We start from the raw sequence: 81,253 nt of genomic DNA, 5'->3' as shown, positions 1-81,253 counted from the left end.
TAATTATTTTCCTGTCTACTTGACAGGGTGCACTTCAAAGTGAATTTCGGGATCTTTTATATACTGTAGAAAAGTTTATAATATAGAACTAAAAAATCGAATGTATCAAAAATGATACATTTGCATTTTTTGGTTAATTCCAAAACCAATAAAAAACTATCGTTACGGTTCTAATCAGCTCTTGATAAATAAAAAAAGAAGGAATTAAACATATCGCTTAATTCCTTCCTTGTAATTAGTTTTGCTAATTTAAAGTAAAAGTCGCTTCGGTATTTGGACCCGCGCTTGAGGCTACGTATTCACTATATTCATTATCTCCGAAACAGTCATTCACAAATCGTACGTAGTATCTAATCAGTTGATGTGTTTGGGATAGTTTCGCTTTCAATGTAGAAATTGCACTAGCTTGCATCCCCTCTGCCTCCATCACTTGAATCACATGATTTAACTCTTGCCCAAGTCGATTCGCAATAGCAGCCACCAGCTTCTGACCTTTCACAATCTCATCCAAATCAAAGGCACGGTAAACACCCTCTTCAATAATTGGTTTCAATTGAGGTTCAAGAAGAGCCAACGAATTTTTAACATCTCGAATTTGCCAAATAACATTTTCAACCCTACTGATTGCCGGAATAATAATTGTTTGTAATTGATTTATATTCTCCCGTGTTTTGTATGGATATAGGTATTTCAATTTGCCCCAATATGTTACAGGATATGTTTTTTTCTCGGTGTTCTTACCATTAACAATTTCATAAGTAATCTGTTCTTCTTTTACATAAATACTTAATTCAAAATTACTAGTAATATCTGAAACAGCCCGTTCTAAATCATCTTTAAAAGAAAGAAAATCTCGAAGTCCTTCATCAAATTTTTTCAATGATTGTTGATAGACTTCTGAAACTGTTTTTGCATATTCTGAACTACGTTTTTCAACTTGTCGATCAAAGGCTTGAAGAACATCCTTAACATCATCAAATATCCCATCTCTATTTAAATACGCTTGATAGTTTAAAGGAAGAGTTCCTTTAATGAACGGAAGCGAATATTTCCCTTCTGACAGTTGTTCTCCCAACCATGAATCCACCTGCTCAAAATTATCAGCAATCCCGCCGATTAATTCTGTAATATTAAAAATACAATGAGCCAATTCATCAGTATTTCGCATAATCACTTCCAATACAGTTGCCAATGACTCACTTATTCCATCCTTTTTCCCTTCTCTCAAGCCTTCACCTTCAAATAACTCATCACTCTTCTTTAATAAAGTTTGGGTCTCTTCCTCAATAACTTCCCAAGATTTTAAAAGGGTAGGAGTTCCTCCGTTTAAAAACGAACTTATAGTCCACGTTTTCTCTTTATTAACTCTCTCAACTAAAGGGTCACAAGCATATCTCAACGTCGCTAATTGCGTATTGCAGACAGTGACATTCAAATCTCCATCATTAAGTATTGGTGTTTGTCTGGAATTAAAATGATACATCTCTAATTCTGAGTAAGTCATTCCCTCTTCTAACACTCCGTGATTTTTCATAATCACGCCCACGCTATCCTGGAGTTTAAATAATACGGATGCTAATCCTGCTTCTTTAAAAACATTCTTAATAGATTCTGTAACTTTTTCTTTCCGTTTATCGAAGCTCTCACTAATCTGATGATTCTTTTTGGAACTTGCTTTAAGAATTTTCTGAATATAAGATAAATCAACTATCCTTTTTTCTAGGTTAGATTGAAGAGAACGTAATATTCCTGGATTTACTTGAATCTTATCTCCGCTACTAATCCAGTTTTCATCCGCGCTTAGTAAATCCCTTGGTTTAGGATCAATTCCTTTAACATGAAAATCAACCGTTCCATCTCCATCTATATCAATATCTTTCTTTACAGTCCCCCAGACAACATCTCCATTACCATAAATAATCCGTTGAAACTGATCGAATTGCAAATACGTTAAATTATGTGTATATAAATCAAATCCATAGTCCAGATGTATCCCAGTAACCGTTGCATTCCCCGTAATCCCACCGATATAATCATAATTACCTCGATAATTCTTAAATTGTTCAGGATGAGCTCTCATATACGCGAGTTCTTCAGGAGTTATCATATTATGAATATCCGGACCATGAGAACCCATATTGTCCCATCCATTTTTCAATGCAACAAACATTGCAAGAGATTCTCCTAACGAATGCCCTGTTGTAGTAATTTGTGAATTACGAAATTGTTTACGAATTTCTTCTGCAAAACGAAGAGCAGAGACTGCTTGCGATTCAACTACTTTGCCTCTATTATTTGAGTCTACATAAGCCATCCGATCGGTATTACCATAGCCTATCATCTGTATATCAGTTGCTCTGTCTCTATTATCATCAAAGTTAGTCCCCGCATATGTGATGATAATTTGAGAATAATCTGGTTGCCCATCAGCCCCAATGGGAGCAACCGCCATCGCTTGCATCCCATTTTCTTGGTTGTCTTCGACTTTTAAGACTTGAAAACTACCTAGATATGGTTTTTTATCCTCAAAACTTAGTATTTTATTTTCAATTAACCTTTTATCTTTATCTGCCCTGGAAGAATCCAATAAGTATACTTGGTCAGAAACATATCTGTTTTGTTCTTCAGTTAACATTATCTACTCTCCTAGATATTTTATTTTAATATTAGATATAGATATATCTCCCGTAATTTTTTCAGCTCTTTCAATATCATCATATTCTCCAATCGGATTCAGAACTAACTCCAAGTCCACACTATCCAACTCTTTCTTATCTTCTATTATCATCGTTACCTCTTTTGAATCATCATCATCTAGTTTTAGTTGTAAAATATAGCTGCCTGTACTCCAGTTTTTTGTAAACCGCAGAAATTCAACTTCACTAATATCATATCTCCGCGCAATTCTAGTCACAACATTATTCTGTTGTTCCTTCGTGATTGTTGGTCTTGAGCACTGTACTACTGCAAAGATACCTATCACTATAGCTATGAATATAAATATCTTCTTCATCCTTCCGCCTCCTTTATTCTTCTATACTCATTAATTGTACAAATTCATAACCTTCTGCATCAACAATATAACCTTCGTTTGGACGTGGAGATTTTTCGTTTGAGATATACGGGAAGCGAACATATTCTTGGTCGCTGATACGCATTCCCATGAACACCTGCGTTGTCAATTGTCTGTGTAAGGTTACAAGCGTTGAGTAATTCGTCATTAGGTCTTTATAGTTCCCCACAAATACTGGCGTAATGCCATACTTAGGTCCTTCTAACAGAAGCTCTTTAAACTGATTTTCTGTAATGTTGAGACTTTGTCCAAGGATTTGGATGTCTGGAATGATAATGAGTGATTGAGTATACTCACCAGGTTGCGTCATCCGTTCCTTCAAGTTGTCTAAGATGATATTCATTCCCTCTTTAGCACTCAGTGTATCGCTGAAACGATGCGCTTCTTTAAATTGATCTAATGGTACTAACCCTAATGGATCCACAATCACAACTTGAACAGGAGTCGTATATTGTTGCAATTGGTAAGCTAATACTTTGTAGAACTGAGTAACACTTCGAACATTATCACTGACTAACGAGATGGCTTTATCTAATGTAAATGCAGCCACTTCGACCATTTCTCTCGTTAACCCGAGTAATACTTGATGGTTTCGTTCTGATCGGTCTACTTGAGCTTCCACCATTTCCGGTGTCACCACTTCTGGCAACATTGGAATTGGTTGTGGTAATGCACCTGTCCAATAATGTGACATTTCTTGTGCTTCTGCTTTCACTTGCTGAATCATTGATGAATTATCTTCCACAGCATACGGCACACACACTTGGAATGAAACGACTGTGTCTTGCTTCATTAATCCGCGTCCACGGATATCCAAAAGCACTTGGTCTGTACGACCAACAATACTTGTAACATCGCTCTGTTCGAATAAGTAAAGCGCAATTTTTGTTTTAAAGTTTGCTTGTAATTGTACACGCATAGCATTGAAACGAGACATCGTTGTGATGAGATAGATTCCTAGAGAGGCCCCCTCACGCGCTAGAATATTAACGGTTTCGTTAAACGCTTCGCTGAAAGTAGCATCACACACTCCGTCAAAACTATCGATTGCAATAAATAGTGAAGGGAATGGTGTTGCGGCGTCTCTGTTGTATTGTTGCATATTACTTGAACGCGCCTCACTAAGAGCGGCCTTTCTTACCTTCACTTCTTTTTGAAGACGTCGTAATGACTTCATCACTTTCTCATTATCATCTGCTGTAAAGTAGTCCGCCACATGTGGAAAATCTACTAAAGAAATTAATCCACTCGTTCCAAAGTCATATAAATATATATGCGATTGCTCTGGCGTTGTTTTACGCATTACATCAATCAATGCATTTTGAATAAAGGTAGATTTCCCATAACCTGGACTTCCAACAACCAGAATATGGCCACAATCGTTGAAGTCAACTGTCAGCGGTAATTGCGCTTGTTGTTCAGGAATATCTTGATATCCCAATAAAAACTCAGGGTGTTTATCGGCTCCCCAATAATGTTTAAATTGAATATCTTGGATATCTTCCGCCGCTATTCTCTCTTTTAACGGTGGAAGCCACGGACTTGCGACTTTTGGAAGGTGAAGCGATTCGAATACACGCTTCGCTTCTTGAACGACCGCATCCAGTTGCGTTGGCAATCGTTTCTGATTGCCGCTATCATCTAATCCACTTAAGTCTTTATTGATTGCTTCATACTGGCCATTATCTTTAATGGCATACACTGTCGTATCTCGATGTGTAGAACGTACCGCTTCTGGTTCATAATCGGCTCCACTCCAAGCACTTTGGAATAATTCATAGATTTCATTATTCCCAACTTGCAGGTATCCACGACCCGTTTGTGTAATTTCTGCAGCATCTGGCGTTTTAATAATTTCACGCGAATCGGCTACATCTTGTACTTTCAACGCAATCTTAAATTTCGAGTTAGACCAGATTTGATCATCCACTACGCCGCTTGGTTTTTGAGTTGCTAAAATCAAGTGAATTCCGAGCGAACGTCCGATACGTGCAGCGGATACTAACTCTTTCATGAAGTCCGGTTGGTTCGTTTTCAATTCTGCAAACTCATCCGAAATCAAGAATAAATGAGGCATTGGCTCAGTGGCTACACCCTCTTTAAATAATTTCATGTACTGATTAATATGGTTTACATCATATTCTGCAAATAATCGTTGACGTTTCTTCAATTCTGCTTGAATAGACACTAAGGCACGATTGGCTTGCGCTACATCTAAGTTGGTAATAGCCCCAACTAAGTGCGGTAAGTCTGCAAATAGGTTCGCCATCCCTCCACCTTTGTAGTCAATCAAGAGAAATGCCACTTCATATGGATGGAAATTCACCGCTAATGAAGCAATATACGACTGTAAGGTTTCAGATTTCCCTGATCCTGTTGTCCCTGCCATTAGTCCGTGAGGTCCATGCGCTTTTTCATGTAAATTCAACATTAATAATTCATCACGGCCACGTAGCCCTAATGGTACCGCCATTGTTTGATACGTATCATTCGTTGCCCAACGATAGTTCATATCTAATGCTTCTACAGAATCTACACCATACATTTCTAAGAATGTGACACTATCTGGAATCGCGTTTCGTAATGTTTGAACATGCGTCACTTGAGCCAAGTCTCTTGCGAATTGTTCTTTGGCTTCAGTGGATAACTTCTCAAACGTCACAAACGGTTTATCCATATATTCGCCATTATGCAGGCGTAATGTTCCTTGACGATTTCCTTTGAAATCCACAACCGTTTTTACATGTTCTGGTAGGCTTTCAATCACATCTTCTACAAAAAGATAGCTAATTCCAAGGTGTGATAAATCTTCATTAATAAACTCCATAATATTATGGTCTAGCATTAGAGATAAATCCGTAATCACAAATACGTAATGAGGAGTAAATGTGAGTTGCTTATTAGTTCCTGCCTGTTCAGCCGCTTGTTTGCGTTCTTTGATCATTTGATAGAGAGACGTTAACAATTGATCACGACTACGTTGATGGTATACAAAACTACGGCAATTAAACTGTTGGAGTTTCATATGCGGTAACCAACGACTCCATTCCCATAGCGGAAGTTCTTCTTCACGAAACACTGGAACAAATTGCACATCATGGTAACTATGGAAAGTAGCTAATTGCATCATCGCTTGTTGCACTTGCTCAATGACTGTTCGACGCGAACCGATATACCCTGTAGGAGCTGATAATAAATCATTAGTAATGGGTAGATTTTCTAAGAATTGATAATGAGCCACTAATTCCGTTACTTGTTCACTGATGGCTTCATTATATTCTGTTAACTCAGATTTCTTATAATCGATTTTAAAGCTAGGAATGATCCTTCCTGTCCCTAGACGGTACGTTAGAAAATCAAAGTGATGAGGTGTCTTTTCATAGAGACGTCTATCAGTATTTTTGGCCATTTCCATGACCTTCTCCATACTTGGATAATGATAATTCAACGCTTCTTCCTGCTCTTTAGATAAATCATAAAGCTCTTTATATTTCTCATTCAAATACGCTTTATAGTTTTCCATCTTTTTAGCTTTCAGACGTTTATTTTGTTTTTTATCTGAGAAGAAACTATGGACCGAGGTGATTAAAGTAATCACCGACATCCCCATCATCATAATCATCATACCGCCATTTCCTGTAAGAAAATGCGTTGCGACCGTTAGCCCAATCATCGCAAGTGGCATGATAATTAATTTTAATAGCGATTGCTTCTGCATATTATCCTCAGTTGGAGGCGCTAAGATGCTCACCACATCATCTGGCTCACGTAAAATGAAACGAGGGGAACGGTGGAAATCACTGAATTTATCTTCCCCGTTCTCTTCAAAGTCCAATTGTATTAATTCTGATTCAATAGGATGAATACTAGCTATGAGAACACGTTGTCCATCCATTTTGACAAAATACCCACTTGATGAAAATACACTGTCTCCTTCACTCATATGAATGGACGCGTTCACTTTTTGCCCATTTAAGAAGATAGGTTTTGAAGTTACAATTTCATATCCAGTAGGGATTTGTCGGATTAATAACTCATCACTTTCCTCGATTCGAACTGTATGAATAGCCTCTGGTCCAATCGTAATAGGCACGTTCGTCATTAATGTTTGTAACGTGTATTCAAACACAAATAATTCTGCATGTACGTCATCACTCAAAGAAATTGCATGCTTCCCGTAAGAATACGTTTCATGATTATACGTCACTAGTCCATTCTTGACGGTTAGTTTATCCGCATAAGGATTTTTGATGACAATATCATCATTCATAAAAGCACCTACACGGTAGGGTCTTTCCTGTGAAATGTCGTATATCGTATCTTTTAGTTTAATTAAACAAATCATCTTACTCCTCCGTGTTAGTTTTCTTTCGTTTTTTGTTGTGTTGGTAAATATTGTTTTTTGAGTTCTTCTAACTTACCTTTATAACGATTAATTTCTTCCGTTCTTTTTTCAGAAGTTAAACTTGGATCTCGTTGGATATCATCGATTTTCTTCGTCAAACCGTACATTAATAATTGCGGATCATCTAAATAACTCGCAATATCCATTGCTTCATCAATCTTATTCTGACCGATAAGAACCCAATAACGTAGATAGTCTTCATTCGTTTGAGTCGTAATTTTCCCTAGCATTGTTTTTTGAGCGTCCGTTAACGGTTCGGTCATTATTACAGAGTACGCAACGATATACTTGTCTTCTGGCGATAAGCTTTTACTATCCATATTTTTAACGGAAGATACTACCTTAGAATAGTCTTTTTGGATAAAGGATAAGCGTACATTCGCAATCGTTTGCTGTTGTGGTTGAGTCACGAACATGTGATATCCTAAAAGACTGGCAAAGATTACCGATAATACTCCAAATAGAATCCCTGTTAATTTCCATGTGAATAATCTCTTACGAGGGACACGCACCATTTCTTTTGCCACGCGTTGCTTTTCATACTCCAAGTGCTCATTTAGTAAACTTACAACCTCCTCTATGGTTTCTGCAGAGAGGATACTCTCAGTAAATTTATGTCCTTTATAAAATTCGAGTTTGCCTTGTGCGAGTTCTTCATACTTTGCTTTTGTATCTAAGACAGAAATAATCATAGATTTATAATGTTTTAAGAAAGTTGCTCCCGTTATTTCTTCATAGGGAGGAACTTGACCTTTGACCCCACGGAAGATGAGTTTCGCAATCCCATTTTGAGTGAACACAAGATTATCAGGGGTTAAAGAATACGTGTAGGCACTTGTTTTTAGTGCTTCAAACAAGTGACCAATATTCATTAGATACCGTAGTTGTTCTTCTAAAGGAAGTTGATATACTACACCATAATCTTGAACGATATCTGTTTCAGCATGAAACAGATAGGCGCTTTCTGTTTCTTCAATTTGTAGAGATACTGCTTCTGGAATGCTCACTTCTAATAATGTTAAAGCCAATGCAATATTGCCTTTAAATTCTTCTTTCGTTACTTCAAGAGTTTTCAATTTCGTTCGCTCGCTTTCTATAATGTTTCAACCATCAGTTGGATTCCGTCATGTAAATAGTTCACATCTTCAATTCTTTGTAAAGCTGTTAATACAATTCCTTTTTCATGAATGCGGACACTTGGAGTATTAACCTCAAACGCTAACTGATAGGCATCCTTCACAATATTTAATAATTCCTTCATACTTATTCCTACTGGGATTCGAAGATCATATTTCCCATAGGCAAACTTTTCTAAATTCAATGTGATATTAATATAGGTATTACGCATGATGAGTTTTCCTTTTCTTCAAAAATTGATAAACCGAAACACCACTAACCAAAAATCCCAAACCAATGAACGCTATCACAAACCACGGTGACTCTTTTTGAGGAGGCCGTAATGTCACTCCTTTAGAAGGAGATGCTGTGCTCTGTGTAAGAAAGAATTGAGTAGTATCTATTGGATTTAATTTTTGTGGGGTTGTCGATAAAAAAAGAAGAGTATTATCTTCTGTTCCAGATAATGACTCTTCTGCCTGTTGTTTTGAAATCATTTGAGACAAAGAGGCATCAAACAGTTGTTTTAACAAAACGTCTTGTTCAAAATATGTCTTCTCTGTTACTTGTGGTGTGACAGGTACATCAACATTAATTTTTAATGACCCTGTTTCTGCCCAAACTTTGCCCGTGAGGACAACTATCATGCCAAGTGTTAACAATAGCACTCGACTGATTATTTTCATTGTCTACTCCTTTATTGTTTGATTATTTTTTCTATAAAATAACATACTACCTACAAATCCTAAAATTCCAACAAGAGAAATAATAAGAACTGAAATCCATGAGGTAGGTTGTTGATTAATAACCGTATGCAGCATTTCTTCTGCAGATATAAATGGTGTGAGATACGTTAAGAGTGGCGAAACACTACCATAGTACGTATCAAACAATTGCCCTAGTGAAATTACATAGATTACAACAAAAGCTAAACTTACTAATAAGCCATAAGCTTTTAACCATGTCATCAGTGCATGATGCATAAATATGATACTTACACCAATAACAAGGGACACACCGCAGAGTACAAATAATTGGTCTGCTGGAAGGTTCAACTTCATCCCTACCACAACACTTACAAATAGTCCGATAAGTGCTCCGATACCGGCTAACAACGCTAACGGTAGGAAGTTAACTGTAGGTTGATTCGATAGGTACTTGTTAGTTTCGAGAATTTGCCAATTACCATGTTGTAACATATAGACAAACGCTAAGGTCATTACAGCAATAATCAGCACCATTAATACACCCGTTCTGTTATCAGTTTGTTGACGAGAATTGCTAGAAGAACGAACATCCGCCATTGAACCATCTACTGGATGTGACAAATAGTCATATACTACCGTATTAGCCGTATTTCCTGACTGAGTATTTGACATTACTTGAGTAAATTCTTTTAAGAATGAACTGTTTGATTCATACTCTTTTGCCATCACTTCATCCATTGTTGCTACGGAATTTTTATACTCAGTCCCTTTATTCTCTAGCGATTTCACATCTTCATTTAATCGATTATATTCTTGACGAATAGTGGTCGCAATTTGCTGATGATTCTTCGTGTTATCCATTAACGAACGACTAGCCTGCATTAGTGTAGCTAAATCTTTGTTAATCGCTAATCCCACATTCGTTAAATCCGTGTTATCTCGTTTTTCAGAATCTACAAAAATCGGTTTACTTTCAAGAGTTTCTTTAACTTTTTGAGTTTGTGCTACAGCCTTTGTTAATTCTGCGTTGACATCCCTCATTAATTTTTGATAGGCGTCTATATTATTTTTTAAAGCCTGAACATCTGTTGATAATGCACTTGTTTCCGTTGTAAATTCTGATGGAATTACTAATTTATCTTTTACATCATTCGTAAGAGTATTCGTTACTAAATCAACTAACACTTCATCCAGTCTATCTAACGCTAACTGTGCATATAAAGAATCCGAAGCTGGTTGTTTTGGATCTGCCTGTCTATTGGAATATAATTCAACTCCATAGACCGCCTTCACCTGTCCAGCAAACTCAAGGTATGATTTAACATCATTAAATACAGCTGAAGAAATCTCCCCTAAAAACTGCTTAGAATCCGTAAATACTGTTCTCGTATCACTCTCCGAATAGATTCTTTGAATGGCTTGTTCGCTAGCATTTACAGTCACACTATTTTCATCTAAAGCATTTAATGAGTTGAATTTTTGCGGAGTTGCTGCCCCAGATTCTTGATACGTATTAAAAGCCTGAATAACTTTATTGGATTGTTTAATACTTTCATTGAGTTTAGAAACATTGCTCAACAATGCTTGTTTTTGAGCATCACTCAAGTGAGCGATCGATTCTTCTGTTATCACCTTAACATTCGAAGCAATTGGAGCGAACCATCCAGTTTCTGAAATCGACTCATTTTTATGTTTCAACTCATACGCAACTCTTAATTGTTTTGCAGAAGAATTGAATCCTGAAGTTACCTCAACGGATGCCCCATTCTGAGTAAATGAAACATTTTGCCCATCAATCGTTAGGCTTTGTAAGGTATAGTGACTATCCACTGTAAATACTATTTTTTTCACTTTTCCAGCGATTTCACTGATTGTCATTGCTCCAGAGATTGGCTTATTCTTGATTTCATTCTGTTTCGTATTTACAAACTCATCCTTACGACTCGTTTGAACGGTCGCACTAGGATTAACTTTTTGAACAAAATGAACCGTATTTTTCAAAAATTGCTTATCTGCTTCTGGTAAAGCCATCCGGTCAATCGTAGCATCATCGTAAAGTGAAATCTGCTTTGCGCTAGAAATGACTTGTTTGTCAATATTGTTACGAAGCTCTGATACCATTAAACCTAATGTCTTTTTCGTTTGATTACTATTATCTGACAACGATTCCGCTACAGCTTGTTTAATCTTTTCTTTGTAAGTAGTTGATAAATAAGTGCTAATTTCTTCATTTCTCTTTTTGATATCTGTAAGAAAATCGTTTAAGCGTTGATTTAGCTGATTAGAATTCTCTAGAATCTTTGTTAAATCTTGGCTATTATTCAAACTTGGTAAATCTTTGGAATTAATATCTTGCATAACCTTTAAAGGATCATTCACTGTCAAACTAGAAATTCCTTTATCATATACCGCTAATTCATTTTCACGTTTTAAAACAGACTGTGTCCAAGCGTCTTGAAGTTGCTTAATTCTAGCGATTTCTTCATCGTAAGTCTTATTAACAGAAATAATTTGTGTAAAAGAAGTATTCGTATTTTGGATGACGGTATTAAAGTTCTCCATTACTTCTGTTGCATTTTTCGAAGAATTGGATAATCCTGTGAATTGTTGAGAATACTGTGTCAAAGGATTCAAAAGGGTATCTTCGAACTGGCTTACTGTATCTCCTTGATTTTTAACAACTCCCATCACCTGATTCTGAGCAGTCTTTAAATTAGCAATGACACTACTAAAATAGATTCGAATCATATCCTGATTAAATGCTTGCTTCAAATCAGATACTGCTTGTTCCGCCTGTTTCACTAACACTTGCTTATCCGCATTAACTTTATATTGAAACAATGCGCGTTTTGGTGCGGTCTCTTCTAAAGAAAGTGCGTCTTGAGAAAAATGACTTGGCATAATCACCATCACCTGGTAATTACCGTTTTCTAATCCTTTTTCTGCTGTTGAGCGAGAAACAGTTTCCACTTTATAAGGAGTTGTTTTGGCAAATGAGTCAATGAGGACATTGGCCATTGACACTTGATCTCCATTGTATGTCGTCCCACTGTCTTCATTCACGATAGCTATCGAAACATCATTTTTTGCAGATGAATGTTCTTGAGTGGACGATGTTCTAGAAGTGTTTTGTGGCTTTACAATCCCAGCTAGAGCTAATAACAATACTAATACTAAAAGAACCCCTGAAAATAGGAACACTTTTTTATGTTTCATAATCTTCTCCCTTATTATTTTTTAAATAGAAAAAGGTGGGATCTTCTCCCACCTTCAAGGATAGATGGTCTATCCATTAATTTAAGCCAAATTTTTGAGATAATGCTTGGTCGTGTTCTTCCATCGCACGAGCAGCACTTACTAATTGTAAATTGATTTGTTCTAATAATTCAGCGAATTCTCTTACTTTTGGTTTTAGTTCATTGAATTGACGATCAAAACCTTGGAAAGCTTGACCTTCCCATTCTGATGCCAATGTTTGTTGTAAACCAGTTAAGTTTGATAAAATGCTATTCACTTCGTTTGAAGCTTTATTATATTCACGTGCACGTGTTTGTAACGTTTCTGGTGATACTCTAATTTGTCCCATAATCTTGAACTCCTTAAAATTAAATTTTTGTTACATTTATACGTCGATAGTAGCATATTCATAAATATTTAGCAATATATAAATGAATATTTCATGACGTATATCAATGTTATTTCTATTAATGTGTTTTTCCTATTTTTAAATTCGCTTTGTTTTCTTCAAACCATTTTTTATATAATTCTACAAAACGTTCTTCATCCAAATCTGTATATCCATGAAATACTACTTTATCAATGTCTTCTTGATTAAAGTAGAAGATCTGTTCCGGATTTAATCCAACAGGATATGCAGCTCCTGAATATCCAAAAAATACAACTTCGTTATCTTGTTGTAATTGGCAACCTCTACTTAAAATCATCACTTTTTGCTGACCTTCTTTTAAATAGATAATAGATCCAATTGGTAATACTTCATTCATTATTTAACCTCCTCGATAATTAATAAAAGTTATAGAGAGCATCTTACAGTAAAATGTCAAACTTAAAAATATATCTGTAACTTAAACAGGTAATTAAAATAGTCTCCTCTTAGTACGAAACCGTTTTATTTAATTAGAAAATATCATAACTGCTACGCCTAGCACTATCATGAAAACGAGTTTACATCTTCTCGCTATAATTATAAACCATCGATCCTAATACGGTTGTTTAAACTTTTTTATATTTTTTCTTTTATTGATACAAGCTGCATTCTCTTTCGATTATAGTTTTGGTCGATTGGAGCCATCCCTAGCCAAAAAACAAAAAGAAGATGCGCTAATATTGTGATAGGAACTAAAAGAATGCCTTCTGTTCCGTTAGTAGATTTTAAAAAGAAATAGAAAATAATGGCTATTAGAAGAATCATAAACCAGTTTGAGTAGTCTCTCTTCTTCCAGTAGGTAAATTTAGCAATATATCGTTTAGCATTCGGCGAAACCCTATCTGCGACTTTCTTTTGAGCCAACTTAATATAGACTTTTGCAAGAATAAATGCGAGCGCAATCGACACCCCAAACATTATCCACTTCAAAAGTACTTGTTGATGAATATTGTACTTCAAGAAAACACCCTCTAGCACCTTGAAGAGTATCGTCGTTAACGGTTGTGTTACGGCTGCCACACCTAGAAACTTAGGTGACGGTTTAGTTTTAAATTCAAAATTCTGATCGTGATGGCCAAACTCCACCATTTCTACACTCACTTGCTTTGGAATAATCCCAAAACCATGGACATTTGGTGTAAGTGTACTCGTGTCCATGATGTATCTTTTCCCATTTGAGTCCGTCACGATTTTGTGACACGTAGACATCGAATCTTTAAAAGTTAATTTATTCATTTATTACCACCCAAAACTATAAATTAAATTTTGTAAATTATTTTCAACAGAATTACCGATAGCATCAAAAAAATCAGTAATTCCTTTTCCAATCGAATCAACATGATCCTTCATTTTTAGATAGTTATTTCTATAAGCATTCTCCACTAATGAAGTAACTAGAAAACCTGCTAAAATACTCCATCCTACAGGATGTGTTGCTAAATATTTAGTTGCAGTAAGCAGAATTTCAGGTGTCATAGCCGCATTTGATATCCAAGAAATACCCGCTTTTATTAAATTAACTCCTAAATTCGTCAATGTTGCTGTAGTCATCGTGTGAACTATCGCTGTTCCTATTTTTTCCTCTAAGGAATTTAGATACACGTCAATCCCTATAAATACAGATTTGAGCCACGAGATACTATACGTAAAAACTCTTCCTACATTGTCTCCAACATAATATCCTAAACTTTTTGCCACATTTGCAATAGAAATATCTACTTCACGAACAAATCCCTTCCCTATGTTTTTCAACATATACTTTACAAGATCTGATGTATATTTACTAGCGTCAAAAGTAATACTAATATCCTTAAATATATGGCTATTCATAGAGAAATTAAAATACTTCAAACCTTGAGGAATTGCAGTATTTAGTTGCTTTAATAAACTATTGATTACTTCTTCTACTGTAGTCCAGCCAAAAATAATAAATTTATCAATAGCCCACTTGACTATTTGATATTGTTGTATCAAATTGATACCTTCATTATAAAAAGCAACATTAGGATGCTCTTCCAAATAGCTTTTTAACCTTTCAACCTCGTCCTCAGACATATTTAACCCTTTTTTCATAATTTCGGCCATTTGAGCCAAATAATATGAAGAGTTTATCCAATGTTGATTGATTGATTCCATCCATGTTTCTATGGATTTTTCATTTAATAGATAACTACGACCAACTTCACTCCATGAATGAGTTGCTTCATTAATTCCTTTTTGAACCAATTGATAAAGTTCATCTGCTTTAGCAAACACTGCCCTTGAGTTGCTATTAAAAGCTCTTAATTTCGCTAGTTTTTCCTCAAACAATCGTTTGGTCTCTAGATGATTGTCTTCAATACGTTGTAAATTTCTTAAATAAGTTGCATTAGGATGCTCATTTCTAAACTCTAATGACATCAGATTTCTTGCTTGATTCGCAAAAATTTCAACGCGATTAATTTTATCCAAAAGTTCTGATTCTCGTAGATCAACCGTGTCTACTTCTTCTCGATATTTTTTAGTAAATGCTTCACAGCTTTCTTTAACAGCTTCATCCAATAACATACCTGCTTTAATAAGTGGTATTAAAATTTTCAGGGAATAGTTTTTCGCAGAGTCGTAAGTAACTCCAGATAAAAAAGGAGAGGAATTACTGAACTGGACCAAGGTCCCTTGTAAGTTATTATAATGGTTACTTCTTGATTTTATAATTGAGCTAACACTCTGATTTTGCCTATCAGAATCTCCAAGATACATATCAATGCTCATTCAAATCCTCCTTTTTATGATGTAATCGATCGAATTCTTCTTTTTCTAGTAAAAGCTTTTTCCGTTTGAATTCTAGTTCATTTTCAATGTCTGCTAATTGCTTTTTGACTACTTGGTTAAGCTGCTTTTGTTCCTCCATTAAGTTCTCAACTCGTTTGCTATCTCTAGACTCTTTCAGATATACCGTCATTTTTTCTAAAAATATCTGTGATTGTTTTGAGAATTCCAAAAACTCATCTTTTCGAACAGCGTTTTCTTTCGCTTCTATTTTAATCTGTTTCATTTCGGATGATAATTTTTCTTTTCTTTGACTCATTTCATCCATTTAATGTAAACTCCGTCTTTATAAATTCATTTCCTATTTTATCATCTACAGCTTTGAATTCTTTTGTTACGCTATTAAGATTTTTCGACATATCCGCAATAACCTGAGCAATCTTTTCAGATACCATTTTTGATTGATCAATCACTCGACTAGCTTCATTATTACCCGCCACAGTTGTACGATTATCTTTTACAATATTTGAGACACTTCTTAATGATTCACTCCTACTGATAATCCTGTAGAAATTTTGCCTTCCCCTGATAAGTCAACTTTTATTTCAACCATAATTATTCTCCCTGCCTCAATCCAATCTACTTTTCTATCACTCACAAAATATTGTTTACAGTATACTGTATTTCCTAGAAATTTACCCATATTTTTCATATTTAATTAAGGTACAAAAAACTAGCCAATAGACATGCTACTGGCTAGTTTCTACAAATATGTTTAGTTTGGTTACTTAATTTTCTTAATCGGAATCCATCGATTCACTCTCGCGCAATAGTCCTTATAGGCTTCTCCGTGCAGTTCGTAGAGCCATTTTTCATCGGTAATACGAATCACGACGGTTAATAACACCCACTGAATCGGAATCAGAATCAGCAACCACATATTATGCATGGTTAGGGTAATCCCGATGCTGCTGAGCCACCACGAAAAGTAAATTGGATTGCGAGTGCGCTCATAAATTCCAGTCGTTTTGAGTTCATTGCTTTGGATGCTCGTGCTAACACCTGATTTCACCCCGCTGAGCCACTGAATTCTCGCTGCAACGAGCATTAAGAGAATGCCTATCAGATAAAACAAATCTTTGTATTCACCCTTTAATAGTCCACTCTGGAGCACTGACTGACTCAGCAGTAAACCAGTCAAATTCAGCACAAGGATAGTTATGAATAGGTAAAGCGCTGCTCCATAAGTCGGTATTTTTTGATGTTTTTCTTGATCACTTTTTAAGTACATGTTCTCACCTCATTGTTAAAGAAACCATACTACAAGCTACAATTTTACACCTACATTTTACCACTACTATCTCGCGTTTTAAACAGTATTTTTAGCTTTTTATACCAATTTTTATAGCAATTACAGATGTACTCTTTCTTACGATTCCCCGTACTCTTACTAAGAATCCCGTACCGCTTCACCTACAAAAACAGAGAAATATGACTTTGTACAAATAGTCGAAGTCAACCTCGCAGAAATGGCGTGCGTTTCCCGAAACATCCGCACGACTCGTTCCGAGTCCCTTGCGTTGTTCCGGTCCAACGTTCCATTTCTGAGCGTTCGGTCTCGTATCCTAATATTTTTTAATTTGCACAAAATCTATGTGATGTCCCACTGTTTTATGTAGGATGAAGTCGGCGCGGGTTTTCGTTGGTAAGATGTAGTCCTTAAGGTTCTTCAGGTTAGTCTTCTTCCACACATCTTTCGCCATCGCAATCGCATCCGCACGATTCCCAATCGCATATTGATAGTAATAGTTATCCGGCTGAGATTTCGCACGGTCCATCAACAATTCGAAACGCTCCAAGTACCATTGCTCAATCAGTGTTGCATCGGCATCTACGAAAATCGACCAGTCGAAGAAATCACTCACGTAAATTTCACGATTTGGCGGTAGTTGTAACACATTAATCCCCTCAACAATCAAGATGTCGGGCGATTCAATTGTCTGCACTTCTCCTGGCACAATATCGTAAATCTCATGCGAATACACCGGTGCATCCACGCTTGGATTTCCAGTCTTCACTTCGAGTAAAAAATGAACGAGAGCTTCCATGTCGTAACTTTCCGGGAACCCTTTACGATCTAAGATTCCGCGATTAATCAGCTCCTGAGTCGGTAGTAAGAATCCGTCTGTCGTCATTAGAAACACGCGTTTATCCGGGTAGCGTTGTTGCAGCATCGTTTGCATCAAGCGGGCAGTCGTACTCTTCCCAACGGCTACACTCCCAGAAACCCCGATAATAAACGGCACAGTCTTCTTCTGTTGATTCAGAAACTGTTGCTCCTCAGTATGTAATTCAATATGTTTTTTAAAGTATACATCAAAATAATCCAGCATCGGCACATACACTTCTTGCACGTCTTGTAGGGAAATGCGGTCATTTAGTGACGTTAAGTGCTGTAACTCAGCGCTTGTCATCGTGAATGGATGCATGCCTTTATATTGGCTCCACTCACTTCTTTGAATCTGATAATACGTCTCGTTTTCTCTCAACGGATTCGTCTCCTTCAGTTACAGGTTTACTATTCTTGAATTGTACCATAAGTAGCACACTGTTTCTATGATTCGTTTCTTTATAATCTTAAGTTTTTCCCATGAAATCAGCATGCTTGTTTACGAAGGGGAACGAATCTAGTAGAATGTGAATGAAAACGAAGAAAGGGATGTCGTATGAAACTACAAAAGGGAACAGGTCTTGCCAATGGAAAAATCATTTTAGCCGGTGAACATGCCGTCGTCTACCATAAACCAGCTATTGCACTACCCATTAATGCGGTGTTTGTGAAAGCCGATATCGTCACTGCAATCAAAGGGCAAACAATCGAATGCGAGCTATACTCAGGGGACCTTCAAGGCATGCCTGCTTCAATGGCAGGATTGCAGTTTGCGATTCAAAAAGCATTTTTACTCGCCTCTTCAAAAGAAGTCACGAGTCATGCTTTTGTCCTCTCCATCGAGTCAACGATTCCAGCTGAAAGAGGCATGGGATCCAGTGCTGCAGTAAGCGTTGCGGTCGTGCGTGCCATTTTTGATTTTTTTAATACGTCTTTATCCGATGCCACTTTATGGGACATCGTTCAAGGCGCGGAAACCATTTCGCATGGCAATCCAAGCGGTGTCGATACAGCTACAACGAGTGGCACTCGTCCGGTCTTTTTCCAAAAGGAACAAGAACTTCAGACGCTTGAACTCGATATGCCAGCGTATCTCGTCATCGCAGATTCAGGTGTGACCGGGAATACAAAGCAAGCGGTCCATCATGTAAGTACTTTGCAAGAACGCATCATCGACCCTACCACTAACGAAACAGGTTCAGACGCGGTGCAATCGATTGGCGCCATCGTACAAGATACAAAGACCGCCATCGAAACCAAAGATCCTCTAAAGCTCGGCCAGCTAATGACTTCTAATCACGATCGTCTGAAAAAATTAGGGGTTTCTCATGATATCATTGAAGCCCTCGTCAGTACGGCCCACGAAAACCATGCACTCGGGGCAAAAGTCACAGGTGGTGGCCTAGGCGGTTGTATGATTGCCCTTGTAGCTACAGAGAACGACGCCCTTCATTTACAAGAACAATTCATGAAAAAAGGAGCGCAAGCGGTCTGGATTCAGTCGCTCGCCAAAAAGGAGAAGAGCTAATGACCACATCGATTGGAATGACGCGTGCGCATACGAATATCGCACTGATTAAATATTGGGGAAAAGAAAATAAAGAACTTTTCATTCCGATGAATAGTAGCCTCTCTTTAACCCTTGAAGCCTTTTATACCGATACAAAAGTCGAACTCAGCGATACGTTAACGGAAGACGAGTTCTATCTCAATGGCGCCAAACAAGACGAAGCGGCGACCGCTAAAATCACGCGCTTCTTAGACTTGTTCCGCGCTGAAACGGGAGACTCGCGTCGTGCTCGCGTCGAGAGCTTGAATTTTGTCCCAACTGCAGCAGGTCTTGCGAGCTCTGCTTCCGCCTTTGCGGCACTTGCTGGGGCGATGAACGAGGCAACCGGTCTTAACATGCCTGCTCAAAAACTATCGACTTACGCGCGTCGTGGAAGTGGCAGCGCTACTCGTAGTTTATTTGGCGGATTTGTCGAATGGAATAAAGGAGACTCCAACGAGAACAGTATGGCGATTCCCGTGGACGATGCGAAGTTTGACATCGGGATGATTATTATCGTCGTGAGTGCGGCCGAGAAGAAGATTTCAAGTCGTGCTGGCATGGAATTGACTGTTTCTACTTCACCATTTTATGAAGGTTGGGTCACTTCTGCGGCAACCGATTTAGCCGACATTAAAGAGGCCATCAAGGACCGCGACATTCATCGTATCGGCTCTATTGCGGAATTTAACGGCATGAAAATGCACGCTACGATGCTGGCAAGCAATCCTCCATTCTGTTATTTCGAACCGGAGAGTATTATCGCCCAACAAACCATTCGCACGATTCGAGAAAAACGAGGCATTCCGGCCTACTTCACGATGGATGCTGGTCCAAACGTTAAAGTCATCTGCAAGGCGAGTGATATACCTGCGATTCTGGAAGAGCTTGGCAAAGTATTCCCGAGTGAAAAACTCATTCCTACGCTTCCAGGAGAAGGCATTCGTACATTGACAGAAGACGAATGGAACGCTTCTCGTGCGACTTTTGAAGGGAAGTGAGCGCGTGACGATTACTTCAAAAGCTCCCGGTAAACTCTTTATTGCAGGAGAATATGCGGTTGTCGAACCCGGACACGGTGCCATTATTGCAGCTGTGTCGCGCTACTTAATCGTCACAATCAACGAAGCTAGTAGTGTAGGAAGTTTAACCTCTACGCAAAATTCAGACATCGTTGTGGAATGGACTCGCGAAGGGGAACTATTCCGTGCAAAAGGAGAGCATCCCTATAAACTAGTCGAAGAAGCGATTCTGGTCGCAGAACAATATGTTCGAGAAACTGGGAAACATACAAACACCCTCTACTCGCTTTCGATCACGAGTGAGCTCGATGACGCTAAGCGTGGTATTAAATACGGACTCGGTTCGAGTGGTGCCGTTGTGGTCGCAACGATTCAAGCCGTTCTTGATTTCTACGAGACTCCACGCACTCCACTACTCGTCTATAAACTGAGTGTGTTAACGAATCTCCGCTTATCCCAACGTGGATCTTTTGGCGATATCGCCGCCTCTTCTTTTAGAGGAATGGTGTATTACACTAGCCCGGACCGAAGCGATTTACTCGAACAATTACAAAATAAAACTATTAAAAACATTTGTGATGCTGTCTGGAAAGACCTCACCACCCTGCCCCTTCCAGAAATCCCAAACTTCACCCTCTTAGTAGGATGGACAGGACAAGTCGCTATCACAGATTCACTCATTCAAGCCACTGAGAAAAAACGGAAAGTGGCAACCGATAGCGCCTCTTACAAAGAATTTCTTGCAAAAAGTTACGCCATCGTTCAAGGTCTACAAAACGCTTGGAGCCAACAAGACATCGCTGCCTTACAGGAAGGCATCCGTGCGAACCGTGCACTCTTAAATGAATTTGCACAAGTGATGCAGCTGGAAATCGAAACGCCAGCACTACAAACACTCTGCGACATCGCTGAACAAAATGGTGCCTGTGCAAAAACATCTGGCGCTGGTGGTGGCGACTGCGGCATTTGTTTTACACAAAACGAAACTCAAAGACAACAAATTGAAACTCAATGGGCCAAGGCTCAAATTCAAGTGCTTCCGCTTTCTATCGCCGAAGCCTGGTAAAGGAGATTAATGATGGATTTATTTCAACAACAAATGAATCGAAAGGACGAACATGTAGGTCATGCAAACCAGCAATATCGTGCAGCGAGCGCTCCCGAGTTTGTGGAAACACGCTTTGTGCATCATCCCTTCACAACCGTTGATGTGGCAGATGTGTCACTTCAGACCAAGCTTGCTGGACTAACCTTTGACGTTCCATTCTTCATCAACGCCATCACGGGTGGTAGCCCACTCACGACTGCGTTAAACCAGCGCTTAGCCATCTTGGCTCGTGAAACAGGCATGGCAATGGCGACAGGTTCGATGAGCATCGCGATGAAGTTTCCTGAAAGTGTGGAAAGCTTCAAGGTGATTCGCCAAGAAAATCCAAATGGAATCCTCTTCGCAAACCTTGGGGCACATTACGATGCTGAGGCCGCTAAACGCGCTGTCGACATCATCGAAGCAAACGCCATTCAAATTCACGTCAACCGTGCACAAGAACTCGTGATGCCAGAAGGAGACCGCGTCTTTAGCAACTGGCTTAAAAACATCGAAGAAATTGTCAAAGCGAGTGACGTTCCCGTTATCGTCAAAGAAGTCGGATTCGGATTTAGCCGTGAAGCCATCGCGCAACTAGAGAGTATCGGAGTTGCTGCAATCGATATTAGCGGTACAGGCGGTACGAATTTTGCCAAAATCGAAAACGGCCGTCGCAAAGAAGATAAACTCGATTTCCTAGAAGACTGGGGGCAAACGACCTTGACATCGCTCATGGAAGCCCAAGGAAGCCGCACCCCAATCATCGCTTCCGGCGGTGTGAAGACGCCACTCGACATGGCCAAATGCTTCGCTCTAGGAGCTAGCCTTGTCGGATTGTCTGGTGAAATGTTGCATCTCGTACGGAAAGACGACTCCCTTCCAGACGCCATTACTACTGTTCAAACATGGAAAGAGCAACTGACAACGATCTTAACGCTTGTCGGTGCGGATAGTATTTCTAGTCTCCAACAAGCTCCTATCGTGGTCGCACCAAACATCCAAAACTGGTGTGATGCCCGCGGGATTGATTGGAAACATCTTGCACAACGTTAAAAACAAAAACAGCTTAGGCAATGCCTAAGCTGTTTTCTATTTCTATGGGAAAAATAAGTAATGGATAATGCGCAGTACGTAGAAGAAAATCCCCACGATGAGTAAAACAACCATCGCGACATGCACATACGGCCCTACTGGTGTATTCACGAAGGCTTGTAGCGCTGGAATTTTCGTATATAAGAAAAAGTACAAGGCACTAATCCAAAACCCGAGTCCCAATAATCTTTTCATACCGCGTCCTTTCTATAAAACGAAGTACTGCATGATTAAGCTAGTGACAGTCACCATAAACCAAGTAGCTAAACCGGTTAAGATTGGTTTTGCCCCTGCTTCTTTGAAGTGTTGGAAGGATACTTGCATTCCGATACCTGCTAATGCCATCGCCATCAACCAGTTAGACGCTAATTTTGCATACGGTACAAGGAAACTTGGGAATAATCCCACACTTGTAATGATGGAAGCGACCATAAACCAGATGATAAACATTGGCACGATTTTCTTCCATTGAACGCTTTGTCCTTCTTGTTTCATGCGACGTGCTTCGATGAATGATAATACCAGACACGCTGGAACAATCATCAACGCACGAGTAAGTTTTACGATTGTCGCGATTTCTAGGGCTTCCGCACTATAACTGGCACCGGCTGCGACCACGCTTGATGTATCGTTAATTGCTGTTCCTGCGAAAAGTCCGAATTGCGACGCGTCCATGTTCATCAAGTGCCCTAAAAACGGGAATAGGAATACCGCGACGACGTTGAATAGGAAAATAGTTGAAATCGACAACGCGACCTCATCATCTTCTGCTTTAATAATCGGTGAAGCTGCCGCAATCGCAGAGCCCCCGCAAATCGCAGTCCCAAATCCAACAAGAATCTTCAGCGGACGAGACAATTTGAAGAAATTTCCTACAAGTAGCGCTGTTAGAAACGCAATCAAGATGGTCACAATCGACACTGGGAATGATGAAGCACCTGTTTGGCTCACTTGCGCAAATGACATTGTAAATCCTAGTGCGATAATAGAGTAATTTAATAATTTTTTCGCTGAATAATTGATTCCCGGTCTAAAATCACTTGGAATTTTCCAAAATTGGTTCAAGACCATCCCTAAAATAATAGCAAATACCGCACTCCCGATGATTGGGAATAGCTTATCGAGCATGACTGAGACAACCGCTATAGCAAATGTACACAGCAATCCTTTTCTTTTTTCCATGAATGATGACATTTTATCAGATCCTTTCAATACTAAATCTTTACTAGTATAGCACACTCCGCCTTGATTTTCGAACACAAATTGAAAAAGTGCATCATCCTTTAAAATTAACCGTGTGCAATTCGACACGGTTTACTCCGATCAAAAACCGCTTAGAATCACGCATCCATGCTGACTCTAAGCGGTTATTTTTTAGAATTGTTTTACGACAACCCCATCAGGAGTTCCTACAAGCACGATATCTGTCATGTTTGTGAAGAGTCCTTGCTCTACCACACCTGTCATGCCTTTGATTTTTTCTCCAAATGCGATTGGGTCTTTAATTGGATAGACATCCAAGTCGATAATGTAGTTTTTGCTATCGGTTAAGTAGCGTTCTCCGTCGCGTTCGCGGAACGTTGGTTTGTATCCTAGCGCTTCAAAACGTTTGAATAATTGTTCTGAACCATAAGGCACCACTTCGACTGGTAATGGGAAACGACCTAAGTAGTCGACCATTTTTGATTCGTCTACAATCCAGATGACACTCTTTGATTGCTCGGCAACGATTTTTTCGAATAATAACGCACCGCCGCCCCCTTTGATTCCTGAAAAATCAGGAGCGATTTCGTCTGCGCCATCGATTGTGACGTCGATATAATCCACTTCATCCACGCTCTTCAATGGAATTCCAAGCGCTTCTGCTTGTTTCTTCGTTGCTAAAGAAGTCGTTACTCCCACGATTTCAAGTCCTTCTTCTTTTACTCGGCGACCGATTTCTTCCACAAAATAGTAGGCTGTCGAACCAGTTCCTAATCCAACCGTCATTCCACTTTCTACATATTCTGCGGCTTTCTTGCCGACTAATTCTTTCATGTTCATTCAAGTTTCCCCCTGAGAAATGATCTATGTTGAGTATAGCATAACTAACTTCTTCAAACTATCTCTTCTAGCAATTTTCTACTTCTTGTTATGAGAGTCGGCTGCTTCTAAAGCGCGTTTTAAATAACGACCTGTGTGACTGTTTTTATCTTTCGCCACTTCTTCTGGCGTGCCTGTCGCAATGACAAGACCACCACCGCTACCGCCTTCTGGTCCCATATCAATGATATAGTCAGCGGTCTTAATCACATCTAAGTTATGTTCGATGACAAGCACGGTATTTCCAGCTTCTACTAAACGATTCAATACTTCAAGCAGACGTGCGATATCATCCGTATGTAGTCCTGTCGTTGGTTCATCAAGCACGTAGAACGTATTTCCTGTTGAAACACGTTGGAGTTCGCTGGCTAACTTCATCCGTTGTGCTTCTCCTCCAGAGAGCGTTGTGGCAGATTGCCCAAGTGTGACATAGCCAAGTCCAACATCCTTAATCGTTTGTAATTTGCGTTTGATTTTTGGTACGGCTTGGAAGAATTCTACCGCTTCATCAACGGTCAATTGAAGAATATCCGCGATACTCTTTCCTTTGTATTTCACTTCGAGCGTTTCAGAGTTATAACGCGTTCCATGGCAAACTTCACACGGCACATATACGTCTGGTAGGAAATGCATTTCGATTTTCAGAATGCCGTCCCCTTTACAAGATTCGCATCGTCCACCCTTCACGTTAAAACTGAAGCGCCCTTTCTTATATCCGCGGATTTTCGCTTCATTTGTGGTTGCGAATAAATCACGAATATCATCGAATACACCCGTATACGTCGCTGGATTGCTTCGAGGGGTTCTTCCGATTGGGCTTTGGTCGATATCGATAATCTTATCGAGATTTTCAAATCCAGAAATGCTCTTGAACTTCCCTGGTTTTTCCTTCGTACGTGTAATCTCACGCGCTAAAGCTTTCTTCAATACGCTGTTGACAAGTGAGCTCTTACCAGAACCCGATACCCCTGTAACGGCCACAAAGCGTCCAAGTGGCACATCCACATCGATGCCACGTAAGTTATTTTCTGCAGCGCCTTTTAAGTGGATCCAACCCTTATCTTCCCTGCGGCGTTCGCTTGGGACTGGAATGTATTTCTTGCCAGCTAAATATTGACCGGTGAGTGATTTTGGATTCTTCTCCACTTCTTTTGGAGTTCCTGCAGCGATAATCTCGCCACCGAATTCACCCGCACCTGGACCAATATCAATTAAGTAGTCCGCTGCACGCATCGTGTCTTCGTCATGTTCTACCACAATCAAGGTATTTCCAAGGTCTCGCATGCTCTTCAATGACTCGATTAAGCGGTCATTGTCGCGTTGGTGAAGTCCAATCGATGGCTCATCTAAAATATAGAGCACTCCCGATAGATTAGAACCGATTTGCGTTGCTAAACGAATTCGTTGCGCTTCTCCCCCTGATAAAGTTCCAGCAGCACGGCTTAATGTTAAGTATTGTAAGCCGACATTGCGTAAGAATTTCAAACGAGAGCTCACTTCTTTTAAGATTGGAGCTGCGATTTGCTCATCTGTCTCCGATAAGTTTAAGTCTTTGAAGAAGTCAATCTCATCATCCACAGATAGAGAGAGGACTTCACTAATATTTTTTCCGCCTACTTTGACAGATAGGGCTTGTTCATTTAAACGGAAGCCATGACAAGTCTTACAAGCGGATTCTGTCATATATTGGCGCATTTGTTCTCTTGTAAAATCACTATTGGTTTCACGATAGCGGCGTTCCACATTCACTGCCACGCCTTCAAATGGGATTTCCACATCTCGAACTCCACCAAATTCATTTTCATGATGGAATTGGAAAGTAGCATCTCCAGAACCATACAGCACCATATTGACTTGTGACTGTGTCAATTTTTCAAACGGAATATTCATTGGAATCTTAAATTGCTCACAAAATTGGCTGAGCATCGATGGATAGTAGTTGGAGCTAATAGGATTCCATGGAACCAGCGCTCCTTCTTCCAATGTCAAACTCTTATCCGGAACAATTAATTCTAAGTCCACTTCTAGTTTTGATCCAAGGCCATCACATTCCGGACAAGCTCCAAATGGCGCATTAAAGGAGAAAAGACGTGGCTCTAATTCGCCTACTGTAAATCCACAAATCGGACATGAATGGTGTTCACTAAAGAGATGTTCTTCCCCACCAATCACATCGACAATGGCATACCCCTCCGCTAAACGAAGGGCTGCTTCAATCGAATCGAACAAACGAGAGCGACTCTTATCACTCACCACGATACGGTCCACGACGATTTCGATATTATGCTTTTTGTTCTTCTCTAAATTCAGTTCTTCAGTGACTTCATGCATCTGGCCATCGACGCGCACACGCACATATCCATCTTTTTGAATTTTTTCAAAGACTTTTTTATGCTCCCCTTTCTTTTGGACCACAACAGGAGCAAGCACTTGAATTTTTGTTTTTTCGGGCATTTCCATCACACGATTGACCATCTGCTCGAGAGATTGGCTTTCAATCGGTGTTCCATCATTTGGACAGATTGGTTTCCCAACACGCGCATATAATAAACGTAAATAATCATTAATTTCTGTGACCGTTCCCACTGTTGAACGTGGGTTTCTGGATGTGGTTTTTTGGTCGATCGCAATCGCAGGACTTAAGCCATCGATACTATCTACATCGGGTTTGTCCATTTGCCCTAAAAATTGACGCGCATACGCAGACAGACTCTCCACATAACGGCGTTGTCCTTCAGCGTATAAAGTGTCGAAGGCTAACGAACTCTTCCCTGAACCAGATAATCCTGTAATCACAACAAATTGATCACGAGGAATACTCACATCTATGTTTTTTAAATTATGAGATCGTGCTCCATGCACGATAATATGGTCTTTTGCCATTTGAATACCTCTTTATAATTGATACATCTATTGTATCAAATTTCTATAACACGAACAAATGTTCTACAATTTGATTTGCATTTCAACAGGACAATGATCGCTCCCGGTGACATCGCTTCGGATTTTTACTTCTTGAAGGAGGGCTGTTAGTGGTTGTGAAATCACAAAATAGTCAATTCTCCATCCGACATTTCGAGCACGAGCTCCTCCCATGTAACTCCACCAACTGTAGGCACCCACTGTATCGGGATACAAGTAACGGAACGCATCCACCAAGCCATTATTGACGACTTGATCAAATTTTGCACGTTCTTCTTTTGTAAAGCCTGCATTCATCGTATTTGTTTTTGGATTAGCCAAGTCGATTTCTTTATGAGCCACATTTAAGTCTCCACAGAAAATTACCGGCTTCTTTTCTTCTAATTTTTTGATAAAAGCAAGGAAGTCATCTTCCCACACCTGGCGGTACTCGAGACGAGATAAGTCACGTTTAGCGTTTGGAGTATACACCGTCACTAAATAGAACTTCTCGTATTCCGCTGTAATCACACGCCCTTCTTGGTCATGCTCTTCTATTCCAATTCCGTATTCTACAGATAACGGTTTTTCTTTCGTAAAGATGGCTGTTCCTGAGTAGCCTTTTTTCACAGCTGAATTGAAGAATACCTCATATTCACTAAATTCCATTCCCAGTTCTACTTGGTCTTGTTGCGCTTTTGTCTCTTGCAGGCATAAAATATCTGGATTGCTCTCTAACACATATTCTTGAAGCGCTCCTTTATTTAAAACAGAACGAATGCCATTCACATTCCATGTTGCTAGTTTCATCTTGAATCCTCCCTCATAATGTCTCTTGTCATAGTATCAAGTATCTTCCTTTTTTGCGAATAAAAATAACCGAAAAGGAAAGCACTTAGCCATCCTTTTCGGTGTTTATTTGTTATTTGTCATTTCTTTTAAAGAGCTTTGATTTTCAGTTGGCAGACAGACATAGAAACTCGTTTGTCCGTTTTCCGACTCAGCAAACATGATTCCTCCATGAGAATGCACGATGTTTTCTGCAATCGCTAAGCCTAACCCTGTTCCACCTGTCTCTTTTGAACGAGACCCTTCTGCACGATAGAACCTTGTAAAGAGTTGATCCAATACTTCTTTTGAAATCGGATCGCCTTCATTTCTAACCGCAATTGTAATGACGCCCTCTTTCTTCAACACTTCTATTAAGATCGTTGAATTTTCATGCCCGTATTTAATGGCATTCGATAACAAATTGTTGATCACACGTACCATTTTTTCAGCATCTAATTCCAGCACCACATCACGGTTTTCTGAGGAAACTTCGATTGCCATATGACGTTTTTGGGCTTCTAGTTCGAAGTCCGCAGCAATTTGCTCCAGAAAATTCACAATCGGAATATCGTTCAGTCGCAGCGGAGCACCATTCGGTCTACTCGTCGTATATTCAAACAAATCATCCACCAGCAATTTCATTTGCTCGGCTTTTGAATATGCGATTTCTGCATAACGCTTCGCATCATCCGTATCAATCTTTGGCTGATTCACAATCAAGCCTAAGTATCCAAGGATGGACGTCAGTGGCGTTCGGATATCATGTGAGACGTTTGTAATCAATTCATCTTTTGACTTTTCGATGGCACGTTCTTCTTCCAAAGCATTCACCGTCGAATCTACCAGTCGATTAATACTATTGACAACTTGTCCCATATCTCCACTTAACTGGAATGGAATCCGTCTATCGTATCTTCCCTCTGCAATCAAATGCAGTTCATCTAAAATATGATTTAGTTGCATTTGTTGATATCTTCTCATTAATCTCCAATAGGTAAAAGCAATCGCAAAAATAATGGAAGTAATGGTAAAGATATTTTTATAGAGCAATATTTGATCCGTGCCAATTTGCAGGACTTCTCTTGCTGAGAATTGAATCGAAATGATTCCCGGCTCATTCACTAACTGACTAATCATCACTAAGATGCCGAGATAGAGTAGAAATACTACACAGAGCGTGACAATCCCCTCTAAAACTAGTTCACTGATTTCTTTACGCGTCAGCGTGAGGATGGTCGGTTCATTTTTTGCTTTTCCAATTTGAAGAATCTTTTGTTTATTTGTCTTCAATTTTATAGCCTACTCCCCATACTGTTTCGATGACTTTTTCTCCTCCAGTGGCTTCAGCAATTTTATCGCGCAAGTGACTTACGTGTACCATTACTGTTTTTGTAGAAACAATACTTTCTTGTTGCCATACTGTCTCAAAAATTTCATCAGCGCTAAATACTCGGTTTGGATGACTCGCTAATAAGAATAAAATTCCAAATTCTAATACCGTTAATTGAATTTCTTTTCCATCAGAAGTCGTCACTTGATGAGATTCTTTTTTGATCGTTAATGGTCCAATTGTAATTTCTTCGTTGGCTGGACCTTCTTGAGTAATGGTCGAACGGCGAAGTAATGATTTCACACGTGCAATCACTTCTAGTGGGTTAAATGGTTTAGTCACATAATCATCCGCCCCATTGGTTAATCCTTGAATCTTATCGATGTCTGTAGACTTCGCACTTAATAAAAGAATTGGTAATTGCGCATTTTCTTTACGAACTTCATGTACCACTGAGATTCCGTCTAGACGTGGCATCATAATATCCAAAATAATCATATCGATATCTGGATACATTTTTAATTTTTCGAGAGCTTGTTTTCCATCGTATGCTTTTACGATTTCATAGCTTTCATTTTTTAAATAAATGGTTAATAGTTCAACGATTTCGCGATCATCATCTACTACTAAAATTTTCATGGGCATTCCCTCTTTTCGTTCTTTTTTCAACTTTATCCTATAAAAAAATTCCTATTTATGCTAGTCATTTTTAAGATTCTTGAATTTTACTTAATAATTTCCTAAGAAACGGCTTAAAAACGGCATATCGGACGACCCTATTCTGAACTTTTGTTATAATAAAACACGAAGAACTCTAAAGGAGAAGACTATGACATCATCACCGATTCAACACCAGACCGTTCAACTGGTCGCCACTCAAATCGAAAAGACCACTTCACTAGAACAAATTTTGACTCCTTTTGCTCTAGATGAAACTATTATTCGACATTTAACGAAGGAGCAAACGGGACCTTTCGTTCACTTTTGGACACTAGAAGATATTATTATTCTTGGGATGACCGATACAAAAGTCCCATTTCTAGAGGAAGGCTTACATCAACTTCGCTCACATGGATTTACTCCGATTGTCCGCCAAGCAGGAGGCCTCGCTGTCGTTAGTAACGAAGGGATTTTAAATATTAGCCTTCTTTTCAAAAACGAACAAATGCCTACTATCAATCGAGCGTACGAGTGGATGCAGCAATTAATTCAACAAAGCTTTCCTGAGGCTAGCGCATTAGGTGGAATCAATGCATTTGAAGTCAGTGATTCCTATTGTCCTGGCGATTATGATTTAAGCATTCAAGGAAGAAAAATTGCCGGCATTGCACAACGCAGGTTAAAAGACGTGGTTTGTGTGTCCATTTACTTAAGTGTGTTTGGAGACCAACATTATCGCGGTCAAGTTGTTCGTGATTTTTATGACCATGCCATCCAAGGCCAAGAAACCAAATGGCATTTCCCAACGGTAAACGCTGATAGCATGTGGAATATTGAAGATGCCTTAGGACTCTCCCTCACGATTGAAGAGGTACAAATTCGCGTCTTACAAGCATTAACGCAGATGGGTTGCTCTCTTGAAGAGACAAAAATCGACTTCACTCTCACTCCGGAATTCCAGAAAGCACTTGAGCGATTTATTCAAAGACAATAACCCTTCAAAAATAGCTCTATAAAGGCTTTTTTCAACAAAATCCTCTTGCATTTCCACCAAAAATAGCATACACTGGAAGTGCTTATGATAACATTTCACAATCTAAACGAAAGAAGGAGTAAAACGAATGACAGAAGCATTCAAACGTGAAAAAGTATTTCGTGACCCCGTTCACGATTATATCCATGTGCAACATCCCATTATTCTGGAATTGATTAATAGCCGTGAATTACAACGACTCCGCAGAATTAAACAAACTGGAGCCTCTATGTACACTTTCCATACTGCAGAACATTCAAGATTCTCGCATTCTCTTGGAGTGTATGAAATTGCTCGACGCATTTGCGATAATTTTGCCAGAAATTACGCTACTCAAGAAGAAGGGGATGGTCTTTGGGACGATCGTAATCGTCTCGTAGTGCTATGTGCAGCTTTACTGCATGATGTAGGACATGGCCCTTACTCTCATACCTTTGAGAAAATTTTCGACACAAACCATGAACAAATCACTATTGATATCATCTTATCTGAAGAAACCGAAGTGAACCAAATTTTACGTAAAGTTTCTTCTACCTTCCCACAAGAAGTGGCTAGCGTAATTCAAAAAACGCATCCAAACCCTCAAGTAGTTCAATTGATTTCGAGCCAAATCGATGCAGACCGTATGGATTACTTGCTTCGTGACGCTTATTTCACAGGGGTGAACTACGGAACATTCGATCTTACTCGTATCCTACGTGTGATTCGTCCGTATAAAGGTGGCATTGCGTTTACTTATTCAGGAATGCATGCTGTTGAAGATTACATCGTGAGTCGTTATCAAATGTACATGCAAGTGTATTTCCACCCCGTTTCTCGTGGAATGGAAGTCGTATTAAATCACCTATTAAAACGCGCTTCGGCTTGCTACAACTCAGAATCAAATCCTTTAAAACACTCTGCAACATTCTTAAAACCTTTCTTTGAAGGAACTTGGACATTGGAAGATTACTTACGCCTCGATGACGGTGTATTAAATACGTACTTCTCTCACTGGCTCTTAGAAGAAGATGCGATTTTAAGTGACTTATCCGATCGTTTCATTAACCGTCGTCCATTTAAATCAGTGCCATTTAACCGCATTAATGATGGCGCAAAAATCGATCGAATGAGACAAATCGTGGAAGCTGTTGGGTTTGACCCTGAATATTACACTGCGATTAACAACAGTTTCGATTTGCCATATGATTTCTATCGTCCAGATTCTATTAAACCAAGAACACAAATCGAACTCGTAGAACGCAACGGAAATATGGTCGAGCTTTCTCAAGTCAGTTCGATTGTAGAAGCCATTTCTGGAAAGGTTCGTGGAGATGAACGCCTCTACTTCCCTCGTGAAATGGTCACACGTGATATGCAAAACGAACTCTTTATGGACGACTACGAAGAGTTCCAAACAATCGCTGCACAATTGGATGTTTTTTCTAACCAAATGAAATAACAGGATGTGAGAAAAAGCGTTTAGAGGCGATGACGGTTCGCAGGTTAGCCGCAAGGGACTGCTTGCAGTCGTGCGGACTAACCTCGAAAGGCTTGAGCCTCTGCTTTTCCGAACTCAACTTCACAGGATACGAGGGCGAACGCTCAGGACTGAATCACTGGACCGGAGTAACGCAAGGGACTTGGCACAAGTCGTGCGGCTACTACGGGAAGTGGACGTCAGTCCTGTGAGCCCGAGTTCAACTACACAGGATGTGAGCATCATCTACCAATTACTTTTTATAAATAAAAAAACACAATATACTGTATACGGTATATTGTGTTTTCCACATTTCAAGGAGGAACTATGTCTATCAAATTAATCGCCATCGATATCGATGGCACACTGCTCAATTCAAAACGTGAAATTACACCTCGAGTAAAGGCCGCTTTAAATGCTGCAAGCGCACAAGGAGTCTATGTGGTTCTTTGTACAGGACGCCCATACCCTGGTGTAGAAGGTCTTCTTCAAGAACTCGACCTCGTCAATGACCACGATTACGTCGTGACGTATAACGGCACTCTCGTACAACAAACAGGTTCGAAAGAAGCACTCGTTCGCTTCTCCATGACCCATGATGACTTAGAACGTGTGAACGATTATGCTACAAAATACAATGTACACTACCACGCTATCGACGAAGAATCAATTTTCGTTCCAACGGAAACAGTTGGTAAATACTCTATGCATGAGAGTGAACTTGTTGGGATGCCAATTGTGCACCAATTATATAAGGACATTCCAACCGATAAAGAATTCGTCAAAATCATGTTCGTGGATGAGCCTGAAGTGTTAGAAGAATTAATTCCAAATCTTTCTGACGACTTCAAGAGCCGTTACAATATTTTCCGTAGTTCCAGCTTTTATCTCGAAGTCATTCACCCTGAAGCGAGCAAAGGAAAAGCCGTGCATCATCTAGCCGATAAACTTGGCCTTTCACGCGATGAAGTAATGTGCCTTGGTGACCACGAAAACGACCGTGACATGATTGAATACGCGGGACTTGGGGTTGCAATGGGAAATGCGATTGATTCCATTAAAGAAATTGCAAACTTTGTAACAACTACTAACAACGAAGATGGCGTTGCTGTTGCCGTTGAAAAATTCGTATTAAACAAGGAGAACTAGTCATGCTGCATGAGATGACTCTTTTTACAAAACCGTATGCTTCCATTGCCTCCGGTCAAAAAACGATCGAACTTCGCCTTTACGATGAAAAGCGACAATCGATTCAAATTGGTGATCAAATTCGATTTACCCATTCCGAAGACGCTTCTAAGTCTATACTCTGCGAAGTGGTTCAATTGTATGTCTTTAAAGACTTTACAGAACTATACGAGAACCTACCGCTACTAAAATGTGGTTATACTGCTGACGACGTAGATAACGCACATCCTGATGATATGTTGACTTACTATTCAAAAGAAAAACAAGCACAATACGGCGTTGTTGGTATCGAACTCAAACTCCTTTAACCTGTCGAGTGTGGTTTGATAAAAATTTACTTCAGTATTAAGTTTTACTGAACACCCGAAGTGTTTATAAAATAGGCTGAATAGCAGATTAAGCTCTAAGATTGAGATTACTGAGATCCACGGATTCTATAATAGCAGTAACGTGAATTCGCATTAAAACAAAAATAAGGGGCGTAGGATTTTTAATCCATACGCCCCATTTTTTGTTTTAAAGGTGAGAGACCTTAGGCTCGAACCGGTGCAACGTTACCGCTATTATGAAGATATCCGTGAGGATTCGAAGTAATCGATTTCCCCTTGAGAAACTTTTCATAACTTTGTTTAGCCTTATTTTTATAACACTTCTCACGCTGAAAAGATATTCTTTATAAAAATAGAACGTTCGTTTTATAAAGAGGTGTTTTTGGTGCTTTTTCCCGAATGATACAGGTTTTCGAAATTGTAATTTTCGTCATTTTATGTATAATATAGAAGTAGTTCATTCAAAGAGGGAGGACGATACAATGAAATTGAAAAGAAGTGAACGTCTTATTGATATGACACAACGTCTATTAGATAATCCACATACGTTAATTTCATTAACTACATTTACAACTTTGTACCAGTCCGCAAAATCTTCTATTAGTGAAGATATTGCTATTATTAAGAAGACTTTTGAAAAACAAGGTGTTGGGATTATTCGTACAGTCCCTGGTGCTGCTGGCGGAGTGATTTTTGTACCAAAAATCAAACGTGAACAAGCATTGGCTGCTGCGGAGAAATTAAAAGAACAAATGAACGATGCAAGTCGCTTATTGCCAGGGGGATATATTTATCTTTCTGATTTACTTGCAAAACCAAATGTATTACATGATTTAGGAAAAATGATTGCATCTGCTTACGAAGATAAGAAGATTGATGCCGTTATGACCGTTGCAACAAAGGGTGTTCCTATTGCACAAACGGTAGCTAATTATTTAAACGTTCCTTTCGTCATTGTTCGTCGTGATTCAAAAATTACAGAAGGTTCTACTGTAAGTATTAACTACGTTTCCGGTTCTTCTTCTCGTGTTGAGAAAATGGAATTATCCAAACGTACACTTCCTAGTGGATCTAATGTATTAATCGTTGACGATTTCTTAAAAGCTGGTGGTACGATTAACGGAATGCGTAGCTTAATTCAAGAGTTCGATTCAACCACTGCAGGAGCGGTTGTGTTCTGTGAATCTGGAGTGTCTAATCACAATGTGTCTGATTATTCTTCTATCATTAAAATTACAGAAATTGATACCGAATCTCAAAAAATCAAAGCTGTTTTAGGAAACTTCTTTGATACCCATGAATTTTTATAAGAAAAAATGAAATAAAGCGAAGAGCCTGTAAGGGTTCTTCGCTTTTTATGTGCTTGCAAAATTATCATATATGATAATTTTGCTAAATGAAAAATAAGAATAAGGACCACAATGGCAATACCGCTAAGTAGATAATGGTAGTCATGGTCACCACATTCGTGGCAAAATCAACATCTCCTCCTGCTTCTGCCGCTAAAATCGGCATAATAACCAGCGTCGGAATCGTGGATTGAATAATAAAGGTTTCTTTTAATAGCGTGTTATCTGTCCCACCAATGAGTAAAACAAGAACCATTAAAATTGGGAAAATAATAAATCGTCCGGATAGAGCCAGTACTGTATCGCGATCTAACTTTAGTGTTCCTAAGCCACTTTGCTTGAGATTAATCCCAATATACATCAGTGACAAAGGCGTCACTAAACTTCCCACTATACTAATGGAATTCTGGGCAAAGGTTGGAATTGGAATCCCTAATGCTACTACTCCTAAAGCCACCAAAAACGCAATGAGTGGTGGCGAACAGAGACTCTTCCACTCGATTCCTTTGTTTTTATTTCCACCAGGACGGTCAGTGGCCACAACATACGTTCCAACGGTAAAAATCGATAATGTATTCATCACGTAGTAGACCAGGAAGTACGGCATCGCTTCTTCTCCAAAAAGGGAAAGGTTGAGCGGGAGACCCATAAAGACCGTGTTCGCATTAACGAATGTATTGAGCATAATTCCTCGTCTTCCAACAGGAACTTTGAATAAGACAACAGCGCCCCATGCCACTATGTAACCTAGAATCACTGCAACCAGTGGATAAAGACTTGCTCCAAAGAAGCTGACGAGTTGTTCTCTTGTAATAAATTTTAATACGTAAATAAAGATGGATGCTGGTAAAGCAATTTTCAAAATCAAATCCGCAATGCTCTTACTGAATCCTTCCTGAAACCATCCCTTGGCCTGCAAGAGATAGCCGAGCGTGATGACCGCTAGTATTGTCACTAGACTCGATAACGCCTGTATAATCAAATGCTTGTCCTCCAAATTATCTTATGAGAGATACTATACGCCCTCTCGTCCTTTTCGTCAAACTGATTCCACAAAAAAAGCCTACCAAATACATGGTAAGCTTTATAATTATGCTTTTTTACGGAAGGCACTCACGATAAATGAGATGAATAAAATAACAAGAAACACACATGTAATTGCGGCTCCCGGAGGCGCTTCGTAAATATAAGAAGCTGAAAGTCCTGCAAAGAATCCAATCAGACTAATGATAGTCCCGCCGATAATGACGCCATTAAACTTACTGCTCACACGAAGCGCAATCGAAGCTGGCAATACGATAACGGCTGATACTAGAAGAGATCCTGCGATTGGCATCATCACTGCAATCACAACTCCTGTGATAATTGTAAAGAGATTTGTCATCAATCGAACGGGCAGTCCCGCTGTCATCGCTGTGTCTTCATCAAACGATAGAACATAGAGTGGTTTACGGAAAATCGCATATAAACTAACCACAACTACCGCAAGTAGAATCATAATCCACATTTGTTCTTTTGTAATTGTCACGATCGAACCAAATAAAAATTGATCCACACTCATCGTTGAACGACCTTTTTGTAAGTTCATTAAAATAAGGGCAATCGCCATTCCACCAGACATCAAAATCGCAACGGTAATTTCGGAATATCCTCTAAAATACTTTCCAATGGCTTCAATGAAAATTGCTGCAATAATGACTACAATCAGTGTGGTGAACGTCGGATTCATCCCTAGAAGAAACCCTAGCGCAACCCCTACTAAAGAAACGTGCGATAAAGTATCCGCCATGAGCGACTGTCTTCTAAGAATTAAGAACAATCCAAGAATCGGCGTGATAAAAGCCATTGCTATTCCTGAGATGAATGCTCTTTGCATGAAACCATAGAAAAACATCTCCATGGAGAATCCTCCTTTCGTTGCAGATGGATATGTTTATCCACGTATTGTTCAAGTGCTTCTTCCTCATGAGTCACCATTAAAATGGCTTTCCCATGATGAGCGCATGCATGATGTAATAGATGATAGAATCGTTCTCTAGAAGCTTTGTCCATACCCGCAGTTGGCTCATCTAAAACAAATAAATCTGGGTCTGTTGCAAAAATTCGCGCTAAACAAATGCGTTGTTTTTGCCCACCCGATAAATCTCCGATACGCTTATGACGCTCATCCCACATCCCAACGGATTTGAGAGAACGCTCGATATGTTCGTGATCTTCTGTTGTTAATTTTTTAAACCAGCGACCTTGTTGGTATCGCCCTGAAGCCACTAATTCATAAACATTCGAAGGAAAACCTACATTAAAAGAAGAAATCTGTTGCGGAGCATACCCAATCGATAACTTCTCGCCATTACTATTTTTCTTAGCAATCACTGCTTTCCCTGTCTTAGGTGTTAAAAGTCCCAAAATATTTTTAACGAGTGTTGACTTTGCCGCACCATTTTCCCCAGTCAAAATCACAAATTGACCCGGCTCAACTGTAAAGCTAATATCTTCAAGTACTGTCTCTTGTTCATATGAGAAAGAAAGATGTTCTACTGAAATATAACTCATGACTTTCTCCTTTCTAAATCGTAGTGATTCTTTTTTATACAAAGGATAGGATAGCATATTGAGTGCACTCCGTCAATGTTTCGCCCTTTCAAGACATATCATTCGCTTCTATTAAAGGAGCAGAGTATACTCTTTTCTGTTCAATAAAAAGGAGGATAACAAATGTCTATCATTATTACTATTTTAACGGCCCTCGTTGCGCTCGAATTCGTTTATATTTTCTACTTGGAAACACTCCAAACGACTTCAGAAGCTACAAGCCGCGTCTTCAATATGAGTGTTGAAACATTAAAGAATGCTAATATTACGACGCTCTTCAAAAATCAAGGTGTATACAACTTGATGATTGCCGTTGGATTAGTCTTTGGATTAATCGTTGGTTCTAAAGAATTGATTGGATTCTTACTGTTTAATATCATTGCAGTAGCAGTATACGGCGGACTTACTAGCCAAATCAGCATCATCTGGAAACAAGGCGGACTAGCAATTATAACGTTCCTCTTACTACTTATTTTATAGTTAGAATTCCATCTCTTAGAATTATTGGTAAATTTTATCAATAATTCTTTTTTTGTATTGCATTTTAGATTTCTTGGTGATATCATTTAGATATCAAATAGACAAAGGAGTCTTTTTTATGAACGAAAAAATTTTAAAAACAAAGTCTAACGGTTTTGCTGCGTTATTTTTCATTATTCTAATGATTATTTTTGCAATTGCCAGCTTTATTTCTTCCATCGCCTTTTTGAAGAATGAAGCATTAACTGTCGTCGGCGTTCTTCTTAGTATCTTTTTATTTATTGCATCGATCATTTCATCAGGCGGTCTGAAAGTTGTCAAACCTCAAGAGGCCATTGTTTTGACTCTATTTGGAAATTATACAGGAACGATTAAAGAGCCGGGATTCTATTTTGTAAATCCTTTTAGCGTGGCAGTGAATCCTGCTTCTAAAACAAAACTTGGACAAAGTGGCGATGTAGATCGTCAAAATACACCAGTCTCGGTTGGTAACTCAGGAATTGAAGCCAACTTAGATGCCTTTAAAAAACATATTTCCTTAAAAATCATGACCTTAAATAATTCTCGTCAAAAAATCAATGATTGCTTAGGAAATCCTGTAGAAATCGGAATTGCGGTTACTTGGAAAGTGGTTGATACAGCTAAAGCAGTCTTCAATGTCGATAACTATAAAGAATACTTATCGCTTCAATGTGACAGCGCTCTTCGTAATATCGTACGCATCTATCCTTATGATGTCGCTCCAAATGTCGACACTACAGGTGATGGGATTGCCGATGAAGGAAGCTTACGAGGTTCCAGTGAAGTTGTTGCAAAACGGATTCGTGATGAAATTCAATCACGTGTTGAAAATGCTGGACTCGAAATTATCGAAGCACGCATTACTTATCTTGCTTATGCTCCAGAAATTGCTGCAGTAATGCTTCAACGTCAACAAGCATCAGCAATTATTGACGCTAGAATGATGATTGTAGATGGTGCTGTTGGAATGGTTGAAATGGCGTTAGAACGCTTAAACGAAGGGGGCCTCGTAGAACTTGATGAAGAACGTAAAGCTGCGATGGTCTCTAACTTACTAGTTGTTCTTTGCGGCAATCATGATGCTCAACCAATCGTTAATACAGGAAGCCTATACTAACGATGGCTGATTTAAAGAAAAAACAAATTCCATTACGACTGTCTTCTAAATTATATGCTGCTATCGCATCATGGGCAGAAGATGATTTTAGATCAGTCAATGGACAAATCGAATACTTATTAACGGAATGCGTGAAGCAACGCAAGAAAGATGGTAAATACGTCTCTGAAACCATTGACGAACCCTTCGAAATTGATATTGAGTAATAATAAACAGGATGGCCGAGAATCTCGTCCATCCTGTTTCTATGTTTTCAAATTGTCATCAGTCGTTAATTTCATGTAGTGCGCAAAAGAAAATTAAATATAAGCACTATGATTACGAAGAATCATGCGGATTTTATAATAACAGTAACGTGATTTGCAAAAAAGACGAATTAAAGGGAGTTAGGAATTGATTCCTTACTCCCTTTTTGAGTTTTTTAGGCGAGAGACTCTAGGCTCGAGCCGGTGCAACGTTACCGTTATTATAACCAAATCCGCAAGGATTCGTAGTAATCATAATAGAAGTGTTGAAGCACTTTATTGTTTAATTTTCTTTTGGCTATGCAGTGGTTTGGCAAAAATCATACGTCCGGCAGCTGTTTGAAGAGCGCTCGTTACAACCACTTCAATCTCTTCGTTCATATAATATTGACCGTCTTCCACAACAATCATCGTGCCATCATTCAAGTACGCAACCCCTTGCTGACGTTCTGTTCCTTGTTTGACAACGGTGGTCTTCAACGTTTCACCTGGAATCACAACTGGTTTAATGGCTTGGGCTAAAGCATTGATATTAAATACCGGAACATTTTGGAACTCACTTACTTTGTTCAAGTTGAAATCATTGGTGATAATAATTCCATCAATGGATTTGGCCAATCGAATTAATTTACGATCGACTTCATTGATATCATCATAATCCCCTTCGTAAATCTCCACTTGAATATGCTCTTCTTTTTGAAGGGCGTTCAAAATATCTAAACCTCGGCGTCCTCTTACTCGTTTTAAGCTATCCGCACTATCCGCAATGTATTGAAGTTCGTTTAATACGAATACCGGAATCACTAGTACCCCTTCGATAAAACCTGTTTTAGCAATATCGTAAATACGTCCATCAATAATGACACTCGTATCGAGCAGTTTATATTTTCTAAAATTATCTCCTACTTTACGCTCTAACACTGGAGAATCTTCTGTTTTTTTCTTATTGACTGTGAAGACTCTTAAAATATCCTCACGACGAGTGGTTCCTACGTAAAATCCAAGATAACCAAAGATAATGCTAAGCGCAATCGGCAGCGCTTGAGTAATTGCAGGAATTTGCAAATTGGTAAATGGAAGGCCAACTAGCCAAGCCACTAGTAGTCCAATCAGCGCCCCTATCATCCCGAAAAGTAAATAGCTTACTGATAGTTGACTCACAATTTTTTCAAGTCTACGGATGCCCGCTAAAATCGGATCAGCAACGAAAAATGAAATACAAAATAGAATAATTGCTCCTAATAAAATATTCGTTACTTGAGATGTTAGCCATTCATTTGAAATATTGAATGTTTGCCACAGACTTGGAAAGTACGTCGCTCCTAAGGATCCTCCGAGCAATACGAAAATGAATTGTAATAATTTTCTTCCGTATGATCGGAATTTTTTGGGTTGTTCCATCCAATCCTCTCCTTTCTATTTTTCATGATTGAAAGCTTTATAAATAGCTTCTTTGATAGAAGATACACCGACAACTTCGATATTTTCAGGAATTTTCCATCCATCTAAGTTGTTTTTTGGAATGAAGACACGCTTGAATCCGAGCTTTTCTGCTTCTCGGACACGATCATAGACACGGTTCACTTTTCGAATTTCACCTGTTAAGCCAATTTCGCCGATAAAGCAATCCCCCATCTGCGTTTCTTTTTCCTTATAGCTTGAAACGATACTCATCGCAATCGCTAAATCGACTGCGGGTTCGCCCAGTTTCAAGCCGCCTGTTGATTTAAAGTAAGCATCTTGATTTTGCAGTAAAAGACCCGCACGTTTCTCAAGTACTGCCATCAAGAGCGCGACACGATTATAGTCCAGACCACTTGTTGTTCGACGTGCGTTTCCAAAGGCCGTTGGAGACAATAGACATTGCACCTCGGTTAAAATTGGCCTTGTCCCTTCAAGTGACACCACAATTGCTGAACCTGTCGCCCCAGCAAGACGCTCTTCTAAGAACACTTCCGAAGGATTGGTCACTTCGTTCAGCCCTTCTTGATGCATTTCAAAGACCCCAATCTCGTTGGTGGATCCGAAACGGTTTTTTACGGAACGGAGCACTCGGAAACTATGATGTTTATCCCCTTCAAAATAAAGAACGGTATCCACCATATGTTCCAACATACGAGGCCCAGCCAATGCTCCCTCTTTAGTCACGTGACCAACAATAAAGATTGCAATCTGGTTGAGTTTAGCAAGTCGCATTAATGTTGCCGTTGCCTCACGAACATGAGACACGCTTCCAGCTACCCCATTCGCCTGTGGGTGGATCATCGTTTGAATCGAATCGATAATGACATAGTCCGGCTTCAACGCTTCTACTTGAGCAACGATATCTTCTAAGTTTGTCTCCGCATAAATATAAAATCCGTCTGCCTGCATCCCGAGACGCTCTGCACGCATTTTAATTTGAGACGCACTTTCTTCTCCCGATACATAGAGAACGGTTCCTTGTGTCTGTTGTAATTCACTAGAGACTTGTAATAATAAGGTCGATTTTCCAATTCCGGGATCCCCACCAATTAATACTAGAGAACCTGGAACCACTCCACCCCCGAGCACACGGTCGAGTTCGCTAATGGAAGTCTTCACACGGTTGACGCGTTCATAAGAAACTTGGTCAAGTCGCATCGGTTTTGTTTTATGCGCTTCTTCTGACTGTTGCACTAAAGAAGGTCGTTTCGTGTTACTCGTCGTTTCCTTAAACTCTTCCATCGTGGACCAATTTCCACAGTTTGGACATTTCCCTAAATATTTAGGCGAATTATATCCACATTCTCTACATACAAAACTTGTGGCTGCTTTTGCCATATTGGCTCCTTTCTAACGAACGCCAGAAGAACCAAAACCACCTGTACGTTCATTCATATCATTTTCTTCGTCCGTATCTGCTTTTAAAAATGGTAAGAAAATACCTTGGCCAATACGGTCGCCTTTTTTTATTTCCTTATCAAATAATCCAAAGTTGATTAATTGGAAGTAAATATGACCTTCATTATCTGGATTATTATAGTAGTCGCTATCAACAACCCCAATTCCGTTTGGTAATACTAAAAAGTGTTTGAGTGGATTACTTGAACGGTTCGCAAGCTGTAAATACTCATCTTCTTGCATATAAGATTTAATTCCTGTTGGAACAAGAATCGGTTTTAGTACCTTTTGTTCTTTTTGTAGTTCTGCTTCAACCGTTTCTTTATCGGTTGTGTAAATCCATTGTTTTAATTGAGTAGCAGCAAATTTGAAGATCATTTTCCAAATACTTGGCAAAACAATATCCTCTGCCGCTTCAAAATCATAACCTGCTGAATGTTTTGTAGAGCGTTTAGGAACATTAATTCCTTTTCCTTCGTAAGCAGATATCACTTCGAATCCTCGTTTTCTTTCCATTTCATCACCTTTTCATTTAAAGTTTCTACCTCTTATCATAACAAAGTTTTGGAAAGCTTGCATCCGTATTCACTCTTTTTTTGAAAATCCTTACATTCTTTATCTTAAGATACGGTAAAAAGAATCTTTCATATCCTATTTTTCGGCAATATGCACAAAAAACAGGATGCTTTTTGTGCAATGTACCCTATCACTTTGCTACTAAAAATCGTAAACTAATAGTGTTAAAACAATGACAGGGGGAAATCCTAATGGTAGAAATGCAATTAAACCATATTCACAAAAAATATGACAACGCGGAAAACTATTCCGTAACAGACTTTAACTTACACATCAAAGATCGCGAATTCATCGTATTCGTAGGACCTTCTGGATGCGGTAAATCAACTACACTTCGTATGATTGCTGGTCTTGAAGATATTTCTGAAGGGGAATTAAAAATCGGTGACGTTGTGATGAACGACGTAGCTCCAAAAGATCGTGATATCGCAATGGTATTCCAAAACTATGCCCTATATCCTCACATGAGCGTATATGACAACATGGCGTTCGGATTAAAACTACGTAAATACGACAAAGCTGAAATTGACAAACGTGTTAAAAACGCTGCTGAAATCTTAGGCTTAGCGCAATACTTAGAACGTAAACCAGCTGCTTTATCTGGTGGTCAACGTCAACGTGTAGCTTTAGGCCGTGCGATCGTTCGTGATGCGAAAGTATTCTTAATGGACGAACCTCTTTCTAACTTAGATGCTAAATTACGTGTTGCGATGCGTGCTGAAATTGCGAAATTACACCGTCGTTTAGAAACAACAACCATTTACGTAACACACGACCAAACAGAAGCGATGACAATGGCGGATCGTATCGTTATCATGAAAGATGGTTTCGTACAACAAATCGGTACTCCACAAGAAGTGTACAACACACCTAACAATGTATTCGTAGCTGGATTCATCGGATCACCAGCAATGAACTTCTTCACTGTTACATTAAAAGACGGCGTGATTACAAACGGTAAAGGTTTATCATTACAATTACCAGAAGCGAAGAAAAAACTTCTTGAAGAAAAAGGATATGAAGGAAAAGAACTTATCTTCGGTATCCGCCCAGAAGATATCAAAGGCGCTCAAATCGCTATTGATACTTATCCATCATCTTCAGTGAAAGCAGAAGTTGTAGTATCAGAATTACTTGGTGCAGAAACAATGCTTTACACTCGTGTTGACGATACTGAATTCGTATCTAAAGTGGATGCACGTGACTTCCACAACCCAGGTGAAACAGTTGAATTAGCATTCGACTTAAACAAATCTCACTTCTTCGACAAAGAAACAGAACAAGTGATTCGCTAATTATCTATAATTGAAAAAAGCTGACGGCTCTAATTGAGAGCTGTCAGCTTTTTTGTGTTTATTTTACTCTTGGACTTCTTGAAACTCACATTCAAAACGATATTCGAAGAACTTTTCGATGACAGCTTTGAGTTGATCATTACTTAGATTTTGAATAATTGCGTCAAAATCAATGGCTTCCAATTCTTCCTCTGTCAGTTTTTGATAGGGCGGTAAATCAGAGTACTGTCTTAATTCATCATAGACAATGAAATCTCCATCGATAAATGATTCGATGAGTCCACGTTTTTGAAGAAGGTAAAACAACGCTTGATAACTATCTCCAGTAAAACTATAGACTGTTTTATCCGAATAAATACCACAGCAGTGTGTTTGATTGAGATCTAATTTTACTTTGGTCATCTCTTTTCCTTCTTTCATTGAATTCCATTTTTTTATATAAGGAGAAGAGGAGATTTGAACTCCCGCGCCGCTTTCACGACCTATCGCATTTCGAGTGCGACCCCTTCAGCCTCTTGGGTACTTCTCCATATTTTTAGTATAGTACGGATTTTTTCTTCAATCAATGCTTTTTTAGTCATATCGTTAAATACCTCTGATGCAGAACTTACAGATATAGAAATTTAATTTTAAATACTACTGTCTTAAAAGCTTATTCAGTACAAAAAAGTGATGTTCATTCATAGTTTCATTATAATGAACATACATTAGAGGTGCGATTTATCGCAGGCTCTACAGATGATATTTTTCAGAGAGGTTTTACCGGCTCTGCATAGGACACCTAAATTAGGTGTCCTTTTTTATTTTAAAACATCGCACTACTAACTCGGTTGATACTATCCATTATTAAGGTATGAATAGAAGGTCAAAAGGATAGTCAATCACTAAAAACAGAAAATAAAAAACCACGAAACCATTGATGTAATAGGCTTCGTGGAAAAAAGGATTAGAAATATTTATTTGGGAGGATAAATATTCTCTTTGGGAATAACTAAAGTATAGACACACCTTATGAAATAAATGTGAAAATATATTCTCTATTTTGCACTTTCTTTTTATTTTTTTTATGAGAATATTTACTTATTTATGATAAGCATGACCAGAATTAATTCGGAATGCGCGATAAATTTGCTCGGTTAGAACGAGTCTCATCAGTTGATGCGGCAAGGTAATACGGCCAAATGAGATCTTACGGTCGGCCCGTTTTTTTACCGCTGGACTTAACCCTAGAGACCCCCCAATAACAAAGATCATCGAACTCTTACCATGGAGCGCAAAAGTATCCATCTCTTTTGCGAGTTGTTCTGAACTCACTAAGTCCCCTTCGATAGCCATCGCTACGACTACATCTCCGTCTTTAATTTTAGAAAGGATACGTTCTCCTTCTTTTTCGAGTACTTGCTCCATTTCTTTATCACTTAAGTTTTCAGGAGCCTTCTCGTCTGGCACTTCCACTACTTGGAACTTGCAGTAGCTGCCTAAGCGTTTTGCGTATTCATCAATTCCTTGTTTTAAATATTTTTCTTTTAATTTTCCAACACTCACAATCGTGATATTCATATTATCCCCTCACTTCATCCAATATCTTACCTTTTTTTGAGGAAAAATGCTTGTTTTATCCTCCTATCCACTACTTATCCACAAAGTTATCCACATGTACACATGTTCGCCACTAAATTTTGACATTTTTTATCCATAGCCCCTAGATATAGATTCCATTCATCTAAATGTTACATAAATGTTATATTTAATTTTGGGGGGTACGACTTAGTTATCCACAGTTATACACACTAAAGATGACCGTAAAATAACACCGTTATATCAACGTTCTTTGTCGTTTTATGAAAAAGTTATCCACAATAATTCTTTTTCATGTTTATAACTTTTTCCAATCAAATTCCTTATTCTAGGCTTTTTGGCAGTTTCTGTTTTCAAAAGGCATTTCCCACTGTTTGGACTTGACAAAGAGTTTTCCAAAGACTTTTCCACAAAGTTATCCACAATTCGGTGGATAAGTTTGAGGATAAGTCCAAAAAAGTCGGATCCCACATTGGTAATCCGACTCTTCATTTATTTTTATAAACTTGGGTTATTGGTTTCTGTTAAGGAAACTGTGGTTGTTTGTTTTTGTCCGTTACGATAATACGTTACTTCCAATTTATCTCCCACTTTATGACTATAGAGTATTTTTCTTAGATTTTGAATTCCCTCTACTTTTTTGCCATCCATTTCTACAATAACATCATATGGTTGAAGCCCTGCCGCTTTTGCACTTCCTTTAGAAGAGACTTCTGCAACCACAACTCCGCCCTTCACATCTTTTGGTAAATTCAACTGATTAACGGCTTGTGAATTCACATTCGATAAGTTCACCATTGAAATTCCTAGAGCTGGACGAACGATTTTACCATTTTTTTCCAATTCATTGATGATGGATACGACCTCATTACTTGGAATTGCAAATCCCATACCTTCAACAGAAGATTTAGAAATCTTCATAGAGTTAATCCCAATGACTTGTCCCGCGCTATTAATAAGAGCTCCACCTGAGTTCCCTGGATTAATTGCAGCATCCGTTTGAATCGCATTTACAATCCAATCTTGTTGGCCATCGCCATCCACATCAGTTGGAACTGGACGATTATTTGCAGAAACAATCCCTTGCGTAACACTAGTAGCAAATTCACTGCCGAGAGGAGATCCAATTGCAATAGCTGTTTGTCCTGCTTTTACCTCATCAGAGTTCGCAAATTCCGCAACAGTACTTACTTTATCTGCTGGAATACGAATCACTGCTAAGTCCGTCCATTGGTCACTCCCAACTAATTCTGCCTTTTCCCTAGTTCCGTCTGCTAAAAGAACTTCTAACTCTTGCGAATTTGCAATGACGTGATTGTTCGTTACGATATAGGCATATCCATTTTCCTTTTTATAAATAACGCCACTTCCTTCTGAAGCTGTCGTTAATTCATCATTTGATTGTTGTTGTTGCTGCTGAGTTCCGTAAAGAGAATTACGGCCAGACGCCTGTTTGTTAATGACAGAAACCACTGCATTTTTTACATTTTCTACAACCTTAGAAATATCATTATTCGTATTTGCAGCGGCGGTAGAGGTTTTCGTAGTCGTTACATTACTCTCTGAAGCTTGCGTAGTAGGCGTTGGTGTTTGATGGTTTAAAGGATTTGTAATCGCCATAATTCCAATTCCACTTGCGACTGCAATGGTTCCTCCAACAATCCCACCAACAAATCCATTTCTAAAGCTTTTATTCTTACGTTTTCTTAACTGTTTTTGTTGTTCTTCTTCCATTTGCTCACTCCTCTCGTTGTTACTTTAAAGATAAATTCTAAATATGAATTTTATGTGAACAAACACTTATAGTCTATTTAAAAATCTCTTGCATTATTCCTAAGAATTTAAACTTCAAATAGGCTTGTAGGCTCATATGGATCCGTATGAAATAATTCGAAGGAATGATGAACTCCTTTATCGTGAGTTCTAAATACGGATTCTGCTGTTTGATAAGCAATTTCCTTCATATTATTATCTTGACTTAAATGCCCTAAATAAATGCGTTTCGTCTGGTCTCCAAGCATTTCACACATGGCTAAAGCCCCATCATCATTGGATAAATGGCCTTTATCACTTAAGATTCGTTGTTTTAAATGCCACGCATAAGGCCCCATTCTTAACATTTCAAGATCATGATTGCTTTCAATTAAATACGCATTAGCATTTTTGAGGAGCGCACGAAGTTTGTCACTCACATATCCGGTATCTGTTAGCATAACAAACTGGCGTTGATCCTTTTGGAAGCTATAAAACTGTGGAGCAGCCGCATCATGAGAAACCGCAAAACTCATCACATCAATATCTCCAAAAGTCAGTGTTTCTCCAGTATTGAAGATTTCTTGTTGTTCAAGAGCAACCTTTCCAATTTTTCCAGACATTGCTGCCCATGTTTTTTCGTTTGCATAAATAGGAATGCCATACTTTCTTGCAAGTACGCCAATTCCTTTGATGTGATCGGAATGCTCATGAGTCACTAATATCGCATCAATATCGGATATAGAACGATTTATTTTCTCCATTTGCGCACTAATAGCTTTACCAGTGAGTCCACAATCCACTAATAGTTTTTGCTTAGGAGTTTCAATATAAGTTGCATTACCTGAACTCCCACTCGCTAATAAACTCACTTTAAAACCTAATTCTTGCATACTATGTCCCTTCTATTGTTGTTGCACTGTTTGTGTTGTTGTGTTATTGGTTGTTGTACGCTGTGTTTGCGTATTCGTTGTTTCTAAGGTTTCATTCATTAACACGGTCCCATGAATTGCGTCTACACGACGTGCCACTAATTGACCATCTGCTTGACGAATTTCAACATACCAAGCAGGAGAATAAATGGAAAATTCTTTTAACACTAATGATTGAAAGTAAGATAACTTAACCGTTGAAACAGTTGATTTTGCTGGAATCTTCCCGGCTAGGAATAAAACTTCAACAGCGCTTTGTGCAGTAATTAAACTTCTCTCATTTCCAAGCACTTGCACATTTCCCGCATAAGTTTGTTCATAACTAACAGCTTGGTCATTCGTATTCAATGTGACAATAATTTGGCTGGTTCCATCCATAATACTCAATTTATCTGCTTTTTGTGTATAAATCACTTTCCGTGTAGTCGCATTATAAGAAGACCATATATATTTATCCCCGAATAAAACCTTATTATTGATAAAAGCTGTTAAGTCATTAAAACTTTCCGCATTTACTGGATTCGATAGACTTAACTGAATCGGTGGTACTAACTCTGCATTGATAACATTTTTTTCCAATGATACGATTTGATTTTGTAAATTATTCAAACCTGACTCAATGGAAACAGGGGTTAGTTGGATAATCGGAGCCGTTTCCTCCGTTGAAGGTAATGACGGCAATGTAATTCCATCTTGTTTCATCTGATCGATGACGTTAATACTTGTATTCAAAGGGGTTTTTGATTCTACCTTTTTCTGCCAAACGAGTCCAAATAGGAATACATCTAGGAAAAAGAAACAAACAATCAATACGATTGCACTTCTTCTAAAGTCCATCTCCGTCACCCCCTACTGTTTGTTTATTCGCGGCATCTCCCGCTTTTTTCTCCGCTTTTAACTCTGATAATGTCTTCCATCTGTTATTCATTTTGATATACCAAGTCGGAATAAATTCTACGATTTGATTGTTTTCACTGCTGGTTGTCCAAGAATAACCAATTCGAATATCTTCTATCTCATTCATTGAGAACCCTTCATTGAGCAGTTCCGCCACAATATCTTTTCCACCAACAATCGTTACCTTTTTATTTTTGGTTGGCAGAGGGGTTTGCGCAATTAAAGAGGATGTTTTTAATTTTTCAATTCCATTTGCGGTCGCTTTTACTTGAGTCATCCCTTCTCTTCCGCTAGAAAGAATTGGATAGGAACTCACATATCGAACATACTCCACTATATTGGAACTTAAATCTACTGAAGAAAAACTCATTCCTAATTGCCATCCACCTAGACGCTTCATCTGTGTAAAAGTCTGCGTTAAGTTATTCGTATAAAGAAGTGTTTCATCACCTGGTTTATTTTCAAAGAAAGTAATGATATTTGTTGTACGATCCATCTTCAATTGAGATAAATTGTCGTTATACACCACACTCTTTCCATCTCCACGTGTTCTAATTTCCGTTTGATTTGAAAAGAGTTGGCGGATATAGAAGGTAATTGGAATTTGCTCAATCAAGTATGCCGATTGTTCAACGTTTACCTTATCTTGCTCCACAAAAAATTGCTTTGTCTTTCCTCGATACGATTCTACTTCATAAAATTCATCAGATTTATACAAAGCATCCAATTTCGCACTTAAGCTCTCATCGATTTTTGCACTGTATACATTTTTATTTTCATCATTGACAAAGTATGCCGTATGCGGTTCATCCGTTCGAATAACAATTCGTGAAAATGTCTCATTGACATAATCCTCATTCAACCCGTCAAAATAACGATTCATAATTCCGAAAGAAAGCAACCCATCAAATAAAATTTGCGAATGAGCTTCTCTTAAAACAAGGTTCTCATAACTAGTATCATCTAAGTTAGACAAACGCGTTACATTCGAAAAGCTTTTTGATAGATAGGTATTTACTTCTTTTAGAATCGACATTTGGCTTGTCATTTCAAACTTATTGTTATTGGTTAAGACAAGGCGGGTCGGTCTAAAAACATCCTCAAGCGTATAGTTCGCTCGAATCTGTGCTCCGGAATCTTGAGTAGTCGTCAGATTAGTTGATTGTTTTTTTACTCCAAAAAATTCAACTGGACGAATAACAATTAAATACGTAAATACAAAGCTAAGGAGCATCAACACAAATAAGGTCGATAATAGTACTCGAAAATTTTTAAATTTCATCCCATTCACCATCCTCTTCAAATGGAACATAAGGTAATGAAATAAAGAATGTTGATCCTTTATTTTCAATACTATTCACCCAGATTTTTCCTCCATGAAGTTGTACGACTTCTTTAGAAATCGCAAGACCAAGTCCACTACCGCCCATTGCTCTTGATCGAGCTTTATCTACACGATAGAAACGATCAAATAGGTGAGGAATATCTTTACGCGGAACTCCTAGTCCTTCATCACTCACACTAACAATAAGGTCGGTATGAGTTTCCATGAGTCGAACAATAATCCGTCCCCCATCTGGAGAATATTTAATCGCATTATTGATAATATTATCTAATACTTGCGTCATCTTATCTTGGTCGATTTCTACCCATAGATTTCTTTGGGTAATATCTGTGAGAATTCGATAGTTCTTTTCTCTATATTGGTCAGACTGTAAAACCATATCAAATCGATTCACAATATGCTTCACGAGTTCATTCATATTCACAAACTCTTTATCAAGTTCTAATCGATTTTGGTCCATCCGTGATAAGTTCAGTAAGTCGGTAATCATACGCATCATTCGATCCGTTTCTGTTTCTATGACATTCAGAAACTCTGGAGCAATTTCTTTATTTTCCCATGCTCCATCCACCAGGGCTTCCGTATAACTCTTGATACTCGTTAATGGAGTTCTTAATTCGTGAGAAACATTTGATACGAAATTACGACGTTCTCTGTCAATTTTTTCTTGTTCCGTAACATCCGTTAATACGCACACGAGACCACTAATAAATCCTGATTCGCGCTGAATCACTGAAATTTCACATTGAACAATGGTTTCCTCGCCATCTTCTTCAATCGTAATCATTCGCTCTTCTTGAGATTCCAATAAATCTCTAAAAGAAACACTATTATCTAAACGCAATACTTCAAGTAATGGCGTTCCGATAACATGCTCATTTCGTAAGTTCAAAACATCCAATGCAGCAGCATTAATAATCACAATTCTTCCACGACGGTCTGTTGCAATAACCCCATCACTCATATGACGCAAGACACTGTCTAAGCGTTGCCGCTCCGCTTCCGTTCCTTCTTGAGCTTCTTTGATTTTTACAGATAAATCATTAATCGCTTGCCCTAACTGCCCAAGCTCATCGTCTCCGTAAATCATCACTTCACCCGTATAGTTTCCTTCTGCAATTTGTTCTGTCTGTTGTTTCATTTCAGCAATCGGACGAGTAATCCCTTGAGAAATCATGACGGTAATCACAATCGCTAAAATGATAATAAAAACGGAAGAACTAATAAAGATAATCCCAATATCTTTTACTTGAGTGTACCGCGATTCAATATTAGACGTTACCGAAATAATCCCCACTGGATTTCCAGAAACACCACTGACGGGATCAATCGGCGAAACGTATTTCCAATATCTAGAATCTCCGTCAATATAGTTGTAACTGTACACAGTATTTGAGACTACCACTTGTTGTACATCAGCCTCTGTGGAACGAGTCCCTACAATTGATTGCTGCGTTTGATTCGTGGTTCCCAAAATATATCCCTGCATATCCATAATACGAATTTCTACAATACTATTTCCTGTTGGATAATCTTGTAACAATTGCGATATTTCAGCTGATTTGGCCTCATCTGTTGTATCCTTAGCCAAAATGGGCTGCACATTATTTTTCAAGAACCCTACTTGTAGCTGAATTTGTTCCTGAAAGTTCGAAATCATTTGAGATTCTAATTGCGTTAAGAAGTTCGCGACAATGAGTTGCAACGAAATCATCAAGAGCAAGATAAACAGCATTGGAATCTTAAATTGAATGGAACGAAAAAATCGTTTCATCTTCTTCATGAGTCACTTTCTCCTCTACTTTTTAGCAAAATACGCTTTTCTTGCCAGAATATACCATGGCAAGGAAAAGCGCATTCGTTGTTTAAGCATCTTTTTCTTGGTCTGGGGTTTTAATATAGTATCCTACCCCACGTCGCGTCATAATCCATGTTGGATGACTCGGTGTGTCTTCAATTTTTTCACGTAAACGACGAACGGTTACGTCTACTGTACGAACATCCCCAAAGTAATCATAGCCCCACACCGTTTGCAATAAGTGTTCACGAGTAATCACTTGTCCGATATGTTTTGCTAAATAATGAAGCAATTCAAATTCACGATGCGTTAATTCGATTTCTTCACCACGTTTTGAAACCACATAGGCATCTTCATGAATCGTTAAAGCGCCTAAAACAATTTCGTTAGCTGTTTTTTCTTCTTCTGTTTCCGCTGGAGCTAATTGTTGACGACGTAAGTTTGCTTTCACACGCGCGATTAATTCTCGATTTGAGAAAGGTTTTGTTACGTAATCGTCTGCACCTAATTCCAGACCTAAAACTTTATCAATTTCAGAATCTTTAGCCGTTACCATGATAATAGGAACATGACTTGTTTTACGAATTTCACGACAAACTTCTAATCCATCAATTTTTGGTAACATCAAGTCCAAAATGACTAAATCTGGATTTTTTTCGTGGAAAGCAGCGAGTCCTTCTTCGCCATCAAATGCTGTAATGACCTCAAATCCTTCTTTTGAAAGACTAAACTTGACGATGTCTGAGATTGGTTTCTCATCATCTACAACTAAGATTTTCTTCATATCAATCTTCCTTTACTCTATTCTTTTTTATGCCCAAACACTTTCTAAAATGTTGGTTTGTTCTCTATCTGGTCCTACTGAGAAAGTAGAAATGCGAACGCCGACTAATTCTGAAATACGACGTACATAGTTACGTGCATTTTCAGGTAGTTCTTCTAGTGAACGGCATCCTGTAATATCTTCCGTCCAACCAGGTAATTCTTCATAGACTGGTTCACATTGTCCTAATTCGACTAAGCTTGCTGGGTAATGGGAAATTTCTTCTCCATTTGGCTTACGGTAAGCCACACAGATTTTAATCGTTTCTAATCCTGTTAATACATCGATACTGTTCAAGCTTAAGTTTGTAATGCCTGATACACGTTTAGAGTGACGCATTACAACGCTATCGAACCATCCAACACGTCTTGGACGCCCAGTAGTTGTACCGTATTCACGTCCAACTTCACGAATACGTGAGCCGATTTCATCGAATAATTCTGTTGGGAAAGGTCCATCCCCTACACGAGAAGTGTACGCTTTACATACCCCAACGACTTTATTAATTTTTGAAGGTCCAACACCGCTACCAATCGTTACCCCACCAGCAACTGGGTTTGAAGATGTTACGAATGGATAGGTTCCTTGGTCGATATCCAGCATAACACCCTGTGCCCCTTCGAATAATACGCGTTTTCCTTGGTCTAATGCATCGTTTAAAATCACGGAAGTGTCGCAAACGTATTTCTTTATTTGTTGACCATATTCGTAGTACTCTTCGAAAATATCATCGAACTCGATTGGTTCTGCATCGTACATTTTAGTAAAGAGGCGATTCTTTTCGGCTAAGTTAATTTTTAGACGTTCAGCAAATACTTCACGGTCTAGTAAGTCTGCCACACGAATCCCAACACGCGCTGCTTTATCCATGTAGCACGGTCCAATCCCTTTATTCGTTGTTCCAATTTTGTTATCGCCTTTCGCTTCTTCTTGTAATTGGTCTAAGCGAATATGGTATGGCAAGATGACATGCGCACGGTCTGAAATACGTAAGTTATCAGTAGTCACATTTCTTTCTTGTAAATATTCAAGTTCTGTGATGAGAGATTTTGGATTTAGGACCACTCCATTTCCAATCACACTAATTTTTTCTGATGAAAAAATACCGGATGGAATTAAATGAAGTTTATAAGTTACCCCATTAAATTGAATGGTATGCCCTGCATTGTCTCCCCCTTGATATCGAGCGATTACTTCTGCATTTTCACTGAGGAAATCTGTAATTTTCCCTTTTCCTTCGTCTCCCCATTGTGTTCCAACAACGACTACTGATGACATTTGACGCACCTCTTCTATTTTTTTAATTTTACTATGCCATTGGAGCTCTTTGCTCAATTTCATCTGGCACTAAATTTGTAAACTTATTAAATTCTTTCATGAAGTTCAATTCAACCGTTCCACGTGGACCGCTACGGTTTTTCTCAATAATGACTTCAATGGTACTATTTGGCTCCACTTCTGGAACATGTCCATTTTCATCTGGCTCTTGACGATAATAATCATCACGATATAAGAACGCTACGATATCCGCATCTTGCTCGATAGATCCAGATTCACGAATATCCGACATGATTGGTCGCTTATCTTGACGTTGTTCCACTCCACGAGATAATTGAGAAAGTGCAATAACTGGAACCTTTAATTCCTTCGCTAATTTTTTCAAATTACGAGAAATTTCAGAAACCTCTTGTTGACGGCTCTCTTTTCCGTTTCCTTCAATTAATTGTAAGTAATCAATCACTACTAAGCCGAGATTATTTCGCTCTTGCTTCAAACGACGACATTTCGCACGAATCTCTGACACACGAATTCCTGGAGTATCATCGATATAAATAGGAGCTTCAGCAAGGACCCCTGTCGCCACGAAATATTGCGTATATTCCTCATCAGTCAATTTCCCTGTTTTCAAATGTCCTGCATTAATGCTCGCATGAGAACAGATAATCCGTTCTACTAAAGATTCTGCCCCCATTTCAAGACTGAAAATCGCTACTGTTTCATTCAAGTTAACCGCAACGTTCTTAGCAATGTTTAATACAAAAGCGGTCTTCCCGACAGAAGGACGTGCTGCTAAAATAATCAACTCATCTGCGTGAAGTCCAGAAGTCATTCGATCCAAACCGATATACCCTGTAGCAATTCCTGTAACTTCTCCATTATTTTTGGAGCGTTCTTCTAAGCTTGCATATGCGTCATGTAAAACATCACGAATTGGAATGAATCCCGCTTTATTTCGTCCTTCAGATACAGAAAGAATGTCTCTTTCAGCTGTATCTAAAACATTTGCAATCGTCTCATCTTCTTGGTAAGCATTTTTTACAATATTCGTCGATGTTTTAATTAATTTACGACGAGTTGATTTTTCTAAAACAATTTGAGTGTAAAATTCCACGTTGGCTGCTGTAGGAACTTTATCAAGAAGCTCTATAATACCAGCTTCTCCACCCACATTTTCAATTTGGTTCTTTTGCCTTAATTTCTCAGAAACGGTGATTGGATCGATTGCTTCCGAATTTTGATTTAATTCAATCATCGCGGCAAAAATCAATTGATGAGCAACGCGATAAAAATCATCGGGTACAAGAAACTCCATGACCGAAATAATCGAGTCTTGTTCCAAAAGAATTGAACCCAAAACGGCCTCTTCTGCCTCTAGATTTTGTGGCGGAACTAAATTTGGATATAGCTCTTCCATTCAAACACCCTTTCTACTAAAAATAGCCATAAAAATACAGTTTCATTGTATCACAAAACACCCTAATAAAACAGAAGATTGGGCTCAAAATAAAAGATAACTTAATCGTTTTGTGATTATTATCACATATTTTGTAAAAAAGAAAGAGACTATCTAAGTGGGATAATCTCTTTTCTAATTTCTAACTTTATTGAGCGACGATATTCACTGTCATAATCGCTTGAACATCATGGTGTAATTTAACAGGGACACGAGTGTATCCTAACGCTCGAATTGGAGCCGCTAATTCGAATTTACGACGATCAAGTTCTACATTAAAAGTTTTATTGAATTCTTCCGCAATTTGTTTTGCTGGAATTGCCCCGAACAAACGTCCATCTTCGCCTGCTTTAGCCTTAATGGTAACTACTGTTTCTTCGCGTTCTAAGAACTCTTTCAATTCTTTAGCTTTTGCTAATAATTCGGCGTTATGTTTTTCTTCCGCTTTCTTTTGACCGGATAAAGTAGCGAGATTTGCTGAAGTAGCTTCTTTTGCAAAACCGTTCTTAATTAAGAAATTTTGTGCATAGCCATCAGCTACATTTTTAACTTCGCCTTTTTTACCTTTGCCTTTTACATCTTTTAAGAAAATTACTTTCATACTCTATTCCTCCTCATAGTTATAGATTAATTTCAGTATCTAATTCTTGAATAACAGTCTTCAACTGTTCGATAGCTTCTTCGATACTCATATCCGTTAGCTGTGTAGCAGCATTTGATAAATGTCCACCACCACCCATTTTTTCCATTACACGTTGAACGTTTTTATTCCCAAGACTACGCGCGCTAATTCCAATACGACCGTCATTCCGTTTAGTGACAACAAATGAAGCATCGATATTTTCCATAGATAACATCATATCCGCAGTCTGAGCTGCAACAACTGTAGGGTAGACAAATGTCTCTTCTCCGTGAACAATTCCGATGTTATTCGGAAGAATCTCTAGTGAATTTAACAAATGGCTTCGCATCAAATACGTATCTACATTTTCTTTCAGTAAGCGTTGAATGAGGATGGTGTCGGCGCCAACTGATTTTAAATAACTAGCAGTATCGAAGGTTCTTGAACCTGTACGCAGGGTGAAATTTCTCGTATCAACGATGATTCCTGCTAATAATGTTGTTGCTTCAATCGTCTTAATTTGTTCTTCCTCATTCGATTGATATTCTAAAAGTTCGGTAATTAACTCACCAGCTGAAGAAGCATACGGTTCAATATAAACCAAATCAGGATTTGCAGGAAATTCTTGTCCGCGTCGATGGTGATCAATAATAACCAATTGATTTGCTTTCTCGACAACTTCTGGTGAAGCCGTTAGGGATGGTTTGCTTACATCCACGATAATGACTAATGTTTCTGGAGTTAATAAAGCTTCCGCCATTTCTGGGGTCACGATAGAAGAGAAGAGTTCCTCATCTTCCTTAATCACAGCCATTAATTTTTTTATATCGTGAGAGTATTGGTCTGGATTCGTGACAATCCACGATGTTTTTCCATGCATTTTAGCAATTCTACGTATTCCTAAACACCCGCCTACACAGTCCATGTCAGGATATTGATGTCCCATGATGATAATTTGAGTTGCTTCAGCCATCATGTTTTCTAAGGCTTGAGAAACCATACGAGAACGCACTCTTGTCCGCTTCTCTAGAGGATTGCTTTTTCCACCATAGAACCTTGTTTCTTCATTTTTTGAACGAACTACAACTTGATCTCCACCACGCCCTAGCGCTAAATCTAGGTTTTCTTGTGCAAGAGACGCAATTTCATCGTAATACATTTCATTAACAGTAGAATCAGCGTAAGAAAAACCCATACTTACAGTTAGAGGAGTATTTTGTTGAGCTGTAGTTTCACGAATTTTATCAATTATATCGAATTTATCTTTTTCGAGTCTTGATAATATTTTTTTATCGAGAAACGCTACAAATCGGTCTGTATCTACACGTTTTAAATAGATATTATTATGATTTGCCCAACTCGTTAACTGGTTCGTCACGAAGTTGTTTAGGTTCGATTTCTTGCGGTCGGTTAAAGATTGCGACACTTCAGCATAATTATCGACAAAAATTTGCCCAAATACAGGTCTTTCATCTAAATAGGTTTCCTTGATAACGGCATACTCTGTAATATCCATCATATATAGCATTCCGATATCTGAATGGAAGACCGTTTGGAAATATTTTTCTTTCCAATAAATTACTTTCTCTTCGTTAGGTTTTAATTGGCTAACAGTTTGAGCCAATTCTTTATCTACTTGTTTCAAAGAAAAACCCAGAAGATCTTTTTTATCAAAATATTTTTGTAAATATGGATTAATCCATTGTATTTCTCCATTAGAATCAAGAAGAAGCATTCCAATCGGCATTTTAATGGAAGCATCCTGTGAGCCTTTATTGATTTTATAGGATAAGTTCGATACATAATGATTTGTTTCTTTAACGATATAATTCGCAAAAGAGTAGAGTAGTATACCAATCAATATTACAAATAAAGTTAGAACAATTCCTACCCATATATTCATTACATAAGCTATTATAAGCATGCAGAGGATTATCCCGACGAAGGAGTATCCGTATTTTTTTATAGCATAGCCTTTAAGAAATGTCGGTAAAGCCTTTATATGTTCTGTTAGGCTTTTCTTCATTACTGCACCTTCTTTCTATAGACTCTATTTTACCATATTTTTAGGGAATCGTCAGTTCTTCTAAAATGTTTCACGTGAAACATTTTGTAGAAAGAGGGTAGAGTAGTTCATAAATGTTTCACGTGAAACATTCTGATGTAATTTGTTATTAAACTGCTATTTTATAAATCTTGAGTACTGATAAGAGTTTAATGTTCTTCTGAGTGACGAAAATCTCATCATTAACACTTTAAACTTTTGATAGATACTAAATAATAAAAAAAAAGGATTGAGAAAATCTCAATCCTTATTTTAATTAGTCAACTGTTGTGAATGGTAATAATCCCATGATACGAGCACGTTTGATTGCAACAGTTAAAGTACGTTGGTGTTTAGCACAAGTACCTGTTACACGACGTGGTAAGATTTTACCTTTTTCAGAAATGTAACGTTTTAATAATTCTACATCTTTGTAATCAATGTAGTCTACGTGGTTTGCACAGAAGTAGCAAACTTTTTTACGACGGCGTTGACCGCCACCTCTACGTTGTTGAGCCATTATGGTATCCTCCTTTTAAACTTTAGAATGGTAAATCATCATCTGAAATGTTGATTGTCTCTCCATTACTTAAGAATGGATCAGACATTCCACCACCGAATGATGAAGTAGGAGTGTTAAATTGATTAAAGTTATTCGTTTGATTTTGTTGGAATCCACCTTGTGAGCTTTGATCATTTGCAGGGCGTTGTTCAGTAACATTACGTGATTCTAATAATGAGAAGTTCTCAGCTAGCACTTCAGTCACATAAACTTTTTGGCCTTGTTGGTTATCATAGCTACGAGTTTGAATACGTCCTTCAATTCCTACTAGTGAGCCTTTACGAGTGAAATTCGCAAAGTTTTCTGCAGCTTTACGCCACATTACGCAGTTGATAAAGTCTGTTTCGCGTTCACCGTTTTGGTTTTGGTAACGACGATCAATTGCGATAGAGAAGCTCGCATAAGCAGTTCCGTTTGAAGTATAACGTAAATCAACGGCACGTGTTAAGCGTCCAACTAATACAACATTATTAATCATTTAATTCTTACTCCTTTCAAGATTTTTGTTTACTTATAACAAACAATTATGCTTCTAATTTAACAATCATGTGACGTAAGATGTCATTGTTGATTTTCGCTAAACGGTCGAATTCATCGATTGCAGCAGCATCTTCAGCAGTGATGTTCACTAAGTGATAGATACCTTCTTGGAAATCTTTAATTTCGTATGCAAAACGACGTTTCGCCCAGTCTTTAGATTCAACAACAACTGCTCCGTTGTCTGTTAAAACAGCATCAAATCTTGCAACCAATTCAGCTTTAGCAGCTTCATCGATGTTTGGACGGATGATATATAAAATCTCGTATTTTGATGTTTGACTCATTGACTGTCACCTCCTTATGGACTTTTGGCCTACTGAAATTTCAGTAAGCAAGGAGAGTATCATTTCTAATACTCACGTTCAATCATTATAGCAAACAAAGCTATAAAATGCAACAGAAATCCGCGCTGCAGAGGTGCTCAGGAAAGTTTGCAAGGAGCAAACTTGTCGCAGACTAGCAGTAAAATAGTTTCAATATATCATATCTGATATGTAGCATATATGTTACAATTAGTTTATAAAGGAATTAGGGGGGTAAAGAGAAAATGGTGGATTATTTAAAGCGGGTTTTTGACCGTCTTGACGCGAAATATGAGACTTTTAGGGATGATTTTGAGGCGGAATATTTCCTTCAGAAAAATGCTTTAGCCATGATCCGGCTTCGGCACGATTCTGGACTAACTCAAACGGAATTCGCTAGAAACGCCGGTATGACGCAAGGAAATCTTTCTAGGCTTGAAAAAGGAAAATATAATCCTACGCTTTCATATCTTCAAAAAATTGCGAGTAAAAATGGGTATGATTTAGACATTCGTTTTAAGAAAAAGAAGCGATAAATACGATGAAATCAACAAAAAATATCTCCTACAGCCAAAAACTGTAGGAGATATTTTTTGTTAAAATTTATCCCCAAACTTCATGAACGATTTCGTCAATCAGTTTTAATTTATCCCATTGGGCTTCAATCGTTAAGATATTGCCTTCTTCTGTAGAAGAGAATCCACATTGAGGGCTGAGGCATAATTGTTCAAGAGGAACATACTGACTGGCTTCTTTAATACGAGCGATAACTTCGCCTTTATCCTCTAATTCCCCTGATTTAGAAGTGATTAAACCAAGAACGACTTTTTGGTCTTTAATATAGCGAAGTGGAGTAAAGTCCCCAGCACGGTCACTATCATATTCCAAGAAGAATCCATCCACACGGCAATGACCAAATAGCGTCTTCGCCACTGGCTCATAACCACCGCTAGAGAACCATGTTGAGCGGAAGTTTCCGCGGCAAATATGCATATTCACCACTAAATCTTCCGGTTTCCATTCAATGACACGGTTTAGTACATCCACATAGTCACGAGCGATTTGTTCGAGGTCGAATCCACGTGCTTCGTACGCATCCCGTTTGTCTAACGCACAGAACTCTCCCCAGCTAGTGTCGTCTAATTGAATATTGCAGCATCCTAAGTCGTAGAAGCATTGTAGCGCCTTACGGTATGCCTCAACCACATCATCATAGAAGAGGGTTTCATTGTCTTTGTAGCGCTCAATTGGTACATAGTTTTTCTCACGAACTTGCGTAATCAAATGCAACATACTTGGCGAAGGAATCGTTAATTTTACTGGTGTATCGCCAGCGTGCTCTTTTAAGAATTTGAAGTGTTTTACGAATGGATGGTCTTCAGAGAAATCAACCTTTCCAACGATACGTAATGTTTTTGGCTTCACATCTTTATCTTTGAATTGAACAGAGAAGTGGTCTACTTCTACAAGTTCAACTCCCTCTAAGTGTTCTAAAAAATCTAAGTGCCAAAATGCGCGACGGAATTCACCGTCTGTGACAGATTTGAGGCCTAGTTCTTTTTCTTTCTCGATTAGGGCGATGATTTCTTCGTTTTCAACGCGTTCGAGTTCTTCAGCAGTGATTTCTCCTGCACTAAATTTCGCACGGGCTTCTTTTAGACGTTCGGGACGTAAGAAACTTCCTACGTGATCGAGTCTAAAGGGTGCTTTTTGACAACAGCTACAGTTTTCGTGATTTGACATCTATTTTCCTCTTTTCGTTTATTCAGCTTCTGGTAAATAGGCAATGGCGCGAACAGGTGACCCTGGAGTCTGTTTCCAGTTTGGGTATGAAATTGAAATCACAGCCCCCACTGCAGGAACTTGGTCAAGGTTCGCTAATACTTCAACTTGGAAGATATTTTGGCTTAATAAGTAATATTCGTTTGTTAAACCATGCGCTGCTGCATGAACACCTGAGTCTGTATCTAATGTTTCGTGACCAACGGCTTTCACATGACGTTCGTGAATTAAAAATTCAAGCGCGTCTTTTGCCCAACCTGGAGTATGTTGAACGTCATTTTCATATAAATTACGAACTTCGTCTTGGCTTGGCCAACGATGTGACCAGTCACTACGGAAGGCGACAAAGGCCCCTGGTTCGATTTGTCCGTATTCTTCTTCAAACACTAAAACGTCTGCTTTTGTTAATTCGTAATTTGGATTTTCGGCTACTTCTTTTGAACGGTCGATGACGTAGAGTGGCAATAATAAATCTTTCAACTCGATTTCATCGAGGAAACGTCCGCCTTCATAGAAGTGGCAAGGTGGGTCGATATGCGTACCGTATTGTGTCACTACGGATAGTTGTTGCACGTGGAATCCATCTTTTAATGTAAATAAATCTTTTTGTTCCAATGCTGGTAGAGCAGGGAAGTGAGGGCTATCGGCATCAATTTGATGGCTTAAGTTTATCCATTTGGCTTGTTTTAATGTTTCGTAAGCTTGTGCTAATTGTTGTTGAAATGTTGACATAGTTTTCATCCTTTCTAAATAGGGGAAGGCTGTGGTTCAAAAGTCATTCTCCCCACAGCCTTTTTGTTTGTTTTATAATGTGAGGATTATTCTCCCCAAACCTCACGTGCAATTTCTGAAATCAATGCGATTTTCTTCCATTGATCTTCTTCTTTAATGACATTTCCTTCTTCTGTTGAGGCAAATCCACATTGTGTACTTAAGTATAAGTTTTCAAGTGGCACATATTGGCTTGCTTCTTTAATACGAGCAATGACTTCATCTTTATCTTCTAAATCCGCAAATTTTGAAGTTAAGAGTCCTAAAACGACTTTCTTACCGTCAGATACTTTTGCAAGAGGCTTGAAGTCGCCGGCACGGTCTGTATCGTATTCTAAGTAGTACGCATTTACGTGTTCGCCTGCTAATAGCTCATCTTCTACTTTTTCATATCCCCCTTGAGAAATCCATGTTGAGTGGAAGTTACCACGGCAAACGTGTGTATTCACTACTAAGTCTTTTGGTAATGCATCAAGAACTGAGTTGTTTAAGTGTAAAGCACGACCAGCAAAGTCACGACGAACTTCTTCTAATGGACGGTCTGCATTGAAACGTTTTGCAAAACCATCGTCTGCTAAAGCGCCCCATGTACAGTCGTCAAATTGAAGCGTGCGAAGACCTTCGTTGTATAAGTCTGTAATCACATCTACATATGCGTTTTTAATCGCTTCGAACAGCTCTTTTTCAGTTGGATACACTGCTTTCCAAGCTGCAATGTGTTCAGGAGTACGGATTAATTCGAAATAGAATTGTGATGGAGAAGGAATTGTGAATTTCACAATAACATCTTCATCTTTCACTAAGTCACGTAAGAATTTGAAATGTTCTACGAATGGGTGGTTATGTCCATCGATTGGAGCCGTTAATGTTGACGTATCGGCTTTTGTTTCAATACCGTTGAATTTATAACCATGTTCTCCAACAGTATGTTCTACACCATTGAATCCCCAGAAGAAATCTAAATGCCAGTACGCACGGCGGAATTCTCCGTCTGTAACGCCTTTTAAACCAGCAGCGATTTGTTTTTTAACAAGTTCGCGGATTTCTTTATCTTCTACAGCTGTTAATTCTTCGTGTGTAATTTCGCCATTTGCAAATTTTGCGCGTGCTTCTACTAAATCTCTTGGACGTAAATAACTTCCTACGTGATCTACTCTAAATGGTGCTTGTAATGTTGACATTGTACATTCCTCCTATAAATAAAAAATCCTCACAGTATCGCTACTGCAAGGACGAAATTTCGTGTTACCACCTTGTTTTGTAGAATCCTCACGAATCCTACCTTACCGAGTACGCACACTGGGTGTTATACTCTACAGCTATAATGGGCTACCCATTTACGTCTAATGATTCGACGTAAAATCACTCCGAGGCCATCTTCAAAAATTCAATTTGATCTCTTTCCACCTACCGAGACTCTCTTAGCAAATCTTATTTTCTACTCACCTGTTCTTTGTGATGTCTGATGAATATGGTCTTAGGATAACAGAGAATAAACTGCATAGCAACAGGTTTTCTTATATCGTTTTTCTATCATTTGTTATAACTTTAGGTTATACTCCTTAAAAAACCTATAAAATAGGTTATAAAAAAGACTTAGAGACATTCTCTAAGTCTTCAATCATTATTCAGAATCGACTAATTCATGTAATTTTTTCTTATAGTAGAATGTTGCAAAAATCGATAACCCGAGAATCAAGACAACATACGCAATTGTAATGAACCAAACGAAAGTACGATTCCATTCTGGTAAGTGACTTAATAAATAAATCGCCCCGAAGATAAACCCGAATAGAACGACCATGAAAATAATCGCTTTAATCCCACCACGCGTACGGTTTAAAAGCTCGATGACATTCGTCCAACTTGGGGTAAAGAGCTTCAAGTCTCTGGCGTATCCCCAACGACTAAGCCCTAGACTGATAATTCCCCATGAGAGAATGATGCCTAAGGTCATATAAATCGGTAAGCGAAGAACCGTACAAATGACCGTCATAAGAATGACCGGAATCGCAGACTGAATCGCAAAGAGAATCCAGAATTTACGTTCCAAAAATTGATGCATATCGAATGGAAGAACTTTTAAATAATAATAGTTTTCCCGCTCGAGCGAAATTCCGACCGCTAATAAGTTGTTTCCTCCTGTATTGAAGAATGCAATGAAGGTAATAAACATCGCAAATGGTAAGAAGGTGTTTAGATTTATGAAATTCATAAAATTAATCCCTGCTGGAGCATTCCTTAAATTAAAAACTGTTGGAAGAAGCAAGAGATATGGTAATATTCCTGCAGCAATAATCGTTTGCGTTAATACAGAACCTTCCATTAATTGACGAAGGGTATAGCGAATCATAAATTTTGTTGAAAGCTTATTGCCATCTAACTCCATTTCTTTTACACGTTCAACTTTTACTTTCGAAGACGATGTTTGCGAAACAGCTTGATAGAAGTTTGGCAATACAATGAACTTCACGAGTAGTAAAATCGCCACAAATACTAAAATCACGAATCCAATCGTTGGATAAACACTCATATCGAATGGATTTAAGATTGCATTATAGAAAGCAAGTACTGGTTGAAGGAAAAGTGGCATTTCTCCTGTTAATACAGTATTCACCACGGATTTTGACAAAATCATTTGATAACCAATAACGGCTCCAAGAGAAATCCCAAAAATTAAAACATTCGCAATCACGGATTGATATTTTCTAAAGAATGGAATCTTCGCTAGGAAGAAGCAGAGAAGAAACATCAATACGTAAACAGTCACACTAAGTACAAGTGCCCCGATTAAGGCAATTGGAATCGTGAGGAGGAAGTTTCCCCTTGAAAAATACACATGGATTCCAAATAGCATTACGATTGGAAGAAAACCTTGCAATGTAGCCACCACAATCGAAAGGCTCTTTCCAAGAACCACTTCTAATTCTGTAAAAGCATATGGCAAATACGATTCAAAGTCTTTACTTTCATAAAAGACATTGTAAACAGCTGGTAAAGCTTGCGAAATTAAAATCATCAAGAATAAGAAAACCGTACTTGCAAATTGAAGTGGAGGGTATGAACGTCCCGAAATTGCTCCTGGAATTCCAAATAAAGCTCCAAACATCACCGCAAATAGCAATTGTTGAATCAACGTTCTCATCGCAACATTCACCGATTTCGATGGATTTTTCGCCTGTTTCTTTCGATAATTTTGTAATTGTGCCGGTTGCGTCGCAAAAATTAAATTGGTCTTCACCAGCGTCAGAATTCGATTAAACCGCATGTGAATCCACTCCTTCTTGTCTACCGGCTAGTGATAAGTAGATTTCTTCAAGCGTGCTTTCTGGTTGTTGGCCTTTCAATTCTTGAATCGTACCGTAGAAGAGTAGTTTTCCTCTTTTCAAAATCGCAATCTTATCGCAAAGTTGTTCTGCTACTTCTAAAACATGTGTCGAGAAGAGAACGGTATTGCCTTTATCGGCATGTTCACGCATTAATTTCTTCAAGTCGTAAGAAGCTTGTGGGTCAAGACCCGTCATTGGTTCATCGAGTACCCAAATTTCAGGGTCTGATAAAAGCGCTCCGATGACGAATACCTTTTGACGCATCCCGTGTGAAAACGAATCAATGACTTCATAGCGATGTCCTTCGAAATCAAATAATTCTAATAAATAAGCAAGACGACTTTCTACTTCGTCTAGAGTCATGCCATAAGAAGAGGCGACTAATTCCCAGAATTCATTGGCTGTTAAGCGTAGAAATAGGTCTGGGCTATCAGCTACATAGCCAATTTTTTCTTTAATGGCTAGACGATTGGATGACAATTCTTGTCCGTCCACAATAATTTCTCCGCTTGTTGGATTGATAACACTTACTAAGGATTTAATGGTTGTTGATTTTCCTGCACCATTATGTCCAATCAGTCCGATAATTTTTCCACTTTCAATCGTTAAGTTGAGTCCATCTAAAGCGACGGTTTTTTCATATACTTTTGAAACATTTTTAAATTCAATCATGTAAATTCCTCCTTATGGATTATTTCACCCTTATTATACCGATAAAAATTCTAAAAAGTAGTACTTTTTTGCGTAAAAAGAGTATTTTTTTGCTAAAAAGCTTTCCATTCGATTACTACAAATCCGTATGATTCTTCGTAATCTTAATGAGTGATTTTGATACTCCTTTTAGCATCATAAAGAAAAAACAGAACTCAAAAAGCCATCATTTGATGGCTTTTTGCTTACTAATTATTCGTTTTCTTCGTCAACTAATTGTTGCGCAAAGTCTTTCATATTGCCTTTGATGGCCTCATCTGAAAGGGATGCAGTTGGATTTTCTGTTGCTACTGATTCAGTCGATGAGTCAGTGGCAAGAGAATCTTCTTCTGTTTCTTCTTCGCGGTCTACAATCGCTAATGAACTTACAATCGCATCTTGATCGAGACGCATCATACGAACTCCAAGTGCACCACGGCCTGTTTGAGACACGTCTTCGGCATGGAATCTGATGATAACCCCTTTATTGGTCATGATAAGTAAGTCTTCATCTCCAGTTACCGTACGTAAGCAGACAAGTGGTCCGTTTTTCTCGGTAATCCGAAGTGTACGAACTCCTTTACCACCACGGCCTTTCAATGCGTATTCACTCGCAGCCGTACGTTTTCCGTATCCTTTTTCACTCACGACTAATACTTCATTATCAGGAGTTAAAATATCCATTCCGATGACATAGTCACCGTCACGTAGAGAAACCCCACGAACACCTGAAGCGGTACGACCCATCGCACGAACTTTATCTTCATGGAAGCTTACAGCATTACCGTGATAAGTTCCAAGGATAATTCCATCATTTCCGCTTGTGACCACTACACGGATGAGTTCATCATCTTCACGTAATTGGATGGCACGTAGACCATTTGTACGGATATTCTTGAATTCCGATAGACGAACACGTTTGACGGTTCCACGTAATGTTGTAAAGAACAAGTAGCGTTCTGTTTCGTCAGATTCTGGCACACTGATAATCGCTTGAATTTTCTCAGCTGAATCAATGTTTAATAAGTTGATGACTGGTAATCCTTTTGCTGTACGGCTATATTCAGGAATTTCATACCCTTTTGCTTGGTAAACTTTCCCTGTATTCGTAAAGAAGAGGAGTGAATCATGTGTTGAACATGAAATCATGTTTTCCACGTAGTCATCATCATGGACGCTCATTCCTTGAACCCCACGTCCTCCACGGCGTTGTGCCTTGAATTCAGTGTTGGCAAGACGTTTGATATATCCATTCTTCGTTAATGTAATGACGACATCTTCTTGTTCGATTAAATCTTCATCTTCAAGGCTTAATGCTTCTCCGACTAATAATTCTGTACGACGAGAATTGTCGAAACGTTGTTGGATTTCAAGAAGCTCTTGTTCGATGATTTCGTAACGAAGTTCTTCACTTGCTAATACTTTTTCTAAGTATTGGATGGTTGCTTGTAATTCGTTGTATTCTGCATCGATTTTCTCGCGTTCTAATCCTGTTAAACGAACCATACGCATATCCAAGATTGCTTGTGCTTGTTTATCGCTTAAGCCGTATTCATTCATGAAGCGGTCTTTAGCGATATCTCCACTAGCTGAACTTCTTAAAATCGCCACAATCGCATCGATATGGTCTAAAGCGATTTGTAACCCTTCTAAAATGTGAGCACGGTCTTCCGCTTTTTTCTTATCGAATAAGCTACGACGACGAACGACTTCTTCTTGGTGGTCTAAGTAGTGTCGTAAAATTTCTTTTAAGCTCAATACTTTTGGTTCTTGATTCACAATCGCAAGCATATTGAATCCGAAGTTTGATTGTAATGGTGTTAATTTGTATAAATTATTTAATACAACGGATGCGGAAACATCACGACGCACTTCAATCACAACACGCATTCCCACACGGTCAGATTCATCGTTTAAGTAAGTAATTCCTTCGATTTTCTTCTCGTGGTGTAATTGTGCGATACGTTCTACTAAACGCGCTTTATTCACCATATATGGTAATTCAGTGATGATGATGCGTTCTTTTCCATTTTTCAATTCTTCGATTTGTACGCGTCCACGAACCGTAATCGATCCGCGTCCTGTTTCGTATGCACGACGAATTCCTGATTTACCTAAGACAATTCCTCCAGTTGGAAAGTCAGGACCTGGGAGAGCTTCCATCAATTCAGTAGTGGTTACATCAGGGTTCTTCATTAATAAGTGAAGAGCAGAGATGACTTCCGCTAAGTTATGTGGTGGAATATTCGTTGCCATCCCTACGGCAATCCCTGTCGCACCGTTGACTAATAAGTTTGGAATACGTGCTGGTAATACTTCCGGTTCACGTTCTGTTGAATCGTAGTTATCACGGAAATTAATCGTATCTTTGTTAATATCGCGAAGCATTTCAAGAGCAATTTTACTCATACGAGCCTCTGTATAACGCATCGCAGCGGCTCCGTCTCCATCGACAGAACCAAAGTTACCGTGACCATCAATTAATGGGTAACGGTATGAGAAATCTTGTGCCATACGAACCATGGCATCGTAAATGGCAGAGTCACCGTGTGGGTGATATTTACCCATTACGTCCCCGACAATACGCGCAGATTTTTTATGCGGTTTGTCCGGTGTTACTCCAAGTTCACTCATTCCATATAAAATACGACGGTGTACTGGTTTTAATCCATCACGCACATCTGGTAGGGCACGCGATACAATAACACTCATCGAATACTCAAGAAATGATTTACGCATCGTTTGTACTAAATCAGTTGATTCAAAAGTTTCTTCAAAGTGTTTCACTTCTTCAGACATAATTCGTCTCCTTTTCTATTCTTCTCTTCAAATTCGATTACTGGATTAGATATCTAAATCTTCCATATTGATGTATTTCGCATTGCTTTCAATGAATTCACGACGTGGTTCTACACGGTCGCCCATCAAGATATCTAAAATTTGATCCGCTTCTGCAGCATCTTCCACAGATACTTGTAACATTGAACGGTTTTCAGGGTTCATGGTTGTTTCCCATAATTGTTCTGCATCCATTTCCCCAAGACCTTTGTATCGTGATAATTGTGGTTTTGGATGTGCTGGTAATTCTTTTAGTTTCGCTTCTAACTCTTCATCATTTTGAATGTAGTATTCATTTTTCCCTTGTTTCAATTTGTAAAGAGGTGGTTGAGCGATGTAAATATATCCAGCTTCCACTGCAGGGCGCATATAACGATAGAAAAGAGTAATGAGCAATGTACGGATGTGACTTCCATCGACATCGGCATCGGTCATGATGACTAATTTTTGGTAACGAGCTTTCGATAAGTCAAAATCTCCACCAAAACCAGTTCCCATCGCTGTAAAGAGCGAACGAATTTCTTCGTTGGCTAAAATTTTATCGAGTGTTGCTTTTTCAACGTTCAAGATTTTCCCGCGGATTGGTAAAATCGCTTGAAAATGACGTGAACGTCCTTGTTTTGCTGAACCACCCGCAGAATCCCCTTCGACGATGAATAATTCAGAAATCGTTGGGTCATTGCTTGAGCAGTCTGCTAATTTCCCTGGTAAGTTTGAAATTTCTAAACCAGATTTCTTACGAGTCACTTCACGGGCACGTTTTGCAGCAAGACGCGCTTTCGAAGCTAAAATCCCTTTTTCGACAATCTTACGTGCCACTTGAGGATTTTCCATTAAGAATTTATCGAAGTGCGTTGAAAACAGACGATCTGTAATCGTACGTGCTTCAGAGTTTCCTAATTTCGTTTTTGTTTGTCCTTCAAACTGTGGATCAGGATGTTTGATAGAAACAACGGCTGTTAAACCTTCACGGACATCTTCACCGCTTAGTTTTTCTTCGTTTTCTTTCATCAATTTTTGACGACGTGCGTAATCGTTAATCACACGTGTTAAGGCCGTCTTCATCCCTGATTCGTGAGTCCCACCTTCATAAGTGTGGATATTATTCGTGAAGCTGAGAAGGTTTGTATGGTATCCAGAAGTGTATTGCATAGCCACTTCTACTTGAATGCCATCTTGTTCTCCTTCTACATAAATTGGCTCTTCGAATAACACTTGTTTTGATTTATTTAAGTGTTCGACATAGCTCTTAATCCCGCCTTCGTAGCAGAAAGATTTTTTCACTGGCTCTTCTGGTCGGAAATCCGTAATCGTTAATTTTAATCCTTTATTCAAGAATGCTAATTCACGCACACGGTTGGCTAATTTATCAAATTCAAAGACGGTTGTTTCTTGGAAAATTTCAGGGTCTGGTACAAAGTATACGCTTGTACCATGTTTATCGGTTGTTCCAATAATTTTTAAGTCTTCTAATACCGCACCACGGCTATAAGATTGCTCGTAAATATTGCCATCTTTAAAGACTTGAACAGTTAAGTCTGTTGAAAGAGCATTTACAACAGAAGCCCCAACCCCGTGAAGACCCCCAGAAACTTTATAGCCTCCACCGCCGAATTTACCACCGGCGTGAAGCACTGTAAATACCGTTTCTACGGCAGGACGACCTGTTTTTTCTTGAATATCGACCGGAATCCCACGACCATCATCGGTTACGCGAATATGGTTTTCTTTGGTGATTTCAATTTCAATATGAGTGGCAAATCCTGCTAAAGCCTCATCAATCGAATTATCCACGATTTCCCAAACAAGGTGATGAAGTCCCGCACTACTTGTTGAACCAATATACATCCCAGGACGTTTACGAACAGCTTCGAGTCCTTCTAATACTTGAATCTGACTGGCATCATATTGCGCAGCTAATTCAGCTTTGTTTTCTTCTGTCATATGCTAATTCTCACTCTCCATTTTTAAAATAGTTCCTTTTTCAATCGGTATTACGACCGGTTCATTAATAAATTGTTGCTTAATCCCATCCAGGCTTGTTGTGGTAATAAAGGTTTGCACTTTATTTTCAATGGCCTTAATCAGATGGGTTTGTCTATCATCATCGAGTTCTGAAAGTACATCATCTAATAATAGAAGAGGATACTCGCCTGTTGATAATTTCATCAATTCGATTTCTGCAAGCTTCAAACTCAGTACGGTCGAACGTTGCTGTCCTTGCGAACCGTACGTTTGAACCGGAATCTCGTTCAAATAAAAAATCAAATCGTCACGGTGCGGTCCAATCAGCGTTGTGGCTTGATCCGCCTCACGAGTTTGATTCTTCTTGAATTGATCGATATAAATTTCTTTCATTTGCGAAGGAGTCAGTCCATCCTCCAGCGGAATCGTTGCTTGATACGAAACCGAGAATTTCTCACGACCAAGCGATAACTGATCATGAATCGGAATGGCTAAAGCCTCCAATTGCTTCATAAAATCAAGACGATGAAAGACGATTTTACTAGCTAACTCGCTTAACATCTCGCTTAAAACCTCTAAGTATTCGTCCGGTTGCTTTTTCTTAATGGCTAGCTGTTTCAAATAAGTATTGCGTTGTTTTAAGACGCGATTATATTCCACTAAATCATAGAGGTAGAGGGAACTCATTTGTCCAAGTTCCATATCCACGAATTTACGTCTATTTTGCGGAGACCCTTTGACAAGCGTGAGGTTCTCTGGGGCAAAGAGGATGACATTTAAGTTTCCAAGGTAGGAACTCAGTCGTTTTTGCTCCAAATAATTCACTTTCGCGATTTTTCCTTTTTTAGAAAATTGCAATTCTAAATTCGTCTTTGTCGCTGTTTTTTCAACGGTCCCTTTAATCGTCGCAAAGTCTTTTTTCCATCCAATCAGTTCTTTGTCATTTGTAGTGCGGTGGCTCTTTGTCATCGCCAAGGCGTAAATCGACTCCATCAGGTTGGTTTTCCCCTGTGCATTTTCACCAATAAAAACATGCACACCGTCTGTAAACTCTAGTTGGACAGATTCATAATTACGAAAGTTTTGTAATTGTAAATTAGTCAGCTTCATGCGTCATGTGTGTTCAAATCATTTTCATCCGATTTCATTTCTTTCACAATAAAAATACCTTCATCAGGTATTTCGACACGTGTATTCGGATATAATTTTCTACCACGTCGATTTTCTAACTCTCCATCTACAAAAACTGTATATTCTTGCAGGTACCATTTTGCTTGTCCGCCCGTTGTAATGACGTCAATATGTTTTAAAAATTGCCCTAATGTAATGTACTCATCAGAGATTGATACGATAGTTGTCATGAACTTCCTCTTTTCTAATGGATATTGGTGAGAACTCCATTAAACTCATGCATGCTCACATATTTTTAAGTAGAATAACTCTACATTATTATACATTTTTTACAAGCTTTTCGCAAAGAAATTGCAAATTTTAGGGGGTTATTTCAATTTTGAGGCAAAAACATCAAAAAAGCCTAAAAAAACAAAAAACAAAATTTACTAGGATTTTTTCAAAAATTTGGATTTTTGTAGCTAAAATCACCCAAAAATCGTGCTGTCCAAAATTCACTTATAAGTGAATTTCGGGCAAATACAAAAATAAGGGTGAAAATAAAAAAACTCGAGCCTTCAAAACGAAAGCTCGAGTGAAAGTTTTATAATCTATGATTACCCGTTGAATGTACGAACAGGTGTCACTAATTGAATGAAGCTATGTGGAATACCAGAGTGGTCTTCTTTTAGTTTCAATGTGAATGGACGGTTTGCTTCTAAGAAGTTGATCACCGCTTCTGAAGAACCGAATAATTTCAACGCTTCTTTTAAGTAGTCAGGGTTGAATGAAATTTCAAGTGGAGCTCCTTCGAAGTTTTCCACAGCGATTTCTTCTTCAACCGTACCCACTTCAGGAGATTTCCCTGTTAATAGAATCCGTTCCGGAGAAAGTGTTAATGTCGCAATATTGTTTTTATCAGTATGTGACATTAATGAAGCACGTTCTACGGCTGCTACAAGTTCACTGGCAACGACTGTAATCGAAGTGTTCGCTCCGTCGTTAATGAGGCGGTCTGTATCAGGGTACATTCCTTCTAATAAACGAGAGTAGAAGGATAATGTTTCTGTTTGGAACAAGATTTGATTATCTGTAATCGCAAAATCGATTGTTTCTAATCCATCGATAATACGAGATAATTCTAATAATGTTTTACCTGGTAATGTCATTTCAAAAGTCAATGCATCACTTCCAGCTGGCATTTGTAGTGGAATGATCCGTTGGCTTAAACGGTGAGAGTCTGTTGCGACCGCTTTTAATTGGTTGTCTTTAATCACCATATGAATACCTGTTAAGATTGGACGAGATTCTGCTGTTGAAACGGCAACTGCTGTTTGTACAATCACTTGTCTAAATAATGGTACAGGAATGGTAATCACATGATTTTTTTCGATTTCAGGTAATTGTGGATAATCCACTGCAGATAAACCATTTAATGTAAATGATGCATTCCCTGCTGCAATTGTTGCTTGTAATTGATCGTTTGTTTCAATAGAGAAGAGATTTAAAGGTAATTTTTTAATGATTTCTCCAAAGAAACGAGCAGGAAGAACGATGCTACCTGGTTCTTGGATTGTTAATTGTAATTCTTCGTCTTCGATTGGTAAGAATACTTCGATAGAAACTTCTGAATCACTACCTGTTAATGTTAATCCTTCTTCACTTGCAACTAATTTAATCCCAGTTAAAATTGGAATCGTTGTTTTTGATGGAATCGCACGTTGAACATCGACTAGATTTTTTAAAAATCCTTGTCTGTTTACTGAAAATTTCATAACTTCCTCCTTTTGGATGTCCTTTTATATTTAATTTATTTATTAAAAAAATAGTAATAGTAGTAGGGGCTGTGTATTCTGTGGAAAAGTGAAGAATCCCTACAGCTCTTTCATTTTTGATTGTGGATAACTATTGTGGATAAATAACTTGAAAATTTTGAGTTATCCACCGACTACTGATGAAGCAATCCTTTAATTTCGTTAATGACTTGAGTCGTCTCACTATTTTCTTTTACTTCTAAGCTGATTTTTTCATAAGCGTGAAGAACGGTTGAATGGTCTCTACCAAAGTCAGATCCAATTTTTTGTAAAGAGCTTCCCGTTAATTCACGTGAAAGATACATGGCGATTTGACGAGGTTGAACCATTGTTTTCGTTCTCTTTTTTCCTTTAATATCTTCAACAGTAATATTGTAATATTTGGCAACAGCACTTTGAATATCATGAATCGATAGTAATTTTTCTTTACCACCTGGAAGGAGATTTTTCAAAGCTTCTGCGGCTAAATCCGTTGAAATATCTTCGCCAACCATCACGGAATAAGCTTGAAGACGCATTAGGGCTCCTTCCAACTCACGTACGTTTGATTGAATATGACCTGCCACATAGCTTAGTACATCGATTGGAATATTAAATCCAAGGGATTGTGCTTTATTTTGTAAAATCGCAATCCGAGTTTCTAAATCTGGTGGAGTAATATCCACAGGAAGACCCGAAACGAAACGAGAAACAAGTCTTTCTTGAAGAGCTTTAATTTCTGTTGGTTGTCGGTCACTAGTAAGTACGATTTGTTTTTGGTTATTGAATAAAGCATTAAAAGTATGGAAGAATTCCTCTTGTGTTGCTTCTTTTGCTGCTAAAAATTGAATATCATCGACTAGTAAAATATCCACATTTCGATAGCGATTGCGGAATTCTTGTGGTGTCTTTGATCCAATGGAAGCAATCATTTCATTCATGAACTCTTCACTGGTTACATATTTAACACGTGCTGTTGGATGATTTTTCTTATAGTCATTCCCAATGGCTTGCATTAAATGGGTTTTTCCAAGACCTACACCCCCATAGAAAAAGAGTGGGTTATAAGCCGTTCCGGGGTTTTCTGCTACATACCGAGCGGCAGCCGTAGCCATTTGATTCCCTTTCCCGATAATGAATGTATCAAATGTATATTTTGGATTTAAATGAGAATCCTCTTCAATCACAGTTGGAGAAGGATGACTCAATCCAGTCGTCTGTGTTTCTTCTATATTAATGTTGTTTGATTGAAAAGAAGAAATCGCTGGTTCAAAATCAGACTCTGGAGTAATAAATCTAGGTTCAAATGATTGTCTGAAGTAGTCATATCCAAATTCAATAATGTCTCTTAATAAATTATCTTGCCAATATCTAGCAAACGTTTGAGAAGGGACTTTAATGTAAAGAATATTTTTCTCGATACGAACCGGTTCAGCAGGTTTTATCCAATGGTTAAATGTAAACTCAGAATTTGTTTTTTCAAATTGTTCTAATAATATATCCCAAAAATCTTGAATGGAATTCATAATGCACCTCCTTATAGTTCTAAAGATTCTAATCCAGTTAACAGTTTACCATCTTTCCATGGAGTTTTCCACAATTGAATGAAGAAAAACACAATAAATCAAAGTTTTTAATACAATTATCCACAAAAATGTGGATAATTGATAAAAAAAATAGTGAATAAACAGAGTTATACACAGAAAAATCAAAGTTATTCACAGTTATTTTTATTGATATAAAGAGGTTTTAACAATTTATCCACCAGTTGTGGATAGATTTATATAAACAGAGTGTTATTTTGTGGATAAGTTGTTGAAAACTAGTGGATGAAGAGTTATTTTTAAAAATAGATTTCCACTATGATTGTTGATAACTAAAAAAAATCGATGTAAAAATACAGTTATTTGTAGAAATTTTTAGAGACATTATGGTATGATACTTCAGTATTTAGCCATTAGATAGTTTATATTGACAATTCAATATTTTATATTTATAATGTACTAGACTGTCTAGGGAGACTAGATATTTCATTTACAGTAGGAGGTGCACATCGAATGAAAAGAACATATCAACCAAGCAAACGTAAACGTCAAAAAGTTCACGGATTCCGTAAACGCATGAGTACAAAAAATGGCCGTAGAGTATTAGCAAGCAGACGCCGTAAAGGTAGAAAAGTTTTAGCAGCTTAGATCACTGAACGTCTCAGTGGTCTTTTTTTTTAAAAAACATTTCGAGTGACTGGAGATATTCAAGTAGATGAAAAAATCGTATCGAGTGAAGAAAGATCGTGAATTTCAGCAGGTATTCCATAAAGGAAAATCTACAGCTAATCGACAATTTGTTATTTATCAGTTCAATAAGGAAGCGCAAGCGCATTTTCGTGTGGGGATTTCAGTGAGTAAAAAGCTAGGAAATGCGGTAACACGGAATCGTCTCAAAAGAAGAATCCGACATATTCTTATGGAACTCGATGATCAATTAACGCAAAATGTAGATTTTATCGTCATTGCTCGTTCGCCCATCGTACAAATGTCTTATCAAGAAATGAAAAGCAGTATGATGCATGTTTTAAAATTAGCTACATTATTACCTAAAAATTAAGATTCCTATTATAGATAGGAATCATTGAAAATTAAATATTCTAAAAGGTGGGACTTTTCAGTGAAGAAAAAAAGCCAATTGATTTTATCATTAGCAGTTTTAACTTTATTTTTAGCGGCCTGTGGAACTTCTCCTGTTACGGAGTCAAGTACAGGTTTTTGGGATCGAATTGTTCTTTATAATTTATCTCAATTTATTATTTGGTTATCCGATTTATTTGGTGGAAGCTACGGATTAGGAATTATCTTCTTTACGATTATTACTCGTTTAATTATGATTCCTTTAATGCACTTCCAATATCAAAGCACACGTAAACAAGCAATTCTTCAACCAGAGATTAAAGCTTTGCGTGAAAAATATTCTGCTAGAGACCGTGCAACACAAGAAATGCTTCAAGCAGAAATGAATGCTTTATATGAACGTGAAGGAATCAATCAATATGCTGGTTGCTTACCATTATTAATTCAATTACCAGTAATGATGGCCTTATATCAAGCAATTAGCCGTACAGAAGTTTTAAAAACAGGACACTTCTTATGGTTCCAATTAGACCAACCAGATCCATACTTCATCTTGCCAGTATTAGCTGCTGTGACAACATTCATCACAACGTGGTTATCTATGAAAATGCAAGATACTGGTGGAGCCGGTAAAGCAATGATGTATTTTATGCCAGTGATGATTTTATTTATGTCACTTGGTTTATCAAGTGCTTTATCCCTTTATTGGGTAGTCGGAAACGTATTTATGGTAGGTCAAACCTTACTATTAAATAATCCATTCAAATTCCAAGAAGAACAAAAAGCGATTATCGCTGAGAAAAAACGTCGTGAAAGGGCGCTTGAAAAAGCGAAGAGAAGACACGGAAAATAATTCTTATATAGAAGTCTTGTTGAAACGTCTCAATCATGAGATAATAACAATGATTTTTAAAGAATAGGAGAGTTTACGATGACAAATACTATTAAAGTAACGGATGCTTCAGTAGAAAAAGCGATTCAAAAAGGATTACGTCAATTAGGATTAACCCAAGAAGAAGTAGTTGTTGAAGTGATAACTGAAGGTAAAAAAGGATTGTTTGGCTTTGGCCAAAAAGACGCAATGGTTGCTTTAACCCCAGTTGTTAAAGAAGAAGTTGTGGAAGAAGTTTCTACACCAGTAGTAGAAAAAGCGGTTGAAGAAGTAGTAGCATCTGAAGATGAATCTTTCGAGGAAGAATTCGAAGATGATTTCGAAGACGAAGAAGATGGTGAAGGTTTTGAAAATGAAGAAACAACCGTAGACCGTTTAGAAGAAGCTGCTCATGTAACAAAAGCGTACCTAGAAGGAATTGCGAAAACTTATGGTGCAGAGGCAACTGTAACGGTTGAAGCGCGCCGTGATCGTATCACATTTGTATTCGATACAGACAAACAAGGTCTTTTAATCGGAAAACATGGAAAAATTTTAAATGCGTTACAAGTATTAGCGCAAGTTTCTGTCCATCGTTTTGTGAAAGGAAGAATTTCAGTTCAAGTAGATGTTGGTGATTACCGTCAACGCCGTAGTGAAACATTACAACAAATTGCGGAAAGAACAGCTCGTAAAGTATTAAAAACGAAACAACCTGTTTACTTAGAACCACTACCAGCATATGAAAGAAAACAAATTCATGCTGCATTAAGTAAAAATAAACGTATTTCAACGCATTCTGAGGGGAAAGAACCTCATCGTTACTTAGTTGTTGAGATTGCTGAATAGAAAATGATGAAAGCTTATGACCGTTTCAGTCATAAGCTTTTTTTCATATCTAATGAAAGTTAATAAAACATATTTCAAAAAATGTTGTTATAACAATATTTTATCAATAAATAGGTAATAATAATCATTTGATGAAACAAATAAAGTATAAAAACCATTTCGTTAAAAAGTTTATTTCAATCATAAAAAGAGAAATATTCCTATAAACATCCACAAAATCTAAGTTTTTCTTTTGGAAAAAATGAAAAATAAAGTTATAATAAGTAATGAATATAGGGAGCATATATTTAATAAAAGATGAGGAGATATTATGGACATTCAAATTTTTGTGAATCGACGAAAAGAATTAGGTTTATCTCAAATTGAATTGAGTGAGGGTATTTGTACACAAGCAACATTAAGTCGATTCGAAAATCACGGTCAAATTCCATCCATGAAGATATTGACCTTACTTTGTAAAAAACTACATATGGATGTAGGGGAGTTATTTCCATCTGTAGCGATTAAAGATTCAGTTATAAACAAAAAGCTGGATAAAATAGAATTTCATATTGTAAATATGGAATATGAAGAAGCTGAAGAATTAATTCATAGTATAAATGCGGCTCATTTAACCACGCAGCAACTATGGAGATATTTATACTTAAAAGGCTTTACGCAAACCTTATTACAAAAGGAAAGCATGGATAGCTTCTTCTACTTCAATCAATTGTTAGCGGATCATTCTGATGTGGATAATAAATATATTTTCTTAGCGTATACAGGAATCGGACTTATTTATATGAATCAGGGAGACTATGATAAGGCCGAATACTTCTTTGAAAAAGCCATCCACCAAATCGATAATCTTACAATTGAATCTATTGAAGATGTATGTCGTGTGTTAACAGTTCTATATTATGCTGGGACTTTCTATGCGAAAATTAAAGAATATGATACTAGCGATGTCTTACTCAGACGCGGAATTACAATCTGTAGTGAAAATCATGTTACTTACTATTTAGCACGCATCAAATATTTACAAGCAGAGAACGCTTATGTGAACGACTCCTCAAGTGAAGAAATAAAAGAATTGATGAGAGACGCCGCAGCATTTGCCAGAGTGAATAAAAATACGGTATTATTAGAAAAAATAAAAGTATTTAAAGAACTTGTGGCGAAAGGAGAATAGGAATGTCTATTCGTCAAAAAAGAGACGATTTATTCAAAAAAGAAAAATTGAAAGTTCCTGAAGAAATTAAAGAGGAATTTCAAAATGATGAGTATGATTTAGATAGTTTTGGAGATGCATTTGTCATGATGCCAAAACTAGAAGAAGATAAGCGTCAGAAAAATCTAGAAAATAATATTAAAAAAGAATGGCTAGAGGATTTTGAATAGATTGCTCTTAACATACTTAATGAGATAAGAGACCTTGTTTTTCAAGGTCTTTTTAATTTCAAAAAAGTAGAAATGATTTCTTTTCAGAAACTTATTCATTTAGATAGAAATTTTTAATGAAAACAGTAGCATTTTAGTTGAAATCACAAACTAGTTATGATAAATTAATATCACTGTTAAGCGAACGTTCGCTTTTAAAACTGTTTCAAAAATCTTCCAAAAAGATGGATGAAATCTGTTGACAGTAAAAATGTCCTATGATAGTATATAGGAGTTGTTGAAAAACAACGATTGACCTTTGAAAACTGAACAAAGAAGACGAACCAAATGTGTAGG

74 protein-coding genes, 1 tRNA gene and 1 other annotated feature are annotated in these 81,253 nt (G+C 38.2%); of the genes, 20 read left to right on the top strand and 55 right to left on the bottom strand.

Annotated features, from left to right (window positions below; genetic code table 11):
* Positions 1 to 244 precede the first annotated feature (244 nt).
* From Q0594_RS02615 to coaA, 15 genes are all read right to left on the bottom strand, one after another.
* Positions 245 to 2,635: a hypothetical protein gene (locus Q0594_RS02615; protein WP_298729467.1), complete on the bottom strand. Its 2,391-nt coding sequence runs from the start codon at positions 2,633 to 2,635 to the stop codon at positions 245 to 247.
* A gap of 3 nt (positions 2,636 to 2,638) precedes the next feature.
* Complete coding sequence (locus Q0594_RS02610) at positions 2,639 to 3,013, bottom strand: hypothetical protein (RefSeq protein WP_298729466.1); 375 nt, start codon at positions 3,011 to 3,013, stop codon at positions 2,639 to 2,641.
* A 13-nt stretch (positions 3,014 to 3,026) separates the two neighbouring features.
* Complete coding sequence (essC, locus tag Q0594_RS02605) at positions 3,027 to 7,418, bottom strand: type VII secretion protein EssC (protein ID WP_298729465.1); 4,392 nt, start codon at positions 7,416 to 7,418, stop codon at positions 3,027 to 3,029.
* A 14-nt stretch (positions 7,419 to 7,432) separates the two neighbouring features.
* Complete coding sequence (gene essB / locus Q0594_RS02600) at positions 7,433 to 8,554, bottom strand: type VII secretion protein EssB (protein WP_298729464.1); 1,122 nt, start codon at positions 8,552 to 8,554, stop codon at positions 7,433 to 7,435.
* Between the two features lie 17 nt (positions 8,555 to 8,571).
* Positions 8,572 to 8,826 carry a hypothetical protein gene (locus tag Q0594_RS02595; RefSeq protein ID WP_070436927.1) on the bottom strand — a complete coding sequence of 85 codons (255 nt, stop codon included), beginning with the start codon at positions 8,824 to 8,826 and terminating at the stop codon, positions 8,572 to 8,574.
* Complete coding sequence (locus Q0594_RS02590; RefSeq protein ID WP_298729463.1) at positions 8,819 to 9,280, bottom strand: hypothetical protein; 462 nt, start codon at positions 9,278 to 9,280, stop codon at positions 8,819 to 8,821. Before Q0594_RS02590 ends, Q0594_RS02595 begins: the two co-directional genes overlap by 8 nt.
* A gap of 3 nt (positions 9,281 to 9,283) precedes the next feature.
* On the bottom strand, positions 9,284 to 12,517 hold the full coding sequence (gene esaA, locus Q0594_RS02585) for a type VII secretion protein EsaA (RefSeq protein ID WP_298729462.1): 3,234 nt from the start codon (positions 12,515 to 12,517) through the stop codon (positions 9,284 to 9,286).
* Positions 12,518 to 12,593: 76 nt separating this feature from the next.
* Positions 12,594 to 12,887 carry a WXG100 family type VII secretion target gene (locus tag Q0594_RS02580; RefSeq protein WP_005606495.1) on the bottom strand — a complete coding sequence of 98 codons (294 nt, stop codon included), beginning with the start codon at positions 12,885 to 12,887 and terminating at the stop codon, positions 12,594 to 12,596.
* Between the two features lie 118 nt (positions 12,888 to 13,005).
* Positions 13,006 to 13,305, bottom strand: a complete 300-nt coding sequence (locus Q0594_RS02575; RefSeq protein WP_298729461.1) for a DUF4176 domain-containing protein — start codon at positions 13,303 to 13,305, stop codon at positions 13,006 to 13,008.
* Positions 13,306 to 13,544: 239 nt separating this feature from the next.
* Entirely contained in the window at positions 13,545 to 14,204 is a 660-nt protein-coding gene (locus tag Q0594_RS02570) for a hypothetical protein (protein ID WP_298729460.1), read from the bottom strand.
* A 3-nt stretch (positions 14,205 to 14,207) separates the two neighbouring features.
* Positions 14,208 to 15,719 (bottom strand): hypothetical protein, encoded by a 1,512-nt coding sequence (locus tag Q0594_RS02565; protein ID WP_298729459.1) that lies wholly within the window; start codon positions 15,717 to 15,719, stop codon positions 14,208 to 14,210.
* Positions 15,709 to 16,044, bottom strand: a complete 336-nt coding sequence (locus tag Q0594_RS02560; RefSeq protein WP_298729458.1) for a hypothetical protein — start codon at positions 16,042 to 16,044, stop codon at positions 15,709 to 15,711. The genes Q0594_RS02565 and Q0594_RS02560 overlap by 11 nt, the downstream gene beginning before the upstream one ends.
* On the bottom strand, positions 16,037 to 16,276 hold the full coding sequence (locus tag Q0594_RS02555) for a TIGR04197 family type VII secretion effector (protein WP_298729469.1): 240 nt from the start codon (positions 16,274 to 16,276) through the stop codon (positions 16,037 to 16,039). Before Q0594_RS02555 ends, Q0594_RS02560 begins: the two co-directional genes overlap by 8 nt.
* A gap of 224 nt (positions 16,277 to 16,500) precedes the next feature.
* On the bottom strand, positions 16,501 to 17,007 hold the full coding sequence (locus tag Q0594_RS02550; protein ID WP_298729457.1) for an isoprenylcysteine carboxylmethyltransferase family protein: 507 nt from the start codon (positions 17,005 to 17,007) through the stop codon (positions 16,501 to 16,503).
* A 334-nt stretch (positions 17,008 to 17,341) separates the two neighbouring features.
* On the bottom strand, positions 17,342 to 18,265 hold the full coding sequence (coaA, locus tag Q0594_RS02545) for a type I pantothenate kinase (RefSeq protein WP_298729456.1): 924 nt from the start codon (positions 18,263 to 18,265) through the stop codon (positions 17,342 to 17,344).
* Positions 18,266 to 18,442: 177 nt separating this feature from the next.
* On the opposite strand from coaA, the gene mvk reads away from it, so the two are divergent.
* The 4 genes from mvk to fni are packed head-to-tail and all read left to right on the top strand — an operon-like array spanning position 18,443 to position 22,597.
* Positions 18,443 to 19,414: a mevalonate kinase gene (gene mvk, locus Q0594_RS02540; protein ID WP_298729455.1), complete on the top strand. Its 972-nt coding sequence runs from the start codon at positions 18,443 to 18,445 to the stop codon at positions 19,412 to 19,414.
* The gene (gene mvaD / locus Q0594_RS02535; RefSeq protein WP_298729468.1) at positions 19,414 to 20,436 is read left to right on the top strand and encodes a diphosphomevalonate decarboxylase; all 1,023 of its coding nucleotides are present in this window, start codon (positions 19,414 to 19,416) and stop codon (positions 20,434 to 20,436) included. Before mvk ends, mvaD begins: the two co-directional genes overlap by 1 nt.
* A 4-nt stretch (positions 20,437 to 20,440) precedes the next feature.
* Complete coding sequence (locus Q0594_RS02530; protein WP_298729454.1) at positions 20,441 to 21,523, top strand: phosphomevalonate kinase; 1,083 nt, start codon at positions 20,441 to 20,443, stop codon at positions 21,521 to 21,523.
* A 9-nt stretch (positions 21,524 to 21,532) separates the two neighbouring features.
* Positions 21,533 to 22,597 (top strand): type 2 isopentenyl-diphosphate Delta-isomerase, encoded by a 1,065-nt coding sequence (gene fni / locus Q0594_RS02525; RefSeq protein ID WP_298729453.1) that lies wholly within the window; start codon positions 21,533 to 21,535, stop codon positions 22,595 to 22,597.
* 42 nt (positions 22,598 to 22,639) lie between these two features.
* On the opposite strand, the gene Q0594_RS02520 is transcribed toward fni, so the two are convergent.
* From Q0594_RS02520 to Q0594_RS02490, 7 genes are all read right to left on the bottom strand, one after another.
* A complete protein-coding gene (locus Q0594_RS02520; protein ID WP_298729452.1) occupies positions 22,640 to 22,831 on the bottom strand; it encodes a pyrimidine-nucleoside phosphorylase in 192 nt (63 codons plus the stop codon).
* Positions 22,832 to 22,843: 12 nt separating this feature from the next.
* Positions 22,844 to 23,830, bottom strand: coding sequence for a YeiH family protein (locus Q0594_RS02515; RefSeq protein ID WP_298729451.1), 987 nt, complete (start codon positions 23,828 to 23,830; stop codon positions 22,844 to 22,846).
* Positions 23,831 to 24,010: 180 nt separating this feature from the next.
* Positions 24,011 to 24,679 carry a ribose-5-phosphate isomerase RpiA gene (gene rpiA, locus Q0594_RS02510; protein ID WP_048783754.1) on the bottom strand — a complete coding sequence of 223 codons (669 nt, stop codon included), beginning with the start codon at positions 24,677 to 24,679 and terminating at the stop codon, positions 24,011 to 24,013.
* A gap of 78 nt (positions 24,680 to 24,757) precedes the next feature.
* Entirely contained in the window at positions 24,758 to 27,601 is a 2,844-nt protein-coding gene (gene uvrA, locus Q0594_RS02505; RefSeq protein ID WP_298729450.1) for an excinuclease ABC subunit UvrA, read from the bottom strand.
* A 63-nt stretch (positions 27,602 to 27,664) separates the two neighbouring features.
* Positions 27,665 to 28,429, bottom strand: a complete 765-nt coding sequence (locus Q0594_RS02500; RefSeq protein WP_298729449.1) for an exodeoxyribonuclease III — start codon at positions 28,427 to 28,429, stop codon at positions 27,665 to 27,667.
* A gap of 105 nt (positions 28,430 to 28,534) precedes the next feature.
* A complete protein-coding gene (locus Q0594_RS02495) occupies positions 28,535 to 29,740 on the bottom strand; it encodes an ATP-binding protein (RefSeq protein WP_298729448.1) in 1,206 nt (401 codons plus the stop codon).
* A complete protein-coding gene (locus tag Q0594_RS02490; RefSeq protein WP_039849301.1) occupies positions 29,727 to 30,419 on the bottom strand; it encodes a response regulator transcription factor in 693 nt (230 codons plus the stop codon). Before Q0594_RS02490 ends, Q0594_RS02495 begins: the two co-directional genes overlap by 14 nt.
* 190 nt (positions 30,420 to 30,609) lie before the next feature.
* On the opposite strand from Q0594_RS02490, the gene Q0594_RS02485 reads away from it, so the two are divergent.
* From Q0594_RS02485 to purR, 5 genes are all read left to right on the top strand, one after another.
* A complete protein-coding gene (locus Q0594_RS02485) occupies positions 30,610 to 31,434 on the top strand; it encodes a lipoate--protein ligase family protein (RefSeq protein WP_298729447.1) in 825 nt (274 codons plus the stop codon).
* 127 nt (positions 31,435 to 31,561) lie between these two features.
* Positions 31,562 to 32,914 carry an HD domain-containing protein gene (locus Q0594_RS02480; protein WP_298729446.1) on the top strand — a complete coding sequence of 451 codons (1,353 nt, stop codon included), beginning with the start codon at positions 31,562 to 31,564 and terminating at the stop codon, positions 32,912 to 32,914.
* A 345-nt stretch (positions 32,915 to 33,259) separates the two neighbouring features.
* The gene (gene yidA, locus Q0594_RS02475) at positions 33,260 to 34,081 is read left to right on the top strand and encodes a sugar-phosphatase (protein ID WP_298729445.1); all 822 of its coding nucleotides are present in this window, start codon (positions 33,260 to 33,262) and stop codon (positions 34,079 to 34,081) included.
* Between the two features lie 2 nt (positions 34,082 to 34,083).
* Positions 34,084 to 34,428 carry an ASCH domain-containing protein gene (locus Q0594_RS02470; protein WP_298729444.1) on the top strand — a complete coding sequence of 115 codons (345 nt, stop codon included), beginning with the start codon at positions 34,084 to 34,086 and terminating at the stop codon, positions 34,426 to 34,428.
* Positions 34,429 to 34,931: 503 nt separating this feature from the next.
* The gene (gene purR / locus Q0594_RS02465) at positions 34,932 to 35,759 is read left to right on the top strand and encodes a pur operon repressor (RefSeq protein ID WP_070443741.1); all 828 of its coding nucleotides are present in this window, start codon (positions 34,932 to 34,934) and stop codon (positions 35,757 to 35,759) included.
* 82 nt (positions 35,760 to 35,841) lie between these two features.
* Here purR and Q0594_RS02460 read toward each other — a convergent pair whose 3' ends face one another.
* The 3 genes from Q0594_RS02460 to Q0594_RS02450 form a co-directional block, all read right to left on the bottom strand.
* Positions 35,842 to 36,780, bottom strand: a complete 939-nt coding sequence (locus tag Q0594_RS02460; protein WP_298729443.1) for an AEC family transporter — start codon at positions 36,778 to 36,780, stop codon at positions 35,842 to 35,844.
* A gap of 108 nt (positions 36,781 to 36,888) precedes the next feature.
* Positions 36,889 to 37,698, bottom strand: coding sequence for a metal ABC transporter permease (locus tag Q0594_RS02455; RefSeq protein WP_298729442.1), 810 nt, complete (start codon positions 37,696 to 37,698; stop codon positions 36,889 to 36,891).
* A complete protein-coding gene (locus Q0594_RS02450; protein WP_298729441.1) occupies positions 37,647 to 38,351 on the bottom strand; it encodes a metal ABC transporter ATP-binding protein in 705 nt (234 codons plus the stop codon). Before Q0594_RS02450 ends, Q0594_RS02455 begins: the two co-directional genes overlap by 52 nt.
* Positions 38,352 to 38,513: 162 nt before the next feature.
* On the opposite strand from Q0594_RS02450, the gene Q0594_RS02445 reads away from it, so the two are divergent.
* The 3 genes from Q0594_RS02445 to Q0594_RS02435 all read left to right on the top strand — a co-directional run bounded on the left by Q0594_RS02445 (position 38,514) and on the right by Q0594_RS02435 (position 40,214).
* Entirely contained in the window at positions 38,514 to 38,870 is a 357-nt protein-coding gene (locus Q0594_RS02445) for a DUF1304 family protein (RefSeq protein WP_298729440.1), read from the top strand.
* A 118-nt stretch (positions 38,871 to 38,988) separates the two neighbouring features.
* Complete coding sequence (locus Q0594_RS02440; RefSeq protein WP_298729439.1) at positions 38,989 to 40,008, top strand: SPFH domain-containing protein; 1,020 nt, start codon at positions 38,989 to 38,991, stop codon at positions 40,006 to 40,008.
* Between the two features lie 2 nt (positions 40,009 to 40,010).
* Positions 40,011 to 40,214: a hypothetical protein gene (locus Q0594_RS02435; protein WP_005608052.1), complete on the top strand. Its 204-nt coding sequence runs from the start codon at positions 40,011 to 40,013 to the stop codon at positions 40,212 to 40,214.
* A 315-nt stretch (positions 40,215 to 40,529) separates the two neighbouring features.
* On the opposite strand, the gene Q0594_RS02430 is transcribed toward Q0594_RS02435, so the two are convergent.
* From Q0594_RS02430 to Q0594_RS02420, 3 genes are read right to left on the bottom strand one after another with little or no spacing between them, the layout of a single operon-like run.
* Positions 40,530 to 41,654 (bottom strand): PIN/TRAM domain-containing protein, encoded by a 1,125-nt coding sequence (locus Q0594_RS02430; protein WP_298729438.1) that lies wholly within the window; start codon positions 41,652 to 41,654, stop codon positions 40,530 to 40,532.
* A gap of 15 nt (positions 41,655 to 41,669) precedes the next feature.
* Positions 41,670 to 43,055, bottom strand: coding sequence for a DNA repair protein RadA (radA, locus tag Q0594_RS02425; RefSeq protein ID WP_298729437.1), 1,386 nt, complete (start codon positions 43,053 to 43,055; stop codon positions 41,670 to 41,672).
* A gap of 12 nt (positions 43,056 to 43,067) precedes the next feature.
* On the bottom strand, positions 43,068 to 43,631 hold the full coding sequence (locus Q0594_RS02420; protein WP_005608058.1) for a dUTP diphosphatase: 564 nt from the start codon (positions 43,629 to 43,631) through the stop codon (positions 43,068 to 43,070).
* A gap of 251 nt (positions 43,632 to 43,882) precedes the next feature.
* Here Q0594_RS02420 and ugpC point away from each other — a divergent pair, with 251 nt between their 5' ends.
* Positions 43,883 to 44,986: a sn-glycerol-3-phosphate ABC transporter ATP-binding protein UgpC gene (ugpC, locus tag Q0594_RS02415; RefSeq protein WP_070443728.1), complete on the top strand. Its 1,104-nt coding sequence runs from the start codon at positions 43,883 to 43,885 to the stop codon at positions 44,984 to 44,986.
* A gap of 63 nt (positions 44,987 to 45,049) precedes the next feature.
* On the opposite strand, the gene Q0594_RS02410 is transcribed toward ugpC, so the two are convergent.
* The 16 genes from Q0594_RS02410 to rpsF form a co-directional block, all read right to left on the bottom strand.
* The gene (locus Q0594_RS02410; RefSeq protein WP_298729436.1) at positions 45,050 to 45,388 is read right to left on the bottom strand and encodes a hypothetical protein; all 339 of its coding nucleotides are present in this window, start codon (positions 45,386 to 45,388) and stop codon (positions 45,050 to 45,052) included.
* 39 nt (positions 45,389 to 45,427) lie between these two features.
* Positions 45,428 to 45,515, bottom strand: a tRNA-Ser gene (locus tag Q0594_RS02405).
* Between the two features lie 551 nt (positions 45,516 to 46,066).
* Positions 46,067 to 46,546 (bottom strand): 23S rRNA (pseudouridine(1915)-N(3))-methyltransferase RlmH, encoded by a 480-nt coding sequence (rlmH, locus tag Q0594_RS02400; RefSeq protein ID WP_298729435.1) that lies wholly within the window; start codon positions 46,544 to 46,546, stop codon positions 46,067 to 46,069.
* Between the two features lie 516 nt (positions 46,547 to 47,062).
* Positions 47,063 to 48,298 (bottom strand): S1C family serine protease, encoded by a 1,236-nt coding sequence (locus tag Q0594_RS02395; RefSeq protein WP_298729434.1) that lies wholly within the window; start codon positions 48,296 to 48,298, stop codon positions 47,063 to 47,065.
* A gap of 107 nt (positions 48,299 to 48,405) precedes the next feature.
* Positions 48,406 to 49,209, bottom strand: a complete 804-nt coding sequence (locus Q0594_RS02390) for an MBL fold metallo-hydrolase (protein WP_298729433.1) — start codon at positions 49,207 to 49,209, stop codon at positions 48,406 to 48,408.
* Between the two features lie 12 nt (positions 49,210 to 49,221).
* Positions 49,222 to 50,085, bottom strand: coding sequence for a two-component system regulatory protein YycI (gene yycI / locus Q0594_RS02385; RefSeq protein ID WP_298729432.1), 864 nt, complete (start codon positions 50,083 to 50,085; stop codon positions 49,222 to 49,224).
* Complete coding sequence (yycH, locus tag Q0594_RS02380; protein WP_298729431.1) at positions 50,075 to 51,427, bottom strand: two-component system activity regulator YycH; 1,353 nt, start codon at positions 51,425 to 51,427, stop codon at positions 50,075 to 50,077. The genes yycI and yycH overlap by 11 nt, the downstream gene beginning before the upstream one ends.
* Positions 51,417 to 53,273, bottom strand: a complete 1,857-nt coding sequence (gene walK, locus Q0594_RS02375) for a cell wall metabolism sensor histidine kinase WalK (RefSeq protein ID WP_298729430.1) — start codon at positions 53,271 to 53,273, stop codon at positions 51,417 to 51,419. Before walK ends, yycH begins: the two co-directional genes overlap by 11 nt.
* 82 nt (positions 53,274 to 53,355) lie before the next feature.
* The gene (yycF, locus tag Q0594_RS02370) at positions 53,356 to 54,072 is read right to left on the bottom strand and encodes a response regulator YycF (RefSeq protein ID WP_298729429.1); all 717 of its coding nucleotides are present in this window, start codon (positions 54,070 to 54,072) and stop codon (positions 53,356 to 53,358) included.
* A 27-nt stretch (positions 54,073 to 54,099) separates the two neighbouring features.
* Positions 54,100 to 55,389: an adenylosuccinate synthase gene (locus Q0594_RS02365; RefSeq protein ID WP_298729428.1), complete on the bottom strand. Its 1,290-nt coding sequence runs from the start codon at positions 55,387 to 55,389 to the stop codon at positions 54,100 to 54,102.
* A 31-nt stretch (positions 55,390 to 55,420) separates the two neighbouring features.
* Entirely contained in the window at positions 55,421 to 56,806 is a 1,386-nt protein-coding gene (gene dnaB, locus Q0594_RS02360; RefSeq protein ID WP_298729427.1) for a replicative DNA helicase, read from the bottom strand.
* A gap of 187 nt (positions 56,807 to 56,993) precedes the next feature.
* Positions 56,994 to 57,446: a 50S ribosomal protein L9 gene (rplI, locus tag Q0594_RS02355; protein WP_259949778.1), complete on the bottom strand. Its 453-nt coding sequence runs from the start codon at positions 57,444 to 57,446 to the stop codon at positions 56,994 to 56,996.
* A gap of 19 nt (positions 57,447 to 57,465) precedes the next feature.
* On the bottom strand, positions 57,466 to 59,370 hold the full coding sequence (locus Q0594_RS02350; protein ID WP_298729426.1) for a DHH family phosphoesterase: 1,905 nt from the start codon (positions 59,368 to 59,370) through the stop codon (positions 57,466 to 57,468).
* Between the two features lie 418 nt (positions 59,371 to 59,788).
* Positions 59,789 to 60,031: a 30S ribosomal protein S18 gene (rpsR, locus tag Q0594_RS02345; protein ID WP_005608178.1), complete on the bottom strand. Its 243-nt coding sequence runs from the start codon at positions 60,029 to 60,031 to the stop codon at positions 59,789 to 59,791.
* A gap of 22 nt (positions 60,032 to 60,053) precedes the next feature.
* Positions 60,054 to 60,551 carry a single-stranded DNA-binding protein gene (ssb, locus tag Q0594_RS02340; RefSeq protein ID WP_298648608.1) on the bottom strand — a complete coding sequence of 166 codons (498 nt, stop codon included), beginning with the start codon at positions 60,549 to 60,551 and terminating at the stop codon, positions 60,054 to 60,056.
* Between the two features lie 46 nt (positions 60,552 to 60,597).
* A complete protein-coding gene (rpsF, locus tag Q0594_RS02335; protein ID WP_005608182.1) occupies positions 60,598 to 60,897 on the bottom strand; it encodes a 30S ribosomal protein S6 in 300 nt (99 codons plus the stop codon).
* Between the two features lie 263 nt (positions 60,898 to 61,160).
* On the opposite strand from rpsF, the gene Q0594_RS02330 reads away from it, so the two are divergent.
* Positions 61,161 to 61,451 carry a helix-turn-helix transcriptional regulator gene (locus Q0594_RS02330; RefSeq protein ID WP_298729425.1) on the top strand — a complete coding sequence of 97 codons (291 nt, stop codon included), beginning with the start codon at positions 61,161 to 61,163 and terminating at the stop codon, positions 61,449 to 61,451.
* A gap of 67 nt (positions 61,452 to 61,518) precedes the next feature.
* On the opposite strand, the gene Q0594_RS02325 is transcribed toward Q0594_RS02330, so the two are convergent.
* The 11 genes from Q0594_RS02325 to dnaA form a co-directional block, all read right to left on the bottom strand.
* Positions 61,519 to 62,658, bottom strand: a complete 1,140-nt coding sequence (locus Q0594_RS02325) for a 5-methyltetrahydropteroyltriglutamate--homocysteine S-methyltransferase (protein WP_298729424.1) — start codon at positions 62,656 to 62,658, stop codon at positions 61,519 to 61,521.
* Positions 62,659 to 62,676: 18 nt separating this feature from the next.
* The gene (locus Q0594_RS02320; RefSeq protein WP_298729423.1) at positions 62,677 to 63,429 is read right to left on the bottom strand and encodes a cyclase family protein; all 753 of its coding nucleotides are present in this window, start codon (positions 63,427 to 63,429) and stop codon (positions 62,677 to 62,679) included.
* 86 nt (positions 63,430 to 63,515) lie between these two features.
* Entirely contained in the window at positions 63,516 to 64,649 is a 1,134-nt protein-coding gene (locus tag Q0594_RS02315) for a 5-methyltetrahydropteroyltriglutamate--homocysteine S-methyltransferase (protein ID WP_298729422.1), read from the bottom strand.
* Between the two features lie 44 nt (positions 64,650 to 64,693).
* Positions 64,694 to 64,931 (bottom strand) — a binding site (T-box leader).
* Positions 64,932 to 65,092: 161 nt separating this feature from the next.
* Positions 65,093 to 66,736, bottom strand: coding sequence for a hypothetical protein (locus tag Q0594_RS02310; protein ID WP_298729421.1), 1,644 nt, complete (start codon positions 66,734 to 66,736; stop codon positions 65,093 to 65,095).
* The gene (locus tag Q0594_RS02305) at positions 66,726 to 67,469 is read right to left on the bottom strand and encodes an ABC transporter ATP-binding protein (RefSeq protein ID WP_298729420.1); all 744 of its coding nucleotides are present in this window, start codon (positions 67,467 to 67,469) and stop codon (positions 66,726 to 66,728) included. Before Q0594_RS02305 ends, Q0594_RS02310 begins: the two co-directional genes overlap by 11 nt.
* A gap of 231 nt (positions 67,470 to 67,700) precedes the next feature.
* A complete protein-coding gene (gene gyrA, locus Q0594_RS02300; RefSeq protein ID WP_298729419.1) occupies positions 67,701 to 70,286 on the bottom strand; it encodes a DNA gyrase subunit A in 2,586 nt (861 codons plus the stop codon).
* Between the two features lie 45 nt (positions 70,287 to 70,331).
* Positions 70,332 to 72,269, bottom strand: a complete 1,938-nt coding sequence (gene gyrB, locus Q0594_RS02295) for a DNA topoisomerase (ATP-hydrolyzing) subunit B (protein WP_298729418.1) — start codon at positions 72,267 to 72,269, stop codon at positions 70,332 to 70,334.
* Between the two features lie 3 nt (positions 72,270 to 72,272).
* A complete protein-coding gene (gene recF, locus Q0594_RS02290) occupies positions 72,273 to 73,400 on the bottom strand; it encodes a DNA replication/repair protein RecF (RefSeq protein WP_298729417.1) in 1,128 nt (375 codons plus the stop codon).
* A complete protein-coding gene (gene yaaA, locus Q0594_RS02285) occupies positions 73,397 to 73,651 on the bottom strand; it encodes a S4 domain-containing protein YaaA (RefSeq protein WP_005608200.1) in 255 nt (84 codons plus the stop codon). The genes recF and yaaA overlap by 4 nt, the downstream gene beginning before the upstream one ends.
* 366 nt (positions 73,652 to 74,017) lie before the next feature.
* Positions 74,018 to 75,175, bottom strand: a complete 1,158-nt coding sequence (gene dnaN / locus Q0594_RS02280) for a DNA polymerase III subunit beta (RefSeq protein ID WP_298729416.1) — start codon at positions 75,173 to 75,175, stop codon at positions 74,018 to 74,020.
* Between the two features lie 173 nt (positions 75,176 to 75,348).
* A complete protein-coding gene (dnaA, locus tag Q0594_RS02275) occupies positions 75,349 to 76,719 on the bottom strand; it encodes a chromosomal replication initiator protein DnaA (RefSeq protein ID WP_298729415.1) in 1,371 nt (456 codons plus the stop codon).
* A gap of 531 nt (positions 76,720 to 77,250) precedes the next feature.
* On the opposite strand from dnaA, the gene rpmH reads away from it, so the two are divergent.
* The 6 genes from rpmH (at position 77,251) to Q0594_RS02245 (ending at position 80,917) form a co-directional block, all read left to right on the top strand.
* Positions 77,251 to 77,385, top strand: coding sequence for a 50S ribosomal protein L34 (rpmH, locus tag Q0594_RS02270; protein WP_005608206.1), 135 nt, complete (start codon positions 77,251 to 77,253; stop codon positions 77,383 to 77,385).
* Positions 77,386 to 77,452: 67 nt separating this feature from the next.
* Complete coding sequence (rnpA, locus tag Q0594_RS02265; RefSeq protein WP_298648563.1) at positions 77,453 to 77,797, top strand: ribonuclease P protein component; 345 nt, start codon at positions 77,453 to 77,455, stop codon at positions 77,795 to 77,797.
* A 60-nt stretch (positions 77,798 to 77,857) separates the two neighbouring features.
* Entirely contained in the window at positions 77,858 to 78,670 is an 813-nt protein-coding gene (gene yidC, locus Q0594_RS02260) for a membrane protein insertase YidC (protein WP_298729414.1), read from the top strand.
* Positions 78,671 to 78,748: 78 nt separating this feature from the next.
* Positions 78,749 to 79,537: an RNA-binding cell elongation regulator Jag/EloR gene (jag, locus tag Q0594_RS02255; RefSeq protein ID WP_298729413.1), complete on the top strand. Its 789-nt coding sequence runs from the start codon at positions 78,749 to 78,751 to the stop codon at positions 79,535 to 79,537.
* A 310-nt stretch (positions 79,538 to 79,847) separates the two neighbouring features.
* Positions 79,848 to 80,708 carry a helix-turn-helix domain-containing protein gene (locus Q0594_RS02250; protein WP_298729412.1) on the top strand — a complete coding sequence of 287 codons (861 nt, stop codon included), beginning with the start codon at positions 79,848 to 79,850 and terminating at the stop codon, positions 80,706 to 80,708.
* 2 nt (positions 80,709 to 80,710) lie between these two features.
* Positions 80,711 to 80,917 carry a hypothetical protein gene (locus tag Q0594_RS02245; protein WP_298729411.1) on the top strand — a complete coding sequence of 69 codons (207 nt, stop codon included), beginning with the start codon at positions 80,711 to 80,713 and terminating at the stop codon, positions 80,915 to 80,917.
* Positions 80,918 to 81,253 lie beyond the last annotated feature (336 nt).

Origin of the sequence: uncultured Granulicatella sp. (assembly GCF_938030755.1) — a bacterium.
Taxonomy (GTDB): domain Bacteria; phylum Bacillota; class Bacilli; order Lactobacillales; family Aerococcaceae; genus Granulicatella.
The sequence above is the reverse complement of the archived record's forward strand: the minus strand, read 5'-3'. Positions and strand labels throughout refer to the sequence as shown.

Coding starts and splice junctions, on each gene's coding strand:
- Q0594_RS02615 (WP_298729467.1), bottom strand. CDS start 2,635: ATGTTAACTGAAGAACAAAACAGATATGTTTCTGACCAAGTATACTTA.
- Q0594_RS02610 (WP_298729466.1), bottom strand. CDS start 3,013: ATGAAGAAGATATTTATATTCATAGCTATAGTGATAGGTATCTTTGCA.
- essC (WP_298729465.1), bottom strand. CDS start 7,418: ATGATTTGTTTAATTAAACTAAAAGATACGATATACGACATTTCACAG.
- Q0594_RS02595 (WP_070436927.1), bottom strand. CDS start 8,826: ATGCGTAATACCTATATTAATATCACATTGAATTTAGAAAAGTTTGCC.
- Q0594_RS02590 (WP_298729463.1), bottom strand. CDS start 9,280: ATGAAAATAATCAGTCGAGTGCTATTGTTAACACTTGGCATGATAGTT.
- esaA (WP_298729462.1), bottom strand. CDS start 12,517: ATGAAACATAAAAAAGTGTTCCTATTTTCAGGGGTTCTTTTAGTATTA.
- Q0594_RS02580 (WP_005606495.1), bottom strand. CDS start 12,887: ATGGGACAAATTAGAGTATCACCAGAAACGTTACAAACACGTGCACGT.
- Q0594_RS02575 (WP_298729461.1), bottom strand. CDS start 13,305: ATGAATGAAGTATTACCAATTGGATCTATTATCTATTTAAAAGAAGGT.
- Q0594_RS02570 (WP_298729460.1), bottom strand. CDS start 14,204: ATGAATAAATTAACTTTTAAAGATTCGATGTCTACGTGTCACAAAATC.
- Q0594_RS02565 (WP_298729459.1), bottom strand. CDS start 15,719: ATGAGCATTGATATGTATCTTGGAGATTCTGATAGGCAAAATCAGAGT.
- Q0594_RS02560 (WP_298729458.1), bottom strand. CDS start 16,044: ATGGATGAAATGAGTCAAAGAAAAGAAAAATTATCATCCGAAATGAAA.
- Q0594_RS02550 (WP_298729457.1), bottom strand. CDS start 17,007: ATGTACTTAAAAAGTGATCAAGAAAAACATCAAAAAATACCGACTTAT.
- mvk (WP_298729455.1), top strand. CDS start 18,443: ATGAAACTACAAAAGGGAACAGGTCTTGCCAATGGAAAAATCATTTTA.
- mvaD (WP_298729468.1), top strand. CDS start 19,414: ATGACCACATCGATTGGAATGACGCGTGCGCATACGAATATCGCACTG.
- fni (WP_298729453.1), top strand. CDS start 21,533: ATGATGGATTTATTTCAACAACAAATGAATCGAAAGGACGAACATGTA.
- Q0594_RS02520 (WP_298729452.1), bottom strand. CDS start 22,831: ATGAAAAGATTATTGGGACTCGGGTTTTGGATTAGTGCCTTGTACTTT.
- Q0594_RS02515 (WP_298729451.1), bottom strand. CDS start 23,830: ATGTCATCATTCATGGAAAAAAGAAAAGGATTGCTGTGTACATTTGCT.
- rpiA (WP_048783754.1), bottom strand. CDS start 24,679: ATGAACATGAAAGAATTAGTCGGCAAGAAAGCCGCAGAATATGTAGAA.
- uvrA (WP_298729450.1), bottom strand. CDS start 27,601: ATGGCAAAAGACCATATTATCGTGCATGGAGCACGATCTCATAATTTA.
- Q0594_RS02500 (WP_298729449.1), bottom strand. CDS start 28,429: ATGAAACTAGCAACATGGAATGTGAATGGCATTCGTTCTGTTTTAAAT.
- Q0594_RS02490 (WP_039849301.1), bottom strand. CDS start 30,419: ATGAAAATTTTAGTAGTAGATGATGATCGCGAAATCGTTGAACTATTA.
- Q0594_RS02485 (WP_298729447.1), top strand. CDS start 30,610: ATGACATCATCACCGATTCAACACCAGACCGTTCAACTGGTCGCCACT.
- Q0594_RS02480 (WP_298729446.1), top strand. CDS start 31,562: ATGACAGAAGCATTCAAACGTGAAAAAGTATTTCGTGACCCCGTTCAC.
- yidA (WP_298729445.1), top strand. CDS start 33,260: ATGTCTATCAAATTAATCGCCATCGATATCGATGGCACACTGCTCAAT.
- Q0594_RS02470 (WP_298729444.1), top strand. CDS start 34,084: ATGCTGCATGAGATGACTCTTTTTACAAAACCGTATGCTTCCATTGCC.
- purR (WP_070443741.1), top strand. CDS start 34,932: ATGAAATTGAAAAGAAGTGAACGTCTTATTGATATGACACAACGTCTA.
- Q0594_RS02455 (WP_298729442.1), bottom strand. CDS start 37,698: ATGGAGATGTTTTTCTATGGTTTCATGCAAAGAGCATTCATCTCAGGA.
- Q0594_RS02450 (WP_298729441.1), bottom strand. CDS start 38,351: ATGAGTTATATTTCAGTAGAACATCTTTCTTTCTCATATGAACAAGAG.
- Q0594_RS02445 (WP_298729440.1), top strand. CDS start 38,514: ATGTCTATCATTATTACTATTTTAACGGCCCTCGTTGCGCTCGAATTC.
- Q0594_RS02440 (WP_298729439.1), top strand. CDS start 38,989: ATGAACGAAAAAATTTTAAAAACAAAGTCTAACGGTTTTGCTGCGTTA.
- Q0594_RS02435 (WP_005608052.1), top strand. CDS start 40,011: ATGGCTGATTTAAAGAAAAAACAAATTCCATTACGACTGTCTTCTAAA.
- Q0594_RS02430 (WP_298729438.1), bottom strand. CDS start 41,654: ATGGAACAACCCAAAAAATTCCGATCATACGGAAGAAAATTATTACAA.
- radA (WP_298729437.1), bottom strand. CDS start 43,055: ATGGCAAAAGCAGCCACAAGTTTTGTATGTAGAGAATGTGGATATAAT.
- Q0594_RS02420 (WP_005608058.1), bottom strand. CDS start 43,631: ATGGAAAGAAAACGAGGATTCGAAGTGATATCTGCTTACGAAGGAAAA.
- ugpC (WP_070443728.1), top strand. CDS start 43,883: ATGGTAGAAATGCAATTAAACCATATTCACAAAAAATATGACAACGCG.
- Q0594_RS02410 (WP_298729436.1), bottom strand. CDS start 45,388: ATGACCAAAGTAAAATTAGATCTCAATCAAACACACTGCTGTGGTATT.
- rlmH (WP_298729435.1), bottom strand. CDS start 46,546: ATGAATATCACGATTGTGAGTGTTGGAAAATTAAAAGAAAAATATTTA.
- Q0594_RS02395 (WP_298729434.1), bottom strand. CDS start 48,298: ATGGAAGAAGAACAACAAAAACAGTTAAGAAAACGTAAGAATAAAAGC.
- Q0594_RS02390 (WP_298729433.1), bottom strand. CDS start 49,209: ATGCAAGAATTAGGTTTTAAAGTGAGTTTATTAGCGAGTGGGAGTTCA.
- yycI (WP_298729432.1), bottom strand. CDS start 50,085: ATGGACTTTAGAAGAAGTGCAATCGTATTGATTGTTTGTTTCTTTTTC.
- yycH (WP_298729431.1), bottom strand. CDS start 51,427: ATGAAATTTAAAAATTTTCGAGTACTATTATCGACCTTATTTGTGTTG.
- walK (WP_298729430.1), bottom strand. CDS start 53,273: ATGAAGAAGATGAAACGATTTTTTCGTTCCATTCAATTTAAGATTCCA.
- yycF (WP_298729429.1), bottom strand. CDS start 54,072: ATGAAGAAAATCTTAGTTGTAGATGATGAGAAACCAATCTCAGACATC.
- Q0594_RS02365 (WP_298729428.1), bottom strand. CDS start 55,389: ATGTCATCAGTAGTCGTTGTTGGAACACAATGGGGAGACGAAGGAAAA.
- dnaB (WP_298729427.1), bottom strand. CDS start 56,806: ATGGAAGAGCTATATCCAAATTTAGTTCCGCCACAAAATCTAGAGGCA.
- rplI (WP_259949778.1), bottom strand. CDS start 57,446: ATGAAAGTAATTTTCTTAAAAGATGTAAAAGGCAAAGGTAAAAAAGGC.
- Q0594_RS02350 (WP_298729426.1), bottom strand. CDS start 59,370: ATGAATATATGGGTAGGAATTGTTCTAACTTTATTTGTAATATTGATT.
- rpsR (WP_005608178.1), bottom strand. CDS start 60,031: ATGGCTCAACAACGTAGAGGTGGCGGTCAACGCCGTCGTAAAAAAGTT.
- ssb (WP_298648608.1), bottom strand. CDS start 60,551: ATGATTAATAATGTTGTATTAGTTGGACGCTTAACACGTGCCGTTGAT.
- rpsF (WP_005608182.1), bottom strand. CDS start 60,897: ATGAGTCAAACATCAAAATACGAGATTTTATATATCATCCGTCCAAAC.
- Q0594_RS02330 (WP_298729425.1), top strand. CDS start 61,161: ATGGTGGATTATTTAAAGCGGGTTTTTGACCGTCTTGACGCGAAATAT.
- Q0594_RS02325 (WP_298729424.1), bottom strand. CDS start 62,658: ATGTCAAATCACGAAAACTGTAGCTGTTGTCAAAAAGCACCCTTTAGA.
- Q0594_RS02320 (WP_298729423.1), bottom strand. CDS start 63,429: ATGTCAACATTTCAACAACAATTAGCACAAGCTTACGAAACATTAAAA.
- Q0594_RS02315 (WP_298729422.1), bottom strand. CDS start 64,649: ATGTCAACATTACAAGCACCATTTAGAGTAGATCACGTAGGAAGTTAT.
- Q0594_RS02310 (WP_298729421.1), bottom strand. CDS start 66,736: ATGCGGTTTAATCGAATTCTGACGCTGGTGAAGACCAATTTAATTTTT.
- Q0594_RS02305 (WP_298729420.1), bottom strand. CDS start 67,469: ATGATTGAATTTAAAAATGTTTCAAAAGTATATGAAAAAACCGTCGCT.
- gyrA (WP_298729419.1), bottom strand. CDS start 70,286: ATGTCTGAAGAAGTGAAACACTTTGAAGAAACTTTTGAATCAACTGAT.
- gyrB (WP_298729418.1), bottom strand. CDS start 72,269: ATGACAGAAGAAAACAAAGCTGAATTAGCTGCGCAATATGATGCCAGT.
- recF (WP_298729417.1), bottom strand. CDS start 73,400: ATGAAGCTGACTAATTTACAATTACAAAACTTTCGTAATTATGAATCT.
- yaaA (WP_005608200.1), bottom strand. CDS start 73,651: ATGACAACTATCGTATCAATCTCTGATGAGTACATTACATTAGGGCAA.
- dnaN (WP_298729416.1), bottom strand. CDS start 75,175: ATGAAATTTTCAGTAAACAGACAAGGATTTTTAAAAAATCTAGTCGAT.
- dnaA (WP_298729415.1), bottom strand. CDS start 76,719: ATGAATTCCATTCAAGATTTTTGGGATATATTATTAGAACAATTTGAA.
- rpmH (WP_005608206.1), top strand. CDS start 77,251: ATGAAAAGAACATATCAACCAAGCAAACGTAAACGTCAAAAAGTTCAC.
- rnpA (WP_298648563.1), top strand. CDS start 77,453: ATGAAAAAATCGTATCGAGTGAAGAAAGATCGTGAATTTCAGCAGGTA.
- jag (WP_298729413.1), top strand. CDS start 78,749: ATGACAAATACTATTAAAGTAACGGATGCTTCAGTAGAAAAAGCGATT.
- Q0594_RS02250 (WP_298729412.1), top strand. CDS start 79,848: ATGGACATTCAAATTTTTGTGAATCGACGAAAAGAATTAGGTTTATCT.
- Q0594_RS02245 (WP_298729411.1), top strand. CDS start 80,711: ATGTCTATTCGTCAAAAAAGAGACGATTTATTCAAAAAAGAAAAATTG.